This is a genomic window from Citrobacter sp. U14242 (assembly GCF_046555775.1).
GTDB lineage: Bacteria > Pseudomonadota > Gammaproteobacteria > Enterobacterales > Enterobacteriaceae > Citrobacter.
Window position 1 is genome coordinate 1 of record NZ_JBKGLW010000004.1, and the last position, 115,343, is coordinate 115,343.

108 protein-coding genes and 3 pseudogenes (1 of these 111 running past the window's edge) are annotated in these 115,343 nt (G+C 49.7%); 49 read left to right on the top strand and 62 right to left on the bottom strand.

All coding sequences use genetic code 11. The features are described from left to right. Positions 1-92 precede the first annotated feature (92 nt). The 3 genes and pseudogenes from tssD to osmC form a co-directional block, all read left to right on the top strand. Positions 93-362 (top strand): annotated as a pseudogene (gene tssD, locus ACLJXE_RS07090) (type VI secretion system tube protein TssD); the annotation flags it as partial. Positions 363-418: 56 nt separating this feature from the next. After that, the gene (locus ACLJXE_RS07095) at positions 419-691 is read left to right on the top strand and encodes an arylsulfatase regulator (protein ID WP_410750481.1); all 273 of its coding nucleotides are present in this window, start codon (positions 419-421) and stop codon (positions 689-691) included. Positions 692-803: 112 nt separating this feature from the next. Further along, positions 804-1,235, top strand: coding sequence for a peroxiredoxin OsmC (osmC, locus tag ACLJXE_RS07100; protein ID WP_410750482.1), 432 nt, complete (start codon positions 804-806; stop codon positions 1,233-1,235). Between the two features lie 42 nt (positions 1,236-1,277). Here osmC and ACLJXE_RS07105 read toward each other — a convergent pair whose 3' ends face one another. From ACLJXE_RS07105 to ACLJXE_RS07130, 6 genes are read right to left on the bottom strand one after another with little or no spacing between them, the layout of a single operon-like run. Then, positions 1,278-2,048 carry a 3-hydroxybutyrate dehydrogenase gene (locus ACLJXE_RS07105; RefSeq protein ID WP_410750483.1) on the bottom strand — a complete coding sequence of 257 codons (771 nt, stop codon included), beginning with the start codon at positions 2,046-2,048 and terminating at the stop codon, positions 1,278-1,280. Between the two features lie 11 nt (positions 2,049-2,059). Beyond that, positions 2,060-3,454: a GntP family permease gene (locus tag ACLJXE_RS07110; protein WP_410750484.1), complete on the bottom strand. Its 1,395-nt coding sequence runs from the start codon at positions 3,452-3,454 to the stop codon at positions 2,060-2,062. Positions 3,455-3,491: 37 nt separating this feature from the next. Then, positions 3,492-4,415 (bottom strand): 3-hydroxyacyl-CoA dehydrogenase family protein, encoded by a 924-nt coding sequence (locus tag ACLJXE_RS07115; protein WP_410750485.1) that lies wholly within the window; start codon positions 4,413-4,415, stop codon positions 3,492-3,494. Continuing rightward, positions 4,405-5,610: an acetyl-CoA C-acetyltransferase gene (locus tag ACLJXE_RS07120; RefSeq protein WP_410750486.1), complete on the bottom strand. Its 1,206-nt coding sequence runs from the start codon at positions 5,608-5,610 to the stop codon at positions 4,405-4,407. The genes ACLJXE_RS07115 and ACLJXE_RS07120 overlap by 11 nt, the downstream gene beginning before the upstream one ends. A gap of 10 nt (positions 5,611-5,620) precedes the next feature. Then, entirely contained in the window at positions 5,621-6,277 is a 657-nt protein-coding gene (locus ACLJXE_RS07125; RefSeq protein WP_410750487.1) for a CoA transferase subunit B, read from the bottom strand. 2 nt (positions 6,278-6,279) lie between these two features. Further along, complete coding sequence (locus tag ACLJXE_RS07130) at positions 6,280-6,987, bottom strand: CoA transferase subunit A (protein WP_048211658.1); 708 nt, start codon at positions 6,985-6,987, stop codon at positions 6,280-6,282. 142 nt (positions 6,988-7,129) lie between these two features. On the opposite strand from ACLJXE_RS07130, the gene ACLJXE_RS07135 reads away from it, so the two are divergent. Further along, positions 7,130-8,020, top strand: a complete 891-nt coding sequence (locus ACLJXE_RS07135) for a LysR family transcriptional regulator (protein WP_410750488.1) — start codon at positions 7,130-7,132, stop codon at positions 8,018-8,020. Positions 8,021-8,030: 10 nt separating this feature from the next. On the opposite strand, the gene ACLJXE_RS07140 is transcribed toward ACLJXE_RS07135, so the two are convergent. The 7 genes from ACLJXE_RS07140 to ACLJXE_RS07170 are packed head-to-tail and all read right to left on the bottom strand — an operon-like array spanning position 8,031 to position 14,954. Beyond that, entirely contained in the window at positions 8,031-8,972 is a 942-nt protein-coding gene (locus ACLJXE_RS07140) for an ABC transporter ATP-binding protein (RefSeq protein WP_410750489.1), read from the bottom strand. Further along, the gene (locus ACLJXE_RS07145) at positions 8,965-9,951 is read right to left on the bottom strand and encodes an ABC transporter ATP-binding protein (protein ID WP_410750490.1); all 987 of its coding nucleotides are present in this window, start codon (positions 9,949-9,951) and stop codon (positions 8,965-8,967) included. The genes ACLJXE_RS07140 and ACLJXE_RS07145 overlap by 8 nt, the downstream gene beginning before the upstream one ends. After that, on the bottom strand, positions 9,948-10,844 hold the full coding sequence (ddpC, locus tag ACLJXE_RS07150) for a D,D-dipeptide ABC transporter permease (RefSeq protein WP_286630269.1): 897 nt from the start codon (positions 10,842-10,844) through the stop codon (positions 9,948-9,950). Before ddpC ends, ACLJXE_RS07145 begins: the two co-directional genes overlap by 4 nt. After that, entirely contained in the window at positions 10,841-11,863 is a 1,023-nt protein-coding gene (locus ACLJXE_RS07155; RefSeq protein ID WP_137383060.1) for an ABC transporter permease, read from the bottom strand. Before ACLJXE_RS07155 ends, ddpC begins: the two co-directional genes overlap by 4 nt. 44 nt (positions 11,864-11,907) lie before the next feature. Further along, positions 11,908-13,470: an ABC transporter substrate-binding protein gene (locus ACLJXE_RS07160; RefSeq protein WP_410750491.1), complete on the bottom strand. Its 1,563-nt coding sequence runs from the start codon at positions 13,468-13,470 to the stop codon at positions 11,908-11,910. A gap of 15 nt (positions 13,471-13,485) precedes the next feature. Continuing rightward, entirely contained in the window at positions 13,486-14,073 is a 588-nt protein-coding gene (ddpX, locus tag ACLJXE_RS07165) for a D-alanyl-D-alanine dipeptidase (protein ID WP_410750492.1), read from the bottom strand. A 14-nt stretch (positions 14,074-14,087) separates the two neighbouring features. Continuing rightward, positions 14,088-14,954 (bottom strand): MurR/RpiR family transcriptional regulator, encoded by an 867-nt coding sequence (locus ACLJXE_RS07170; protein WP_410750493.1) that lies wholly within the window; start codon positions 14,952-14,954, stop codon positions 14,088-14,090. Positions 14,955-15,353: 399 nt separating this feature from the next. Here ACLJXE_RS07170 and hdeB point away from each other — a divergent pair, with 399 nt between their 5' ends. The 3 genes from hdeB to ACLJXE_RS07185 all read left to right on the top strand — a co-directional run bounded on the left by hdeB (position 15,354) and on the right by ACLJXE_RS07185 (position 18,388). Next, positions 15,354-15,683: an acid-activated periplasmic chaperone HdeB gene (hdeB, locus tag ACLJXE_RS07175; protein WP_005122660.1), complete on the top strand. Its 330-nt coding sequence runs from the start codon at positions 15,354-15,356 to the stop codon at positions 15,681-15,683. A 155-nt stretch (positions 15,684-15,838) separates the two neighbouring features. After that, complete coding sequence (locus ACLJXE_RS07180; RefSeq protein WP_410750494.1) at positions 15,839-17,782, top strand: methyl-accepting chemotaxis protein; 1,944 nt, start codon at positions 15,839-15,841, stop codon at positions 17,780-17,782. Positions 17,783-17,869: 87 nt separating this feature from the next. Continuing rightward, positions 17,870-18,388: a hypothetical protein gene (locus ACLJXE_RS07185; RefSeq protein ID WP_410750495.1), complete on the top strand. Its 519-nt coding sequence runs from the start codon at positions 17,870-17,872 to the stop codon at positions 18,386-18,388. On the opposite strand, the gene ACLJXE_RS07190 is transcribed toward ACLJXE_RS07185, so the two are convergent. From ACLJXE_RS07190 to ACLJXE_RS07210, 5 genes are all read right to left on the bottom strand, one after another. Next, positions 18,385-19,752, bottom strand: a complete 1,368-nt coding sequence (locus ACLJXE_RS07190; RefSeq protein WP_410750496.1) for a glycoside hydrolase family 10 protein — start codon at positions 19,750-19,752, stop codon at positions 18,385-18,387. The two genes, ACLJXE_RS07185 and ACLJXE_RS07190, sit on opposite strands and share 4 nt — an antisense overlap. 12 nt (positions 19,753-19,764) lie before the next feature. Beyond that, positions 19,765-20,049 (bottom strand): VF530 family DNA-binding protein, encoded by a 285-nt coding sequence (locus ACLJXE_RS07195; protein WP_410750497.1) that lies wholly within the window; start codon positions 20,047-20,049, stop codon positions 19,765-19,767. 129 nt (positions 20,050-20,178) lie between these two features. Continuing rightward, complete coding sequence (locus tag ACLJXE_RS07200; protein WP_410750498.1) at positions 20,179-21,504, bottom strand: HlyD family type I secretion periplasmic adaptor subunit; 1,326 nt, start codon at positions 21,502-21,504, stop codon at positions 20,179-20,181. 2 nt (positions 21,505-21,506) lie between these two features. Then, positions 21,507-23,246, bottom strand: coding sequence for a type I secretion system permease/ATPase (locus ACLJXE_RS07205; protein WP_410750499.1), 1,740 nt, complete (start codon positions 23,244-23,246; stop codon positions 21,507-21,509). A gap of 10 nt (positions 23,247-23,256) precedes the next feature. Next, positions 23,257-28,581 carry a peroxidase family protein gene (locus ACLJXE_RS07210; protein WP_410750500.1) on the bottom strand — a complete coding sequence of 1,775 codons (5,325 nt, stop codon included), beginning with the start codon at positions 28,579-28,581 and terminating at the stop codon, positions 23,257-23,259. Positions 28,582-29,306: 725 nt separating this feature from the next. Here ACLJXE_RS07210 and ACLJXE_RS07215 point away from each other — a divergent pair. From ACLJXE_RS07215 to ACLJXE_RS07240, 6 genes and pseudogenes are all read left to right on the top strand, one after another. After that, a pseudogene (locus ACLJXE_RS07215) lies at positions 29,307-29,627 on the top strand (alkyl sulfatase C-terminal domain-containing protein); the annotation flags it as partial. A gap of 16 nt (positions 29,628-29,643) precedes the next feature. Beyond that, positions 29,644-29,910, top strand: coding sequence for a hypothetical protein (locus ACLJXE_RS07220; protein ID WP_410750501.1), 267 nt, complete (start codon positions 29,644-29,646; stop codon positions 29,908-29,910). Positions 29,911-30,035: 125 nt separating this feature from the next. Then, the gene (locus tag ACLJXE_RS07225) at positions 30,036-31,475 is read left to right on the top strand and encodes a Wadjet anti-phage system protein JetA family protein (protein ID WP_410750502.1); all 1,440 of its coding nucleotides are present in this window, start codon (positions 30,036-30,038) and stop codon (positions 31,473-31,475) included. Further along, entirely contained in the window at positions 31,465-32,127 is a 663-nt protein-coding gene (locus tag ACLJXE_RS07230) for a DUF4194 domain-containing protein (protein WP_410750503.1), read from the top strand. Before ACLJXE_RS07225 ends, ACLJXE_RS07230 begins: the two co-directional genes overlap by 11 nt. Then, positions 32,124-35,648, top strand: coding sequence for an SbcC/MukB-like Walker B domain-containing protein (locus tag ACLJXE_RS07235; protein ID WP_410750504.1), 3,525 nt, complete (start codon positions 32,124-32,126; stop codon positions 35,646-35,648). The genes ACLJXE_RS07230 and ACLJXE_RS07235 overlap by 4 nt, the downstream gene beginning before the upstream one ends. Next, the gene (locus ACLJXE_RS07240; protein WP_410750505.1) at positions 35,645-36,877 is read left to right on the top strand and encodes a Wadjet anti-phage system protein JetD domain-containing protein; all 1,233 of its coding nucleotides are present in this window, start codon (positions 35,645-35,647) and stop codon (positions 36,875-36,877) included. The genes ACLJXE_RS07235 and ACLJXE_RS07240 overlap by 4 nt, the downstream gene beginning before the upstream one ends. A gap of 1,017 nt (positions 36,878-37,894) precedes the next feature. On the opposite strand, the gene ACLJXE_RS07245 is transcribed toward ACLJXE_RS07240, so the two are convergent. From ACLJXE_RS07245 to ACLJXE_RS07285, 9 genes are all read right to left on the bottom strand, one after another. Then, positions 37,895-38,203 carry a hypothetical protein gene (locus ACLJXE_RS07245; protein WP_000378924.1) on the bottom strand — a complete coding sequence of 103 codons (309 nt, stop codon included), beginning with the start codon at positions 38,201-38,203 and terminating at the stop codon, positions 37,895-37,897. Between the two features lie 69 nt (positions 38,204-38,272). Then, complete coding sequence (locus ACLJXE_RS07250; protein ID WP_170100457.1) at positions 38,273-39,538, bottom strand: secretin N-terminal domain-containing protein; 1,266 nt, start codon at positions 39,536-39,538, stop codon at positions 38,273-38,275. Positions 39,539-39,545: 7 nt separating this feature from the next. Next, the gene (locus tag ACLJXE_RS07255; protein WP_410750506.1) at positions 39,546-40,640 is read right to left on the bottom strand and encodes a zonular occludens toxin domain-containing protein; all 1,095 of its coding nucleotides are present in this window, start codon (positions 40,638-40,640) and stop codon (positions 39,546-39,548) included. After that, the gene (locus ACLJXE_RS07260; protein ID WP_058111795.1) at positions 40,641-40,982 is read right to left on the bottom strand and encodes a DUF5455 family protein; all 342 of its coding nucleotides are present in this window, start codon (positions 40,980-40,982) and stop codon (positions 40,641-40,643) included. It abuts the gene before it with no gap. After that, positions 40,982-42,217 carry an attachment protein gene (locus ACLJXE_RS07265; protein ID WP_170100459.1) on the bottom strand — a complete coding sequence of 412 codons (1,236 nt, stop codon included), beginning with the start codon at positions 42,215-42,217 and terminating at the stop codon, positions 40,982-40,984. Before ACLJXE_RS07265 ends, ACLJXE_RS07260 begins: the two co-directional genes overlap by 1 nt. Before the next feature lie 46 nt (positions 42,218-42,263). Further along, the gene (locus tag ACLJXE_RS07270) at positions 42,264-42,506 is read right to left on the bottom strand and encodes a major coat protein (protein WP_048233732.1); all 243 of its coding nucleotides are present in this window, start codon (positions 42,504-42,506) and stop codon (positions 42,264-42,266) included. A 114-nt stretch (positions 42,507-42,620) separates the two neighbouring features. Further along, on the bottom strand, positions 42,621-42,707 hold the full coding sequence (locus ACLJXE_RS07275; RefSeq protein WP_031602482.1) for a tail virion protein G7P-2: 87 nt from the start codon (positions 42,705-42,707) through the stop codon (positions 42,621-42,623). Positions 42,708-42,709: 2 nt separating this feature from the next. After that, positions 42,710-43,027 (bottom strand): DNA-binding protein, encoded by a 318-nt coding sequence (locus ACLJXE_RS07280; protein ID WP_001734928.1) that lies wholly within the window; start codon positions 43,025-43,027, stop codon positions 42,710-42,712. Between the two features lie 11 nt (positions 43,028-43,038). Continuing rightward, complete coding sequence (locus ACLJXE_RS07285; protein ID WP_170100461.1) at positions 43,039-44,091, bottom strand: phage/plasmid replication protein, II/X family; 1,053 nt, start codon at positions 44,089-44,091, stop codon at positions 43,039-43,041. Between the two features lie 169 nt (positions 44,092-44,260). On the opposite strand from ACLJXE_RS07285, the gene ACLJXE_RS07290 reads away from it, so the two are divergent. The 6 genes from ACLJXE_RS07290 (at position 44,261) to ACLJXE_RS07315 (ending at position 49,123) form a co-directional block, all read left to right on the top strand. Then, on the top strand, positions 44,261-44,443 hold the full coding sequence (locus ACLJXE_RS07290; protein WP_170100462.1) for a hypothetical protein: 183 nt from the start codon (positions 44,261-44,263) through the stop codon (positions 44,441-44,443). A gap of 82 nt (positions 44,444-44,525) precedes the next feature. Further along, positions 44,526-45,665, top strand: coding sequence for a nucleotide-binding protein (locus ACLJXE_RS07295; protein WP_312029837.1), 1,140 nt, complete (start codon positions 44,526-44,528; stop codon positions 45,663-45,665). Between the two features lie 336 nt (positions 45,666-46,001). Continuing rightward, a complete protein-coding gene (locus ACLJXE_RS07300; RefSeq protein WP_410750507.1) occupies positions 46,002-46,394 on the top strand; it encodes a hypothetical protein in 393 nt (130 codons plus the stop codon). A 196-nt stretch (positions 46,395-46,590) separates the two neighbouring features. Next, complete coding sequence (locus tag ACLJXE_RS07305; protein WP_410750508.1) at positions 46,591-47,766, top strand: hypothetical protein; 1,176 nt, start codon at positions 46,591-46,593, stop codon at positions 47,764-47,766. A 69-nt stretch (positions 47,767-47,835) separates the two neighbouring features. Beyond that, positions 47,836-48,594, top strand: coding sequence for a trans-aconitate 2-methyltransferase (gene tam / locus ACLJXE_RS07310; protein ID WP_410750509.1), 759 nt, complete (start codon positions 47,836-47,838; stop codon positions 48,592-48,594). A gap of 151 nt (positions 48,595-48,745) precedes the next feature. After that, positions 48,746-49,123, top strand: coding sequence for a GFA family protein (locus ACLJXE_RS07315; RefSeq protein ID WP_410750510.1), 378 nt, complete (start codon positions 48,746-48,748; stop codon positions 49,121-49,123). Positions 49,124-49,207: 84 nt separating this feature from the next. Here ACLJXE_RS07315 and ACLJXE_RS07320 read toward each other — a convergent pair whose 3' ends face one another. The 7 genes from ACLJXE_RS07320 to sad all read right to left on the bottom strand — a co-directional run bounded on the left by ACLJXE_RS07320 (position 49,208) and on the right by sad (position 56,911). Beyond that, positions 49,208-50,122, bottom strand: a complete 915-nt coding sequence (locus ACLJXE_RS07320) for a bestrophin family protein (RefSeq protein ID WP_286630280.1) — start codon at positions 50,120-50,122, stop codon at positions 49,208-49,210. A gap of 206 nt (positions 50,123-50,328) precedes the next feature. Beyond that, positions 50,329-51,780, bottom strand: coding sequence for a tagaturonate reductase (locus ACLJXE_RS07325; RefSeq protein WP_410750511.1), 1,452 nt, complete (start codon positions 51,778-51,780; stop codon positions 50,329-50,331). 106 nt (positions 51,781-51,886) lie between these two features. Next, the gene (locus ACLJXE_RS07330) at positions 51,887-52,414 is read right to left on the bottom strand and encodes a GNAT family N-acetyltransferase (RefSeq protein WP_410750512.1); all 528 of its coding nucleotides are present in this window, start codon (positions 52,412-52,414) and stop codon (positions 51,887-51,889) included. An 80-nt stretch (positions 52,415-52,494) separates the two neighbouring features. Next, positions 52,495-52,854, bottom strand: coding sequence for a DUF4186 domain-containing protein (locus ACLJXE_RS07335; protein ID WP_005122713.1), 360 nt, complete (start codon positions 52,852-52,854; stop codon positions 52,495-52,497). Continuing rightward, the gene (gene glsB / locus ACLJXE_RS07340; RefSeq protein ID WP_137383084.1) at positions 52,854-53,780 is read right to left on the bottom strand and encodes a glutaminase B; all 927 of its coding nucleotides are present in this window, start codon (positions 53,778-53,780) and stop codon (positions 52,854-52,856) included. The genes ACLJXE_RS07335 and glsB overlap by 1 nt, the downstream gene beginning before the upstream one ends. A gap of 62 nt (positions 53,781-53,842) precedes the next feature. Continuing rightward, complete coding sequence (locus ACLJXE_RS07345) at positions 53,843-55,420, bottom strand: methyl-accepting chemotaxis protein (RefSeq protein ID WP_410750513.1); 1,578 nt, start codon at positions 55,418-55,420, stop codon at positions 53,843-53,845. 102 nt (positions 55,421-55,522) lie between these two features. Then, complete coding sequence (gene sad, locus ACLJXE_RS07350) at positions 55,523-56,911, bottom strand: succinate-semialdehyde dehydrogenase (protein WP_410750514.1); 1,389 nt, start codon at positions 56,909-56,911, stop codon at positions 55,523-55,525. Between the two features lie 102 nt (positions 56,912-57,013). Between sad and ptrR the strand changes: the two genes are divergently transcribed. Further along, positions 57,014-57,889, top strand: coding sequence for a putrescine utilization regulator PtrR (ptrR, locus tag ACLJXE_RS07355; protein ID WP_410750515.1), 876 nt, complete (start codon positions 57,014-57,016; stop codon positions 57,887-57,889). Here the strand turns inward: ptrR and ACLJXE_RS07360 are convergent. The 3 genes from ACLJXE_RS07360 to dtnK are packed head-to-tail and all read right to left on the bottom strand — an operon-like array spanning position 57,886 to position 60,872. After that, positions 57,886-58,647: a DeoR/GlpR family DNA-binding transcription regulator gene (locus tag ACLJXE_RS07360; protein WP_410750516.1), complete on the bottom strand. Its 762-nt coding sequence runs from the start codon at positions 58,645-58,647 to the stop codon at positions 57,886-57,888. The two genes, ptrR and ACLJXE_RS07360, sit on opposite strands and share 4 nt — an antisense overlap. A 1-nt stretch (position 58,648) precedes the next feature. After that, positions 58,649-59,635 (bottom strand): D-threonate 4-phosphate dehydrogenase, encoded by a 987-nt coding sequence (locus ACLJXE_RS07365; RefSeq protein ID WP_286630287.1) that lies wholly within the window; start codon positions 59,633-59,635, stop codon positions 58,649-58,651. Beyond that, entirely contained in the window at positions 59,628-60,872 is a 1,245-nt protein-coding gene (gene dtnK, locus ACLJXE_RS07370; RefSeq protein WP_410750517.1) for a D-threonate kinase, read from the bottom strand. The genes ACLJXE_RS07365 and dtnK overlap by 8 nt, the downstream gene beginning before the upstream one ends. 171 nt (positions 60,873-61,043) lie before the next feature. Between dtnK and ACLJXE_RS07375 the strand changes: the two genes are divergently transcribed. The 5 genes from ACLJXE_RS07375 (at position 61,044) to ACLJXE_RS07395 (ending at position 66,853) form a co-directional block, all read left to right on the top strand. Beyond that, entirely contained in the window at positions 61,044-62,201 is a 1,158-nt protein-coding gene (locus ACLJXE_RS07375; protein ID WP_410750518.1) for an iron-containing alcohol dehydrogenase, read from the top strand. Between the two features lie 3 nt (positions 62,202-62,204). After that, on the top strand, positions 62,205-63,089 hold the full coding sequence (locus ACLJXE_RS07380; protein WP_286630290.1) for a dihydrodipicolinate synthase family protein: 885 nt from the start codon (positions 62,205-62,207) through the stop codon (positions 63,087-63,089). A gap of 47 nt (positions 63,090-63,136) precedes the next feature. Next, positions 63,137-64,087: a phosphoglycerate dehydrogenase gene (locus tag ACLJXE_RS07385; RefSeq protein WP_410750519.1), complete on the top strand. Its 951-nt coding sequence runs from the start codon at positions 63,137-63,139 to the stop codon at positions 64,085-64,087. A 65-nt stretch (positions 64,088-64,152) separates the two neighbouring features. Next, the gene (locus ACLJXE_RS07390; RefSeq protein WP_286630292.1) at positions 64,153-65,472 is read left to right on the top strand and encodes an MFS transporter; all 1,320 of its coding nucleotides are present in this window, start codon (positions 64,153-64,155) and stop codon (positions 65,470-65,472) included. A 184-nt stretch (positions 65,473-65,656) separates the two neighbouring features. Then, complete coding sequence (locus tag ACLJXE_RS07395; protein WP_410750520.1) at positions 65,657-66,853, top strand: sugar transporter; 1,197 nt, start codon at positions 65,657-65,659, stop codon at positions 66,851-66,853. Positions 66,854-66,887: 34 nt separating this feature from the next. On the opposite strand, the gene ACLJXE_RS07400 is transcribed toward ACLJXE_RS07395, so the two are convergent. Then, entirely contained in the window at positions 66,888-67,553 is a 666-nt protein-coding gene (locus ACLJXE_RS07400; RefSeq protein ID WP_137383095.1) for a MarC family NAAT transporter, read from the bottom strand. A gap of 257 nt (positions 67,554-67,810) precedes the next feature. Between ACLJXE_RS07400 and marR the strand changes: the two genes are divergently transcribed. The 3 genes from marR to marB are packed head-to-tail and all read left to right on the top strand — an operon-like array spanning position 67,811 to position 68,896. Beyond that, on the top strand, positions 67,811-68,245 hold the full coding sequence (gene marR, locus ACLJXE_RS07405) for a multiple antibiotic resistance transcriptional regulator MarR (protein WP_410750521.1): 435 nt from the start codon (positions 67,811-67,813) through the stop codon (positions 68,243-68,245). Positions 68,246-68,263: 18 nt separating this feature from the next. After that, the gene (gene marA / locus ACLJXE_RS07410; protein ID WP_003032424.1) at positions 68,264-68,647 is read left to right on the top strand and encodes an MDR efflux pump AcrAB transcriptional activator MarA; all 384 of its coding nucleotides are present in this window, start codon (positions 68,264-68,266) and stop codon (positions 68,645-68,647) included. Between the two features lie 30 nt (positions 68,648-68,677). Continuing rightward, entirely contained in the window at positions 68,678-68,896 is a 219-nt protein-coding gene (marB, locus tag ACLJXE_RS07415; protein WP_286630294.1) for a multiple antibiotic resistance protein MarB, read from the top strand. A 30-nt stretch (positions 68,897-68,926) separates the two neighbouring features. On the opposite strand, the gene eamA is transcribed toward marB, so the two are convergent. Continuing rightward, positions 68,927-69,826 carry an O-acetylserine/cysteine exporter gene (gene eamA, locus ACLJXE_RS07420; protein WP_410750522.1) on the bottom strand — a complete coding sequence of 300 codons (900 nt, stop codon included), beginning with the start codon at positions 69,824-69,826 and terminating at the stop codon, positions 68,927-68,929. Between the two features lie 197 nt (positions 69,827-70,023). Between eamA and ydeE the strand changes: the two genes are divergently transcribed. Then, a complete protein-coding gene (gene ydeE / locus ACLJXE_RS07425) occupies positions 70,024-71,211 on the top strand; it encodes an efflux MFS transporter YdeE (RefSeq protein WP_410750523.1) in 1,188 nt (395 codons plus the stop codon). A gap of 40 nt (positions 71,212-71,251) precedes the next feature. On the opposite strand, the gene urtE is transcribed toward ydeE, so the two are convergent. Genes urtE through urtA form a run of 5 tightly spaced genes read right to left on the bottom strand, consistent with a single transcriptional unit; the run spans position 71,252 to position 76,721 of the window. Continuing rightward, positions 71,252-71,950, bottom strand: a complete 699-nt coding sequence (gene urtE, locus ACLJXE_RS07430) for an urea ABC transporter ATP-binding subunit UrtE (protein WP_286630297.1) — start codon at positions 71,948-71,950, stop codon at positions 71,252-71,254. A 9-nt stretch (positions 71,951-71,959) separates the two neighbouring features. Further along, the gene (gene urtD, locus ACLJXE_RS07435) at positions 71,960-72,757 is read right to left on the bottom strand and encodes an urea ABC transporter ATP-binding protein UrtD (protein ID WP_286630298.1); all 798 of its coding nucleotides are present in this window, start codon (positions 72,755-72,757) and stop codon (positions 71,960-71,962) included. After that, the gene (gene urtC / locus ACLJXE_RS07440; RefSeq protein WP_410750524.1) at positions 72,757-73,830 is read right to left on the bottom strand and encodes an urea ABC transporter permease subunit UrtC; all 1,074 of its coding nucleotides are present in this window, start codon (positions 73,828-73,830) and stop codon (positions 72,757-72,759) included. Before urtC ends, urtD begins: the two co-directional genes overlap by 1 nt. Then, positions 73,830-75,404 (bottom strand): urea ABC transporter permease subunit UrtB, encoded by a 1,575-nt coding sequence (gene urtB, locus ACLJXE_RS07445; protein WP_410750719.1) that lies wholly within the window; start codon positions 75,402-75,404, stop codon positions 73,830-73,832. The genes urtC and urtB overlap by 1 nt, the downstream gene beginning before the upstream one ends. Positions 75,405-75,449: 45 nt before the next feature. Next, the gene (urtA, locus tag ACLJXE_RS07450) at positions 75,450-76,721 is read right to left on the bottom strand and encodes an urea ABC transporter substrate-binding protein (protein WP_410750525.1); all 1,272 of its coding nucleotides are present in this window, start codon (positions 76,719-76,721) and stop codon (positions 75,450-75,452) included. Between the two features lie 485 nt (positions 76,722-77,206). On the opposite strand from urtA, the gene mgtS reads away from it, so the two are divergent. Further along, complete coding sequence (gene mgtS, locus ACLJXE_RS07455; RefSeq protein WP_003032406.1) at positions 77,207-77,302, top strand: protein MgtS; 96 nt, start codon at positions 77,207-77,209, stop codon at positions 77,300-77,302. A 282-nt stretch (positions 77,303-77,584) separates the two neighbouring features. Here the strand turns inward: mgtS and ACLJXE_RS07460 are convergent, their stop codons facing one another. Continuing rightward, a complete protein-coding gene (locus ACLJXE_RS07460; protein ID WP_286630301.1) occupies positions 77,585-78,511 on the bottom strand; it encodes a diguanylate cyclase in 927 nt (308 codons plus the stop codon). 522 nt (positions 78,512-79,033) lie between these two features. Further along, the gene (gene dcp, locus ACLJXE_RS07465) at positions 79,034-81,079 is read right to left on the bottom strand and encodes a peptidyl-dipeptidase Dcp (protein ID WP_410750526.1); all 2,046 of its coding nucleotides are present in this window, start codon (positions 81,077-81,079) and stop codon (positions 79,034-79,036) included. Between the two features lie 137 nt (positions 81,080-81,216). Here dcp and ydfG point away from each other — a divergent pair, with 137 nt between their 5' ends. The 3 genes from ydfG to ydfZ all read left to right on the top strand — a co-directional run bounded on the left by ydfG (position 81,217) and on the right by ydfZ (position 83,131). Next, complete coding sequence (ydfG, locus tag ACLJXE_RS07470; RefSeq protein WP_137383108.1) at positions 81,217-81,963, top strand: bifunctional NADP-dependent 3-hydroxy acid dehydrogenase/3-hydroxypropionate dehydrogenase YdfG; 747 nt, start codon at positions 81,217-81,219, stop codon at positions 81,961-81,963. A gap of 86 nt (positions 81,964-82,049) precedes the next feature. Further along, positions 82,050-82,736: a GntR family transcriptional regulator gene (locus ACLJXE_RS07475; protein ID WP_286630303.1), complete on the top strand. Its 687-nt coding sequence runs from the start codon at positions 82,050-82,052 to the stop codon at positions 82,734-82,736. Between the two features lie 191 nt (positions 82,737-82,927). Further along, entirely contained in the window at positions 82,928-83,131 is a 204-nt protein-coding gene (ydfZ, locus tag ACLJXE_RS07480) for a putative selenium delivery protein YdfZ (protein ID WP_003032393.1), read from the top strand. A 66-nt stretch (positions 83,132-83,197) separates the two neighbouring features. On the opposite strand, the gene ACLJXE_RS07485 is transcribed toward ydfZ, so the two are convergent. The 5 genes from ACLJXE_RS07485 to ACLJXE_RS07505 form a co-directional block, all read right to left on the bottom strand. Continuing rightward, positions 83,198-84,673, bottom strand: coding sequence for a mannitol dehydrogenase family protein (locus ACLJXE_RS07485; RefSeq protein WP_410750527.1), 1,476 nt, complete (start codon positions 84,671-84,673; stop codon positions 83,198-83,200). Between the two features lie 165 nt (positions 84,674-84,838). Then, positions 84,839-86,218: an MFS transporter gene (locus tag ACLJXE_RS07490; protein WP_286630305.1), complete on the bottom strand. Its 1,380-nt coding sequence runs from the start codon at positions 86,216-86,218 to the stop codon at positions 84,839-84,841. 52 nt (positions 86,219-86,270) lie between these two features. Next, positions 86,271-87,290 (bottom strand): Zn-dependent oxidoreductase, encoded by a 1,020-nt coding sequence (locus tag ACLJXE_RS07495; RefSeq protein WP_410750528.1) that lies wholly within the window; start codon positions 87,288-87,290, stop codon positions 86,271-86,273. 13 nt (positions 87,291-87,303) lie between these two features. Continuing rightward, positions 87,304-88,518, bottom strand: coding sequence for a starvation-sensing protein RspA (gene rspA / locus ACLJXE_RS07500; protein ID WP_286630307.1), 1,215 nt, complete (start codon positions 88,516-88,518; stop codon positions 87,304-87,306). A gap of 107 nt (positions 88,519-88,625) precedes the next feature. Continuing rightward, entirely contained in the window at positions 88,626-88,952 is a 327-nt protein-coding gene (locus ACLJXE_RS07505) for a YnfA family protein (RefSeq protein WP_005121149.1), read from the bottom strand. 154 nt (positions 88,953-89,106) lie between these two features. Between ACLJXE_RS07505 and ACLJXE_RS07510 the strand changes: the two genes are divergently transcribed. Further along, positions 89,107-89,448: a DUF1283 family protein gene (locus ACLJXE_RS07510; protein WP_410750529.1), complete on the top strand. Its 342-nt coding sequence runs from the start codon at positions 89,107-89,109 to the stop codon at positions 89,446-89,448. A gap of 37 nt (positions 89,449-89,485) precedes the next feature. Further along, positions 89,486-90,046 carry a spermidine N1-acetyltransferase gene (speG, locus tag ACLJXE_RS07515; protein WP_101743063.1) on the top strand — a complete coding sequence of 187 codons (561 nt, stop codon included), beginning with the start codon at positions 89,486-89,488 and terminating at the stop codon, positions 90,044-90,046. A gap of 6 nt (positions 90,047-90,052) precedes the next feature. Here speG and ACLJXE_RS07520 read toward each other — a convergent pair whose 3' ends face one another. Then, positions 90,053-90,763: a YnfC family lipoprotein gene (locus tag ACLJXE_RS07520; RefSeq protein WP_410750530.1), complete on the bottom strand. Its 711-nt coding sequence runs from the start codon at positions 90,761-90,763 to the stop codon at positions 90,053-90,055. 103 nt (positions 90,764-90,866) lie between these two features. Here ACLJXE_RS07520 and ACLJXE_RS07525 point away from each other — a divergent pair, with 103 nt between their 5' ends. From ACLJXE_RS07525 to clcB, 6 genes and pseudogenes are all read left to right on the top strand, one after another. Continuing rightward, the gene (locus ACLJXE_RS07525) at positions 90,867-91,175 is read left to right on the top strand and encodes a DUF1161 domain-containing protein (protein WP_410750531.1); all 309 of its coding nucleotides are present in this window, start codon (positions 90,867-90,869) and stop codon (positions 91,173-91,175) included. A 149-nt stretch (positions 91,176-91,324) separates the two neighbouring features. Further along, a pseudogene (ynfE, locus tag ACLJXE_RS07530) lies at positions 91,325-93,763 on the top strand (selenate/tellurate reductase subunit YnfE). A 10-nt stretch (positions 93,764-93,773) separates the two neighbouring features. After that, on the top strand, positions 93,774-94,391 hold the full coding sequence (locus ACLJXE_RS07535; RefSeq protein ID WP_048211714.1) for a DMSO/selenate family reductase complex B subunit: 618 nt from the start codon (positions 93,774-93,776) through the stop codon (positions 94,389-94,391). A gap of 1 nt (position 94,392) precedes the next feature. Then, positions 94,393-95,247, top strand: a complete 855-nt coding sequence (locus tag ACLJXE_RS07540) for a dimethyl sulfoxide reductase anchor subunit family protein (RefSeq protein WP_410750532.1) — start codon at positions 94,393-94,395, stop codon at positions 95,245-95,247. A 42-nt stretch (positions 95,248-95,289) separates the two neighbouring features. Further along, a complete protein-coding gene (dmsD, locus tag ACLJXE_RS07545; RefSeq protein WP_410750533.1) occupies positions 95,290-95,904 on the top strand; it encodes a Tat proofreading chaperone DmsD in 615 nt (204 codons plus the stop codon). Positions 95,905-96,024: 120 nt separating this feature from the next. Then, positions 96,025-97,314: a voltage-gated ClC-type chloride channel ClcB gene (clcB, locus tag ACLJXE_RS07550; RefSeq protein WP_410750534.1), complete on the top strand. Its 1,290-nt coding sequence runs from the start codon at positions 96,025-96,027 to the stop codon at positions 97,312-97,314. Here clcB and bioD read toward each other — a convergent pair. From bioD to ACLJXE_RS07565, 3 genes are all read right to left on the bottom strand, one after another. Next, positions 97,270-97,965 carry a dethiobiotin synthase gene (gene bioD, locus ACLJXE_RS07555; protein ID WP_410750535.1) on the bottom strand — a complete coding sequence of 232 codons (696 nt, stop codon included), beginning with the start codon at positions 97,963-97,965 and terminating at the stop codon, positions 97,270-97,272. The two genes, clcB and bioD, sit on opposite strands and share 45 nt — an antisense overlap. A 124-nt stretch (positions 97,966-98,089) precedes the next feature. Next, positions 98,090-99,310 (bottom strand): sugar metabolism global transcriptional regulator Mlc, encoded by a 1,221-nt coding sequence (gene mlc, locus ACLJXE_RS07560; RefSeq protein ID WP_286630315.1) that lies wholly within the window; start codon positions 99,308-99,310, stop codon positions 98,090-98,092. Positions 99,311-99,438: 128 nt separating this feature from the next. Next, complete coding sequence (locus ACLJXE_RS07565; protein WP_286630316.1) at positions 99,439-100,338, bottom strand: LysR family transcriptional regulator; 900 nt, start codon at positions 100,336-100,338, stop codon at positions 99,439-99,441. A 158-nt stretch (positions 100,339-100,496) separates the two neighbouring features. Here ACLJXE_RS07565 and ACLJXE_RS07570 point away from each other — a divergent pair, with 158 nt between their 5' ends. Next, on the top strand, positions 100,497-101,750 hold the full coding sequence (locus ACLJXE_RS07570) for an MFS transporter (RefSeq protein WP_286630317.1): 1,254 nt from the start codon (positions 100,497-100,499) through the stop codon (positions 101,748-101,750). Positions 101,751-101,786: 36 nt separating this feature from the next. Here the strand turns inward: ACLJXE_RS07570 and ACLJXE_RS07575 are convergent, their stop codons facing one another. The 3 genes from ACLJXE_RS07575 to ACLJXE_RS07585 form a co-directional block, all read right to left on the bottom strand. After that, positions 101,787-102,473: a CPBP family intramembrane glutamic endopeptidase gene (locus ACLJXE_RS07575; protein WP_410750536.1), complete on the bottom strand. Its 687-nt coding sequence runs from the start codon at positions 102,471-102,473 to the stop codon at positions 101,787-101,789. 152 nt (positions 102,474-102,625) lie between these two features. After that, positions 102,626-104,116, bottom strand: coding sequence for a sensor histidine kinase (locus tag ACLJXE_RS07580; RefSeq protein WP_410750537.1), 1,491 nt, complete (start codon positions 104,114-104,116; stop codon positions 102,626-102,628). Then, positions 104,113-104,835 (bottom strand): response regulator transcription factor, encoded by a 723-nt coding sequence (locus ACLJXE_RS07585; protein ID WP_286630320.1) that lies wholly within the window; start codon positions 104,833-104,835, stop codon positions 104,113-104,115. The genes ACLJXE_RS07580 and ACLJXE_RS07585 overlap by 4 nt, the downstream gene beginning before the upstream one ends. Before the next feature lie 190 nt (positions 104,836-105,025). Between ACLJXE_RS07585 and msrP the strand changes: the two genes are divergently transcribed. The 5 genes from msrP to ACLJXE_RS07610 all read left to right on the top strand — a co-directional run bounded on the left by msrP (position 105,026) and on the right by ACLJXE_RS07610 (position 109,801). Next, a complete protein-coding gene (msrP, locus tag ACLJXE_RS07590) occupies positions 105,026-106,030 on the top strand; it encodes a protein-methionine-sulfoxide reductase catalytic subunit MsrP (RefSeq protein WP_286630321.1) in 1,005 nt (334 codons plus the stop codon). Continuing rightward, positions 106,031-106,657 (top strand): protein-methionine-sulfoxide reductase heme-binding subunit MsrQ, encoded by a 627-nt coding sequence (msrQ, locus tag ACLJXE_RS07595; protein WP_286630322.1) that lies wholly within the window; start codon positions 106,031-106,033, stop codon positions 106,655-106,657. A gap of 46 nt (positions 106,658-106,703) precedes the next feature. After that, on the top strand, positions 106,704-108,191 hold the full coding sequence (locus ACLJXE_RS07600; RefSeq protein ID WP_410750538.1) for a carboxypeptidase M32: 1,488 nt from the start codon (positions 106,704-106,706) through the stop codon (positions 108,189-108,191). 137 nt (positions 108,192-108,328) lie between these two features. Further along, complete coding sequence (asr, locus tag ACLJXE_RS07605; protein WP_271455396.1) at positions 108,329-108,709, top strand: acid resistance repetitive basic protein Asr; 381 nt, start codon at positions 108,329-108,331, stop codon at positions 108,707-108,709. Positions 108,710-108,979: 270 nt separating this feature from the next. Further along, positions 108,980-109,801: a trypsin-like serine peptidase gene (locus tag ACLJXE_RS07610; protein WP_410750539.1), complete on the top strand. Its 822-nt coding sequence runs from the start codon at positions 108,980-108,982 to the stop codon at positions 109,799-109,801. 34 nt (positions 109,802-109,835) lie between these two features. On the opposite strand, the gene mdtI is transcribed toward ACLJXE_RS07610, so the two are convergent. Together mdtI and mdtJ are read right to left on the bottom strand one after the other, a co-directional pair. Next, positions 109,836-110,165, bottom strand: coding sequence for a multidrug/spermidine efflux SMR transporter subunit MdtI (mdtI, locus tag ACLJXE_RS07615; RefSeq protein ID WP_040233868.1), 330 nt, complete (start codon positions 110,163-110,165; stop codon positions 109,836-109,838). Beyond that, positions 110,152-110,514, bottom strand: coding sequence for a multidrug/spermidine efflux SMR transporter subunit MdtJ (gene mdtJ / locus ACLJXE_RS07620; protein ID WP_286630325.1), 363 nt, complete (start codon positions 110,512-110,514; stop codon positions 110,152-110,154). The genes mdtI and mdtJ overlap by 14 nt, the downstream gene beginning before the upstream one ends. Positions 110,515-110,925: 411 nt before the next feature. Here mdtJ and ACLJXE_RS07625 point away from each other — a divergent pair, with 411 nt between their 5' ends. After that, entirely contained in the window at positions 110,926-111,960 is a 1,035-nt protein-coding gene (locus ACLJXE_RS07625; RefSeq protein WP_410750540.1) for an AI-2E family transporter, read from the top strand. Positions 111,961-111,991: 31 nt separating this feature from the next. On the opposite strand, the gene ACLJXE_RS07630 is transcribed toward ACLJXE_RS07625, so the two are convergent. After that, on the bottom strand, positions 111,992-113,188 hold the full coding sequence (locus ACLJXE_RS07630; RefSeq protein ID WP_410750541.1) for a multidrug effflux MFS transporter: 1,197 nt from the start codon (positions 113,186-113,188) through the stop codon (positions 111,992-111,994). Between the two features lie 262 nt (positions 113,189-113,450). On the opposite strand from ACLJXE_RS07630, the gene ACLJXE_RS07635 reads away from it, so the two are divergent. Beyond that, on the top strand, positions 113,451-114,302 hold the full coding sequence (locus ACLJXE_RS07635) for an aldo/keto reductase (RefSeq protein WP_410750542.1): 852 nt from the start codon (positions 113,451-113,453) through the stop codon (positions 114,300-114,302). 45 nt (positions 114,303-114,347) lie between these two features. Here ACLJXE_RS07635 and pntB read toward each other — a convergent pair whose 3' ends face one another. After that, positions 114,348-115,343 carry the 3' portion of a Re/Si-specific NAD(P)(+) transhydrogenase subunit beta gene (gene pntB / locus ACLJXE_RS07640; protein ID WP_286630329.1) on the bottom strand. 393 nt of this gene lie beyond the right edge of the window, so the window shows 996 of its 1,389 coding nt (coding positions 394-1,389); the start codon falls outside the window, past its right edge — the gene reads right to left on this strand; its stop codon occupies positions 114,348-114,350.

A 115,343-nucleotide genomic window follows, 5' to 3' on the forward strand; every position in this document is an offset into this window, starting at 1 on the left:
CCTATGCTCAAACTATAGGGCAGGATCGTCTACCGGGGTGGGGTCAGTCCAACTATAGGGCAGGATCGTCTACCGGGGTGGGGTCAGTCCAACTTCTGTATCGCGCTGTCTGCGAAGGCCGGGCCATGAAGAAAGCGACAATCAGGATGTATCGTATTCTGGAATCGGGCATCGAGGCCGAGTATTTCAATATCATTCTGGAAAACGTCAAGTTCACAACGGTAGCACCATTCCTGTCTCCTAACGGTATGAGTAGTACTCACCTTGAAACGCTTGAGTTGCGTTATGAAGCAATTACCTGGAAGTATACGGAGGGGAATATTATCTATCGTGATTCATGGAACGATCGTTGTTGTGCCTGATGACGAGGGATACCAAAGGAGGCAATTGCCTCCTCTGGCTCTAACGAGGGGATAAAATGATCGACTTAACCGCAGAACAGCGACAGCTGGCGAAAATAGTTCATGATTATGCCTGCCGGTTTCCTCTGACAGAAAATGGCGATGTTCAGTTATTGCAAGGCTGTTATGACTATATTGATGCTTTAAAACGGGTGAATGGGCAGCGTTTCAAAAGTCCATATGAGCAACATTTGCCGCAATATAGTGGATATTTGCGCTTTGCAAAGTGTATGGAAAGGCTGGCACAAGACATCCCTGATTGCGTCATTGAGGCATCGAAAGATCACTAAAAACTTCGTACCGGAAAATTCGGCGGTTCCGGCGTAGAACCTCTATTATGTGTCATACATTTTCCTCCGCGTCCTATACTTGTTACTCCGACGACAACACAGGAGAACGGTAATGACTATCCATAAGAAAGGTCAGGCACACTGGGAAGGTGACATTAAACGCGGTAAAGGGACTGTGTCGACCGAAAGTGGTGTGTTGAATCAGCAACCGTATGGGTTTAATACACGATTTGAAGGTGTGAAAGGCACCAATCCTGAAGAGTTGATTGGCGCGGCCCATGCTGCCTGCTTCTCGATGGCGCTTTCGCTCATGCTGGGCGAAGCGGGATTTACCCCAGATGCCATTGATACCACTGCCGATGTTTCTCTGGATAAGGTGGATGCCGGTTTTGCCATCACCAAAGTGGCGCTGCACAGTGAAATCGCCGTGCCTGGCATTGATGCCGCAACCTTTGACGGTATTATTCAGAAGGCGAAAGCCGGTTGTCCGGTATCGCAGGTTCTGAACGCGGAAATCACGCTGGATTACCAGTTGAAATCCTGATGGCTGCCTGCCGGATGTGATGTCGCATCCGGCAGACATAACTTACTGTGCCACCCAACCACCGTCCATATTCCACGCCACGCCGCGCACCTGCGCGGCAGCGTCTGAACACAAGAACAGCGCCAGCTCCCCCAGTTGCTCCGGGGTGACAAACTCGCGTGACGGCTGCTTTTCTGCCAGTAAGGCATCGCGTGCCGCAGCGGGCTCTGCACCATCAGCAATGCGTTTGTCGATTTGTTGCTGTACAAGCGGCGTCAGCACCCAGCCAGGACACAGTGCGTTACAGGTCACGCCAGTCTGCGCGGTTTCCAGCGCCGTGGTCTTGGTTAATCCCACCACGCCATGCTTGGCTGCGACATACGCCGATTTCTCTTTTGAAGCCACCAGCCCATGTACAGAGGCGATATTAATGATGCGTCCCCAGTTGCGCTGACGCATGCCGGATAGCGCCAGACGGGTGGTGTGGAAAACAGAGGACAGGTTTATCGCGATGATCGCATTCCACTTATCAACTGGAAAAGTTTCCAGCGGCGAAACGTGCTGGATCCCCGCGTTGTTGACCAGAATATCCACGCAGCCAAACTCACTTTCAGCGTAACGCATCATCTCGGCAATTTGTGTTTCATCACTGAGATCCGCACCGTGATACCCCGGCGTTTTGCCATACTGCGCCACGGCATCTTTCGCCGCCTCAACATCACCGAAACCGTTGAGAATCAGGGTGGCTCCTGCTTGTGCCAGTACCTGAGCGATACCTAAACCGATACCGCTGGTTGATCCGGTAACCAGAGCGGTTTTACCCGTTAAGTTCATGATGATTCTCCTTAAACGATTCCTGTGGTGTAGAAGACGCCGATAACAAACAGTACGGCCAGGCTTTTGATTACGGTGATGGCAAAAATCCCGCCGTACGCCTGACGGTGGCTTAAGCCCGTGATGGCTAACAACGTAATGACTGCCCCGTTATGCGGCAGGGTATCCATGCCGCCGCTGGCCATCGATGCGACGCGGTGGAAGACTTCAAGTGGAATATTGGCGGCATGTGCGGCAGCAATAAACGTATCGGACATGGCCGCAAGCGCAATACTCATCCCGCCGGATGCCGAACCGGTGATCCCGGCCAGAGTGGTAATGCTGATGGCTTCATTGAGCAACGGGTCGGGAATTGCCGCCAGTGCTTTTGACAATACCAGGAATCCCGGCAGGGCGGCGATAACCGCGCCAAAACCGTATTCTGACGCGGTATTCATCGCCGCGAGGATAGCGCCGCCAACTGCCGTTCGGCTGCCTTCCGCCAGACGACCTTTAATGTTGCGGAAACCAAAAATGACAACCAGCAAAATCCCGGCAATCAGCGCGGCCTCCACAGCCCAGATAGCGGTGATCTTCCCAACTTCGGTGGTAATTGGCCTGGCAAGGCCCGGCAGCTCCAGTTGATGCGTCGCGCCGTAAAACTCCGGGATCCAACGGGTAAACAGCAGGTTAAACACACCGACCAGAATCAGCGGAGAAATCGCAATAATCGGGTTTGGCAGGTTAATGTTATCCGGTGTTTCCGGCTCGTTTAACAGTTCAGTGCCATAGCCTTCGTTTTTTGCCTGCGCTTTGCGACGCTGACGTTCAAGGTAAATCAGGCCCACAAAGATTATAAACAGCGATCCTATCAGCCCCAGCCAGGGAGCAGCCCAGGCGTTAGTCCCAAAGAAGCTGGTTGGAATGATGTTCTGGATCTGCGGCGTGCCGGGTAGCGCATCCATGGTGAAAGAGAAGGCCCCCAGCGCGACGGTTGCCGGGATCAGTCGTTTGGGGATATTACTTTGACGGAACAGTTCAGCCGCGAACGGATACACCGCAAAGGCGACCACGAACAATGACACGCCACCGTAGGTCAGTAGAGCACATACCAGCACAATGACCGGGATTGCATGGCGTCGCCCGAGAATATTAATGGCAGCAGCAACGATCGAACGGGAAAAACCGGATAACTCGATTAACTTGCCAAACACCGCTCCCAGCAAGAACACCGGAAAGTATAGCTTTACAAAACCGACCATTTTTTCCATAAACAGACCGGTGAAGGCGGGGCCGACGGCACTGGGTTCAGTCAACAGAACAGCACCTAATGCCGCGATGGGGGCAAACAGGATAACGCTGTATCCGCGATAGGCTGCCAGCATCAGCAGGCCCAGCGCTGCCAGGGCGATTAATACACTCATCATGACTCCTTATTATTATAGTGGGGTACAGAAGGTGAAATTACGGTTTCAGGGCAAAGCGCAGCTGATGCTCTCTGCGTTGCTGGATGTATTCCTTGCGCGAATCATCCCAGCGATAAAATCCCTGGCCGCTGCGCAAGCCGGTGTCACCACGGGCAACTTTGTCAGCGACCAGGGACATCATGTCGCTGCCGGTGGCCAGCTCCGGGAGCAGATGGCGACAAATGTCCTGCACGGTGGACAGTCCGGTCATATCTGCCGCTTCCAGCGGGCCGACCATCGCATAGCGACGTCCGAGAGACGCACGCATCACCTGGTCAACCACTTCGGTGCTGGCAATACCGCTCTTAACGATATGCAGTGCTTCACGCAGCAGGGCAAACTGCAGGCGATTGCCGACAAAGCCCGGTGCGGCGCGGTCGAGCACGACCGCCTCAAGCTGCATTGCAACGAGGAATTGCTGCAGTTCGCTGAGATATTCTGGTTTCGTTGCTGAACCCGGCACAATTTCAACCAGCGGAATAAAGTGTGGTGGGTGCCAGAAATGGGCGATCAGCAACCGTTCGGGGTGGGTGAGTTTTTCTGCCAGCGCATCCGGCGGCAGACCGCTGGTATTACTGGCAATCACCGCATCTGGGGCGATTAATGCTTCCAGTTGTGCATACAGTGCGTGCTTAAGCTCGAGTCGTTCCGGGATCGCTTCAATCAGTAATTGCGCGGTGGCGATATCCTGCAGCGAGGTCGTACCGTGCAGGCGACTCAGAACTGACGCTTTTTCCTCTGCGTGAAACTGGTCAGTCGCGATCAGCTCATCGAGAATGCTACTGGCAACGGCGTTAATTTCAGCAATCCGGTCGCTATCGGTATCAAATAACCAGATATCATGGCCAAAACGGGCAAAATGGGTGGCAATGCCGACGCCCATTAAACCCGCGCCCAGGACGCTAAAGTGATTATTTTGCATGCTGTTCTCCTGTTGAACGCTCTACCGCCAGCGCGACACCCTGACCGCCCCCCACGCACAATGTGGCCAGTCCTTTGGTCGCGTTGCTGCGCGCCATTTCATGTAACAGGGTCACCAGAATGCGGCAACCAGAGGCGCCAATCGGATGACCCAGCGCAATCGCACCGCCGTTGACGTTAACTTTGTTGCTGTCCCAGTTCAGGGCTTCACCCACCGCCAGCGCCTGTGCGGCAAATGCTTCGTTAGCTTCGATAAGATCAACGTCATTGAGCGTCCACCCGGCGCGTTTCAGACACTGGAGCGAGGCTTCTACCGGGGCAATACCCATGATGGACGGGTCGACACCGGAAACAGCGTAACCCGCGACCCGGGCCAGTATCGGCAGGTTGAGCGTTGCAGCCCTGGCGGCGCTCATCAGCATCACCGCCGCCGCGCCGTCGTTGATTGATGAGGCATTTCCTGCGGTGACCGTGCCATTACCTGGTCGAAAAGCCGGTTTCAGTTGTGCCAGTTTCTCAGCCTGAGTATCCGGGCGTGGCTGTTCATCACGCTCAACCAAACGTGGTGGTTTTTTCCCTTGTGGAACGCTGACTGGCGTGATTTCTGCAGTGAATCGACCGGCTTCAATTGCCGCTGCGGCTTTCTGCTGAGACTGCAGCGCAAAGGCATCCTGTTGTTCGCGGCTGATAACAAATTTATCTGCCAGGTTTTCAGCCGTAATGCCCATGTGGTAGTCGTTAAACGCATCCCACAGTCCGTCATGTACCACGCTGTCTTTCAGACTGGCGTGACCCAGACGCAGGCCCGCTCGCGCGCCGTCGAGAAAATAGGGCGCATTGCTCATGCTTTCCTGACCGCCGGCAATGACGATGTCCGCATCACCACAGCGGATAGCCTGCACCGCCTGTTGCACCGCTTTCAGACCTGAACCACATACCAGATTGATGGTTAGCGCAGGGACTGTCACCGGCAAGCCAGCCCGTAATGCTGTCTGTCTGGCCGGATTCTGACCGCTGCCCACCGTCAGAACCTGTCCCAGGATCACTTCGTCAATTTGCTCCGGTGCGACGGCGGTTTTTTCCAACAGAGAGCGGATCACCACCGCCCCCAGTTCCACGGCACTGAGCGGTGCCAGCGCCCCGTGGAAACTGCCAATGGGTGTGCGCGTTGCCGCGACAATAACAACATCCTGCATGGTCAGATCCTCAGTTGAATTGCATTTCGGGCACACTGTCGGGAACGATCAGTTTTCCCGCGGTCCTGGCAACAATCTCCTCGACGCTGATGCCCGGCGCACGTTCGCGCAGGATGAATGCGCCGTTGGCGATCTCCAGTAGCGCCAGGTCGGTAAGCACGCGTTTAATGCAGGCCACGCCGGTTAATGGCAGGGTGCAGGCGGGGAGCAGCTTGGACTCCCCGTTTTTGGACGCATGAGTCATGACCACAATGATGTTTTCAGCCCCGGCCACCAGGTCCATTGCGCCGCCCATGCCTTTCACCATCTTTCCGGGGATCATCCACGACGCAATGTTGCCATTGGTGTCCACCTCAAATGCGCCAAGCACCGTCAGGTCGACGTGGCCGCCACGGATCATGGCGAAAGACTGTGCTGAATCGAAAATTGCCGCGCCTTTACGTGCCGTCACGGTCTGTTTTCCGGCGTTGATCATGTCGGCATCCAGTTCGTCTTCGGTCGGAAACGGGCCCATGCCGAGCAGACCGTTCTCCGACTGCAGCATCACGTCCATACCATCGGGGATATAGTTGGCCACTAAGGTTGGAATGCCGATCCCGAGGTTGACGTAATAACCGTCGCGCAGTTCCCGGGCGACACGCATCGCCATTTGTTCACGCGTTAACATGGTCAGGCTCCTTTCTGGCGCAGGGTGCGTTGTTCAATGCGTTTTTCAAACTGCCCCTGAATGATGCGGTTGACGAAAATTCCGGGGGTATGAATCGCCGCGGGGTCCAGTTCACCGGGAGGAACAATTTCTTCAACTTCCACGACGGTAATGCGTCCGGCGGCAGCCATCAGCGGATTAAAGTTCTGGGCAGTGTGGCGGTAGATAACGTTGCCGTACCAGTCGGCTTTCCAGCCTTTGACCAGCGCAAAATCACCCGTAATCGCCTGTTCCATGATGTAAGGACGTCCGTCAAATTCACGGACCTCTTTGCCTTCGGCGACGGGTGTACCGTATCCCGTGGCGGTGAAAAACGCCGGGATCCCTGCGCCACCGGCACGTAACTGCTCAGCCAGCGTACCCTGCGGGGTCAGAATGGCTTCCAGTTCACCGCTCAGCACCTGCTTTTCAAACAGCGCATTTTCGCCAACATAGGACGCCACCACTTTACGTACCTGGCGTGTTTCCAGCAGCACACCGAGGCCAAAACCATCTACACCGCAGTTGTTTGAGACGACAGTCAATCCCTGAACCTCCCGACGACGTACTTCGGCAATCAGGTTTTCAGGAATGCCGCATAGGCCAAAACCGCCAGCCAGTAGCGTCATGTTGTCGGTCAGCCCAGCCAGCGCCTCTTGATACGTGGCGACACGTTTATCCAGTCCAGCCATACACTTGTCCCTCCAGTTGTCCTTGCCGACATCATTGGGGGTGAAAAATGATTTGTTAATTTTAAATTTGTGACTCACTCATTGGGTTTTTTTATCAATTTAATGTTAATTAAAGGTATTCAATAGGTTAAAGGAATGCGAAATGGGAATGAGCATCAAACAGTTACGCGCGTTTTTAGCGGTAGCTCACACTCTGAATTTTGCTCATGCCAGTGAACGACTGAATATGTCGCAGCCTGCGTTAAGCCTGGCGATTAAAGGACTTGAGGACTCGCTGGGCGGGGCCTTACTGCTGCGCACGACGCGCAAAGTTACCCTGACACAGGAGGGCGAAACGCTGCTGAATATGGGGCGGCAACTGCTTGCTGATTGGGAGAATACTGAAGAAGCGATGCGTCAGCGCTTTACGTTGCAACGCGGAAAAATCTCTATTGCTGCCATGCCTTCGTTTGCGGCTAACGTCTTGCCACAGGTACTGAAAACCTTTCGGGATTGCTATTCCGGGATTAACGTGACGGTTCACGATGTCATAAACGAGCAGGTCATTGAAATGGTGAGTGAAGGGCGGGTGGAGATGGGGATCGCCTTCGAGCCTGATTATTCAGGGCAACTGCATTTCACGCCGCTCGGTGTCGATCGTTTTGTGGCGATCGTCCCGCCAACGTCCAGGCTGGCGGGGCGAGAGCGTATTGCGTGGCGCGAATTGCTGACGCTGGATTTTATTACGCTGCAACGTCCATCTGCCGTGCGCCTGATGCTGGAAGAACAACTGGTGCAAAGCGGACATACGCTGGACGTGGCGCTGGAAAGCCATCAACTGGTGACCGTTGGCCGTATGGTGGCAAACGGATTAGGCGGCAGCGCAGTTCCCGCACTGTGTCGAACACAAATGACGGAACTTGGCGCAACCTGTATAGAGCTTGACAGTCCCGTGATCCAGCGGCGGATCGGGGTGCTGCGTTCGGCACACCATAAATTATCAACCGCGTCGGGAATGCTGGTGGATGCGCTGAAAAAGGCGTATCTCGCCTGAAAATGCGCAGTCAGCAGATATCAATGGTGCGCCAACAGCGAACTTCCCGCCCGGCTTCATTTTTCAGTAATGTCTGTTTTTTTTCGCATCCGTGGGTTGCCAGCGGGCATCTGTCGCGGAAAAAACAGCCTTGCGGTAGCGTTCTGTTGCCGGGGAGTTCGGTTTTACGCAGGACCAGGTCCTCAGCCAGTGGCGTACCCGTTTTTGGCACCGAATCCAGTAACAGACGGGTGTAAGGATGCGCCGGATGCGAGAGAACCTGCTGCGCATCGCCCAGCTCGACAATTTGCCCAAGATACATCACCGCCACACGGTCGCTCATATGCCGTACGACCGATACGTTATGCGATATCAGCACAAACGTCAGATTCCGGCGTGCCTGCAATGCAACCAGCAGATTGAGGATTTGCGCCTGTACCGAAATATCCAGTGCCGACGTCGGCTCATCAAGGACGATCACATCCGGTGACGATGACAGCGCGCGGGCGATGGCAATACGCTGGCGCTGCCCGCCGGAAAAAGCATGCGGCAGGCGATCGAGGTATTCCGGGCGAATCCCTACCTGTCGAGCCAAATCCTCGGCCAGGGCGCGGCGTTCGCGTTCAGGGCTACGCTTTTGGATCCATACCGGCTCAGTGATTATTCGCCATACCGGCAAACGCGGATCCAGGGATGAAAGCGGGTCCTGAAAGACCATCTGCATACCGTTGTGTTGTTTGCCTCCGCCGCCAGAATAGTGCCCCTGGCTCGGTTTTAGCATCCCCATCAGCAGTTGTGCCAGCGTACTTTTACCACAGCCGGATTCGCCAACAATCCCCAGCGTTTCCCCCTGGCGGATTTGTAAATCCAGACCGTTGAGTGCATGCACGCGCTCTGTTACTTTGCCGAGCCAGTTTTTTCGCGCGGGGAAGTTGATATGAACATCCTGCAGATCCAGTAAAATATCAGACATGTGTCGTCTCCAGTTGTGGATACCAGCAGGCGGATTGTTGATCCGCACCGCCCTGGCTGCATAAATCAGGTGTTTCTTCACAGCGAGGCCCCGCGGCAAAGCAGCGCTCGCGGAATGCGCATCCGCCAGGTAAACAGGTTAAATTCGGTACGGTACCCGGAATGGCGGGGAGCAAAGCACGCGGTTCACCGTGCTCAGGCGCACATTTCAGGAGGCCAATAGAGTAGGGATGCGTGGGGTGCTGAATAACGGTTTGCGTCGGGCCGCTTTCAATCACGCTCCCGGCATACATAACGTATAACCGGTCACACAATTGCGAGACGACGGCCATATCATGGCTGATAAACAACACGGCGGTACCGCTGGCCCGCGCTTTAAGCTTCAACAATCGCAGTACCTGAAGCTGTACCGTGACATCCAGCGCGGTGGTGGGTTCATCGGCAATGATCAGGTCTGGCTCGCAGGAAAACGCGAGCGCAATCATCACGCGCTGACGCATACCACCAGAAAGCTCAAACGGGAAGCGGGACATCACTTCCGGGGCATCCGGGATTTGCATTTCTTCCAGTAACGCGATGGCTTTTTGCCGGGCATCCGTGCGGCTCAATGCCTGATGGTGACGAATGACCTCCACCATTTGTTGGCCGATTCGTCGTGTGGGATTCAACGCCGTCATCGGCTCCTGGAAAATCATCGCCACGCGTTGGCCACGCCACTGGCGCATCTGTTTTTCGCTGGCATTTAAAACATCTTCACCCAACAGCGTAACGCGCCCCTGATGGATACGATAGCTTCCTTCGGGTAACAGACGCATGGCGAGCATGGCCGTGACGGATTTCCCTGAGCCAGACTCGCCGACCACGCCGACAATTTCACCCCGGTTGATATGCAGCGACACATGATTCAGCGCATGCACATCCGCTTTATAACCGGGGAAGCTCAGGTGTAAATTCTCGATCTCCAGGACAGGTTGTGTCATGACTGTTTTCCTCCGGCTTTCGGATCCAGCAGATCGCGAATACCATCACCAAAGAGATTAAAGCCCACGGCGGTAATCAGAATGGCGGCACCAGGAAATGCGCAATACCACCACTGGTCAAGTACGTAGTTTCTACCAATCGCCACCATTGCGCCCCATTCAGCGCTGGGTTGTTGGGCGCCGAGCCCAATAAATCCGAGCGTGGCGGCCATCAGGATCGCACTGCCAATATCCAGTGATGCCTGCACAATCAGCGGGGGAAGTGAATTGCGTAAAATATGCCAGCTGATCAGATGCCAGCGTGATGCACCATAGGTTCGCGCGGCCTGTACATAAGTAAACTGACGAACAACCAACGTTTGACCGCGCGCGAGGCGTACATAGAAAGGAATACGTACAATCGCAATCGCCAGCATGGCGTTGAACAGGCTTGGCCCTAATGCGGCGGCCAGTGCCATTGTCAGTACCAGCGAAGGAATGGACAGCATAACATCCATCATACGCATGATGATCGCATCGGCACGTCCGCCCATCACGCCAGACAGGCATCCCAACAGCGAGCCCAGCCCGCCAGCGATACCGACTACCACCAGACCGGCAACAATTGACTGCTGACTTCCGACCAGGACGCGACTGAACAGATCACGACCCACTTCATCGGTACCAAACCAGTGGATGGCCGACGGTGGTAACAGGCGTGCGGTCAGATCGATGGCGTTAGGATCGTAAGGGGTGATCCACGGGGATAGCACCATTAACAGTAGCATCAGTACAATAATGACGCCGCCAATCAGCGTCAGCGGACTGCTCTTCATCATCCAGAATAGTTTTGCCCAGTCAAAACGGCGGCGGGTCGCTGGTGATGGTGCGGGTGTTTCTTGTGTGAGCATCACTGTGCACCTCCACGTCCGATTCGCGGGTCAATCCACAGGTAAAGGAGATCCACCACCAGGTTGACCAGTACATACGCAAAAGAGACCACCACGGCAAATCCCATTACTGCCGGGAAATCGAGCGCCTGAATGGAGGTCACAACCCAGGCGCCCATGCCTGGCCAGGCAAAGACCGTTTCGGTCAGTACCGCACCATAAAGCAGATCGCCCAGGGCCAAACCCAGCACGGTTATCGACGGAATCAACGCATTCGGCAGCGCATAACACAAAATGATGTACCACCCCGGTAAACCACTGGCACGCGCGGTGCGGATATAATCTTCGCTCAGTTGTTCCAGCATGGCGGAGCGAATCTGTCGGGCAACGATCCCTAAGTGCACAAAGGCCAGCGTCAGTGACGGCAGGATCAGGTGCTGCAGCGCATTGAAAAAGACCTCGGCGTTGCCTTCCAGCAACGCATCAACCAGATAGAAACCGGTGACGTGCGTGGGGGGATCGAGCCAGTCATCAAGCCGTCCGCCGCCGGGTAAAATCTGCAAATGACCATAAAACAGCACGATAACACCGAGGCCCAACCAGAATGCCGGGGTCGAAATACCGGTAATAGCCATCAGACGCACAAGATGGTCGAGCCAGCGGTTGCGCCAGACAGCAGACAGGATACCCAGCGGGATACCGATGATCAGCGCCAGCAGCAGAGAGCAGAAGGCCAGTTCAAGCGTGGCGGGGAAGAAGACGCGCAGTTCATCCAGCACCGGACGGCCGGTGCGAATGGACGTGCCTAAATCACCCTGAAAAATATCGCTGACGTAACGGAAAAACTGAATATACAGCGGCTGATTCAGTCCCAGCTGTTGGCGAATATTTTCGACAATTTCATCGCTGGCGCGATCGCCGGCCAGCAGCCGTGCGGGGTCGCCCGGGATCAGGTGCGAAATAATAAAAGTGATCACACAGACACCGGCAACCACCAGGATAAGTCCCCAGCATCGCTGGCGTAAAATGCTCCAGAACGTCATTGGCTTCCCCTTGCGGAGCCAAATCGGCTCCGCATTAACGTGGCTTATTTACTCATGGTGGCGATGTTGAAAACCTGTTCCAGCATGGGGTTGAAGACAAAACCTTTGACGTCTTTATTCATCGCCAGCTGGTAGTTCTTCTGGAATAAATAGACGTAAGCCGCTTCATCAATGACAATGGTTTGCGCCTGCTGGTAATCATTGGTTCTGGCGACCTGGTCGGTAGTGGCCAGCGCACTGCGCAGCAGCTTATCGACCTCACTGTTTTCATAGAATGAACGATTACCTGGTAAGCCTTTCTTATCCGACTCAAACCAGTAGTTCATGAACATGTACGGATCAGCAAAGTCCGGGCTCCAGTTACCAATGGCAATGTCATAGTCACCTTTACCGACGCGATCGCGCATGGTGGCATTCGCCAGTTTTTCCAGTTTCACCTTAATGCCTAACTTGCCGAGGCTGGCCTGAGTGGAGAGCGCAATCGGCTCCCAGTTAGGATCGTTATCGGAATACAGGAAGCTCAGGGTTTCGGGTTTGTTGGCAACGTTACCTAATGCTTCTTTTGCTTTCGCTTCATCAAAGCTGTACTGCATTGCTTTTTCATCAAATCCCCACATGCCCTCAGGGATCGGACCACGCATCTGCTTACCGTTGCCGCTGAGGATCCCGTTCACCATCCCCTTATAATCGGTTGACCACGAAATGGCGCGGCGTAAATCCACCTGGTTGAGCGGCGCTTTGCTGTTGTTCAGGTACAGGTAAGTCACGCGCAGTGACGGGTAATCCGCCACGTTGACTTTACCTTCCTGTTTGAGGGCAGCAAGCTGGTCAACAGGGAGTGCATCGGCGATATCAATATCGCCCCGGGACAGTTGCAAACGACGGGAAGCGCTTTCTCCGATGATTTTGACCGATACGCGTTTAAACGTGGGTTTGGGACCGGAATAATGTGGGTTGGGCACCAGTACCAGTTGTTGTCCTTTTTGCCAGCTCTTCAACATGAAGGGACCAGACCCGGCCGTATTTTGTGCCAGAAATCCACGAGCATCATCCGCGGCATGCTCTTTTAAGATCGCCGGGTTGATAATTGAGGCGCCGTCATTTGCCAGCGTATATAAGAACGGCGCGAATGGTTGGCTAAGGGTAAATTTCACCGTGTTGTTGTCGATGGCATCAACTTTCAGATCTTTCGGAAATGCCTCAGCCGGCCCTTGGCCGATCTTGAGCAGACGCTCAAAAGATTGTTTTACTGCATCAGCGGTTACTGGCGTGCCGTCGGCGAATTTAGCATCGCTTTTCAGGGTAAAGGTCCATTCTTTTTGGTCATCAGACGCTTTCCAGCCGCTGGCCAAATCGCCTTCAACTTCCGTGGAACCTTTGCCGCCCTCTGTTTTGTACTGAACCAAACGTTGATATGAGGGATAAGTCACCGTCCAGTCGTTGTTATCGATTGTTACAGCAGGATCGAGCGTTTGTGGATCGGCGGCTTTGCCGATGACCAGCATATCTTTAGGGACGGCGGCCTGTGCGGCAGGCAAGGCGACCGCCAGCGCAACGGCTAACAGAGCGGGGCGAAAAAACGAGGTTAACGCAGGTGTAGTCTTCATAACCAGGCTCCAGAATTAAAGGGGATGTTGTGTTGTTATGGGCGTGACAGTGTAACAAGATATTTGATCGTCAAGCAGCGGGTAACGCGCGGCATTCGGCAGTTCGAAATGCCACCACTCGCTGTTGATGCCGACAAAACCGCCGCCGAACATGATGGCATTGAGCAGCAGTCGATTACGCTGTGCAGCCGGAGGAACTGAAGGGTGCCAGGCATGGGAACGGTCATGCATTTCATCAAAACCGGCTCCCATATCGAGAATATCACCGTGATCGTCCATCAGCGTGACGTCAATGGCCGTACCCCGGCTGTGATTCGAGCCGATCGCCACATCTACCACATACTGCGGGTCCGGACAGGCATTCCACAGTATCGCTTGCGCCTGCTGTGGGCGGTACGCGTCATACACCACCAATGACAAACCCGCCAGCTGCGCGATGCTGATGCTTTTGGCCAGCGCAGTGACGGCCTCGGAATGCAGCAGACAGCGCGCTTCCCGGTAGATAGGCGCGCCGGTAATGTTATCGGCTGTAGCGTATTTCAGATCGATATGCAGTGACGGGAATATCACCGACAAATCGACCAGTTCTGGGGTATCTGACATAGCACGTTTCCTGTTTACTGTTCGAATTGACCAAATTGTTGTTGTAACTGGCGATTAGTTTGCAGGCGTCCCGCGAGGGAGTCGCCCAGTTGCGCGACCACCGCGGAGAGTAATAAGTTGAACAGGCAACTCACCGGAGCAAGTGAATCCCAGAAGTGCCCGGTGTCCGTTTTCACCTGAAGTAAATCAATGGCGTAGTCTCTAGCCCAGGGGCACCATACATCCGTGATTAACGCGAGAGGAATGCCACGCTCACTGGCAACGCGGCAATATTGTCGGGATGTCGCCGAGTAAGCGCGCGTATCGGTGATCACGACATAAGGTTGATTAAATCCCGAGTTCAGCGACTCAACCCAGCTACCGGAAAGTCCTTCGGAGTAACTCACCTTCGGGCGCAGATATTCCAGATGGCTAAAAAAGGCGTTGGCGATCCCGCGGGTGGACTGGATCCCAAGAATATAAACGGCTTCTGCCTGCGCCAATTGCTGCGCGATACGTAAAAAAGTCTCGCTTTGCGCCAGTTGGTAGACGTAGGTGATAGCGTCAATTTCCAGCAACAGCGACTGTTGTACGCGGTCAGGTAGATCTTGCTGCTGGTGCCAGGAGTCCAGGCGCTCGTTCATTCCCCAGGGCTGATAGGGAATAGCGGGTATTTCACGCAGGCTGGCTTTCGCATCTTCCAGGTTACGAAACCCGAGTTTACGCAGGTAACGGCCGACGGTAATGCCACTGGTTCCTGCTGCTTTTGCGATGCCGTCTGCCGTTTCAAAAGGGATCTGTGCAGCGTGCGCTAACAACCAACCGGCAACGCGCTTTTCGCTGGGCGTTAGCTGGCTAAAGGTCTGTTCTATGCGGGCAAATAACTCAGGTTTTGATGTCATTACCATCTCGCTGTTAGTTGTTTGTCAGATACCGCTTCACTGTTACCGGATTAACAATGCAGGACGCGTGCCAGGTCGGCGACAGCGCTGCGTCGGGACTCTTTGTTAAAAAACATCAATTTTCATTAACTAATGATCAACATTTGTGCAGCGTAGTTCAGTTTTGGTGCAACGGTAGGGTAAGTGAGGGATGAATCTGCTGATTTCGTCGTAACGATCACATTGTGTGCAACATTTCTTATCAGACATCAGAATCAGTAATGTGAAATATAAATTTCAGCCATATCGATGGCCGTAATCTTTATTCTTCTGACTGTGGGAGTATTATTTTTTGCGAACTACATTAACGGTTTAAAGCGCAAGTGTAGATATTATCTGGATTATAAATGGAGTACTACAATGAATAAATTCTCCCTTTCTACAGCAGGCATCCTGGTCGCAGCGCTGTTAACCAGTGTAAGCGTCAATGCAGCAACTGATAACGCTAAAACTGAAGTCACTCCGAAAGGCATGAGCTGCCAGGAGTTTATTGATTTGAACCCGCAAACTATGGCTCCGGTTGCTTTCTGGGTGCTGAATGAAGACGAAGACTTCAAAGGCGGCGACTTCGTAGACTATAACGAAACTATCACTACAGCTGTGCCTCTGACCGTTGAACTTTGCAAAAAACATCCGCAAAGTGAATTAAGCAAAATAAAAGAAGAAATCAAAAAAGAATTATCTAAATAAGATTAAGCATGTATTAAAACCCAGCCAGAGTGCTGGGTTTTGCTATTTGTGACAACGTCACTTATTTATTTTGTAATACTTAAGAAAACGTTATAAAGATATAAACTCCTGTGCCGATACTGGGTAAAAGTTAGCCTTTTGCAGAAGGAGTTTGTATGGCCTGGTATCCTACTCGTATTTCAACGCGGTTAACCATTGGCGGCATCCTGCTGCTTGCGGTGACCACCCTTGTTATTGTTGCAATTATGCTCTGGCGTGGTCAGCCACGCGTCGTTGAAATCAATACCGCCCTGATAGAAGAGACAGGGCAAGGTTTAACGCGTCAACTGAGTACTGTGCTCTCTCGTATCGAGGGCGAAACCGTCAGTCTGTCACGACTGGCCGAAGTACTGCCTAATGATGAGTCTTTGTATCAAAGCGTGGTTCCACACCTGATTGGCGAAGACAGCCACTCAATTATTACCGGCGGCGGGATCTGGCCAGAGCCAAACGCGTTCACCCCGGGAGTCGAGAAACGTAGCTTTTTCTGGGCGCGTAATGCTGAGGGTAAGCTTGATTTTTCGAATGATTATAATGCCGAAGGATCCGCCGGTTATCACAATGAAAGTTGGTATCAGCATGCTAAAGGTCACTCACAGAACAGTTGCTTGTGGTCGGATGTTTACCAGGATGCCAGTTCCGGCGTGAACATGGTGACGTGCAGTATTCCGTATCAATTAGCCGGCAAGTTTGCCGGTGTGGCCACCACCGATATTCGTCTGGATAACGTTGCGACCTTTATGCAGCAGCAGGGCAACAGCACCGGTGGCTACGCATTTGTGGTTGATAAACAGGGGCAGATCCTCTATTTCCCCCAGGCCGATCAGACAAAATACAAAACCTTTAGCGATCTGGCGCAAAGCGCACACTGGCTGGCCCCGGTGGAAGCCGGGCTGAAATCGCTTCGCACGACTGATGGCGTGAAAACCATCACGCTTGAAAGCGACAACGTGCTGAATGCTCCATCACGCGTAATGATGTTCCCAATGGCTGATACTGGCTGGGTCGTAGGGCTGGTGACACCGGAAACGCGCATCGTTGGCCTCGCCAAAGTCATGATGCAGGATGTGCTGGAAGTGCTGATCCCGATTATGACCGTGTTACTCGTAGGATCATGGCTGGTGGTGCGTCGCTTGATCTCTCGTCTCGATGATACTCGTCGCGCGCTCGATGATATCGCACAGGGTGAAGGCGATCTTACCCGACGTCTGGATGTTCGGGGTAAAGATGAGATTTCAGATATCGCGGAAGCCTTTAATCTGTTCGTCGATAAAATTTCCGCCATTCTGATCACCGTCAGAAGCAGTAGCGTAGTGGTAGCCAATAACGCCGTCAGTCTGGCCGACAGTAACATGGAGCTTTCTTCACGGGTTACTCAACAGGCGGCCGCGCTGGAAGAGAGCTCGGCAGCGATGGAACAGTTAAATGCGACCGTTCATCAAAATGCGAGCAACACGCAACTGGCAGATGAACTTTCCGACAACACTGCGCAAACGGCGAATCGCTGTGGTGACGTGATGCAGGGCGTGATTTCGACAATGGATAACGTCAGTGCCTCGTCCGGTAGAATGGTAGAAATTGTAGCCGTCATCGACAGCATCGCATTCCAGACCAATATTCTGGCGCTGAATGCCGCCGTTGAAGCCGCCAGAGCGGGGGATGCAGGCAGAGGATTTGCGGTTGTCGCATCTGAAGTCCGTACACTGGCACAGCGCAGTGCCACTGCTGCCCAGGAAATCAAAGCGCTGATCGATGAGTCCGTCTCACATGTTGGCAGCAGCAGCCAGCAAATCCACAATGCAGGTGAGCGCCTGGAAGAGCTGGTCAACAACGTGCGTCAGGTTAGCCAACTGATGGGGGAAATCCGTGTCGCTGGTGACGAGCAGCGTAAGGGCGTTTCCGAAGTCACGCTCGCCGTTACCGAAATGGACAGCACCGTGCAGCAAAACGCATCGTTGATTGATGATGCCGCCACACGAACCCAGGTGCTGAAAGAAGAGGCGGAACAATTAGCTTTACTGGTTTCCTCATTCAAATTGCCGGAGCCTTCAGCGGTCTGAATCCCACGTAACGTATCCGGGTGCATCGTCTGCGCCCGGATAACACCAGGCTACACTTAACGTGGTTAACACGTCGGGAGCCAGAGTATGGATGAGTTTGTCGTCGCGATGCTGGTGCACACACCGGTGTGGGTGTATGTCTTGTTGGTCTTCCTGTTATTTCGGGGGATAAAAGCCAGGATACCCGCTACCGTTACGCTGGAAAAGCTGGCACTGATCCCGGCGCTCTTTCTTTTCTGGGATATTTACGATTTGGTCACTTACCGCGATCAGTCCATCAGCACGTACCTACAGTGGATGGCTGGTATTATTAGCGGCGCGATTGTGGGCTATATGTTGATAAAACCCGACCGTCTGGCACGCAGTACCGCACCACGCAGCATTCATCGCCCGGCAGATTACTCTGCATTACCGTTCATGATGTTGGCCTTTGGCATCAAATATGTACAGGGTGTATTGAATGCTATCGCTCCCGAAATTTTACGCCAGCCGGTAATGAGCGCGTTGGCAATCATTACCGGTGGTGTGTTTGCCGGTGTGTTTATCGGGAAATTTATCCGTTACGTCAGCGTTTATCTCCGGTCACCAGCCCCCGGCAACACTTAGCGTCCCCAACGATCACGAATATAGGTCACGGCTTCCTGGGTTTGCGGTTGGTTAAGATAGTCCTCCCGAAACAAGATAGTGCCATTAATATTCGGTTCGGACTCGTTCAGATCGAGTTGTTTTTTCAACTCCGGCACACCGCCTTGTACCGTCCAGTCCGGTTCTTTTCGTGACGGCTCACCCACTTTATACAGCGCAACGCCAATATACAGGCGGGTATTGGTGGATTTCACCACGCCAGCCCACCATTTTGCCAGTACATCATAACGTGCCGCATCACGGGCGAAAGGCCAGTACAGTTGTGGTGCAATGTAATCCAGCAGACCTGATTGCACCCAGCGCCGGGTATCGGCATACGATTCATCATACGCTGCTGCCCCGCGGGTGTCGGAGCCTGCCGGATCGTGGGAGCGATTACGCCACACGCCTGCAGGACTAACACCAAACTCCACTTCAGGCTTAATCTTTTTGATGGTCTGTGAGACCTGCTCGATCAGCTGTTGCGTGTTATGACGTCGCCAGTCGGCTTTTGAATCAAAACCCTGGCCATACTTTCTGAAAGTCTGGCTGTCGTTTAGCGTCGAACCCGGCGATTCGGTATAGAAGTAGTCGTCAAATTGCACGCCATCAACCGGATAATTCTCAACGACTTCCGCGACGATGCTGGTTATCCAGTCGCGCACGTCAGGAATACCCGGGTCCAGTACAAAACGTTCACCCGATGTACGGATCCAGTCCCGATGCAGAACATAAACGCTGGACGGGTTCTGCGACAGCGTGCTGTTTAATTCTGCGACCGTTGAAGACTTCGTATTGACGGAGACACGGTAGGGGTTAAACCAGGCATGAACTTTCATCCCGCGTTTGTGCGCCTCATCGAGCATAAATTGCAACGGATCGTAACCAGGGTCCTGGCCGATGGTGCCGGTCAGAGTGTCTGACCAGGGAAGAATTTTAGATTGCCACAGTGCAGTGCCGTCCGGTTTTACCTGGAAAAAGACGGTATTGATCCCAAGACGTTTCAGATTATCCAGCTTATCCGTCAGCGCTTTCTGCTGCTGGCTAATGCGGATGGCGGGCGAACTGATGTTTACAGATGAGATCGGCGGCCAGTCCAGACGGGAAACCGTTGCCAGCCAGATACCACGAACTGGCTCTTTGCTCTGTTGCGGGGTTGTTACCGGGGGGTGAGGGGTAACCTTCGACCCTGGCGGTTGTGAAGAGCAACTGCCAAGTAACAGCATACTGCCAACCAGTACAGCAAACCATTTCACATTGGTTAGCGGTAGCGTGTTGCGGGAACGGGCGAGGAGAGTCGCCCGTTTTTTCTGATAATGACCTGAAAAAAAACCGGATGCTGACATCGGATTTTGCTCTTATTTCTTCTTGTTGCGGCTGTTAGCCCAGGGATCAATAGCAGGAGCGGTGGGGGCTGGTGCAACGTCATGCAGAGCATCAAGATACAGTGCTTCAACTTCTGCACGCGCCCACGGCGTACGACGCAGAAACTTCAAACTGGATTTAACGCTCGGTTCATTTTTAAAACAGTTAATGTTTATCCGTTGGCCAAGTTCAGCCCAACCATAACGATCAACCAGGGCATTGACCTGCATTTCGAGCGTCACGCCATGCAAGGGGTCTTTAGAAATATGAGCATTCATATGAAGTCCAGTTCGATGGTTCCAGATTTTGTCAGTCGCGCGAGCGAAAGGTTACAAGAAAGCAAGGCGACCAGCAATGGTATAAACCGGCATAGCACTGTGAATAAGCACCATGCCAGCAATGTGCGCTCAGTACTCCTTAAAGGCCAGTTCCAGACGGGCGATCAGCGGCTTAAACAGGTAGCTTAAAAAAGTTCGCTCGCCGGTCTTGATCGTCACGCTCGCGGGCATGCCCGCTTTAATTTTGTAATCGCCCAGCAAGCGCGCTCCTTCTGCGGAAACTTGCACTTCGGCGAGATAATAGGGCTGTTGCGTTGCTTCATCAATTAAACGATCTGCTGAGATAGTCAGAACTCGGGCTGGTACGGAAGGTAACAGCGCATGGTTCAGGGCAGGAAACAGCACATCAACAGTTAAACCTGGGACCAGTTTATCAATGGCGTGCACCGGTATCCTGGCGTCGATTTGCATCGGCTGTCCGGCGGCAACAATATCCATGAGATGTTCACCGGGCTGAATCACACCGCCGACGGTACTGACTTTGACATCCAGAACGATACCGTTGATTGGGGAGCGAATTTCTGTGTTATCCAGTTCATGGCGGGTAGAAACCAGTTCATCCTCCAGCATCGCTACTTCTTTTTGGTTTTCAGTCAGTTCGGACTCAACTTCGCGTAAATACTGATGCCGTACCTGATACGCTTTGATTTTTAATTCGTTTTGCTGGGATTTGAGTTTAGCAATGTTCAAAATATCTTCGGACACACTGCCGGATATTTCGGCCGCCTCACGCTCCAGCACCAATAATTGCGCCTTGGGGTAATAGTTTTTTTCACTCAGCGCCCGAATCGCGCCTAACTCCCGATTAATCAGGTTGAACTGGTGATCGCGGTAACCTTTTATTTTATTAAGATTATCCGTTTGCCCGACCAGGCCATCGAGCGTTTCCTGAATCATGGACAACTCATCCTGAATCGTTTTCCGCCGCGTATCGAACAGTTTGGCCTGTAGATTCCTGACTTCTGCCAGCCGTTTATTACCGGAAAACTGCTGTGTCAGCATAGGATTAAATACGATTGCCTCCAGGCCATCTCTCTCTGCTAACAGACGATCTTCAATGCTTTTGGCGGAAATATACTGTGCGTTTAACGCGCTGTAGCGCATGTCGAGTTGCATCTTATCCAGGCGGACAAGCACCTGATTTCGCTTAACCAGGTCACCTTCTTTAATAAAAATATCCGTCACCCTACCGCCGCTCAGATGCTGAATAGTTTTTCGGTTACTGGATACGGTGACCGTACCGTCAGCAACGACACCGGCATCTAAAGGGGCTTGCACAGCCCAAAATAAAAAACCACCCATCCCCAGCACAATGATAACGACGCCGCGAACAATGGGGGACCAGATGTTGGTATCCACACCGGTGACGTCCGCGTTATTTGGAATTTTTTTCATCTTCATGCCTCGCGCTGCTGTTCGTTGATGGATGAAGAGGGCGTTGCTACTGGTTTCAGCACATTAGCCTGGCGCAGATGGGCGAAGACCTGATCACGTGTGCCGAACTCCTGAATAGCGCCGTCATTGAGCAGTAAAACTTTATTGACCACACCGAGCAGAGTAGGACGGTGCGATATAATCACGGTAGTTTGTCCCTGTGTTCGCAGCGTGTTGATGGCTTTAATGAGGGCAAACTCCCCGGCATCATCAAGATTGGCATTCGGTTCATCAAGGACGATAAATGCGGGGCTGTTGTAGACAGCACGAGCCAGCCCAATACGCTGGCGTTGCCCACCGGACAACTGATATCCACCTGCGCCGAGCGGTGTATCGTACCCCTGCGGCAGGCGCAGGATCATCTCGTGTACACCAGCCAGAAGTGCAGCCGCCACGATCAGTTCGCTGTCATTTTTCGTAAAGCGTGCAATGTTTTGTGCGATAGTCCCGTCAAACAGTTCAACATCCTGTGGCAGATAGCCTATTGAGGGACCCAGCAGGGCTTTATCCCACTGGCAAATATCTGCACCGTCTAACCTGACTTTTCCTGATAACGTCTTCCAGACACCGACCAGTACTTTCGCCAGTGATGTTTTTCCGGATGCAGAAGGACCGATAATCCCCAGTACTTCACCTTGTTCGAGTTGAAAGGAGATATTACGCAGCAACGGGGCGTGTTGTCCGGGAGCTGTCGCAAACACGCCTTCAACGCTGATGTTGCCTTGCGGACGCGGCAGGGGCAGCACGTCTTTCGGGGCCGGATACTCCTTTAGCAGCGCCGATAACTGATGCCACGCGCTACGAAACTGTACAAACTGCTTCCAACTGCCAATGACTTGTTCCACCGGGTTCAGGACGCGTCCAAGTATGATCGAGGCCGCGATCATCAGGCCTGGGGTAATATGCCCACCAATTACCAGCAACGCCCCGGCCCCCAGCGCGACAGATTGCAGCAACACGCGAACAAACCGGCTCAGGCTGCTTAACCCCGCCGTTTTATCGGCGATCTGTGTTTGCAGTACCAGCACTTTATTATGCTGTTCCTGCCAGTTTGCTTTTAGGGTGGAAAGCATGCCCATCGCCTCGATAGCATCGGAGTTTTGCAGCTGTTTATTCAGCTGGCTGGCATTATTGATGGTTAAGGCATGGGCTTGTTGAATAGGGCGCTTAGTGGAGAGCTCTGAAACCAGTGTCAGAATGAATAATAGTGTGATTCCGCCAAGAGACAGGTATCCCAACAGGGGATGTACCAGAAAGGCAATAAACAGATAAATCGGCGTCCACGGAATATCCAGCAATGAAAACAAGCTGTTCCCGGAGAGAAACTGGCGGATCTGATCGAGCTCGGCTAAAGATTGTGCCGGGTTGTTATCACCGGTGGACATTTTTCTTCTAAAAGCCGCATTAAAAACTGATTGACTGAGCTTTATATCCAGCCGATTTCCCAGTCTTACCATGACCTGTGCGCGAGCAGATTCAATCATGGCAATAATAATGTACAAACCGACAATTAATAAGGTGAGCATTAGCAACGTCGTGGTGTTTTTACTCACCAGTACGCGATCGTAAACCTGCAACATATAGATTGCCGGCGCCAGCATAAGCATATTAATCACACAACTAAAAAACAGCAGCATCAGAAAAGTGGGTTTCGTTCCTTTTAATGCATCATTCAGTTCTGTTGGCGTATGCTGGCGCGACATAGTCTTCTCCTTATACGATCAATGAACTATTGCCATTGTTACTGGCAAGGGTAGTCGGCATTTCCAGATAAAAATCACCCACATTAACGGTGGTCGAATTGACCCCCACTAACGTAATGGTGTCAGTGCCGATGGTCACGATGGTGTTGCCGTTATTTCCGGTGATAGAGACGCTGCTGGCAAAGTTCTCCGCGTTAATGCCTAGCAAAACGAGGTCAATAAAGTCCTGTCCGCCATTGGGATTACTGTCGAAACCCGTGATACGATCCTGTCCAAAGTTGGCTCCGAAGGCGAAAATATCACTTCCGGTTCCGCCATCCAGAATATCGTTTCCTTCCTGACCATTGAGAATATCGTCGCCATTACCGCCAGAGAGGGTATCGGCACCCGCGCCGCCAATCATGATGTCGTTACCGTTCCCACCCTGCAGGTTATCGGCACCATCTCCGCCGTCCAGGAAGTCATTTCCGATACCACCAAACAACTGATCATTGCCGCCCATACCGAACAGATAGTCATTGCCGCTACCACCCGTGATAATATTGGCGATTGAATTACCCGTACCGATAAAACTACCGTTCCCGGTAAAGACCAACTCTTCCACGTTATCGGTCAGGTCATAACTGCTGAGATTAGTGCGGACAATATCCGTCCCGCCGTTGAGATCTTCGATCACGACATCACCAAAATCATCAACGATGTAGGTATCATTACCTGTACCGCCGGTCATACTGTCAGCGCTAAGACCACCGTCCAGGGTATCGTTACCCGCGTCACCTTGCAGCGTATCTTGTCCCGCCTGACCGAAGAGCGAGTCATTACCCGCACCGCCGACTAACAGGTCATCACCCGCGCCACCCTGTAAGGTGTCATTGCCGTTTTCACCGCGCAGGATGTCACTCCATGCGGTACCGATGAGCGTATTGGCACCATTATTACCCACGATCAGATCGCCAACAGGCTGCGTGGTTGTCGACGTCAGGATAACCGGGGGGTTACCTTCATCATCTACGACAGTGACGACCACCTGCAACGTGCGACCGACCATAGCCTGGCCTGGCGTGAAGGTGGCAGATGTTGCGCCGTTGATGTTGACGAATCCGGTCGGTGAACTCATTCTCCATTGGTAGCTGAAATTACCGCCGCTCAGACCGTCGGCATCGGCAATACCCGAAACCACCGCTGTCAGCGTCAGGCTCTCGGTTGGCGTCAGGTCATTAATCACTGGCGCACCGGTGGTCGCTTGATTACGCGGCAAGACGGCCTGGGTTTGCGCAGAGACTAACGTTTCGGCATCACCCATTTGATCGTTAAAACTGGCGACGACACGCAGCGGAGCGCCCTGGATAGTACCCGGCACCCTGAACTCCACGCCTGTTGCCTGATCCTGCCATTGTCCGTTAATCAAAGCCTGCCATGTCATGGTGATTGCGACATCTGCCGCAAGACCGTTGCCATCGAGCAGGTTTGCTACGTTAACCCGTAACAGGTCACCAACAGACGGGTTTGCACTACTGATTGCCAGGTCGCCCGTCGCCTGTTGCGCCGTGACCCACAGCTGTTGACCATCGCCAAACTCCAGTTTTTCGATATTCAGCAGGCGGTCAACGCCATCATTCAGGTTTAATGCGGCATTAGGGGTGGCGTGATCGACTCTGAGGCTACCATCTGCCATTCGGGTAAAGACATAGTTGCTACTGACATCGCGATACACTGCCACATCAGTTTCTGTGCCATCTCCCTCATGCAAGATTTCGCGTACAATCGACAACTGGTTCGGTTTCAGCGTACCTGCCAGCATGTACGATTTCAGCTCAGCCATGCTTTCGGCGCTGGTGAGCCCCGGCATACCTGAAACAGCAATACGCACGTTCAGCCAGGCGTCGCCATCAATGATGTCATTACCGGCTTTACCCATAATGCGGTCGCTACCGCCACCGCCGAGTAAAATGTCACTGCCATCGTCCGGATTGAGTAACACCGCATCCGGATTGGCTGAACGCTCGACACCAAGAATAGCCTGCAGACCGTCGATTCTGTCGGCACCTTCCTGGGTCAGATTATTAGAGAGGGGGACTCCCTGGACCGGTGCAGTACCAATCGGTTGTTCCGTACCGGTCAGGGTATCATTGTGTTTCCAGCCAGATAGGCCTTCGACCAGGTCAAAACGGTCGCGCAGAATAAACTCCTGCTGGTTGACGAAAATCGGGATACCCAGGTCAGAGTTAGCGCCATTAGGATCGCCTTTATGGATCGCCCAGTCGAAACCGGCCATACCATTATTACGCTGGATCCCGGCGCCCTGAACCATGATGTCATCACCGGCTTCGCCATCGTAGTCTGTATCGTTACCCTGGCCGTTCAGGACATCGTGACCAATAATGGTGCTGTTGAAGAACAGCTCAGAGTTATCTCCCGCGAGGGTGTCAAACCCATCACCACCTTCAAGCCAGTCGTCGCCCTCATTACCCATCAGGAAATCGCCACCCGATCCCCCAAGTGCAAAGTCGTTGTCCTGCCCGGCGAAAACCTCCTGAGCATCTTCACCGACCACGACGAAGTCACTACCCGTGCCACCAAAGACCAGATCGTTTCCGTTACCGGAGAAGATGACATCGTGCCCGGCATCACCATGGAGGAAGTCAGCATCGCCTACGGGTGTGCCAGTGTCCGTAATGATGTCATCGCCGTCACCCCCGTGAACCACATCCGCTTCATCGCCGCCGTCCAGACGGTCATCACCACCATCTCCCCACAGGCTGTCGATACCTTTCCCTCCGATGAGCGTATCGTTACCTGCGGTACCGCCAAGCACCACATGACCATCGCCGGTATATTTCAGATAACCACCATCGGCGAAACCGTCACCATCCACATCCGCGCCAGGATCACGCCGTACCAGCAACGGCGAGAGTAGATCTTTCAGCGGATTCCCCCATTTAGGGTCGATTTCCGTTTGCAGCACGCGGTTTACTTCGAATATATGGTCTGGGGTCTGAAACAGGTTAGCAGGCAGGTGAGAGGACCCCTCTTCACCGAGGTCACTGTTGCGCATAACCAGGGCAGAAAAGGAGTTGGCCTCCAGTTCATTCAGTAAATTCAATCCTTGTACCCGGCTCAAATAGTAGAAACGGTCGCCGTCCTGCAACATTTCCATCTGTGTTTCGAAGACAAAATTGAAGGTTGATCCGAGCATGCCGCCAAATTCATTTTTGCGTTCAGCAAGCCCTCCAATCCAGAAATCGACCTTATTCAGGCCCGTTTCTTTGCTGGCCCATGCGCCGGTACTGTTGAAGAAATCCATTGCGTCTGCTGGTGGAGCGTTGTTGGCATCACCAAATAACAGGAAATTAACCGCTGCGCGTTTACCCTCCAGGCTGGTGGCATTGAGGATCAGTTCGTGCTGACCATAGGCGGCCATAAAGTTAATAATGGAGGCCGGGTTTTTCAGGTATGTTGTGAAATCAGCCCAGCTGGTATACGGCCGTAGCTGGCTATCGCCGCTTAATGCAAAGAACTGTTCACGGGCCTGGTTCAGCGACGGCATAGCCGTATCACGTCCACGGGCAATGTTAAGCGCTCCCAAATCAAGCGGCAGGCCAATCAGGTTATTACGCAAGGCGTCAGTAATAAACTCATCAATCTCGTTACCGACTTGTCGCGTCATACCCCGAACAATCGCACCGATTGCCTGTTCATCGGAAACGGTGGCACCGTTAATTTCATTAAATGCCACCGGATTGAGGAATGCGGCAATCAGACCGATATCACCGCTTTGCATGTCAATGTCGGTGCGCGCTACGGTTTCTGTGAGCATTGAATGCCCGAAGCGATAAACCACGTGCGCAAACTCAGCAAAGATCTGCGGGTTGATATCTGCCGTGTTTGAAAAGACAAACGGATCGACGGCAGGTTGTACGGTGCGAGCAAACTCCTCGAAAACGAGGTGCTGATACTGCATTTCCGTGGAGAATCGTCCTGCCTGGAAGAGGTATTCACCGTTCCAGACCAGCGTACTGGTGTCAGCGGGTAGCTCAGTGATTTGATGTGAGGGCATCAGCCACTGGTTAATAAGGTCAATATCACCGGTTTCCAGTAGGGTGGTCTTATATTGCTCAACCAGCCGGTTATGTTCACTGTGAAATACGGCGTGAACGGCAGTTAGCCCTATGTTTTCATTACCGCGCCCGTCACCGGTGATAAAGTGGCGATCCAGGAGTTCATCATCGTACGTGCCTGCTGGCTGTTGCCCGCCAATAACGTCGTCATCATCTGCCAGTAAACCTGCTTTTGGCGCGGCAGTATGCGCAATATCATCGAGAAATGCATGCCCGGTTCGGAAGGTGCCCTCAGGTAACAGACCGCCATTGGCTTCAACCAGCCCACTCGTGGTAACAATCTGTACTTTTCCATTTTCACTTAAAATCAAATTACCGTAACGATCGGTCGCCAGAAGCGGCACATTAAACACATCCTGATCGGTCAATTTGATGCCGAGTAGCGTTTCCGCCTGGTTCTTGACGTCAGCCCAGGTTGCCAGCCCTCCGTTAGCACCACCTAATAAATTACCCGTCGGCTCAGGTTTACCGTCAATTAATACATATTCACGGATAAAGATCTGATGCGACGGATGAGAGGTGTAGGTTTGGTTCTGGTCGATAAATGGGGTTGTAAGGTTAACGGTTTCTCGATTCTCATCGACCGTTGCCCGGGTTAACAACATAAAATTAGTCGACGAACCTTCAACATATAAAGGGTCGTCGGGTTGCAATGGAATGAAAACGATGCCGTTTCCTCCTTTGGGGATGAGGTCCAGACCATGGTCAAAAAACTGACCAAAGAAAGTCATCCAGCCATTAAACGCCGGAGAAAGGCCAATGTCAGGGGATTGGTTAGGAATAGATAAACTGCCATTTCCGGTAGTCGTTCCCCCACCGGGAGCATCTTTTAAGGCATTAAATGCCTCCAGCGCGGCTGGATTGGAGGCGGTTTGGTCCGAAATTAAGTTACTAATAACACGAGGATCGGCATCAATGACCGTCCCACCAATCTGGATATAACTGGTCATCTCATCCGCATCCTGCCAGTTCAGCGCCGTTAATCTCGGCATTGTCTGATCGGCCGAACCGTATAATTCCTGACCCGGTAGGAGATTATTCCATGAACCATCTACAGTACGTAGTCCGTAAGGTAACAGAGGACTGGAGACTAATTCCCGTAGCATATCAGCATTGATGCTACCATCTGGGTTAGTCGCCGCTTCGGATATTTTTATCTGCTTAAGAATAAAAGCAAGATCGTGGAGAGTGACAGTAAAGTCATATTGTGAGGCCATACATTATTACCCCTATCTTTATCAGTATTAGCTATCATCGCCCATTTTCTATTTACAAAAATTGACAGAAGAATAGGCAGTATCAGATACCTGATTGTTATTACACGTTTAGATTCCATTCCGAAAATACAGAAGATACCCACAGCGTATTTAGAGTTGTTCTCCTGAACTGTACTTCGCACAATGAGGTGCTCACCTCATTTATATAAAGGTTTGGGCGGGTAGCTGAGACCGCGGGCCATTGAATTAAAAGGTTTACTCACGGCGCACGGTTTTGAGAAGGACGGGTCTTCTCAAGGCTTAAACGTGTTAGGGGTTTGTAACCTCATATTACATTTCTATTATGATCATAACTATGGTTTTTCCTTTGCCGACTTCACTCATACTTTTCTATCAAAAGATTAAATTTTCATTTCTTTACATTAAAACTTATTACATGCTGACGTGTTTTATAATAGTAACGTCGTAGTGTGAAATATAAAATTTAATATTGGTAAAATTTAACAAGACACCATTCCTGGCTAATGACTATGATGTTGCGGAAATTGCTCACTAATCCCGCCGAAATGACGCATTTGCCCGAACATATGATGAGCACAGGATTGCAGGTAATGCGTGGTGACACTCAATAATGCTTCTGTCGAACCGATGCCATGAGCAGTGGTGCATAAATGCGGGCGTCGCATTTGACAGCACACCGTTCAAAACGATGTCGCCAGAGACAGACTCACGTTGAAATCGCCGCCAATTTCAAATTGCCATCCGGTCTGGCAAAATCATGGGCCAGTCGAGGGTATTACCGTTCAGTGAGTCATGACGTGAAAGCAACGTATGTCTTTTACTTAGGCTGGCTTAACGCTTAACGGTAGCCCGGAACCATTGTTTTGAACCGTGCAACCCTCAACAAAATTCGTCTTAAGGAAGAGTCGCTGAAACAGGTGAAAGAGAAGGGCGAAGCGATTATTACCGGCAACCCGGATAAAGTTGATGAATTCCTCAGCTATTTAGATAGCTTTGATTTCTGGTTTAATATCGTAACACCATGATTTTAGAGATAAATGTGTGCGCAACATCACCGCAGAAAAAGTCTATCCAGTACTGATGGAAGAAACAAATTACGCATTCCCTGACCGTAATTCAGACATCAAAGTTTGGGTTCGAACCGATGATTTGCCATCTTATGAAGTTTGTCTGATTCGAACAGACAAGGAAGGGGAACAGTGGGTAACGCTTTCACTCAGCTATTGGGACGACGATAAAGCGCCGAATGAAAATAGTTGGCACTCCCCCTACCTGGGAGTGCGTACTTATTGTAAGTATCCCTCTTAACCGAACCATCCACAGAATGCCTGAAAATTAACACGTCACTAAATATAGCATGCAACATAATGTTGCGTGTGATGCTTTTTCATACATAATAGATTTTGTTTAGAACTGACTAACAGGAGTTTTCAGTGTTATCAGCAGAGCTGTCGCCAGCCATATTTAAACCTCTTGCATCAAATAAAAACTCCAGTGTCTATGTAGCTTGCATATGGGCTCTGTATGATAGGTTAGTACGTCATCAGCACACACTGGATGAGTGTCATCCGAAAGAAGCTCGTGAGATCATTCGTCGTGCTTTAGTTCAGTACAACCTGCAACTTGATAATGACGACATGCCGGAGATTCCTGATCCATCCGAAACGGATGACACTCACCGTATCTATTCTTTTCTTCGTGAGACTGGCTGGCTTCACGAGCAGGCGACAGTGGGTTATCGGCGTATTTGTTATATACCTCAGATTCCGTCACAACTTGTTGCTGCGCTGGATATGATTAAGCAGGGGCGAATTGATGAAGTAGGAGCGACCTGTAAAGGTGTTTATCTTCAACTTGTGGCCGCAATTCAGGATCCCAGAGAAAACGCTTCGCAAATCGCTATTGCACGTTCAATGGGGATCAATTTTCTGAGCTCCCTTTCTGCAATGCAGGGACAAATGCGTGACCTGATATATCAGGCGACTGAGAGCGAATCAGGGCTCAAAATTATTAAACTGTTCTTCGAGGATTTTCTGAAAGGTATTCTCCTCAAAGGATACTCCCATCTGAAAAATTCGAACCACCCATACCGATACCGGGAGATAACCATCCAGAAGGCGCTCCAGATCCTGACTGACGATGTCCTGATGGATAATCTGACTCGCTCGTTGTGTTCGGCCGATCAACAGACTTCAGCTGAAAAAATTCGGCGGGAATTGAAAAACGATCTGAATACGATTATTGATACATTTGAAAATATCGACCGGTTACTCTCCCGTATCGATGACTACCGGCGTAGTCTGACGACACGTACCAGAGAGACGATCGAATATATGCGATCGTCCTTACCTGGGCTCGATCAGCGTCTTATTGATCTGATAGCTAAAACCAGTACGGTCCCGGATGAGGCCATGTTGTCGGGGCCAGGAGATATATATTCATCGTTAAGTGAATACCGCTTACGAAGGCCATCGACACCGCATGTTGAACCGCAAGCTACTGAACTGGAAACACCGTATAAAAACCCGCTGAAACTGGCTGAAAATATGGCGATGCGTGAGTATCTGGAGAGGCGACGCGAAAATCCTGCTCGTGTACATGCTTACCTGGAACAACATTTAGGTAAAAAAAGCTACATCACATCAGATGAACTGAAGATAGAAACTCTGGACGATATGCTTGCGTATATTCAGATACGCCGTTTACTTTACAATGCTGTCCCTCTCAAAAGCAGGTATTACAAGCTTGCTCAACTATTTCGGGTTTCGCCGGTTGACGGTGAATACACAGAAAATGAATATCTCACTACACCAAAATTGAAGATTGAGCGCTCTTCACCAGTACAGAGTAAGGAGACCCTGAATGCTAAGTGATCTTAACAAAACTATATCCCGTTCTGGTGAAAGGACGTTTGAACCTGAAGAATTCAGACAGGCTGCTCGTTTATTGCGTAAGCGTCAGTTTTTATGGGCTGAACGACCTCATGACCGTAAACATTATGAACTCATACGCAGATTTGAAGAGTACTTCAGTAATCTGTTTGATGCATTTGATGATGAACTTATTAAGGACCCCCAGTTTGGATATATTGGTATTATTCCCCGATCATCGGGTGATGCAGTCATGGGGGTGTTGCCAACATTAATAATGTTGATTATGGCTCGTCTTCATGATCTTGAAAGCCGTAGGGCCTGCACGGTAAACGGGCGAGCGTCTCCCAGCCCTGAATTACTGGTAGATACTTATACTGAGTTAACCGGCAAACCAAAACCCAGGTTATCAGAGCTCAATCAGGCGCTTGATGTTATTCGCCGCTATAACGTCATTGAACTGGGCGAAAAACAGGAGTCCAGCGATATGCGTGCAATAACAATTTTGCCGAATATCCACAGGGTGGTGAACAGTCAGTACCTGCAGACACTGGAACTTTTCGCTCTTGAGTTTGGACAATCACTGCCCCCATCCATAGCGCCTCAGGTATCAGATATCACTATTTCAGGGACAGAACAGGGGACTGCACTATGACTACAGCCGTATCAACACACCGTATGGTCCGAATTACCCTGATGAACTGGTATCTCTTCAGTAGTGAAGATCTCGATGTGGATGCCGCCAGTGTGATGATTAGTGGTGCCAATGGTGCAGGAAAAAGTTCAATAATTGATGCTATTCAGACTGTCCTGAGCGGTGGAAACGAGAATGTGCTTTCTATGAATGCGCAGAGCAGTAGCAATCAGAAGTCATCTCGTAATATCCAGACCTATGCGCTGGGCGTTGTTGACGATCAGGAATTCGGTGGCGAGCTCTCTGCATGCCGCTCTGAATCGAATACCTATGTCGCATTGACATTCAGACGTCCTGACGGTACGTATTATGCCGTTGGTATGGGATTTCATGCCCGTTCTGGCGACAATAAAGTGAACAAACTTTGGTTTGTCACGAATGGGCATGGTCTTTCCTCTGCCGATTTCCTTGATGGGAACAGGGTGATGACGCTGTCTGATTTTCAGCGACGACTCAAGGCAATGGACCCTACTGTTTTACTTGCAAAAAATGCCAAAAATTTTCGGCTGGACTATTGCCAGTTGATGTCAAGGGAGGGACCTGGACTACAGATCAGCCCGGATGCCATGTGGCATGCAATAAAAAATGGTATCGACTATCGGGGTGAAAAGAGCATTTCGGATTTTATCAGTAGTTATATTCTTCCGGATGAGAATGTCGATATCAACCGGCTTCATAATGATTATCAGGAACACGAACGCATTCTGGCGTTAATTGAAAAGACTGAGCAGGAAATTATCGCGCTCAATTCTTTGTTAACGCATTATCATCGTTATGAAAGACTCATGATTGACCTGGTCTGTTATGGGTGGGTATCAGCAGAGGCTTCACTCCAGGCCCTGGATTTGCGCCTGGAGCAGTCAGATAACCTGCATCAGGAGCTTGGGGACCAGCTGGAAAAGTTGACCCAGCGACAAACTGAGATGAGATCAATGGAAGAGAGGGTTAACAGGGAACGTGATGAGGCTCGCGATCTGTTTATGAATTCGGCGGCCACCAGGGCGATTGAAAAACATGAGGACAACATTAGACAATCCCAGGAACGCATTGTGGGAATTGAGCAACGTCTCTTAGCTGCGAAGCAATCTCTGGCACGTTTTCTTAACCTTATTTGCCCGTCCAGCCTGACTGTCGATTTTCGGAAAAATTACGAAAACAACCATAACCGTCTGAGTGAAATTGCTGCTTTATCTGACAATCCACTGATCCCATGGCCAGCTCATGAACAGCAGGGTACTGGTATCCTGTCGACTATTACTGCATTTGGATCGTTCGGAGACGTACTTTCAGAAGAGCGCGATAATGCCCGTAGCCGTCTTGCTGAAGCAGAAAATGATTTGAAAGAATTGTTGATGGTAGTTAAGAAGCTGGAATCAGGTGAGACTCCGCTTGCGACTTCGACTGAGACCGTCATCCGGATGTTAAAGCAATATGAAATTATAGCCGTTCCGGTATGTGAACTGAGTTCAATCAGCGATGCCTCATGGCAGGAAGGCATAGAGCGTTATCTCGGACGAAATCGTGAAGCTCTGGTTATTACTGATGGCAATTACACTGATGCGCTGAAAATCTACCGGAAAGCAATCAGAGATGATAAGAACCACGTATCTTTGCGCGGTGTACGTCTGGTCAACCCGGATTATGATTTTGGTTACCAGGGGGCTCCAAAGAAAGGTACAGCTGCCTCACTCATTAAGTCAGAAAACGCGATAGCGCTAAAATTTCTCTATGGGTTGCTGTGGTCTGTCAATCTGGTTAATACCGAAGAAGAATTACGTCGTGAAAAACGAGCCATCACTCCAGACGGAATGGTTGCAGCAAATGGCTCAATTAGTGGTGGTAACGATATCAAGGGAATTATGATCGGCGTTGAGGCTCGCCGGCAATATGCGCGGAAGATGCAAGTTCAGGTTGACGAAGCCACTGCCCGATTTTATGCACAGAAAAAAAAATATGATCCGATTGACAGTTTCTACAAATTGTTCCAGTCAGAACTCAGTAACCTGAATCATAACTGCCTCCATATTGAATCTACATATCAATCACTTATTGCAGAACAAAAAGTGATTAGAGAAAAGAACCTGATCATCGAAAAAATGAGGCTGAACGTAGATAAATCACTGGAGGAAGCCTACAGACTGGCGAATCATGCACTGGATAAATTTAATGAGGAGAAGACCAGTATAGCAGTGACAAAAAGCGATATTCAGAAGCAACTTGATGAAATTGAGAATCAACGTCCTGCAGCCGAAGAAAAAATAAAACAGGTTGCAGGGAAACGGAATGAGTTAAGTACGCATCCACTTTTCGAACAGGAACGAGCCAGTAGACATCTTGAAAAACTAATAGCGCTGATAAACGATGAACGGGATCCTGAGCAAAAGAGTTGCACAATTGCCAGTGAGATTATGGTCAACGACGCGGTCGCACTTGTTGCCCAAAAGCGCGTTGGTAGCGCAGAAAGTAGTGCCAGGAATGCTGGTGATAATGCAAGAGAAGGAAAAATCGAATTTATGGCTCGCTTTGAGCCTGCAAACCGTGACGAACTCAGAGATTTAGACCCATACGAGTCCAGAAAAGCCTTTGAAAGGCATTTGAATTATCTTAATGACACTGAACTGGTCATCCATCGGCATGATGCAGAAAAAGCATGTTCTGAGATGCTAACCACGTTTAGAGCCGATGTGGTATCAACCCTGCAGGATGCTTTCCAGCGCATGCGCCGCACGTTCAGATTGCTTAACGAACAGCTTAAAGATCTGCCTTTTAATAGCAACACATACCGTTTTGTCTTTCCTGTAGTCGAAAACAAAACGCTGAAGGATGTGCACGACTACGTTGTCGAGCAGAGTAAATCTGATACCGAGGCGGTTGGTACACTCTTTGATTTTTCACAGGAACACCCCGCAATTTCAGTTATTCAGGACGTGCTCACGGAAGGTCGCATTGTTGAGCTATCAGACTATCGTAATTTTTTTACCTACGACATTATGGCCAGGGATCTGAGCACCGGTAAGGAACGTCGTTTTAGTAATCTTCTCAGTACAGGGTCTGGTGGTGAACAACAGTCACCTTTTTATATTGCTTTTGGTGCTTCATTTATGACTGCATTCAAAGTTCAGCGACGTCAGGACCAGGTCAACGCCGGGGCAGTTATGGCAATATTTGATGAAGCTTTTAGCCGTATGGACGGGAATAATACATTTGCAGCGCTTGAGTTCTTCTCACAAATTGGTCTCCAGGCATTTCTGGCTGCACCGCTGGATGCTGAAGTTAAGATGGGGCATCACGTAGAACGGGTTGTGACCATTATTCGTGACGGTCTCTCCGTCTTTACTGATAGCCGTCAAATCAACGATGCTGGTTGGGAGCTGCTTGAAAGTGATAACCCTAAACGCCATCCTGAACTGATTGAAGCAATGTTGCCGCAGGCAAGGAAGCAGTTGGGCCTTCAGAACAGTATTCTTAAGGGATCCCATTGAATAAATCTACCCGCAAGATTCTGGAGCAGATTGCCAGGCAAATCAATTTGCCTGCATTACCGCCGAAAGCTGAATCAGTGACCTTAACGCCCAGGCGGTTTGAATACTATTTCAGATTAACAATTAAAGAGCGGTTAATTGTCCACGAAGAGTTACAGGTACTCTTCGAACGACATAAATGCGCGTCACTTCGGTTTGGGGCAGCGGCATTAGGTGAGGTTTGCACCATTCAGGCAATCGACATCACTGAACCGGTTCAATTCCTCCGGGCTATCGGTGCGCCGTGTCTTCACGATGAGATAGACGCCGCCTGTAAAAAACTGGCCACTCTCAGTACCTGCTCAGACTGGCTCCAGGAATTAATTGATGAAATACAATCAGAATGGCGTCAGGGGCGTCAGAGATATGGCGTGAAACCTGGCAATGCCGAATGTCTGAGGGATGCACTGGCGTTGCTGGACTGGCTTGCGAATAATGAGCACATTATACTCCCTGATATCCGCACGCTTAGCGTAAGACTTTTCGGTGATACAAAGCGGATTGAAGCCATTACTGGTGTCATTGTTCGTATCAGCCGCCAGCGATTACCCGATTATTTGATAAAGGCAGATAATGAACAGGTAATGGATTACCTGGGTATTTGTAAGTTTGCTCCAGTACTCAAACTGAAGGGGGCATTTAAAATACTGATGGCGGCTGGAACAGTGGATTGTTCGGATGTCTATCCTTACCTCGGTATCCCACCAGATGCTATCAGAGGAATTCTCGCTGTACGACCTCCCGCATATATTTTATTTATTGAGAATGAAACAACATTTAATCGATATACCCGCGAGATCACGGATGATGGATGGGTCATATATACAAATGGGTTTCCCTCGAGAGCCTGGGCTCCTGTTTTCAGGGAACTCATTGCGCAAGGCTGTCCGGATACTCCCGTTTATCACTGGGGTGATATAGATTTAGGGGGGTACAGAATATTAGTACATATGCAAACCATTCTTGGCATCAATCTGCAACCGTTTCGTATGTTACCTTTAGCCAGTTCCGCTAACATAGAAAAGTTTAAGCTGGTATCTGTTTCAGCGCTGCATTCAGTCCTCGCTGATGTAAACTCACCAGCAATTAACCAGCTGGCCAGAGAACTTGCCACCATGAGCAAAACCATTGAGTATGTTCCCTGGGTTGAGCAGGAGAGACTTAATATTATGTCTCCCCACGGAACATGACGGTATATTAGCTAACACTCAATACGGACAGGCCAACATTATATCTGTACCTGCTCAGTTCAGGGGGCACATACATAGGACAGTTTTTATTATATGTATTGCCAGCTCAGTGCGGCGTCCCGATAAATCTGCATCAGCTCAGCCACGCTAGCGGCATGTTGGCCAGGACGGTGAGCTTTGGACACGACAGCGACAAGCTTCTCGTATTATTTTCTAAGGATTGAAAAAAATCGGTCATTTCATGAATAGCGATTGCAGGGGTCATGTCCAGAACAGTAAAAGCTATACATAAAAAAACTTAATCGCTTGGAGAGAAGCTGATTGAGTTGAAAACGAGCGATACTCCAGATGGTCAACTAGATACCTAAGCGGATAAAGTGCTGGCAGACAGATTTTTACATCCATCAGAATCCAGTGCCTTCGGCCGTTTGAACTTACAATCTGGGTAAGTGAGTACATAGAAACACCCAACAATCAGCATGCGGTGAAGTAAATGTACGACAGACCTAATGTGAGAAAAGGGAGGTATCTCAAAATTCACAACATGCTGATTTCTGTGACCGCATGAGTGAACCATGAAGTAATAGATCCATGGAGGTTATTTAACATAATATACATTATGCGCACCAATGGTAAGGATGGCGGGAACTGGCGTTACCGGTGCGGTCATTGGTCACAGACCGTAATCCACTGGCCCAGGACGTCTTTCAGGCAATGTTGGCATAAATCTAGTTTTAAGCGATTACTGTCACCAAAAATTGAACCGTATCCAGCTAAGTGATTAACAGACAGAAACTCATTGAACTCAATGTCATCTACCACCGTCTTCGCATGGCGACCACAGCGATCGCAGGTCTTCGCACATAACATTACAGTATCGCTGGATGTGAAAAATTGCATTTTATCTCCTCGTAATGCTGCCGCGCCGAATCAGCAATAACGCTAAAAAAACAGAATTGTTCGGCTTGGCCAACCCCTGACACTAACAAAAGCAAGTTTTGTCACTGTCCGGGGTTATCATATAAACCAATAGACCGTCCTTACGCCATTCTGGTTATCAATAACATAGCCGCATTGTTTCCTTAAAAATTCTTCTGCTAAATCAATGGCTTTTACAGAAATCTCATAAGAAGGAAGTAGAGTGTATCCTTTCCCTTCACTGGCAGCTGCTTTGATCGCATCCAGAGTATTATCAATCAGTAACAGAGCAAGTGATGCTTCATTTACCTGAGCCGAAGAACTTCTGGCTGCAAGTGTCATTGTTTTTGCTTCTTCCGCTGTAATCGTTCGTTCTGCCAGAGCAGATAAAATCCCATAAGAATCCATTAGTTACCCCAATCAATAATGTCCATTTGATGGATAGCGAGCAGGGCTCACGCACCTACCCGCTATCCATCAAAGTGGACGAATGATATGTGCTGTAAGCAAAATATACATAATACGCTGTTCATTGCTGTCTGCCTTGCTACTGAACATCCAGCCTATAAGAGGAATTTTACTTATAACTGGAACTGAACGCTCGGCATTGCTGAACGATGAATCGATAAGCCCCCCCAATAACAACGTCTGACCATCCTTAATCTGGACTGTCGTCTGAATCTGGCGCTGATTAGTAATAATATCGGATGCCTGATCATCATTGCTGATTGAATCAGCGCGAGTGTCGATAGTCAGAACTAGTTGCCCGTTACCCATGACAACAGGCGTTACCTTGAGAGAAACGCCAACATCATGACGCTCGATAGTCTGAAACGGATTATTTACGCCGGCAGATTCGCCCGTTACCTTTCCGGTGATAAACGGCACATTCTTACCTACGGAAATGTAACCAGTCTGACCAGACTGAGTAAGAATACGCGGCGTTGAAATCACCTTAGAGCGTGAATTACTCTGGACAGCACGCAGAGACAGCGCCAACACGTTACCATCAAAAATACCAAAAGAACCGCCCGCCGTAGAAAGAGCGCTACCCAGTGCAGAAGTATTAAAGCCCCCCGCAACCTTATGACCGGATGCAGAACCTGCCGCAAACGATAAATCAACGCCATCAGACAAGCTGGTTTCAAACATCAGCGACTGAATGAGAACCTGATCGCGGGCAACATCCACAGAATTGATAAAATCGGACAGAACCGGCAGCAGCTCGTCAGGCGCAGAAACAATCAGCGAGTTATTGCCTGGATAATCCACGACATTACCACCACCATTAGAATCAAGATAAATTTTAATCAGTTGCTGAACATCGGACGATCTAACTTTTGTCAGCTTAAAATTTCTGACCGTAAGCGCCACAGGTACTGGCTGGTAAGATGGCTCAGAAGGAAAAGAATCATAAGACTGATTATCAGAGTCGCCGGAGTCAGAAGCCATTTGTGACGGTAATTTAGACGGCAAAGAGACAACCGCAGGATTACCGGAAAGCATAACAAACCCGTTAGCATTGAGAACAGACTTAAAGAAATCATCAATATTTGTTGGGTTAACATCAGCATTAAATACGGTTACGTTCCCTTTAACATCAGGATTAACAATAACAGGCTTGCCAGTTTTTGACGAATACCACTGAACAAATGAGCGAACAGACGAATTATTTAAATTAACAGTTTCAGCAGAAACGCAGAATGAACAGGTAAATAAAAAAGCAATAATAAAAGAGCGCATAATAATATTACTCCTGACAGGTAACGGTCTGTAAATAACGGCCTTTTCTGATAAAAATACGACAGGCATCTTTAATATCAACGGAATAACCATCTTTAATTAAATCAAAATACTGATATTTCATACCTTTAGCATCAATAAATGTAACAGAAACGTCAAAACCAAGTTGTGAAAAAGAATTAATAGAAAGTCGGGGTAAATCACTGGACGAATCAGGCGTTACCGCCCTCGCCTGTTCAGCATAAGAAGATTTAATAGCTGTGATTTCATCAACATTCTTTCCAGACTGGAACCAGAAACCAAGACCAAGTCCCAGCACCAGAAAAGAAAGCATTAATATAAGACGATTCGATTTACGGAAATAAATTTTAGTGAGGCGCATATAATAATTAAATCCCCTATGAACAGAAAATTGACCGTGTGTGATAAATGGAGGAAAAAGCGAAAATGCGCCATGAGGATAATTATCTGTGAACGCTTGTTTGGTATTGTAAGCAGAATAAAGAGATTTTCCGGTATATATCCACTTATCAACAGTGATTGAGTTAATATTGTCACCATACTTAACAATACCAAAGTGTACTTTTGGTAAAGAAAATCGCGCCCCTGAAACCAAATTCATAATGGAGCCAATAAAAGGGATATTTAATTTATCTGAACGTCGGCAATAAACAACATGTTCAGCAAGCGCCAGACGAGCTTGCTTATCCATTATCGAAATATCCTGAATCAAAAATATAATATCCCAGCCTAATTTACGGGCATGTAAAAACCAGTCAATAACAGGTTGTCTGTCTTTATCACCCCATGAACGGGAATTAAACCAAGTACCACATTCATCAAGTACCAGAAGGCCATTGCGGGATTCATCGTAAGATGTATTCCCAATACCAATAGCCAGTAAATCATTTAATGAAGGCTTATCAGGAACGCGAATAACGCGCGTTTTTTTCGCATAACGACCAACCATAGGCATATTATGCAATTTAAGATCAAGATTAGTGGCAACAGGACAACCCTTAGCAAGTCTTTCCTGTATTCGGGAAACACTAACAAGTGTCTTACCTGAGCCTAATTTGCCTGTTACTACATGAACCGCCATTTAAATCACCCTGTTTGCATAATCAAGGAATTTTTGTTTTAAATCGAAAACAAAAACACTGATACGAGTAACCATAATAACGTTAACACACGCCTGAAAATGGTCAGGTAATACAGATGCCATTAAATGAGAGAAATCAGCAGGTAAACCGTTATACATGACCTCAGCAAGGTACTGCATTAAAAGCGTAACAGTTGTTGTAATTAGTGCGACCAATGCAAAGGCGATTAATCCTGTTTTGGTAGCAAGTCGAGCTAAAAAACTCGCCACATAGCCAATAAACAAAGGGACAAGACCAATGAGAAAACGCAACAATGCAGGAATACCTAACAATAAAGGCATCACTCACCCCCTTTACGAAGCAATGAAGTTAAAGAAGTAAAGACATACCAGAACGTAAGGCAATAAAAAACCCATGAAAGAACATCTTTAATAGTCAGTAATTTATCGCAACCAATATCAATCTGATAAACCTCCCCGGGGAAAATAATAAAATCAGAGCAGCCGTTACCATTGGGTAAGTTAGGAAGCATAGCATCTTTATTTAAAAATGCTTCCCATAAAGCACCATGCGAATCTTTTGCTATCCCTAATTCGGAATCTGCCAAAGTTGAAGCAGAATCTAGTTCAGAATCGCCCTTTCCATAGCGTGAATCACCGCCAGAAGGGTCAGCAAAACGCCCCGCTCCACGGGTAAGGTTATTTAAGGAATCATCCAGACGTAATATATTATTATTTGTCTGTTCATCAGCATATTTTTTATCATCTGAGGATGTATCTTTCTCTGTTAATTTATCATGAATATCGCTGGCTATTTTGGGTGAAGCACCTTCGATAGCAGTCTGAATATCACCTTTAGAAAGACTGGAACCACTGGAACCACCGCCAGAACTACCGCCACCGGATTCACCGCCACCGGATTCACCGCCGCCAGATTCACCACCGCCAGATTCACCACCGCCATTTTGAGGAGTTGAAGGTTTATCAGATGGATCTGCTACGCTCCCTGTAGGCTTCCATGTAGCAGCACAAACAGTACCATCATTCTGACAAACAATGACACCAGTAGCCTCATATTCACAGCCGTTATAGTAGATATAGCGACCACCATCATATGAATCGACATTATTAAATACACCTTCTTCTGGCGGCTTCGCTTCGCAAATTTCTTCTGGTGTCGGGTCAGTAGGTTTTGCATCAGGAACAGAACGCTGAATATCACCAACAATATAAGCCGTTAAAGACCAATATTTATCCTTCTGCCCTGGTGAATCGCTGTAAGTACAATCACCAGTAAAAACAAGACGGAATTCAGAATCAGGCCAGATACCCTCATAAGTTAGTTTAACCTGAGTAAATACACTCTGAGCACTGGATTTAGCACCCTGACAAGCGGAGGCCTGCATAGCAGCATCAATATAGTAAACCGTTGTCTTAGAGCCATCCTGATTGGTTATTTGCTTACTTTCAGCGTAGGCAGAGCTTTGATAAGTAGATTTAGTAATGCTTTCCCATGAATCAGCATGTGAAAAAGGAGAAATGAGGACAGCGGAAAGAATTAATATTTTCCTTTTCATAGTAACCCGCTTTAATAAAGGGGCAACGAGTGCCCCTGAGTGAAATTTAAACCGCTTTTGAAGAGAATTTTTTGAAAATACGAATAGCAAGCCCAGCGCCAACCACAGCCACAACAACAGGCCATACTTTACCAATGAGATCATTTGCCTGAGTCAGTAATGCATCCATTGCCTGACCTGCATAATCAGTACCGCCTGTAGCGCCTTCAGCCGCAAAAGAACTTGCAGAAACAAAAAGCGCAGTTGAAGCCAGAGCAACTTTAGATTTAACAGTAGACAGAATTTTCATAGAAATAACTCCATTAAGGTTACATTAATCGGTCAGAAAATGATTTAAATGAACCGACCGCATAGAAAAGGGCAAAACCAAAGGTGTAAGCCCCAAAGAAATAAACAATATACATTATCGAAAAACCCCCGCAGTAATAGCGCCGAGGCCAAAAGAAATAACAATGCCAGACGCTATCAAAATTTGAATAACATCGTCCATATTTAACCTTTGATCTCTGCGATGCCACCATCGGAAGAAACATTATAAGTTACACCTTCCCTGCCCTCCATTGACCATGCACGGACATAGACAGGAATTTGAACTAATTTCCCAATGAAAGCATTCGCCTGGTTCATTAGACCTGCATTAACGAGAGCTTGAGAAACTCGAATAATAATTTGATCCTGCTTTGTACCACCAAAACCATCAGGTATTTCAAGACCAATACCAATTTCATTATAATAGCCCTGACCATTAACTTTATTACGTTGGCGGGCTCCCAACATTTTACCCTTAACGAAAAGACCATAATTAGACATATTACTTTCCTTTAATGCCAGCTACTGGCGTGCGAAATACGGTTGTAATCGAAAATAAAACCTTTCTCATAAATCCATAAGGGGATTTCCGCTGGCTTGGCTTCCAGCGTTCTTATTAGCGGAACAACGTTATTAGAGTCTGGTGAATCACAATAGAAATTAATATCGATACCGAACGAAAGCAACTCTCTTCTATGGCGATAAAAAGTGTTATGAGGTAACATTTCTTTCATGTTAGCCCCTTGTTTCCAAAGTAAATAAGTTGACTGTATTTTTCTTGGCAGTTTCGTTATTTTTTCATCACTTAAAATAGCATTCTGATTCATTTCTATTCTCCCTACATATTCAGAGAATAATTTACGTGGTGTTTTCATATTCCAGTTAGCGCCAAGCGTTAAATTTAAATCAATAAGCTCAGTTGTTCTTAATGTTAATTCAATACGTAATTTATCTTTCGTCCAGTCCAGTAACCCGGCTCGTACAAACTCTTCGGCTATCTGGTGCCCTTTTTTACCCGAAACATGTTCATCATATTTTGAATAAAATTTCAGACTCCATCGACGGGAGTTTTTACCTAAATAAACTGTACCGCCTTTCCCACATGCGCGACCATGGCGTGTTTTAGCTTTAAATTCGGCGGCATAAAGCCATGATCTGACATTTTCCAGCGTAGATAATGAATACATGTAATTAATGTCAACACGAGAAATTTTATACTGACCGGCCATAACGGCTTTATAAGACGCTAAATCATGAGGAATATTCAATAAGGATAAAATCCTGGCATAGGCCGTCAACATGAGCCCTTGTATATCATCCGACCCAACAACAGAATGTCCCTGCAAAAACTTGGACGGATTACCATCAATGTACAAATGTGTCGCTTTACCTTCGCCATTAGATCCTATCGATCGTACTTTCATCGTTGCTTCATGCGAACCGCGAACAGTGAGTCGCTTAACGGTTTCCCACTCAATTGCACCGTCAGCATCAACGCTGACAACACTCCCCGCCGGAAGCGGTTTGTGTGTGCAAGGGAAAATCCCGGTAAGCCAATCGATCACAAATAAATCCTCAAAATTGCAAAAATGACGACTTACTAACACATGAGTTCAGTAGTTCATTAGTGTTTTAACATTACACCAGTGAGCTAGTGAGTTCAAGAGGATTGGATGATATGAGTTCATGAGCATGTATACTCACTTCAAATATTGCATTGAACGAGCGTAAAAAATGGCAAAGCGCACGACTTATAACGTGACGGAAGAAAGAAAAATGAAACTAGAACGACTGGCTATAAACGCCAGTGTAAAACTAGGAAAAACAATTACATGGACAGAGATTTTAGGTTATCTGATTGATAACTACTCTAAAGATGCAGCAGAAGATCTCATGTCTTCCAAACAAAAGGATTAAGTACCACGAATGGTACAAACGTGCAGTATTACCTACACTGCACGTTTTAAATTGTGCAAATTTTAGGCTTGGAGATTACACAGTGAGCGCAAATCAATACCTTGATTTAATGGATAAGTTAAAGAAGCTAAGTAACTATGATGTGAGCAAACTTTCATCAGTTTTAACGTTAACCAGTAAACTAGATGAATCTTGGTCAGGTTCATTTATAGGCTATCAATCAAGGGTCTATTACAATGGCCTGCAAAAACCTCCGACTGGGGCGGTGTTTAACAAGGATTGGGGATTTAACAGCCCATTTCAAAATATGGGTGGATATTTAACCGAGGGAATGAAAAGTATAGGTGATTGGGTAGAATATGATCCAGAACAAATAACTGATTATATATTAAATAAGTGTGACTTAACTAAAGAAGATTTATTGGAAGAGATTAAAAAAGCAAATGAGGTAAATTCAATATTTAACGATTTAAAAAGTGACGCTTTATCATTATATTATGCACAGAAAAAAAGCCTTCCACCTGAAGATAAATTTTTAGAAGACTTAGTATCTAAAATTGAAAACAGCAAAATCTTATCCGAAAAACAAATTCTGTCACTTTTCCTTCCAAAACAAGTAACCAGCTCTGATAACATGGCATTACAAGAAGGAATACGAGTACCACCACACATTAATCTCAGGGTTCGAGTTGCAGAAGTTATGGGTGCATACTCATCTTGTAATGAACTACAAAAACTTATTGATAAATTATACAAGCATATCAATAACTTAGAGGGGAAGATGATGCGTGAAAAAGATGCGGGAATAAATATATTTATTGGTCATGGGAAATCAAAGCTTTGGCTTGAACTTAAAGATTTCATAAAAGATAAATTGCATCAACCCTATGATGAATTTAATAGAGTATCAATTGCCGGGGTGACAAACATAACAAGGCTTAATCAAATGTTAGAGCAGGCTGCATTTGCCTTTATTTTGATGACTGCCGAAGATGAAACTCAAGAAGGAAAAGTCCAAGCAAGAATGAATGTCATACATGAAGCAGGACTTTTTCAAGGTAAGCTGGGCTTTGAACGGGCAATCATTCTTCTTGAAGACGGATGTGAAGAGTTCTCCAACATAAATGGATTAGGGCAAATAAGATTCCCTAAAGGGAATATAAGTGCTGTATTCCAACAAATTCGTGAGGTATTGGAAAGGGAAAATATAATAGAGGGATAATTATTGGTTCGCACAATGACGTTATGCTAAAGAGGCCGCTGCGGGATTCGATTTTCGCAGCGGCCTTTTCAACATAACGAGTCGTACATTATGCGCACCAATACGGTGAACGGTGAAATCTGGTTTATTTGGTTCATCATTGTGCTGGTCGTTGATAACGCTTAACAGCGCCGTTCCTGGTTTTATGCTATTCACCGGCGACCATTCAACCTTACACTTTACGCATACGTCAAACCGTTGACGTTGTAATTGCTCACTCAGTTCTTTTCGCGTACAACCTGGGTATGACACAAACCTGTGCCCCTGGAATTTCACAGCAACGGACCATACAACACAATGCCAGCAACTATCCATGTTCATAAAAATGACAACGCTATCTTACGCGTCGCTTTTTTATTGATTCTTTCATTCGCGCTTACGAGTTGCGCATTGACCCGCGTCTCTGCCAGTTCACACGACAAAGACGTCGATGAGCTCAATGTTATTGGTTTGAATCTGGATGCTGCAAGACAAAGAGCAATCATGGACGGTTTTGTGTGCAGTAAGGATGCAAACCTCCATCTGGTGCAAACCGAAAGTGGCAATCATAAATGGTTACAAACGGAATGCAGTAAAAAAAGCCTGGAACTGTTCTGCCCACAAATGCGTTTTATGGTACTCAATGTTGACCCCGATACAAATAAAGTTATTGATGTGGGGAAATATATTACTCAGCATACTTGTTTTTGAAGATGACACTATGCGATACCAATGCCCCCTTCTGTCTCCACTTCGATTCAAGAGTGCTGGATTGTATTGGACCAATGAAAATAATATAATAGACGCTTATTTTCTAATGATAATCGTTACTGTGTAGCGGATAGTCGGCTGCCAGATTAAACATAAATCTAATCAATAGTTTTATTTTCAATAATTACTTGGGGTTATGATGAATGATTTAAACCGTTTTTACTTTGACTTACCACAATGGCTAGGTAAGAGTGAAGGCATTCATCGACAATTTATTGGTAACTTTATATCTTGTCTCCATGATGAACAATTACAAGTAATACTGAACCCAGCAAATTTCCCTTGTTATGGTCTTAAAAGACTAGCAATTAAAGGGGCTATTACATTCTCCTTTCATTCATATAATAATGACAAAAATGTTTTCTCGATAAAAGAATCACCTATATATGGACTGTACTCTGTAGATAAAAACGGATATTCGGGGTGGGCGGATATTTGTGTTAACTTCAGTTCATATGTCGATAAGATAAATAAAATAGATCATGATAGTGCCAAGAATATCATTGGCGAGAAACGGGATTTTTTTAAGGAGACAAAACTCTCCAAGCATCAACAACCACAGAACCACGTTGTTCTCCCCTCTGATTACCTGTTTTTCCCCATGCAGGTCAACTCTGATTCGGTTACCGATCATGAGAACATCAGCGCCATGGAGGCATTAGACTATGTTGCGGCATTGGCTAAAAAGACAAATCGAACGTTGGTAATCAAACGCCACCCGATGTGTAAATCCAGAGGTATTGATGCCAAGATCGCGTTTCTATTAGCAACCAACGAGAATGTTTTGTCTGTTGATGCTAATATCCACGAATTAATTGAAGGGAGTTCTGCCGTTATCGCATGTAATTCTGGCACAAGCATTGAAGCCTTAATTCTGGGTAAACCAGTTTATTGCTTTGGCCGAAGCGAATGGTACGAAGCTACACATAAAATTGAAGTCTTAGAAGATTTCGATGCGATATTTTTGAATGATAAACACAGTACCATGTCTGCTTTCCAGGAAAAATTGATAGCATACTTATTATCTGAATATTGGATTCAATTTGATGACATTGAGTCTATTAAGGAAAAAATAAAATATTGTATTAGCCTCTATGAGAGCAATTACGGTGATGATTTTCTCGATAATCATAATGATGGTGAATGTTATGTCAGGAGTTTTTTAAATGCCCAAAGAGAGATCGCGATCCTGAAGAGAAAGCAAAAAAAGTATAAGAAAGATTATGAATTATTATCTTTTGTAATGCGATTTGTCCTGTTTTTACCCTTTAAAGCTACACTTACTATGCTGGGAAGGAACAAGAATCATTGATTCTAAGAGACGTGATGGAAATTGCTGACTCAGAATCATACTATTTCATCGCATACAGGATACTGAAACATGGCTGACTGGAACCCTTCGCTCTATCTGCAATATGAAACCGAACGTTCAAGACCTGCAGCTGAATTACTCAGCAGAGTCGCACTGGAGAATGTCCGCTCAGTCGTCGACCTCGGCTGCGGCCCGGGTAACAGCACTGCATTGCTACATCAGCGTTGGCCATCAGCAAAAATAACAGGCGTGGATTCTTCACCAGCAATGCTGAGTGAAGCGCGTAACGCGCTGCCTGGCTGCCATTTTATCGAAGCGGATATTAGTGCATTTCAGACAAAAGAGCCTGTAGATCTGCTGTATGCAAACGCATCTTTGCAATGGGTTCCCGATCACTATCAGCTGTTTCCCCACCTTGTCTCTCTGCTAGGGAGAGATGGCGTACTGGCCGTACAAATGCCGGATAACTGGCTGGAGCCAACGCATGTTCTGATGCGTGAAGTCGCCTATGAACTGGGTTACCCCGATCGCGGCCGCGCGCCTCTTCCCGGAGTGCATGCATATTATGATATTTTGACTGACATGGGCTGCGATGTTGATATCTGGCGGACAACCTACTATCACGTTATGGATTCACACCAGTCAATTATCGACTGGGTGAGTTCGACGGGGTTGCGTCCATGGTTGCAGGACCTGAGTGAAAACGAACAACATCGCTATCTGGCGCGCTACCATGCTTTGCTGCAGGAGCAATATCCGCTGCAAGAAAATGGGAAAATACTGCTGGCGTTTCCGCGGTTGTTTATCGTTGCTAAACACAATTCTTAAGCACTGACCTCCAATTATCAGCCTCTTTGTATCCGGGGGCTGATAATTATTGTGAATTCCCCATGCGCGCCCTCGCCTTTTTACGATGAGGATCTAGTGATAAAGCCAGTCATCTGCTAGTGTCTGGGAACGTTTACTGACGGGGGTTGTCATGTCTAAAGTCTACATTGGCGGTTGTCTGTGTGGCTCTATTCGCTTTGCCGCGACGAGCCCTAATAATTCGCATACCTGCTCGTGCGATATTTGCCGCAAGCATACCGGTGCACCGACCGTCGTCTGGATTGAATTTAATGCTGAAAATGTAGAATGGACGGGAAAAGCGGGTAAACCGACTACCTGGCGTTCTTCAGAAACTTCCAGTCGCGCTTTTTGCCCTCAATGTGGAAGTTCTGTTGGTGCCATTGATGACGCTCCGGTAATTGCGCTATTAGCGGGCGTTTTTGATGATCCCAATGATGAAGATCTGGCCCCCGAGTTTCATTCATTTACCGATATGCAACCTGCATGGTGGCAAAGAGAATTCGGCTAAAGTCGCACTACCTGGCGCATCGAGTCTTACCTATTCCTTCAGTGAAACAATGAGAGCTGGTTGTGCTACCAGCTCTACCGGATGTTATGTCAGCTGGTAATGCTTATCGGGCATATGTTTCACCGGAACCACGGTTTCATCATTCATCTGCAGCAAATCGATTTCAATTGCATTACAAATCGCATCGAGTGGCAGATCATTATTCTCTGTACCAAACGGATCTTCGAGCTCTTCGGCTAGCGTATCGAGCGAGATAAAGGTATAGGAAATAAGCACCGAGATGAACGGTGTCATATAGTGTAAATCCACCACTAACGCGAACGGCAACATAATACAAAACAGATATACCGTGCGATGAAGGATTAAGGTGTAAGCAAACGGGACTGGCGTGTTCGCAATACGCTCACAACCTGCCAGCACTGCCGACATATCATTTAACCTGTTGTTTAAACTGTGAAATAATATATCAGATAGCTGCCCATTTCGTCTGCGAACGGCCAGCCATTCACCCATCAGCAGCAGAATGCGGTTGGCCGGTGATTGAGACGCAAAAACGGTCTGTAAATCGCTCTCGCTGAGGTATTTCGCCAGGGGTTCTGCTTGCGGTTGTCGACGTAAAGTCATACGCAGGCAATGGGCAAATGCGATTTGCAGACGAACGAACTGCCCCAGTTCAGCATCATTTGGTAAGGTCGTTTTCACCTCGCGCAGAAGTGAACGGGAAGCAATCATCAACTGCCCCCACAAATGTCGGGCTTCAACATAGCGCGAATAACAGGCGTTGTTGCGAAAGCCTAAGAAAATTGCAATTGCGACACCGAGAATGCTGAACGGTGCGAGGGTAAATTTGATACCCAGCATCGTATACCATGGCAGCATGATGATGACGGCAATGGAGAGCAGGAAATTCAGCAACAAGCGTGAAAAGATTTTGGATAAAACTGAGCCATGCCAGACGAATATCAGGCGTAACCAGTGTTGTTGGGGGCGAACGATCATGGTTATCTTCGGAAAATGTGAAAGCCGGAATATTAAACGTGATCGCGATCAATGTTGCAAGCTTATAGCAACACTATCTAAACATCTTTTCCTGCCGACCCTGGCGTACACTGAAGCTACAGATGCATGGTATTTAAAAATAGATATATTGTATGTTGTAACTAAATAAAGACGGTGAAAAACCCGGCCTGAACCGGGTTAACCTATTAGCACAGTGGCTTAACAGCTACGCGCATGCCTTTCGCCAGAATAGAATCCAGGTCTGCAGTGACCTGTTCTACCAGGCCGGAAACCTGTGTCAGATCCTGTTCCCAGTGCTCTTTTACGGCCAATACCGCGTTGACCAGCGCTTCAGTAGTCATCTGGTGGTCACGATGCTGAGCCCACAACCCCTGGAAACGCTCCATCCAGTGCGCATCATCCTGAACCGGATAAGATTCACCGTTACGCTCACCGCGGTAGAAAGCAATCAAGGCCGCCAGGGCGAATGTCAAACGCGGCGGCAGTTGGCCGCTGGCTTTCTGCCCTGCCAACAGCTGCGGCAAAATACGGGTACGGAATTTGGTCATGCCATTGAGCGCAATCGACAATAGCTGATGCTTAATGTACGGGTTGCAGAATCGGCCAGTCACCGCGCTGGCAAATGAAGCCAATTCATCACGCGGCAGATCCAGCACAGGGATAATCTCTTCATAGATAGCTTTCTCAACGAAGGCGCGTATTTCTGCATCATTCATTGCCTCACCCACGGTATCAAGCCCTGCCTGCCAGGCGACCGGTACCAGTGCAGTGTGCGCACCGTTGAGAATGGCGACTTTACGCTCTTTATACGGCTTGATGTCATCGACAATCAGAACATTCAGCGGGTATTTATCGAGGCGAAGTTCAGTGGCTAATGATTTTGGCCCCTGAATAACAAACAGATAGAAGTGTTCTGCGGTATCAAGAAACGCATCATGATAACCCAGTTCGGCCTCAAGCTTCGCAACTTCGTCACGTGGGTAGCCGGTAACAATACGGTCCACCAGCGTAGAACAAAATGCGTTTGCCTGGTCCAGCCACTGTACGAATGCTTCCGGCAACGCCCATTCCTGAGCATAACGCAGAACCAGTTCATGTAGCGCCTCACCATTGTAATCAATCAGCTCGCAAGGAATGATAATCCAGCCTTTATCAAGCGCACCGTTGAAATGGCTATAGCGTTCGAACAGCAGTCGGGTCAGTTTGGCCGGATAACTCACCGCCGGCGCATCATCAAACTTATCTCCCGCGTGGTAACTGATACCCGCTTCCGTGGTGTTAGAGAAAACAAAACGCATTTCAGGATTATGCGCCAGCTTCAGGAACTCATCGTATTCGCTATAGACGCTGATTTCACGGTTAACCGAACGAATTAAACGGGCATCGCTGACGGCCTCGCCCTTTTCATTCAAACCACGAATGATGGTGGTATAGAGACCATCCTGGGTACTCAGCGACGGCGGGAAGGTACTTTCGATAGGACGAACAATGACCACACCAGCGTTCAGATCGGTATGTTCATTCAGCAGATCAACTTGCCAGTCAACAAAGGCGCGCAGGAAGTTTCCTTCACCAAACTGAATAATGCGTTCAGGATAGTGAGCACCGGGAAAATCGCGACGATTTAGTGTTTGCACAATGGGTTCCCTTTTTGATTAGTCATACAACCTGATTGAATTGGTCCAATAGGTTAGCAAACTTTAATACAATGAAACCCTGTTTTGATCAATCCCCGGTGACAAATTAGAGCGTTTTATAAAAAAGTGTGGTCCCGGCCAGTGTTCCATCAGGCATTTTTGCATAGTCAGGGATTACCCCTGCTTTTTGCCATCCACAATTGTGGTAGAACAACTCGGCGGCGCTGCCTGTAGACGTATCAAGAACCAGGAGGGTTTTCCCTTCATGATGTGCGCAAATTTCCAGTGCATTCATCAATTCCCGGGCGATCCCACACCGCCGTGCAGAGGTATGAACCAGGAGTTTGGCAACATCTGCACGATGAGGCTGGTTTTCGGGTTGATCGATAATGAGCTGAACGGTCCCGACAAGCGTCCCTTGCGCATTTTCAACCCCCAGAACAATGCGTTCTCCACAAGAGACACTTTGTGCAACACGCGTCCAGAAAGGCCGTGACTTATCGCGGTTAAAAGGGAGCATAAAACTGACAGATGCGCCATCATTCACGCACTGTTCAAGGACATCACTCAGCTCGTCGATTCTCGACAGGATCTGTTCTGCGCTCAGCATAAAGCAGGGAGTGTGGGTAGCCATTTGGTCTCCTTAGATTGACCCCTTCATACTGCAATTAACAATTACACAACACAAGGAGTCGGATCATAGGATTATGTTATCTATGGCTTATTCATTTGCAGCACTAACCAGTGGTAGATAACAGTGACAACGTAACGTTGCTGTTGCTCGCTCAGCGGTTGCCCCTGAGGTATATCATGCCATTTGGCCAGACATCCCCTACAGCACGTCGCCGTAGCATGTTGAGCGATAAATACCGGATGTCCACGCATCGGCGTTTGCTTTCCGTCATTGGCCGGGAACGCGGGAGCCAATCGCTTAGCAATAAAATCGGCCGCGTGTTGTTCAATGACCGGCGCACCTTTTTCCAGACAATATTGTCTCTCTTTCTGACCGAGACGAAACCGCGATCGAAAAGTCGATTTCGCCAGTCGGGCAAAAAGCGGGTCGAGTGTGTTCATCAGTAAACCGAGCGCCCTAACTGTTGCGTTAATTGTTCCAGTACCGCAATACCCGCCAGCGAGTTCCCTGCGGGATCCAGCTCCGGACTCCAGACCGCAATAGCCATCTCATGCGGCACGATTGCCACAATGCCACCACCCACACCCGATTTCGCCGGCAGACCTACCCGCCAGGCAAACTCCCCGGCATTTTGATACATACCGCTGGTCGCCATTAACGCGTTAATCTGCCGCGCCTGCATCGGCGTGACCACAGGCTCGGTGAGATGGAATGCGTTCCCTTGATTAGCCAGAAACACGAAGGTCCGCGCCAATTCCACGCAACTCATTTTCAGCGCGCAGTAGTGAAAATAATTTTGCAGAACGGTCGTCACATCGTGATGAAAATTGCCAAAGGACTTCATCAGCCAGGCGATTGCCGCGTTGCGGGCGGAATGCTCAAACTCAGAGCGAGCAACCGTCGCATCATAAGCGATATCTGAAACGCCGCTTAATGCACGTACCACTTCCAGCATTCGTTGCCGTGGCGCGCTCAGCCGACCTTGCAGCATATCGCAAACCACCAATGCCCCGGCATTTATAAAAGGATTACGCGGTATACCCTGCTCCATTTCCAGCTGAACCAGCGAGTTAAACGGATGACCGGAAGGATCTTTGCCAACACGTTGCCAGATCTCGTCTTCCTGGTAATGACGCATTGCGACAACCAGGCTAAGCACCTTTGAAATCGACTGAATAGAAAAACGTTCTTGCGCATCCCCCGCCTGATAGTGCTGACCATCAACGGTGCAAATGGCAATACCCAGTTTTGAGCCATCGACGGAGGCTAATGCAGGAATATAATCGGCGACTTTTCCCTGACCAATCAGCGGACGAACCTGCTGCACAATGGTCTCTAAAATTGAATTGTCCATGGCCCTGGCCACAACATGCTCCTTGCTCGCAGGTATGAAAGGCCTGCGAGTATAACAGAGCTGAATACACAGCGTCAGGTCGGAAGACGGAATCGGGCAACGGCCTGCAGAAGCTGATGAGACTCATGATGTAACTGTAGGGAAGAATCAGACGCGGCGTTCACCAGATCGCTGGTCTGTCGGGCTTCGTTATTCAGCGCCTGAAGCTGACTGGTCAACTCGTGAATACGGGTTCCTTGATTCATCGTCGCAGCAGAAATGTCATTCAATAAGGCACCCAGATTTTCCACCAGCGATATAACCTGGTGTAAGTTGTCATCCAGTCCGTTCACCGCATGAAAGCCCTCATCAATACCCGCTAAGGAATGATGAATCAACGCCTGAATATTCTGCGTGGACTGACTGCTTTTTCTCGCCAACAACCCGACTTCTTTTGCTACAACCGCAAATCCACGCCCTTGTTCACCGGCATGCGCAGCTTCGATCGCCGCATTTAACGCCAGAATATTGGTCTGAAACGCGATGCTGTCAATCAGTGAGATGATCCCGCGCATCTCTGATGAACGGGCAACAATCGCCTGCATCGACGCATTTACCGTTGCCATCATCCGGTCGCCACCCGCAGCAATATCCCGCGCCTGAACGGCGCGTTGATTTGCCAGTTGAGCAAACCCACTGTTATCTTCAACATGTGTTTCCAGAAACGAAATATGTGATGTCACCGTATTTAGCTCATCGCTCTGTTTCGCAGATTGCTGATACAACTGTTTATTGCTTTGCGTAAGCTGAGTGATATTCCCCACCATTGAGGTAGTAGCGTCATTCACCTGCTGCACCAGCATGCATAGCCCCTGCTGCATCGCGTCGATACGTGAGCTCAGTTGTGTCACTTCACGATTAAACTGGCTCACCTGGGGGGCTGGACGGGAAAGATCGCCAGCCGCTAACACATCAATATGATCGATCAGTTGTCTCAGTGGCGCGATTACCCAGCGGGACATACTGCGCCAGACCAGTACCGCAATCACCACCAGCACAAGAGGAATAAATAAAAAGAGCTGCTGTAAACGTTCAAGACTGGTCAACAACTGCTCTCGCCCCTTTTCCGCCTGCTGGCCACTGTCTTGCTGAAAGCGTGCATAATTTTCATTAAAATCTGTCTGAAACGCCTGTACAGGCACGGCAAAAAACGCATCAATGCTATTAGATTGCATTAATCCATCTGCCTGCTCCTGAATACCGCTATAAAAACGCTGATAGCTCTCCATCAAGTCGGGAGCCTGATGAGGCTCCATTGCAAGCCAGGCATCCCATGCCGTTTTTGACTGCGTTAACGCATGCTGAGCCTCTTCCATTAACGGACGCCAGCTCCCTTCCGAGCCGGTAGCCGCATCCTGCATAAAGTAAACGCCGGCACGATTAAGTAAGTCGCTGGCAGATAACAACGCCACCCTTGCTTCATCGATCTTCGACTGTTGCAAAAGCACCTGCTGATTATGCTGTTCATTAATCTGCGCGTCCCTGACAGAGGTTGAGAGCATAACCGAGGATGCAATCTGCAAAACAGAGAACAGCGTAATAATACAAATAATGCCGGTTAACAGCCCAAACTGACGAGGATTCAGGCGACGAAAAATTTGCGTTATGTTCATATTACTCTTCTGTATCAAAGCGTTAGACGCGAGTGTACGCAGAGTAAATGACAAATTTATTGCAGAAATAAGACGGGTGCCCCTGCAGAGGCACCCGGGCTATCAGAGACGGTTTTTCCAGACGGTTTGCACATTGCAAAACTCATGCAGACCAAAGTGAGAAAGCTCACGACCAAACCCACTTTTCTTCACGCCGCCAAAAGCAACGCGAGCATCACTGGCACTGTAACCATTAATAAACACACCACCACACTCCAGACGGGCCGCCATATTTTGCGCCAGTGCCTCATCCGCGGTAAACAACGTGGCCGACAAGCCAAACTCGCTATCATTAGCCAGTGCTAATGCGTGCTCAGCATCCTTCGCGACGGTAATCGCCGCAACCGGGCCAAACAACTCCTGACGAAATGCCGTCATTTCCGGCGTAACATCACCCAGTACCGTCACGGCATAGTAATTCCCCTGACCGGCGATCTTTTCCCCGCCGAGGAGTAAGCGCGCCCCTTGAGCCAGCGAGGCTTCAACCTGCTGATGCAGTTCATCCCGCAGATCAAAACGTGCCATTGGGCCAAGATCGTTCTCTTCATTTAGCGGATCGCCCATTTTCAGTGCGCTGGCTGCCGCGACAAAACGTTGGGTGAATTCTGCGGCAATGCCCTGTTCAATAATAAAGCGTTTCGCTGCGGCGCAAACCTGCCCGGTATTCTGGTAACGCCCTGCCACTGCTGCTTTGACGGCTAAATCCAGGTCTGCATCATTCAGCACGATAAACGGATCGGCCCCCCCTAACTCAAGCACGCATTTCTTCAGCGCAGCACCGGCCTGAGCGCCAATCGCAGCCCCTGCCCGCACGCTGCCCGTCACGGTTATCGCTGCGACACGCGGGTCATTAATCATCTGGCTAACCCCGGCGTTATCGGCATTAACCCAGCCATATACCCCAGCCGGTATTTCCGCATCGGTAAACACCTGGGCGATAATCGCGGCACACCCGGTCACATTTGGTGCATGCTTTAACAGATAGCCATTTCCGGCCAGCAAAATCGGTACGGCACCCCGCATAACCTGCCAGAGCGGGAAGTTCCACGGCATGATCGCCAGGATAGTCCCCAGGGGGCGGTACTCAATCACGGCCTGGTTATCCTCAACCTGCGTTGCCTCAGTATTAAGCATCGCTGGCCCATGTTCGGCGTACCAGTCACATAATGCCGCAGACTTTGCCACTTCCGCACGAGCCTGCCTGACAGGCTTACCCATTTCACGCGAGATACACTGCGCCATCTCTTCGGCGCGTTCACGCAGCGCCTGTCCGACCCGGCGCAACATCTGTGCACGATGGGCGACGGTCGTGCGTTTCCATTCATTGAATCCAGTCGCCGCCAGATTCAGCGCATGTGTAATCTCATCGGCGCGGGCCCACGGCATTGCCGTCAGCATTTCGCCACAGGTAGGGTCAACGGAAATAGCATGTGTTGCTGCTGTGATGGTCATAAGTGCCTCTCTTTCTCGCAAGGTATGGTTATATCATGCGCAGGTTTACTCTTTCTGAAAAATGAATAATATTAACCATACCATTCACGAATAGAGAAAATTATGGACCTGACGCAACTGGAAATGTTCAATGCCGTAGCAGAGACCGGCAGCATCACGCAAGCAGCTGCGAAGGTGCATCGCGTGCCGTCCAACCTCACCACGCGTATTCGCCAGCTTGAAGCGGACCTTGGCGTCTCTCTGTTTATTCGTGAAAATCAACGTCTGCGACTTTCTCCATCCGGGCACAATTTTTTGCGTTACAGCCAGCGGATCCTGGCGCTGGTAGAAGAAGCGCGGATGGTGGTCGCAGGAGATGAACCACAGGGATTGTTCTCTCTGGGGTCGCTGGAAAGTACAGCCGCCGTGCGTATTCCGGCCACTCTTGCCGAATATAATCAGCGCTACCCTAAAATCCAGTTTGCACTGGCAACAGGACCGTCCGGTACCATGCTGGACGGTGTGCTGGACGGTACGCTGAACGCCGCTTTTGCTGATGGCCCTATTACCCATCCAGGTCTTGAAGGAATGCCGGTGTACCGTGAAGAGATGATGATTGTCGCCCCACACGGGCACCCGCCCATAAAACGGGCCAGCGATGTGAATGGTTACAATATCTATGCCTTTCGCGCCAACTGTTCATATCGCCGCCATTTTGAAAGCTGGTTTCACGCCGATCGCGCGATGCCGGGCACGATCCACGAAATGGAGTCCTACCACGGTATGCTGGCCTGTGTGATTGCCGGCGCCGGAATCGCGCTGATTCCGCGTTCTATGCTGGAAAGCATGCCGGGCCACCATCAGGTCAATGCCTGGCCGCTGAGCGAAAGCTGGCGTTGGTTAAATACGTGGCTGGTCTGGCGTCGGGGGGCGATGACGCGACAGCTGGAAGCATTTATTGAGGTACTGGAACCTCAGCTGTCGCAGAATGCGGATTAACTGGCGAACGTCAGATGGCAAGGCAGTTGCTCAAGCTGCTGCCGTACCTGTTCATTGAGTCGGGCATCGGTCACGATATCCGTCAACGCATCCAGATGCGTAACGTTGAAAAGTGACCATGCGCCGTATTTTGAGCTGTCGGCCAGCAGAACCCGCCGCCCTGCATTCGCAATCAGGTCACGCTTCAGACCGGCCTTTTCTTCCGTCGGCGCGGTGATCCCGCGGGCCAGGTCCCAGCCGTTACAGCTTAAAAACGCGATATCCGGCCACACGTTTTGCAACAGTTTACGCCCGTGTTCGCCGATACATGACTGGCTGGAGTCATCAATACGCCCACCAATGATCGTCACTTCAATTTGCTTGAACTCAGAAAGAAATAGCGCAATGTGCAGATCGCTGGTGATGACGCGCAATGGCAGATGGGTAAGCTGGCGCGCCAGTTCAATCATCGTCGTTCCCGCATCCAGGATAATGGCATCCCCGGCTTTCACCAGGCTTGCCGCCGCGCTGGCAATAGCCTGTTTTTCCATCAGGCTACGCTGCATTTTCTCATGTGTGGTTGGTTGTGAAGGGATAAACCGGTTGAGCGTCACACCGCCGTGAGTACGGCTGATAACACCTTCCTGATCGAGTTTAATCAGGTCGCGGCGAATGGTCGCCGGAGAGGCCTGAGTCACAGCAACAAGCTGTTCTACCGTCGCCAGATTATGCCCTTTCAGATAATCCATAATCTGTTCTAACCGATTATATCCCTTCATTTTAATCCCGCGTAATTTGCATTGCTAACTGGATGGACACGGCCATGCTCTCAGACTTGGCTTTACCTGTCCAGGCAATATCAAACGCCGTGCCGTGGTCTGCAGAAGTGCGAATAAATGGCAATCCGGCGGTAATATTCACCCCATCATAGAATCCCAGCAATTTTAGCGGAATATGGCCCTGATCGTGATACATCGCCACCACCATGTCATACATACCTTCGTGGCACTGCATAAAGACAGTGTCCGGTGGGCAAGGGCCGGTGACATTCAGCCCCTGCTCCCGCATAGCCTGTACTGCGGGCCCGACTATAGTCATCTCTTCATCACCAAACAGACCGTTTTCCCCGGCATGAGGATTAACGCCCGCTACCGCAATACGTGGATTATCAAACCCGACACGACGCAGGAAATCATCCGCGACCCGAATGACTGTTTTCACACGCTGTTCACTGAGCGTATCAAGGAATTTACGCAGTGCAATATGTGTGGTGACATGAATCACTTTAAGCTGTTCGGTATACAACACCATTGCGTAGTCTTTGCTGTTAGTCAGCTGTGCCAGTAATTCGGTGTGGCCGGGATAATGATGTCCCGCCATGTGCAGTGCTTCTTTATTCAGCGGCGCAGTGGCAATGGCTTTCACTTCCCCGCTGAGCGCCAGCGCGGTGGCGCGTTTAATACAGCGGTATGCCAGATCACCGGCCTGTGCCTGGACCACACCAGGTTCAAGTGCAGCGGGATCGGCAAGGGGTTCATCAATTACATTGATAACACCGGGGGCGAATTGTGCCTGGGTTACGTTATCGATCACCCGGAGTTCCACAGGCGGCGTGACATTTAATGCCTGGATGCGCTTCAGCGTTTGCGCACAGCCCACGACCACGACCGGCGAGCCAGCCAGCTCTCCTTCCGCTAACGATTTAATAATGATCTCCGGCCCAATACCTGCCGGGTCGCCCATGGTTACCGCAATAGTGTTATTCACTCATTTTCTCCTCGATATAATTCAAAACCTGACGCAGAGTGGTTTCGTCGCCGAATCCCCCTGCTTTTGTCATAACCGGGCGTTGCCAGTAGCTACCGGCAAGATGACCGTACGGCACACACTGGGCCACACGGTCGGTAATACGGAATCCTGTTGCCTCCAGCGCATCCGCGATCGCCATCGCGACATCACCGCCGGAAAGATACAGTGCCCCAGGTGATACTTCGTGCAGCACCTGGCGGGTAAGTTGTCCAAGAAACTGGCAGATTGTTTCGCCGAGCTGCGCGCGGCTCATCTGCAGGTGCGCACACAGCTTTGGAATATGATGGCGTGCTTCGCTGTCAGGACAGGTGTGAACGATGCAGTGTTTGCCTGAGATGAGAACCCTGGCAATACGCTGCACATACTCTGTCAGGCTGCCACTGAGGATATTTTCGATATCAATGAATACAGTCTCCACCCGCGGGTCCTGGCAAACTACAGCAATCTGCTGTTGAGCGATTTCACTCATTGAACCCACTACCGCCAGTAAACACTGTGAGGACGGTGTCCGGACATGGCGGGCCAGCGCGTCACAGATCCCGGCAGACCCCACCAGCAGCGGCAGTTCCTTCTGCATCAGCGCTTCCGTAGCAATAACATCAAGATCGGTCTGCGTGCGGGCATCCACCACCCAGATTTGTGGCGTTTTCGCAACAGGTTCTCTGAGGTGCTGCAGATAGTTGCTCAGAGACATTGCCCGACACGCAATGGCGGTTTGCGCCTGTAACACCTCACAGATATCGGCGCTAATAACCGGCGTTTTCGGATCGCTGGCAAATTCAGTCTGCGTCACGGGAATACCGTTAACGAGGCACTGCCCCTGCTCAGTGGTACGCCCGGCTGAGGGACAAGCCAGTGCCACGATGGCCCGCTTTTTACCTGTAATCCGCATTAACGCGTCCAGTTCGGCCCCTGGGTTTCCGCGCAATGTTGAATCCATTTTCTTGAGCCACTGCGTCTGAGGACCGGCATGACTGGCAATAGCCAACTCTCTTACCCTGGCGGCGGCCTGCTCAGCCTCCAGCGCACGACTATCCGTGTTGATGACCAGCACATCTGCGTCATCGGCACAGGGCAATGTGAAAGCGACATTCACCGTCATTCCCGTCAACGCCAGACTTACCCCTGCATCATTACCCCCAGTAAAGTCGTCGGCAATCACCAGTACCTGTGGCCTTGCTACCTGTCTACTCATCCATGCTCCGGGTTGTTGTATGTTGATAATGATTATATTCAATCACATTTGATTAAATGTGAGCAAGCTCAAGTTATTCAGCTCGGAGATAAATTATAAATTTAGCCCATGATGCAATCGTTCCTGAATCTCAGTGAGCGAATTCAATCACTCGAATAACAGGAGAATGTTGTGGCAACAATCAATAGCACAGTGATTAGTGGTTCGAATGCCATCCCCGCACTGGAACCGTTACTGGCGGGGAAACGCCAGCTATTACTGGTGACGGATAGCAATATTGTTGGACTGGACGCAGTAACACAGATCCGTAACTTACTGACCAACGATGGACGGCATGTGGCCCTGATTGACAATGTGCCTGCAGAACCCGGGCATCACGATGTCAGCGCATTATTAAAAAACGTACAAGGTATCAACGTGGAAATGGTGATCGGTATCGGCGGTGGCAGCGTACTGGATGTGGCGAAACTGCTCTCCGTCTTATGCCATCCTGAATCTCCGACGCTTGACGCCATGCTGGCGGGAGAAAAACCGCTGCAGCGTGTTGCTTCTGTGCTAATCCCCGCCACGGCGGGTACAGGGTCTGAAGCAACCCCGAATGCCATTCTGGCTATCCCGGAACAAAACACCAAAGTCGGTATCATCTCCCCGGTGCTGTTACCGGATTACGTGGCCCTGTTGCCAGAACTCACCACCAGCATGCCGGCGCATATTGCCTCATCCACTGGAATTGACGCGTTATGTCATCTGATTGAATGCTTTACCGCTACCGTCGCCAATCCGGTAAGCGATAACGCTGCGCTCATTGGTCTGCGTAAGCTACTCAACAATATCGAAACCTCCGTCAATGAGCCGGAAAATCTGCTGGCCAAACTGGAGATGCTGTGGGCATCGTATTACGGCGGTGTGGCGATTAATCATGCCGGTACTCACCTGGTCCACGCGCTCTCTTACCCGCTCGGCGGTCGATACCATCTCCCACATGGTGTCGCTAACGCCATTCTGTTAGCACCCTGCATGAAAGTGATTCGCCCTTTTGTGGTCGACAAGTTTGCCCTGATATGGGATCTGCTACCTGAGGCCGATCACACACTCAGTGCCGAAGAAAAATCCTGTGCCCTTGTGGAGTACTTCTCCACACTCGTGAAACGCCTGAACCTGCCCGATAACCTGGCAACGCTTGGTGTGCCGTCTACTGATATTCCCGCACTGGCCGATGCCGCACTGAACGTAAAGCGCCTGATGAATAATGCTCCCTGCGAGGTGAGCCATGACGATATTCAGGCCATTTATCAAACTCTGTTTCCAGAACTGATGACCAAGGAGTGAATAATGAGTAGCAAAATCCGAGGAGTACTGACTGCAATCGTTACGCCGTTCGACCACGACGGCGGGCTTAACCTTAACGAGCTGAGAAACCAGGTAAACCGCCAGTTAACTGCCGGAAACGGCATTTTCTGCGGCGGTACCAACGGCGAATTCTTTGTACTTAACGAAGATGAAAAAATCGCAGTCACGCGGACCTGTGTAGAGGAAGTGGCGGGCCGGGCACATGTAGTGGCACACATTGGCGAAATATCTACCCGTGAAACCATCCGACTGGGTAAGCAGATTGAAAAGCTGGGTGTCGATGCGGTGTCGGTAATTACCCCGTACTTTGTTCCTCTAAAGCAACCTGAGCTCATTGCCCATTACACCGCGATTGCCGATGCGCTCTCCGTCCCGGTATTTCTCTATAACATTCCGGCGCGTACGGGGAACACCATTGAGCCTGAAACAGCCAGAGTGCTGGCAGCACACCCGAACATTATCGGGATCAAAGACAGTGCCGGCAGTTATGAAAGTCTTAGCAGGTTCCTGGATGCAGTGAAAGATATCGAGGGATTTGATGTGCTGAATGGACCAGATTCACTCATTCATCAGGGGTTTGTTGATGGCTGTTCCGCCTGTATTTCGGGGTTGGCTAACGTCGCACCAAAAGAAATCAACGCTATCTGGTCCCGATTTAACGCGGGCGACGTTGCCGGATCGCATCAGGCTCAGGAGAGTGTCACCGGTCTGCGCACCGATCTCTATAAAGTGGCCTTCTCTCCGGCTGCGGTAAAAAAAGCATTACAAATCATGGGCCATGATGTTGGTTCAAGCCGTTACGCTGTCACGTTTGATGCACACCAGGAACGCCAGATTCAGCAAATTATCAATAACTATTTGCGATAGACACTTTTACAGCGGCGGCAACGCCGCTTAACCAACAGGATTGTGTTATGAACGTCATCTGTACATCACCTTCATTTGCAAAATACGATCAGCAACCGATCAAACTGCTTAACGACGCAGGGCTTGAATTAATCATGCTACCTGCAGATGCCGGTTTAGAAGCGCTTGCACCTCATCTGGAACAGACAGTGGCAATGATCGTCGCTTTTACCGATGTTAATGCCGAACTAATCGCTGCAGCACCAAATCTGAAAATCGTCTGCAAACACGGCGTGGGCGTCGATAATATCGACCTTAATATTACGCGTGAAAAAGGTATTTTTGTTACCAATGTGCCGGATGCCAATAAGCATGCCGTCGCAGACTTTGCGTTTTCCCTGATCCTTAACTGCGCACGTCAGCTCCCCTACGCGATTGAACAAACCCGCGCAGGAAACTGGCCACGGATCTTCGCCTCCGATGTATATGGAAAAACTATTGGCATTATTGGGTTAGGTAACATCGGTAAACAGGTTGCACTGCGAGCCCGCGGCTTTAATATGCGCGTGCTGGCTCACGATGCATGGCAGGATGCACAGTTCGCCGCAGATAATCACATTGAATACGTTTCGCTCGATGAACTAACAGAACACAGTGATTTCATCACGTTACATACTCCGTTGACGCCAGAAACCAAAGATCTCTTTGATTTAGCGCATATGAAAAAAATGAAGAGCAGTAGTTATCTCATTAACGTTTCACGCGGTGGTGTCGTTAATGAAGAGGATCTCTTTCTGGCTCTGACGCAGGGTATCATTAAGGGTGCTGCCGCCGATGTCTTTTTACAAGAGCCGTGCAATTCACATCCTTTATTTTCGCTCGATAATTTCATACCTACGGCACATATTGCAGGTTATACCGAGGGTGCGATCAGCAATATAGGCGAGCAATGCGTTTATAACATCATTGAACATGTCATTCATCAGCGTAAGCCTAAAAACATCATGAACGGATTATAACATTGTGGAGATACCCCTACCCTTTCCACAATAATAAAAATGAACATCTACCATGGGCCAGATATATGAATAATTTTGCAGAAAAATCCCGAATTCGTTGGTGGATTGCGGGATTAATGTGGCTTGCTATTGCAATAAACTATATTGACCGGACGGTATTATCTGCTGCTGCACCTCACCTCATTGATGAGCTAAAACTCGATCCTGAAATGATGGGGTTTATTATGGCGGCGTTCTTTTGGTCATATTCTTTATTGCAAATACCGGCTGGTTGGTTTGCAGACCGTTTTGGTCAGAAAAAAGGTCTGGGTTTTGCCGTTGCGTGGTGGTCAATCGCCACCTCAATGATGGGTTTAGCCACTGGATTTAAATCTCTACTCGCATTGAGACTTGCTCTGGGCGTCGGTGAAGCCGCCGCCTATCCAAGCAATGCGGGTATCGCTGCGCGCTGGTTCCCGGATCGGGAGAGAGCCACCGTCTCAGGATTGTTTGATAGTGCCTCTAAATTTGGTGGTGCCGTCGCGATGCCGCTTATTGTCTGGATGATCTACCAGTTTGACTGGCGGATGACATTTCTGATTATTGGCGGCGTAGGCATTTTTTGGGTCATTGCCTGGTATTTTATTTATACAGAAAACCCGGAAGATCACAAAAGGATCAGTACAAGCGAAATTAAACACATTCGCGAAGGGCAAAAGCAAAAACACGGCGATAAATCCGTATTACCGATGCGTTGGTATAAACTGTTGCGCTACCGGAATATTTGGGCAATGTGTATCGGTTTCTTTACCATCAACTATACATCCTATTTCTTTATTACCTGGTTGCCCACTTATCTGGTAAAAGACAAAGGAATGGATTTTATCAAAATGGGGATGGTTGCCGCCCTGCCATTATTATGTGGGATGGTGATAGAAGTCTTTGCCGGCTGGGCCTCTGACCGTATGGTACATAAGCGGGTCCTGTCACTGACTGCCACAAGAAAATTATTTCTGACAATCGGTCTGTTAATGGCTTTATGTATTGGTTTTGCCCCTTTCACTGATTCCGTATTTATGACCGTGTTTTTACTGTGTGTGGCGAAATCAGGCACCACGGTTGCCGCCTCGCAGGTCTGGGCACTACCGGGTGACGTTGCACCTAAAAACAGCGTATCGATTGTTGCAGGGTTACAGAACACTGTCTCCAATATGGGGGGCGCGGTAGGACCGATTATTACCGGTGCCATTGTTGCGGCCACGGGTTCCTTTACCTGGGCGCTGGTGTTCTCTGCCGCACTGGTGGTTCTGGGAATTTTGAACTATCTATTCTTGATGGGCAAAGTTGAGCCAATCATCGATAGCGAGCATGAAGCGTTGTGCATGAAAGAAGTGCAGCAGCACTAAACTCGCTCTGGTAACTGTCTACTCCGGTCAGTCAATAGTACTGACCGGCTTTATTTTTTCTCGTAACGCACCGCATTATCATCCGCAAAATTGCGTGATCTTAATCACGAAATGATTGTATTTTCACCAGTAAACGTTTTAAGATCGCCACCTCTCCTTTTTGCAGCTAACCCGATTTATACATATGACAACAAACACTGTTTCCCGCAGGATCGCGTGGCTACGGGTAGTTACGCTTGCTATTGCCGGTTTTATTTTCAATACCACTGAGTTTGTCCCGGTGGGTTTGCTGTCCGACATCGCGCAAAGTTTTAATATGCAAACCGCGCAGGTTGGGATCATGTTGACGATCTACGCCTGGGTGGTGGCCCTGATGTCGCTGCCATTTATGCTGCTCACCAGTCAGATGGAACGACGTAAGCTTCTGATCTGTCTGTTTGTGGTGTTTATTGCCAGCCATGTTCTCTCTTTTCTCGCATGGAGCTTCACTGTACTGGTCATTAGTCGCATTGGGATTGCCTTTACCCATGCCATCTTCTGGTCAATTACCGCGTCACTGGCTATTCGCATGGCCCCTGCCGGGAAACGCGCACAGGCGTTGAGCCTGATCGCCACCGGTACCGCGCTGGCGATGGTATTAGGCCTGCCTATCGGGCGTATTGTTGGGCAATATTTTGGCTGGCGTACCACCTTTTTTGTCATCGGTATGGGGGCGTTAATAACGCTTCTTTGCCTGATTAAGCTGTTGCCTAAACTGCCAAGCGAGCATTCCGGCTCATTAAAAAGCCTGCCACTGTTGTTCCGTCGCCCTGCGCTGATGAGTTTGTATTTGTTAACAGTGATCGTGGTGACCGCACACTATACGGCTTACAGCTATATCGAACCGTTTGTCCAGACTGTCGCCGGGCTGAGCGCTAACTTTGCCACCATGCTGCTTCTGGTTCTCGGTGGAGCGGGTATTATTGGCAGCGTTATTTTTGGCAAGCTGGGTAATCAGTACGCCTCGGTGTTGATAAGCGCGGCTATCGCTCTTTTGACCCTGTGCCTGGTGCTGCTATTGCCTGCTGCTGATAGCGAAATGCACCTTGCGATCCTGAGTATTTTCTGGGGCATTGCCATTATGGTGATCGGTCTGGGAATGCAGGTGAAAGTACTGGCGCTGGCTCCGGATGCCACTGATGTCGCGATGGCGCTGTTCTCCGGTATCTTTAATATTGGTATTGGCGCGGGGGCGCTGGTGGGAAATCAGGTAAGTCTGCACTGGTCGATGTCGACGATTGGTTACGTCGGTGCGCTCCCTGCCGTTGCCGCGTTATTCTGGTCAGTGATTATATTCCGCAAATGGCCGGTAACGCTGGAAGAGCAACCACAGCAGCAATAATAAAATGGCCCGGTAGACATACCGGGCCCGTTGTTTAATGGTAGGTTTGGATGATTTCCAACACGCCGTTAATAATAAACTGCACACCCATACACACCAGCAGGAAGCCCATCAGACGGGAAATAGCTTCGATTCCCCCTTTCCCCACCAGCCGCATAATTCCGCCAGAACTGCGCAGACATCCCCACAGGATAATCCCGACGACGGCAAAAATAATGGGTGGCGCCACCATGATCACCCAGTCCGGGAATTCGGAGCCGTGACGCACGGTGGAGGCCGAACTGATGATCATTGCAATCGTCCCCGGCCCGGCAGTACTCGGCATTGCCAGCGGAACAAAAGCAATATTTGCCGTCGGTTCGTCTTCCAGTTCTTCGGATTTGCTTCTCGCTTCCGGAGACTCATGCGCTTTCTGCTGAGGGAACAGCATACGAAAGCCGATAAACGCAACGATTAACCCGCCCGCAATACGCAATCCGGGAATCGAAATCCCGAAAGTATTCATCACCAGTTGCCCGGCATAGTACGCCACCATCATGATGGCAAACACGTAAACAGATGCCATTAATGACTGACGGTTACGCTCTGCGCTGTTCATGTTGCCGGCTAACCCGAGGAACAACGCCACGGTAGTTAACGGGTTTGCCAGCGGTAACAGGACTACCAGTCCCAGACCTATGGCCTTAAACAAATCCATCATAATGTCATCTTTCCTGTGCGTTAATCGTCAGCGGCAAGTATACGGTGAAACCATTGTGTTAAGCCATTTTCGCGATGTAAGGATTCATTTTTCGCCTTTATCCATAAACCAGTGTTATCAAAATCTTGAAAAGAAAGCGCAGTGAACGGGAGCCTGGCGTTTTAGCAAAACGTGGCATGCAGCGACTCATTCATTTGACTTATATTTGCCTGAGCAATAATATCAGCCGTGACTAACTACTTGCCAGGGCAACCATTGTGAAAAGCACCAGTGATCTGTTCAATGAAATCATCCCACTGGGTCGTTTGATCTACATGGTTAATCAGAAAAAAGATCGTTTATTAAACGACTATTTGTCACCGCTGGATATCACGGCATCGCAGTTTAAGGTGCTCTGCTCCATCCGTTGTGCGGTGTGCATTACCCCTGTCGAATTGAAAAAAGTGCTGTCTGTCGATCTCGGCGCCCTGACACGGATGCTGGACAGACTGGCCTGTAAAGGCTGGATTGAAAGGCTTCCGAATCCACATGACAAGCGCGGCGTGCTGGTGAAACTCACCGAAGACGGCGCAGCGATTTGCGAGCAGTGTCATCAATTAGTAGGGCAAGACCTGCACCAGGAACTAACAAAAAACTTAACGGCGGAAGAAATAGCAACACTTGAGCATTTGCTTAAGCGAATCCTGCCGTAAACAGAAAGAGGTATGACGATGTCCAGACGCAATACTGACACAATCACTATTCATAGCATTTTGGACTGGATCGAAAATAACCTTGAATCGCCACTCTCGCTGGAAAAAGTGTCTGAGCGTTCAGGTTACTCCAAATGGCACCTGCAGCGGATGTTCAAAAAAGAAACCGGCCATTCATTAGGTCAATACATCCGTAGCCGTAAAATGACTGAAATAGCGCAAAAATTGAAAGAGAGTAACGAACCGATCCTCTATCTTGCAGAGCGTTACGGTTTTGAGTCTCAGCAAACGCTGACCCGGACCTTCAAGAACTATTTTGATGTACCGCCGCATAAATATCGGATGACGAATATGCATGGCGAATCCCGGTATTTACTACCGCTCAATCAATGCAATTGCTAATCGCCAGTTAACGACGTAACCGAGGAAATAATGAAACTTCTGTCTTATGCGATGCTGGCCCTGCTGCTTGTTGTATCGGGCCAGAGCATGGCGGAACAGACCCCGCAACCGACAACGCAAAATAATCGCGACGCGATGATTATGCCCCCTGCGCACGATCGGTCTCCGTTCGATTTTAATCATATGGGTGCAGGCAGCGATAAATCCGATGAGTTAGGCGTGCCTTATTACAATATGCACAGCCTGTAATTTTTTGCCCCGTCACTGCGGGGCTTTTTTTTAGCCCCTCGCCTGTGCAATCTTGCGCAGTCGAAAACCGAACACATTGATATACAACCCCGCCATGATCAACAACGCACCGAGCAGTTGCAGCCCGGTTAACGTTTCATCCAGCAGCACGGCGGCACTGGCCAACCCCACCACAGGTACCAGCAACGACAGAGGCGCAACACGCCAGGTTTCATAGCGCCCCAGCAGAGAACCCCAAATGCCGTAGCCCACAATGGTCGCCACAAAGGCCAGATACACCAGGGACAAGATAGTCGTCATATCGATCGCCACAAGACTCTGCACGATTTGCGCTGGACCATCAAGAAATGCCGATGCCAGAAAAAACGGAACGACAGGAATTAATGCGCTCCACACCACCAGCGACATGACCGCTGGACGCGAAGTATGCTGCATAATTTTCTTATTAAAGATATTGCCGCAGGCCCAGCTCAGTGCCGCCGCCAGCGTCAGCATAAAGCCAAGCATACCGACATGTTGGCCATTGAGACTTGCCTCAATCAACACCAGTACACCAAACACCGCCAGCGCGATCCCGACCCGTTGCTTCCCCTGCAAACGCTCGCCAAAGGCGAATGCGCCCAGCACGATGGTGAAAAACGCTTGCGCCTGTAAAACCAGCGATGCCAGACCAGCAGGCATCCCAAACTTGATGGCGCTGAACAGAAAAGCGAACTGACCGAAGCTGATGGTCAGGCCGTAACCGAGTAACAGCGAGAGCGGGATCTTCGGGCGGGCAACAAAAAAAATTGCGGGAAACGCCACCAGTAAAAAGCGCAAGCCTGCCAGCATCAACGGCGGCATATTGTGCAAGCCCACTTTGATGACGACAAAGTTGAGCCCCCATACCACGACGACCAGTAACGCCAACAACCCATCTTTACGCGACATACCACCGCCTCTGCAAATATTAAATTTTTGTAAACAAGTTAAGGTAACGGAAATCGTTGTACCGTAACAGATCATTAATTCAGGTAGGCCACACAGGCATTTTCAGACAACTTATTGAGTGTACATCACACTTTTAGCATGCTATTTGTTTCTGATATCTAAAAAAAACATAACAACATGCACTGTCGGGCAAAAAAATGAATATCTCGCTGAGAAGGTCGACCCTTGCATTACTCGCGTCATCATTACTATTAACCATTGGGCGCGGAGCCACGCTGCCATTCATGACGATTTACCTCAGTCGCCAGTATGGTCTGGGTGTCGATCTGATCGGTTATGCAATGACGGTAGCACTGACTATTGGCGTCGTTTTCAGCCTTGGATTCGGTATTCTGGCCGATAAATTTGAAAAAAAACGCTTTATGCTGCTGGCGATCGCGGGTTTTGCATCCGGCTTCATCGCGATTCCTTTGGTGCATAACGTAGTGGTGGTGGTTCTGCTCTTCGCACTGATCAACTGCGCCTACTCCGTATTTGCAACAGTGCTGAAAGCCTGGTTTGCCGATAACCTCTCAGCCACTAATAAAACAAAGATTTTCTCACTTAACTACACCGTGTTGAACATCGGATGGACCGTTGGCCCGCCGTTGGGCACGCTGCTGGTAATGCAAAGCATCAACCTGCCGTTTTGGTTGGCGGCCATATGTTCAGCCTTCCCGTTGGTGTTTATCCAGACATGGGTAAAACGCTCCGTACCCCCCTCCGAAAGTTTGAACGCGGCAGTATGGTCACCCTCGGTTCTGCTGCGCGATAAAGCACTATGCTGGTTTACGTTGTCTGCTTTTCTGGCCTCGTTTGTTGGTGGCGCATTTGCATCCTGTATTTCTCAGTACGTGATGGTGGTTGCCAATGGCGATTTTGCTGAGAAAGTGGTGGCGGTCGTTCTGCCCGTCAACGCGGCAATTGTGGTATCGCTGCAATATGCTGTCGGGCGCAGGCTGACGTCTGCAAACATCCGCCCGCTGATGGCTGCGGGTACACTTTTTTTTGTTATCGGTCTGGTCGGTTTTACATTCTCAGGCAACAGTCTGCTGTTCTGGGGGATTTCAGCCGCCTTTTTCACCATTGGCGAGGTCATCTATGCGCCAGGTGAATACATGCTGATCGATAACATCGCTCCGGCGGGCATGAAAGCCAGTTACTTTTCCGCCCAGTCACTGGGCTGGCTTGGCGCGGCGGCTAACCCATTAGTCAGCGGGGTTATCCTGACCACACTGCCCCCATGGTCGCTGTTTGTCGCACTGATGGTGGCGATTATCCTTGCCTGGGCGTTAATGATAAAAGGCATGCGCACCAAACCCTGGAGCCAGCCTGCAGTCTGCTGAAAATGACGTCGACAGTGCCATAACGGCACTGTCTCCCGATTCAGATGGCAACCAACCCACGCACGCCTTCAGCTGCCATGTTTTCTCCTGATCCGCGTTGAATAATGCTTCCTCGCGACATTAACAGGTATTTGTCCGCCAGCTGTTCGGCAAAGTCATAAAACTGCTCCACCAGCAATATAGCCATATCACCACGATGAGCCAGTTGGCTGATAACCAGGCCAATCTCCTTAATCACCGAAGGCTGGATCCCCTCTGTTGGTTCATCGAGGATCAACAACTGCGGGCGACTGGCCAGCGCCCGGCCAATCGCTAACTGTTGTTGTTGCCCGCCTGATAAATCACCGCCCCGTCGGTATTTCATCTCCTGCAATACCGGAAACAACGCATAAATTTCATCCGGTACACGCTTTGCCTCTTGTGCTGAAAACCGGGAGAGTCCCAGCAACAGATTCTCTTCCACCGTCAGGCGAGGAAAAATATCGCGGCCCTGCGGCACATACGCTACCCCCGCCTGCACCCGCTGATGTGGCTTACGGTGAGTAATGTTCTTACCCTGCCAGATAACGCTGCCGCTGCGGGTTGGAATCAGCCCCATCAGGCACTTCAGCAGTGTTGTTTTGCCAACCCCATTACGCCCCAGCAGGCATGTTACTTCACCGATACGCGCCTCAAAACTCACGCCGCGCAGGATATGGCTGCCACCATAGTATTGATTTAGTTCATTTACCTGTAGCATCAGCACTCCTTAGCGTCCGAGATACACTTCAATCACCTGCTCATTAGCCTGAACATCGCGCAGGCTCCCCTCGGCCAGCACCCGCCCCTGGTGCAATACCGTGACGTGATCAGCAATGCTCTCAACAAATCCCATATCGTGCTCAACCACCATCAGAGAATGTTTTCCGGCAAGCTGGCGAAACAGTTCAGCGGTGTATTCCGTCTCGGCATCCGTCATCCCGGCAGCCGGTTCATCCAGTAGCAGCAAATGCGGCTCCTGCACCAGCAACATACCAATCTCCAGAAATTGTTTCTGTCCATGGGAAAGGAGTCCGGCACGACGGGCGCGTTCATTACTCAGTCGCAACAGCGTCAACATGTCATCGATGCGATCCCGCTGTTCTCCCGACAAACACGCCCGTAAGGAACCCCAAACAGACTTATCATTTTTCATCGCTAACTCGAGGTTCTCTTCCACTGTCAGTGCTTCAAATACGGTCGGTTTCTGAAATTTGCGACCAATGCCCTGGCGAGCAATGGCGATGGCGTCGAGTGATGTTAAATCAATGGATTGATCGTAAATCGCCTGCCCACTTTGCGGCTTCGTTTTCCCGGTGATGACATCCATCAACGTGGTTTTTCCCGCGCCATTGGGTCCAATAACGCAGCGTAACTCTCCAACCCCAATATTAAGCGTCAAATCCGTTAGCGCCTGAAAACCATCAAAGTTAACGTTTATTTTTTCCAGTTGGAGCACAGGATCGGTTTGATTGCGAAAACGATCGCCTGGCATCTGGCGGGTAAAAAGCCCTTCATCTGGCTGCATTATTTGTCTCCCTTGCGAAACAGACCAATCACGCCGCGAGGCAAAAACAGCGTAACGCCAATAAAAATCAGGCCGAGAAACAGTTGCCAGTATTCCGGCATGATGACGGTAAACCAACTTTTAGCGCCGTTCACCAGCACCGCGCCAAACACCGGGCCAATCAACGTACCGCGCCCACCCAATGCGACCCAAATCGCGGCTTCAATTGAGTTGGTCGGTGACATTTCACTGGGGTTAATGATGCCCACCTGCGGAACATACAACGCCCCCGCCAGCCCGCACAGGACGGCAGAGAGCGTCCACACCAGTAGTTTGAAGCCCTTAGGGTCATATCCGCAGAACATCAACCGATTTTCAGCGTCGCGAACGGCCGTCAAAATGCGACCAAATTTACTGCGAGCCAGCGTCCACCCGATCCACAGCGCCAGAACCAGCAGCAGCACTGTCGCCAGGAACAACGCGATACGTGTCGTGGTCGCCGTCACCGAAAATCCCAGAATGGTGGTAAAACCGGTAAATCCGTTATTACCGCCAAACCCGGTTTCGTTACGGAAGAACAGCAGCATTCCGGCAAAGGTGAGCGCCTGCGTCATGATGGAGAAATAGACGCCTTTGATTTTTGAGCGGAAGGCAAACCAGCCAAACACCAACGCCAGCAAACCTGGCACCATAACAACCAGCACCATCGCCCAAAGAAAATACTGCGTTCCCCACCAGAACCACGGCAGTTCAGTCCACGACAGGAACGACATAAAAGCGGGAACCCCTTCACCAGATGCCTGGCGCATCAGGTACATCCCCATCGCATAACCGCCCAGCGCAAAGAAAATACCGTGGCCCAGCGACAGCATTCCGGCATATCCCCACACCAGATCCAGGGCAACGGCCACAATGGCATAACAGAGAATTTTCCCGACCAGTGTCAATGTCCAGACAGATATCGCCAGAGGATGATCCACAGGCAGCAGCGCGAGAAATGGCAGAATAATCAGCGCCAGCAGTAAAGTCAGTCCCAGCACAGCGGTAATACGCGGCGCTTTGCGCGCCAGTGTTAATGTCATTGGCATCGTCATCAGTCAATGACCCTCCCTTTTAGCGCAAACAGCCCCTGCGGACGTTTTTGAATAAACAGAATAATCAGCACCAGTATCATAATTTTACCGAGAACGGCCCCAACCTGCGGTTCGAGAATCTTGTTGAAAATCCCCAAACCAAACGCCGCCGCGACGCTCCCGGCAAGCTGGCCAACCCCCCCCAGTACCACCACCAAAAATGAATCAATGATGTAGCTTTGCCCCAGTTCTGGTCCTACGTTGCCCAACTGCGATAGCGCCACGCCCCCAAGTCCGGCAATGCCGGAGCCGAGTCCAAATGCCAACATATCCACGCGCCCCGTGGGAACGCCGCAGCAATCCGCCATGCTGCGGTTTTGCGTCACCGCACGCACGCGCATACCCAGACGGGTTTTATTCAGCAACAGCCAGGTGAAGAACAGCACCAGAATGGCAAATCCCAGCACCACTATCCGGTTCCAGGGCAAAATCAGATTGGCATAGACCTGAATACCACCCGACAGCCACGCCGGGTTAGCGACCTCCAGGTTTTGCGCACCAAAGGTCATACGCACCAACTGGATCAGCATCAGGCTAATCCCCCATGTTGCCAGAAGCGTTTCAAGTGGGCGTCCGTACAAATGGCGGATCACTCCGCGTTCCAGCAGCATTCCAATAGCGGCGGTCAGCAAGAAGGCAACTGGCAGCGCAACCAGCGGATAAAAAGCTAACCACTGTGGGAAAAACTGGCTCATCAGCTGTTGCACTATCCAGGTACAGTAAGCGCCAAGCATCAGCATTTCACCGTGTGCCATATTAATGACGCCGAGTAGCCCGTAGGTGATGGCAAGCCCCAGCGCCGCCAGCAATAAAATAGACCCCAGCGATAACCCCATAAACGCCTGGCCAAGCAGCTCTCCAACCTTCATTCGATGTCCGATGGTATTCAGGCTTTCGCTGGCGGCAGCGCGTACGCGCGCATCGGGTTCATGTTCCACGTGGGTGAAAGGCTGTAATCGCGCTTGTGTTTCAGGATCATTGGATGCGCCCAGCAATTCGATGGCCTGACGCCTGACGTCGGGCGAAGTACTGTTCAGTTGCAGGTTTGCCAGAGCAGCCGCGAGGGTGGATTTCACGCCAGCATCCGTCTCCTGCAGCAGCCTTTGCTGCAAAAAAGGCAGCATAACTGGCAGTGCTTCACGTTGTAATGTCCTCGCGGCTGTCATCCTTAAAGTGACACTGTCACTTAAAAGCTGATGAATAGCCAATGTGCCAGCCACAAGATTACGCAGGCGGTTAGTCAGGCGGATTTTTTTTAATTCGCCACTGGGAGAGCCGGACGCCCCCAGTGATTGCACACGTGAGCCGTTCATCGTGAACGCATTTTTAACGTCATCGGCCAGCAGGTTTTCACCACTCAGGGCATTAAGCAAAGGTAAACGCTGAACATCGGGGTTAATCGCCCATTGTTCCAGTAATGTCGCCTGCTGTGCCCGACTGGACGCAGCGAAGGTATCGGCATCTGTTGCCTGCGCTATCCACGGCAAAAGCCACGTCAGCAGCAACACACCACGAATAAAGCGCATGGCTTTCATGATAGCGTTCTCCAAAATTGGGCCCTCCCACAGGAGGGCGTAAGATCAGTTGCTGGCGGTTTTGACGGGCTGCTCAGATTTTTTATCATTCCCGGCGATATACGGACTCCACGGTTGGGCACGGACCGTGGCATCCGTTTGCCATACCACGTTAAACTGACCGTTGCTTTCGATTTCGCCAATCATGACGGGTTTATGCAGGTGGTGGTTCGTTGCATCCATTGTCAACGTAAAGCCAGAAGGTGCAGCGAATGATTGCCCCGCCATGGCTGCGCGAACTTTATCCACATCCGTCGTCCCAGCTTTTTCAACGGCCTGCGCCCACATATGCAGGCCAACATACGTTGCTTCCATCGGATCGTTCGTGACCACAGAATCAGCATTCGGCAGTTTGTGCGCTTTCGCGTAGGCGCGGTAATCCGCGATAAATTGCTTATTGGTGGCATTATCAACGGATTCAAAATAGTTCCAGGCCGCAAGATTGCCTACCAGGGGTTTGGTATCAATACCGCGCAACTCCTCTTCTCCTACCGAGAACGCAACGACCGGAACATCGGTCGCTTTCAGGCCCTGGTTTGCCAACTCTTTATAGAACGGAACGTTAGAGTCGCCATTAATGGTAGATACCACCGCCGTTTTCCCCCCTGCGGAGAATTTTTTGATGCTGGCGACGATGGTCTGGTAATCGCTGTGGCCAAACGGGGTATAAACCTCTTCAATATCTTTATCCGCAACACCTTTTGAATGCAGCCAGGCACGGAGAATTTTATTGGTTGTTCGCGGATAGACGTAGTCAGTGCCCAGCAGGAAGAAACGTTTTGCACTGCCACCGTCTTCACTCATCAGATACTCAACCGCCGGAATGGCCTGCTGGTTGGGCGCTGCGCCGGTATAGAAAACGTTAGGTGACATCTCTTCACCTTCGTACTGCACGGGATAAAACAACAGGCCGTTTAACTCTTCAAATACCGGCAGTACCGATTTGCGCGAAACCGATGTCCAGCAACCAAAAACCACCGCCACTTTGTCCTGGCTTAGCAACTGACGGGCTTTTTCGGCAAACAGCGGCCAGTTTGACGCCGGATCGACCACTACCGGCTCCAGTTTTTTCCCCAGTACACCGCCTTTGGCGTTGATCTCATCAATGGTCATCAACGCCACATCTTTTAGCGGTGTTTCAGAAATAGCCATTGTCCCGGACAACGAATGCATGATGCCAACTTTAATGGTGTCGGCAGCCTGAACGCTAAAACTCATCCCCATAGCCACAACAGAGGCCGAAAGAGCAAAGGCTTTTAATAATGTGCGACGCTGCATAGTTTCACTCCTGAAAATAGACTTGCTGAAAGCTCCGGTGCAACCGGGCAGACAAAACGGTGCAAATTAAGGGTGTTCAGGAGTGATAAGGCAAAAACAGTGCCAGTTATAAAACATTATTTAAATTCAATAAGTTATAAATAACACCAATGAAATGCAGGTAAAAATAATGCGTCGTCATGACGGTAAGAGAGAAGAAATGAACCACCATGACACGGTGTTGCATTATAAACGTGCAACATCTTGTGTCCGCCCAACCCGATAACTGCAGCGGATTACAGGATAAAATTATGATTATTTGCAGATGGGGCCGCCTGTTTCGTCACTATTATTTATTTTCTTCGACGTGAAAAAGCCAAAACTTTACATTTCAGACGAAATAATCACACAGTTCACTCTTTGTTTAAGTTCGAATTGCTACTATAGTCATTGACGAGGTGAAATTAAGGTAAGAGAGGAAACTCATAGATAAAGGAGCATTTACTATGCTGGGTAATATGAATATTTTTATGGCTGTTCTGGGAATTATTTTATTTTCCGGTTTCCTGGCCGCGTATTTTAGCCACAGATGGGATGATTGATGAACGGAGATAGTCCTGCACCGAACCGGCCCCTTGTAGCGTAACTGCACAAGGGGCCATTTTTTTACCTGCTTCCCTTCCCTGAATCATTTCTCTGAATTACAGAAAAAAAAACCGCCGGAGAAACCAGCGGTAAATGCTTGCATGGATAGATTTGTGTTTTGCTTTATACGTTATCTGGCAATTCCCTGCGAAGATAACGAATAGTCGGCTAACATATCATCGACAACCCCAATGAAAGTTAAACGAAACGTAACTACAGCCGATCTGCGCTGATAAAATTCACGCTCTGACGCGCGTTGTAAGTTGATCATTGGTGCCAACTAACGTGATTTTCTCTTTTTCACCCATAAACATACAGCGATTCCTGCCGGTCTGTTTTCCCTCATACATGGCTCTGTCAGCACGTCCAAGACCGTTGTCCAGCGTTTCACCCTGTTGAACTCTGGTAATGCCTGCCGTTACCGTTATGCCGATTTCGCCTTCTGGAAAAGGGATTTTTTTCTGGCCAATCAGATGACAAAGACGCAACCCTGCCTGGCAGGCCTGCTCGTCCGTTTTGGTTCGGATGATGACAATAAATTCCTCACCACCATAGCGATAGGCAACCTCATCATATCGAGTCCATGATAATAAATTTGACGCCAGGCTACGCAACACCATGTCGCCAACCAGATGTCCGTAGGTATCATTAACATGTTTAAAACGGTCGATATCCAGCAACAATATGTACAGGTTAAGCGGCTCAGCATCGAGTAACTGCTGGTCAAACGTCTCATCAAGCATTCTTCTGCCAGGCAAACCTGTTAAGACATCAATATTACTGCGAATAGTCAGTAAATAAATTTTGTAGTCCATGACCGCAGACGTAAATGCCAGTAACGCATCCTGGAAACTGTCGAAATGCCATGAATGGCTACGCGCTTCCACGATTGCCAATAGCAATTCCTTGCCTAACAAATGCATTTTCTCATGTGTCGCGTTAATCTTGCTGACATAACGACATTCATCATCATCGTGCTGTGGATGGTCTTTAAGCCACTGCCCAAATTGACAAACAAAGTGAGCGTCATCGCCCGTAATATCAGGCTGAGTAACGTCTGATGACACCACACAGCGGAACATTTTCACTAGCCACTTATAATGAGCATCAATTGATTTGTTAAGTTCGATTAAAATTGCATCTATTTCCTTTGTTCTTCTGATCATCATGGTTTCCTTCCCTGTATGAACATTTAGACACGGGTATTTTATCGCCAAAAAGGAAAATTTATGTAAACTTTTTAATAGTAATTAATATTATGGAAAGCAATCAAAGGTTACTTCGCATGGTAACAAATTAATTGCAGGTTGAAATAACCATGATAATCAATACGATAGAGTTGATGTAATTATTTTTGTTTTATATTAGATGAAACAAAACACCTCTGAGTTAAATCGCAAGAAAGACGATAATATTATCCGCATGACATGTGATTAAGAATCAACCTCCACCTTAACGGCGTTATATCGAAATTACTGTTATGGTTTCCAAATTAAAAAATACACCGGCCATGAACATCGTGGTGAAAGTGATCCCTGGCGTAGCGGAAATTCCCGTGAACCTAAAAATACCGCCAAAAGAATCTGCCCGCCCATACCAGCATTCGTCCATTTCACATTTTGGGGAAGAAAAAATCCAGCTAACAACCGGGCATCACGCCCGGTTCAGTTTTTTTCGCTGACAATGTCTTAAGCGCTCAAACCACGATGTTTAAGCATTGGCTCCATTTTTGGAGCGCGGCCGCTCCATTGGCAATAAAGTTCAGCTAAATCAGTGCTGTTACCTCGGGACAAAATCGCTTCGCGGAATTTCTGCCCGTTTTCACGGGTCAATCCCCCCTGCTCTACAAACCACTGATAGCCGTCGTCGGCCAGCATTTGCGTCCACAAATAGGCGTAATACCCTGCGGCATAGCCACCGCCGAAGATATGGGCAAAATAGCTACTGCGATAACGCGGTGGTACAGCCTGCAGATCCACGCCTTCCGCGGCCAGGGCCTGCCGCTCAAATTCATCGACTGACAGCGATGACACACTTTGCTCCAGACTGTGCCAGCGCATATCCAGCAATGCAGCACTGAGAAGCTCCGTCATATCATAACCTTTGTTAAACAAGCTGGCCCGTTGCATCTTCTCCAGCAATGGCTGTGGCATTTTTTCACCCGTTTCAACATGGCGAGCATAACGTGCGAAAACCTGCGGATTACTCGCCCAGTGTTCGTTAATCTGCGACGGGAACTCGACGAAATCACGCGGGGTATTCGTGCCTGACAGTGTTGCATACCGTTGGCGGGCAAACAGACCATGTAACGTGTGTCCGAACTCATGGAACAACGTGATAACATCATCCCACAGCAGCAAGGCGGGTTGGCCCTGAGCAGGTTTCTGATAGTTACAGACGTTGTAAATTACTGGTCTGGTTTCATTTTGCAGCGATTGCTCAACAAAATTCCCCATCCAGGCACCACCGCTTTTTGATTCACGGGCAAAGAAATCACCATAAAATAGCGCCAGTCCTACGCCATCATGATCGAAAATCTCCCAAACCCGTACATCCGGATGATAAACAGGGATGTCAAAGCGCTCGATGAATTTAATGCCAAACAGTTGGTTTGCTGTCCAGAAAACACCTTCATTCAGCACCGTATCCAGGGCAAAGTAAGGTTTAAGCAGAGCTTCATCAAGCGCATATTTTTCACGACGCACCTGCTCGGCATAAAATGCCCAGTCCCAGGCCTCAACCTCGAATTCGCCCTGTTGCTGATTAATCGCTTTCTGAATTTCAGCCTGCTCATTCTGCGCACGTTGACGTGCAGCGGGCACGATCTCCCGCATAAATGAAAGTGCCGCTTCTGGCGTTTTCGCCATCTGATCGGCAATTTTCCAGGCCGCAAAATTCGCAAAGCCCAGTAATGTTGCCTGCTCTCTGCGGATCTCCACCAGCCGTTTAATAATGGCGCGGGTATCGTTGGCATCGTTTTTTTCCGCCCGCGTCCATGCCTGGGTAAACAGGTTTTCTCGTGTCTGTCGATCGCGTAACGCAGCAAGTGCCGGTTGTTGTGTGGTGTTTAATAGTGGAATAACCCAGCGTACCTCAAGTCCTTTGTTGCTGGCGGCTTCCGCCGCAACGGCAATTTCCTCTGCGCTGAATCCGTCAAGTTGCCGGGCATCATCCACGACCAGTGCACCCGCTTTGTTCGCCGCCAGCAGACGCTGATTGAACTGGCTGGTTAACGTTGCCGACTCCGTATTTAGCGCTTTCAGGCACGCTTTGTCGGCGTCATTAAGACGCGCACCTGCCAACACAAAGCGTTGGTGAACCACCTCCAACAGACGCAATGATTCACCTTCCAGCTCCAGCGAAGCGCGTTGCTGCCAGACGGCATCTATACGCGCAAAAAGTGCGTCATTAAGGTAGATATCATTGGCCAGCGCGGCCAGTTCGGCGGAGAACGCCTCGTCAAGACGCTGAAGCTCATCGTTGGTATGCGCGGCTGTCATCGCAAAGAAAACGCTGGTGACACGCGTCAACAACGCCCCACTTTGCTCAAGCGCCAGCAACGTATTTGTGAAATCAGGAGCCTGTTGGTTTTGCACAATTGCCGCTATTTCAGCGCGTTTTTGTTTCACACCTTCATCAAACGCGGGCCGATAATGGCAATCTTCAATCTGATCAAATTGCGGTGCCTGGTAAGGTAATGTGCTGTGGTGCAAAAAAGGATTTGTTAACGACATCTTTTCCTCCTGAAAACGATTTGTTTCATAGAGTAGGCCTACCAGGATTCGACCGCAATCTCGTTACGCAGGAATAGCTCTGAACAGAAATGACGTGCTATGGTAGTACTACATAAAAAGCGTTGAGGAACAGTGAGATGATCGTTTTAGTAACCGGAGCAACAGCAGGTTTTGGTGAGTGCATTACGCGTCGTTTTATTGAGAATGGGCATAAAGTTATTGCCACCGGACGCCGCCAGGAACGTCTGCAGGAACTGAAAGATGAACTGGGTAACAATCTGTATACCGCCCAGCTTGACGTACGCAATCGCGCATCCATTGAAGAGATGCTGGACGCCCTGCCTGCCGAATGGCGCAATATCGATATCCTGGTCAACAATGCCGGTCTGGCGCTGGGTCTTGAACCAGCCCACAAAGCGAATGTCGATGACTGGGAAACCATGATCGATACTAACAACAAAGGCCTGATTTATATGACTCGTGCCGTTCTGCCTGGCATGGTCGAGCGTAACCGCGGCCACATTATTAATATCGGCTCTACCGCCGGTAGTTGGCCGTACGCTGGCGGGAACGTGTATGGTGCAACCAAAGCGTTTGTTCGTCAGTTTAGTCTGAACCTGCGAACAGATTTACACGGCACAGCGATCCGCGTTACCGACATTGAACCCGGACTGGTTGGCGGTACCGAGTTCTCTAATGTGCGTTTCAAAGGCGACGATGATAAAGCAGGTAAAACCTACGAAAATACAACTGCACTGACTCCGCAGGATGTCACTGAAGCCGTATGGTGGGTAGCTTCGTTACCGGCTCATGTCAACATCAATACCCTTGAGATGATGCCTGTCACCCAGTCTTTTGCCGGGCTCAGCGTGCATCGAAGCTAAATGAGATACCCGGCCTTGTGTCGGGTATAGAAAGCGCTCGATAAGTGATAAAATATCCGGGTTAACTCTCTAATAAGTAAGAATGAATGACCGTAGAAACGCAGCTCAATCCTACACAGCCGGTAAATCAACAGATTTACCGTATTCTTCGCAGCGATATCGTGCATTGTCTGATTGCGCCCGGTACGCCATTGTCGGAGAAAGAGGTTTCCGTACGCTTTAACGTGTCTCGCCAGCCGGTACGAGAAGCATTCATCAAACTGGCAGAAAACGGTTTGATTCAGATCCGTCCACAACGTGGCAGTTACGTGAATAAGATCTCGCTGTCGCAGGTGCAAAATGGCTGTTTTGTCCGTCAGGCCATTGAGTGTGCCGTGGCCCGCCGCGCCGCCTCAACGATCACCGACAACCAGTGTTATCAACTTGAACAAAACCTGCATCAGCAACGCATTGCAATTGACCGTAAGCAACTCAACGATTTCTTTCAGCTTGATGATGAGTTTCATCAGAAACTGGCATTAATCGCTGATTGCCAGCTTGCCTGGGACACCGTCGAGAATATTAAAGCCACGATTGACCGTGTGCGCTATATGAGTCTGGATCACGTCTCCCCGCCTGAAATGCTACTTCGTCAGCACCATGATATCTTTGCGGCGCTGGTAAAGCATGATGGCGATGCCGTCGAGCATGCAATGATGCTGCATCTACAGGAAATTAGTGAATCTGTTCAGCTTATTCGTCAGGAAAATAGCGACTGGTTTAGCGAAGACTAATACGTAACTCACCTCTCACTGAGGTGAGTTTCCCCGAATTTTCCCCCTCTCCTGCATATCCCCATAAAAAAAGCTGTGATTTTGATCGAAAACAAAAAAAATCATTAACGAGAAGCGTATTTATATTGCGCCCGTTACGTGGGACTAAAAGCCCACGGGCTTTGACGGTAAGTTGGAAAGGAGAAAACACCATGAAAACATACGATCGTAACCGCAACGCAATCACCACTGGCAGCCGCGTCATGATTAGTGACACCGGACTCACCGGCCGTATTACAGCCATTGACACCGATGGCCTGACCGCTGAGCAAATCCGCCGCGGTAAAACAGTGGAAATCGAAGGATGCGAAGGCAAATATGCCCCCCTCGAACTGATTCGTTTAGGCATGAACTGATTGGTGTGAATGCCAAAAACAATGCGCCATCTGGCTGTCGTTAAAGCCGGATGGCGACATAGAGAGTTATCTTACTGACTGTAATTTCGCAGCATATTTCGCAACCGTTGCCTTCGCGCCTTCCGCCAGCAAAGTCAGGTACGCTTCTGTCACCCGCTTTTTAAACCGTTCAATCTGTGGCAATTCGTCACCAAAAATAGCGTCAATAGCCAATAGCGCCTGCACACGATCTTCACCTTCGTGACTGTTCTGTACCGCTTTCTGGATCACAGGCAGCAACGGATCGCTAATTTCAATTGCTTGTCCCTGCTCATCCACGCCCCCGACATAGCGCATCCAACCCGCCACACCGAGTGCAAGCAGATCAAAACCACTACCGTGCACAATGTGCCAGCGCACAGAGTCAAGCATACGTTGCGGCAGTTTCTGGCTACCGTCCATGGCAATCTGCCAGGTACGATGACGCAACGCCGGGTTGCTATAACGATCAATCAGCATGTCGGCGTAATGCTGGAGATCCACCCCTTTCACTTTCAATGTTGGAGCTTGCTCCTGCAGCATCAACGCGCGGGCGGCGACACGATAGTTCTCATCCCCCATACAGTCGTTGATGTGTTGATATCCTGCCAGGTAGCCGAGGTAAGCAAGAAAAGAGTGGCTGCCGTTAAGCATGCGCAACTTCATCTCTTCGAACGGGATAACATCTGCCACCAGTTCAGCCCCAGCCTTTTCCCACTCTGGACGCCCAGCGACAAAGTTATCTTCAATGACCCACTGACGGAACGGTTCGCATGCCACGCCTGCCGGATCGCGTACCCCGGTAAGTTGTTCAATTTTGTCCAGCGTATCTGGGGTTACCGCCGGGACAATACGGTCAACCATTGTTGACGGGAACGTCACATGTTGTTCGATCCATGCAGCCAGCTCAGCATCCACCGCGCGTGCATATGCAGTCACAACATTACGCATCACATGACCGTTTTCAGGCATGTTGTCGCAGGACATCACGGTAAACGCAGCTAAACCTGCGGCTTTACGGCGTGCAAGTGCTTCAACCACCACACCCGGCGCGGTCTTCGGCTGTTTAGGGTTTTGCAGGTCGGCGGCAATCATCGGGTTATCCAACATCAATTGCCCGGTCGCCGGAGAATGGCAATACCCCTTCTCAGTGATGGTCAGGGAAACGATCGCCACCTGCGGCTCGCACAGCGCAGCCAGTACAGCTTCCAGGCCATCAACCTGCGCATGCAACGCCTTTTTAACCACGCCAACAACTCTTGCTGTCCAGGCATCCGCAGACATTTCCGCAACGGTGTACAGGTTATCTTGCTGTTTCAAATCAGCTATCTGCTGCTCTCCGCCAATCAGGTTTACTTCGCAATATCCCCAGTCACTATGGTGATCTGCTGCCAGAATGTCAGCGTATACCCCCTGGTGTGCGCGGTGGAAAGCACCGAACCCGAGGTGAACAATACGTGGAACCAGTTTTGTACGATCGTAGCCAGGAAGTGCAGCCTTTGCCGCTAAGAGCTTGTTTTGCATTGTATGACCTACTTATCAATGAAATCAGGACTGTCTCAGAGTAACGCCTGTATGGTTGTATGTTTTGATTTGCATTAAACTTTCTATGATTGGTATGACATCATCTAAAGCTGTGTAATAGCATGATCAGGCCATCAGTTCAGGCCTGACCATACCCTGTCCATACTAGCCAGCCTGAGTGGCTCCAGCACGAACCTTCCCGGTTTTGCTCACTTCCGCAGCATCCTCCAGGACACTCAAATCACGGTCTTTCACTTCAGGCATTAGCAGTGCTGAAACCAAACCAATGAGCGAGTAAGCCATAACCATCACCAGAATCGGCCACCAGGAATTAGTCATGTTGCAGAAAATACCGGCCAGAACAGGACCAAAACCAACAGCCACCAATCCACCGGCCTCTTTTGAGATTGCCATTCGGGTGAAGCGATTACGCGCGCCGAACATTTCAGCCATGGTAATATTTTCGAGAGCGAACAATCCCAGTACCGCAAAATTATGAATAACAATCAGCGCTGTCATAATGACGCCAGGGCTATATGTTTTATCTACAACAATCGATAGCATTGGATAAGCAAGAATAATTGCAGATATATTCAGAATGATATATGGCAAACGGCGACCAAATTTATCTGACAACCACCCTAACAAAGGTATTGTAATAAACCCAAGCACAGAACTAATCATTAAGGCATCTGTCGGTATTGATTTATCAAATAACAATGTTTGCACCAAATATCCGGCAAGGAAAGTCTGAATTAAACCTGAGTTACCCGCCTGTCCAAAACGTAAGCCGGTTGCCAACCAGAAAGACTTACTGGTAAACATTGCACCCAGTGTATTTTCTGTCGGATTATTCAATGCCGGCGCATTCTCCTCATCATTAACTTTTTCAAATACTGGACTTTCTTTGAGGTTCATTCGCAACCAGATGGCAAAAATCATAACCACTACACTCGCCAGGAACGGAATTCGCCAACCCCAGGCTAACAATTCCTCACGATCAAGGGCAAAGAACATCACGGCCCAGATTGCAGTAGCACTTAATGTGCCACAGTTAGTTCCCATTGCAACAAGAGAGGAAATGATGCCGCGTTTCCCTTTCGGTGCGTACTCTGCGAGCATTGTACCAGCCCCAGAGATTTCCGCTCCCGCACCGAGTCCCTGCACAATACGCAGCGTAACCAGCAACACAGGAGCAAAAATTCCGATTTGCGCATATGTCGGTAACACGCCAATTAATGTTGTACAGATCCCCATCATAGTTATTGTAATAAACAGTACTTTTTTTCGACCAATGCTATCCCCCATTTTACCGAAAATAAATGCTCCAACTATTCGTGCAATATACCCTGCCCCGTATGTACCCATTGCCAGAATGAGAGCCATCGCGGCAGATTGTTCCGGGAAAAATATTTCATGAAATACCAGCGCGGCACCCAGTGAATATAATTGAAAATCCATAAATTCGAGAGCTGTCCCTAACCATCCTGAAATGGCTGCTCTCACCAGATCTTTCGTTGACCTTTCGTGTTTTTCTTGATTCATATTGGCTATCTCTAGAGGTAAGATGCGTACCACTTACTCGCAGTTATTAATATTATTCAGTGAAGGTGAGTAAAACTTTGCAGCAGTGCTGCTGATCTTTCTCAAACAATTCAATTGCGTCGGTAACGTGGTGATAGTCAAAAGTATGGGTAATGAGTTTATTGGGGTCGATAAGTCCTTTGACCAACCAATCAATAACAACCGGGAATTTATTTGCATTTAATCTTGAAGAATAGATTGAAAGCTCTTTCCCTGTAATACCTTGCTGTACAATCTGGCAAGGCTCGCTGGAGAATCCCATTATAACTATTCGCGCAGCCGGTGATGCCAGCGTGATAGCCTCCTGTAAAATGGATGGATGACAAGCCGCATCCACAATAATCGTAGGTTTCAGCGCCTTCTCAGCAAGAAAATCCTGCAATGATTGCTGCCCATTATTGACTGTCCAGTCAGCACCGCACTGTTTTGCCATCGTCAGACGTTCGTCAATTCTGTCTGCAATCACTACCGTTTTTACGTTGTAGACATGTTTAAGTGCCTGAACAGTCGTGAGCCCCATCGGGCCAGCCCCGTAAATCAGTGCGATATCGTTCTCTGTTGGTTTAACTTGTCCGGTCACGTTCGCCGCGATGGTAAAAGGTTCCACCATAACAGCGTGCTCATCTTTCACGGCATCAGGGATTAACCAGGCATTTTTCGCGGGTACAACGGTGTACTCACTAAAACCGCCATCACGATGAACCCCCAATACCACCAGCGATGTGCAAACGTTTGGTTTACCAATTGAGCAAGGGTAGCAGTGTCCACAACTGATAACCGGGTCAACGGACACACGTTCACCTATACGCGAACGCTCAACCCCTTCACCTACAGCATCAATTACACCAAAGAATTCATGGCCAATAACTCGCGGATATTTCGCAAATGGATTATGTCCACGATAAATATGGCTGTCTGAACCGCAAATCCCCGCCAGTTTTACTTTTACCCGGACCTCTCCTGCTGAAGGTTCTGGTAGCGGTCGCTGGGCGATAACAAGCGTATTCGGTTTTTCAATCACAATACTCTTCATAACAAATCACTCCTTACCAGTTCCACAGCGTGCCATCTTCAAGACGGGCGACCGGCAGATATGCGGGATCGTACGGATATTTCGCGGCAAGTTTTTCGTCAAACTCGATACCGAGCCCGGGTTTGTCACCAGGGTGCATATAGCCGTTATCAAAGGTCCAGTTATGCGGGAACACTTCCAACATCTGTTCTGAGTACCCCATATATTCCTGCACACCGAAGTTTGGTACCCACAGATCGAAATGCAACGCGGCAGCCATGCAAACTGGCGACAAATCGGAAGGTCCATGAGAACCCGTGCGAACCTGATAAAGTGAGGCAAAATCAGCAATACGACGCATGCCGGTGATACCGCCTGCGTGGGTAATAGTGGTGCGAATATAGTCAATCAGCTGTTCTTCAATAAGCTGCTTGCAATCCCAGATACTGTTGAAGACTTCCCCTACTGCAATTGGTGTAACCGTATGCTGACGGATCAAGCGGAAACATGCCTGATTTTCAGCCGGGGTAGGATCTTCCATCCAAAATAAACGGTATTGTTCAATGCTCTTGCCAAAACGGGCCGCTTCAATTGGCGTCAGGCGGTGATGCATGTCATGCAGAAGATGTTCATCAAAACCAAATTTGTTGCGGACGGCTTCAAACAATTTCGGTGTGAAATCGAGATATTTCTCCGTCGACCACAGCTGCTCTTCCGGCCACTGGCCTTTGGTCGCAGGTTCGTAGGCCAGGCCTTTACCTTTAGACATACCGTAGGTGGTCTTCATCCCCGGTACACCACACTGCACACGGATCGCTTTAAACCCCATCTCTTGATGACGCGCGTAATCCTCCAGCACATCATCAATGGAATGACCCGTTGTGTGACAGTACACCATGACGCCTTCACGCGATGCACCACCCAGCAACTGGTATAACGGCATATTCGCCGCTTTCGCTTTGATATCCCACAGGGCCATATCCACCGCAGAAATCGCCGACATCGTTACCGGGCCGCGACGCCAGTAAGCCCCCTTGTAGAAAAACTGCCAGATATCCTCAATTCGCTGCGCATCACGCCCAATTAGCTGCGGACACACATGATCTTTCAGGTAGGACGCCACGGATAATTCACGCCCGTTCAGCGTGGCATCCCCTAATCCGGTGATCCCATCGTCTGTCGTGATTTTCAGCGTGACAAAATTACGTCCTGGACAGGTAACAAAAACTTCAGCCCCGACAATCTTCATTTTTTAATCCTTACATCTCTTCTTGTGATGCAGGAAATTTACTCAACTGAACTACTACCATACAAGTATGAAGATCGAAAAAACGCTCATTGATCACAAAAAAGGCGCTATGCGCGCCCCCATCCAGCCACGATGATCAACATCCCACACAGTGCCACTAACGCGCCGGACCAGTCGTACAGGCTCAGCTTTACGCCATCTACAATGCGTAACCATAGCAATGCAGTCACCACATAGACGCCACCATACGCGGCATATACCCGCCCGCTCGCCGCCGGATGTAGCGTCAGCAACCAGACGAACAGAGCTAATGACACCCCAGCGGGAACCAGCAACCAGGCCGTCGCCCCACGCTTAAGCCAGAGCCAGGGTAAAAAGCAGCCAATGATTTCGCATAACGCGGTGACGAAAAAAAGTAATGTTGTCTTAAGCATTGAAGTTATTCAGTTACCTTCGGTTTAACCATGATACGACAGAATATGTCCAACGTATCCATATGCGCCCAGTGGGTATGCCCTGGCGCAGGAATAGTGTAGAATTTAACCCTGTTTTATCATTTTTTTCCCTTTCTCATTAAAGGAATTCGCCATGAAAATTACACTGACCAAACGCCTGTGCCTGACGGCCATGCTGACTCTGGCGGCGGCTGTGTACACCTCTTCCGCATTTGCTGAAACCAGTAAACTGGTCATAGAGTCCGGGGACAGTGCGCAAAGTCGTCAACGGGCTGCAATGGAAAAGGAACAATGGAACGATACGCGTCAGTTGCGTCAGAAAGTCAACAAGCGTGCAGAGAAAGAATGGGACAAAGCCGACGCTGCTTTTGATAGCCGTGATAAATGCGAACAAAGCGCTAACCTGAATGCGTACTGGGAGCCTAACACCCTGCGTTGTCTCGATCGTCGCACTGGCCGCGTCGTTGCCCCATAATCATTGTGCTCACCAGAAGATATTGAAAGGATACGATATGGCAAGCGCCCTCAGTGTAAAGCTGCGCCCGCTGGAGCGTGAAGATTTACGTTTCGTCCATCAGCTTGATAACAACGCCAGCGTCATGCGCTACTGGTTTGAAGAACCTTACGAAGCTTTTGTTGAGCTGTCAGACCTGTATGACAAACACATTCACGACCAAAGTGAACGCCGTTTTGTGGTCGAGTGTGACGGTGAGAAAGCCGGGCTGGTGGAGCTGGTTGAAATTAACCATGTGCACCGCCGCGCTGAATTTCAGATCATCATTTCCCCGGATTACCAGGGCAAAGGTCTGGCAACGCGCGCGGCAAAGCTGGCGATGGATTACGGTTTTACCGTGCTTAATTTATATAAGCTGTATCTGATCGTTGATAAAGAGAACGAAAAAGCAATTCACATCTACCGCAAACTTGGCTTTATGGTGGAAGGTGAACTGATTCATGAGTTCTTTATTAACGGCCAATACCGTAACACCATTCGCATGTGTATCTTCCAACAGCAATATCTGGCCGATCACAAAACACCGGGTTCCAACCTGTTACAACCTACCGCTCAGTAAAAACGGTTAGTAGTAATCAATGGTGTTTTCAATCGAGTAATGATGTTCAACTGCCGGCTTTACGCTTTCATCAACGATAACCAGCTGGCAGTTGACCGGATTAGCATACGAATCATACTCACAGGTTTGTTTGACGTTACCTAAAGGGTGATCGTTCAGCATGCTTACTGCTGTGTAATCCAGTTTTTTCAATGGATCACCTGACGGTTTAGCATCAACCTGCAGCGTATTGTCCTTACTGATGGTGGTTTTGCCAAGCGGGTAGCCTTCCGCGTCATACCGGTACTGCACCTTCATCTCTTTTCCCGTGGCGGACACAACAAAACCGTTATCGTCGGTATCCCACACTACGCCCGCAGAAGGCAGTTCCGCCAGTTGGCATTTCCCCTGTAAACGGATCCGTTTTTCCAGCGTTTCGGCGTCCCGATAGAAGTTCGCATCCAGCACTAATGCCATTCCCGTATTATTTTCGACATCATGCAATTCCAGCGTATCAAAACAGCCTTCCTGCGAGAGCGTACCTGTGACGCGCTTAGTCACTTCGCCTTTGTCATTGAGCAGTGTCTGACTAAAATCTTTCACCGGGCCACGTAGCGGATCAAAATCAAATTCATTGGAGAAGCTGGCCATTTCCGGCGTAAAGGAAACCAGCCCTTTGGCGTTATCACACCCAGCCAACACAATACACAGGAAACCTAACAGGGTCTGTTTCTTCACATTTTTCACCGGGATAAGAAGATAATTCTCAATCATATTAGCAAATACAGTTATTTACACCAGAAATGCTAATCTTAGTTTATGTCGATCACGAAAGGAGTTGATGATGAAATACATAATAGGAATTGCCGCGAGCTTATTACTGGTCGCTTCCCCGCAGATCCTCGCGGCGCCCGCGTCATGTGAGCGCGTGAAGAGTGATATCGAACAGCGCATTATTAATAATGGTGTCGCGGAATCCAGTTTCACGCTGAATATTGTTCCTAATGACCAGGCCGATCAGCCTGATTCACTGGTGGTTGGTCATTGTGCCAATGATACACACAAAATCCTCTATACCCGCACCAACAGCGGTAACGCTCCCGCGAACAGTAGTCCTTCTCAGGACGGTCATGTGGCTGAGCCGCAATAAATTTTTACCCTCCGTTCGCGGAGGGTCACTTCAGTTTGATATGCATTAAGATAGCGTACCCATAAGTGGGTAAACTCACTCTATTATTAGCATGCTATTAATTTCGTTATAGAAATTAATATATAGCGATAACTATAATGGAGTGAGTTATGTCGGAAACTGAGCAATATGGAGGCATCAGCCGCAGGACATTAGTGAAATCCTCGGCTATCGGTTCGCTGGCGCTTGCAGCGGGCGGGCTGTCGTTACCTTTCGGAATGCGCACCGCTGCCGCTGCGGTACAACAGGCGATACAACCCGCAGAAGAAAAAGTGGTTTGAGGCGCTTGTTCCGTGAACTGCGGCAGTCGTTGTTCCCTGCAGCTCCACGTCAAAGACGACGAAGTCGTCTGGGTGGAGTCCGACACGACCGGTGACGATACTTATGGTCAGCACCAGGTTCGCGCCTGTTTGCGTGGGCGCTCAATCCGTCGGAGGATCAATCATCCTGACCGCCTGAATTATCCAATGAAACGCGTGGGCAAACGCGGTGAAGGGAAATTCGAGCGTATAACCTGGCAGGAAGCACTGGATACCATCAGCGTCAGTTTGAAAAATACCGTGCACAAATACGGTAACGAGGCTGTGTACATCAACTACACCTCTGGCATTGTAGGCGGCAACATTACGCGCTCCTCCCCTTATGCCTCGCTGGTCGCCCGCCTGATGAACTGCTATGGCGGTTTCCTCAGTCATTACGGCACCTATAGCACCGCGCAGATCGCGGCGGCAATGCCTTACACCTACGGTTCAAATGACGGCAACAGCACCTCCGACATAGAAAACACGAAGCTGGTGGTGATGTTCGGTAATAATCCTGCCGAAACGCGCATGAGCGGCGGCGGAATAACGTACTTCCTGGAACAGGCCCGGGAGCGCTCTAATGCCCGCATGATCGTCATTGACCCACGTTATACCGATACCGCCGCGGGTCGTGAAGATGAGTGGATCCCTATTCGTCCGGGAACCGATGCTGCATTAGTGGCGGGAATCGCCTGGGTCCTGATAAACGAAGATCTTGTCGACCAGGCGTTCCTCAACAAATACTGCGTGGGTTATGACGAAAAAACGCTGCCCACCGACGCGCCGGCTAACGGGCACTATAAAGCCTATATTCTGGGCTATGGCGATGACGGTATAGCTAAGACCCCCCAATGGGCCTCGCATGTCACCGGGATCCCAGCCGAACGCATTATCAAACTGGCTCGGGAAATCGGCAGCACAAAACCGGCATATATTTGTCAGGGCTGGGGTCCACAACGTCAGGCAAACGGCGAGCTAACCTCACGTGCTATCGCCATGTTGCCAATTTTGACCGGCAACGTCGGCATCAACGGCGGCAATAGCGGCGCACGAGAATCAACCTACACCATCACGATTGAACGCATGCCGCTGCCGGACAATCCCATCAAGACCCAGATATCCTGCTTTAGCTGGACCGATGCCATTGCCCGTGGCCCGGAAATGACTGCAACCCGCGATGGCGTACGTGGGAAAGATAAGCTCGACGTGCCGATTAAATTTATCTGGAACTACGCGGGCAATACCATCACCAATCAGCACTCTGATATCAATAAAACGCATGAAATCCTTCAGGACGATACGAAATGCGAAATGATAGTGGTCATCGAAAACTTTATGACCTCTTCGGCCAAATATGCCGATATTCTGCTGCCCGATTTAATGACCGTTGAACAGGAAGATATCATTCCTAACGACTACGCAGGCAACATGGGGTATCTCATTTTTATTCAACCTGCGACGTCGCCTAAGTTCGAGCGTAAGCCGATCTACTGGATAATGAGTGAAGTTGCAAAACGTCTTGGCAACGATATCTATCAACGGTTTACAGAGGGACGGACCCAGGAACAGTGGCTCCAGTATTTGTATGCAAAAATGCTGGCTAAAGACCCCGCGCTCCCTTCTTATGACGAGCTGAAAAAAATGGGGATCTATAAACGCAAAGATCCTAACGGCCACTTTGTCGCCTACAAAAAATTCCGCGAGGATCCGCAGACCAATCCGCTCAAAACACCGTCAGGTAAGATTGAAATTTACTCCAGCCGACTGGCGAAAATTGCCAGCACCTGGGAGTTGCAAAAGGATGAAGTGATTAGCCCGCTTCCCGTTTACGCATCTACGTTTGAAGGGTGGGATGACCCGAAACGCAGTTCATTCCCGCTACAGCTGTTTGGTTTCCACTACAAATCCCGTACGCACTCCAGCTACGGCAATATTGATGTTCTCCAGGCATCCTGTCGTCAGGAAGTCTGGATAAATCCCGTCGATGCCCAAAAACGGGGAATTACAAATGGCGATATGGTACGGGTCTTTAACGATCGTGGTGAAGTGCGTATTCCGGCAAAAGTGACGCCACGGATCCTGCCCGGCGTAAGCGCCATGGGCCAGGGTGCATGGCATGATGCCGATATGACTGGCGATAAGATTGATCATGGCGCCTGCGTCAACACTCTGACGACTCAGCGTCCATCGCCGCTGGCAAAAGGCAATCCACAGCATACTAACCTGGTCGAGATCGAGAAGGTATAAGGACTAACCCATGACGACTCAATACGGATTTTTTATCGACTCCGCCCGTTGCACTGGTTGCAAAACTTGCGAACTGGCCTGCAAAGACTTCAAAAATTTAACGCCGGACGTCAGTTTCCGCCGTATTTACGAATACGCCGGCGGTGACTGGCAGGAAGATAACGGTGTCTGGCACCAGAACGTTTTTGCCTACTACCTCTCCATTGCGTGTAACCACTGTGAAGACCCGGCCTGTACCAAGGTTTGTCCAAGCGGCGCGATGCACAAACGCGAAGATGGTTTTGTGGTCGTGGATGAGGACGTGTGCATTGGCTGCCGCTATTGCCACATGGCCTGCCCGTATGGCGCACCGCAATACAATGCCGCCAAAGGACACATGACCAAGTGCGATGGCTGTCATGAACGCGTTGCTGAGGGTAAGAAACCCATCTGCGTCGAATCCTGCCCGCTACGTGCACTGGACTTCGGCCCGATAGAGGAACTGCGTAAAAAACACGGTACCCTGGCTGCGGTTGCGCCGTTACCTGGCGCGCACTTTACCAAACCGAGCATCGTCATCAAACCCAATGCCAATAGCCGCCCGACCGGGGATACCACGGGTTATCTGGCTAATCCGAAGGAGGTCTAAAATGGGAAGTGGATGGCATGAATGGCCGCTGGTACTGTTCACGGTTCTGGGCCAATGTGTGGCAGGCGCGCTAATCGTCAGTGGGCTGGGTTGGTTTACCGCCAAAGATGATGTTATAAGGCAGCGCATTGTTCGCAGTATGTTTTTTCTTTGGCTGGTAATGGGCATCGCATTCCTGGCCTCGGTTATGCATTTGGGGTCTCCGTTACGCGCATTTAACTCGCTGAACAGAATCGGTGAGTCAGCGCTAAGTAATGAAATTGCCAGCGGTTCGCTGTTTTTTGCCGTCGGTGGTTTATGGTGGCTGGTCGCTTTTCTCGGTAAAATGCCCGCTGCATTAGGTAAAATATGGCTGCTGGTAAGCATACTGCTGGGCGTGGTGTTTGTCTGGGCGATGACCAACGTTTACCAGATAGATACCGTACCGACCTGGCATAATGGTTACACTACGGTGGCCTTTTTCATGACCATGCTTCTGAGCGGGCCACTCTTTGCCGCCCTGCTACTGCGTGCTGCTGGTGTTTCTTTTAATGCCAACGTGTTCGCGGGGATCAGTGTGCTGGCGTTGCTGGTTAGTGCGGGTGTGATTGTCCTGCAGGGGCTTTCCCTCGGCACCATCCACAGTTCGGTGCAATTCGCCAATGCACTGGTACCTGACTACGGCCGCTTACAGGTGTGGCGCATCGTCTTACTGGCCGCTGGTCTGGGGTGCTGGATATGCCCGCTTATCCGCCGTAAAGACCCGCATGCTGCTGGGCTGGCGTTAGGTTTAATTTTAGTCCTGGCCGGTGAAATCATTGGTCGTGGTTTGTTTTATGGTTTGCATATGACAGTCGGAATGGCTGTTGCAGGTTAACTCTCGGGTGCGGGGCAACCCGCACTGTTCAGGATTGTTTGCATGACCCATTTTTCACAACGTGACAACTTTTCAACCGCTGCGCGCGTTCTGGGCGCCTTGTTCTACTATGCGCCAGATAGCGCTGAAGCATCTGCGATGGTCAGTGCGTTAAAAGCTGATGGCTGGCAAGCACAGTGGCCGCTGCCGGAAGCTACGTTGTCGCCACTGGCTGCGCTGATGCAGACGGATAGCGATGAAACGCTCCCGCAAGCCTGGCAACGTTTATTTATCGGTCCCTACGCATTGCCATCCCCGCCCTGGGGTTCGGTCTGGCTGGATCGCGAAAACGTGTTATTTGGTGAATCCACTCTGGCGTTACGTCAATGGATGCGCGGCAACGGCATTCAGATTGCACTGCAACAGAATGAGCCAGAAGATCACTTTGGTTCGTTGTTACTGCTGACTGCCTGGCTTGCCGAAAATGGCCGTCACACCGAATGTGAGCAATTGCTGGCCTGGCATCTACTGCCATGGTCGGCTCGCTTCCTCGACGTTTTTATCGAGAAGGCGGACCATCCGTTCTACCAGGCGTTGGGTAAACTGGCACGCCTGACGCTGGCACAATGGCAGTCACAGTTATTAGTTCCGGTGGCAAATAAACCATTGTTCCGTTAATTTCGCCCATGGGCAGGATGTTCCCTGCCCATTTACCGCTGGGTTTCGCACGCTGAGCTTTTGCTTCTGCTGCAAATTACCCGCAAAATAGGCCGTCTGAATTTTCCTGTCTGGCAACCCATGCATCGTTTACATGCTTATCCTGACCTGCGTACCCTGTTTCGGCGTCTACTGTTCGCCGCACTGATTGGTATCCTTGCAGCCCTGGCCGTTGCCGGATTTCGTCATGCGATGCAATTGCTTGAGTGGCTGCTCCTGAGTAACGATACGGGAAGCCTGGTCAACGCCGCGACAAATCTGCCGCCGTTCAGACGCATGCTGACACCTGCGCTCGGTGGCCTGGCGGCTGGGCTTTTGCTCTGGGGCTGGCAAAAATTTAATCGTTTACGCCCACAGGCCCCCACAGATTATATGGAAGCCCTGCAGACTGACGGACAGTTCGACGTCAGCGCAAGTCTGGTGAAATCACTGGCCTCTTTGATCGTTGTGGCAAGCGGCAGCGCCATTGGTCGTGAAGGCGCAATGATTTTATTGGCAGCACTGGCGGCCTCATGCTTCGCGCAACGCTTCACACCGCGTTCAGAATGGAAATTATGGATTGCCTGCGGGGCGGCTGCAGGTATGGCTGGTGCGTATCACGCTCCGTTGGCAGGTAGCTTATTTATTGCCGAAGTGCTGTTTGGCACGTTGATCCTCGCCTCATTAGGACCGGTGGTTGTCTCCGCCGTCGTCGCATTGTTAACAACCAATGCGCTTAGCGACAGCAACGCGCTGCTGTATACCGTTCATCTGACACGGGAACTGCATGTGCTGGAATACGTGATGATTATCAGCACTGGCCTGTTAGCTGGTCTCTGCGGACCTCTTTTTATGTGGCTTATGACCACCAGCCACAACGGTTTTTTGCGCTTAAAACTCGCACCACCAGGCCAGTTAGCCCTTGGCGGTCTGATGGTTGGCCTGTTGTCGCTACTTACTCCTGCGGTCTGGGGCAACGGCTACAGCGTGGTACAGTCGTATCTACTCTCTCCACCTTTGCTCGCCGTCATCAGTGGAATTTTCATCTGCAAGTTACTGGCCGTACTCGCCAGTAGCGGGTCAGGGGCACCCGGCGGCGTGTTTACACCAACACTGTTCGTCGGTTTATCGATCGGTATGTTGCTGGGTCGGGTATGGGGATTCTGGCTTCCGGATACGGATGAAATTGCGGTACTGTTGGGCTTAACAGGAATGGCTACACTGCTGGCGGCGACTACCCATGCCCCCATTATGTCGACATTGATGGTCTGTGAAATGACCGGGGAGTATCGACTGCTCCCCGGCCTGTTGATTGCTTGCGTCGTGGCGTCAGTACTGTCGCGAACGTTACGCCATGACTCTATCTACAGACAACACGCTGCCGAGCATTGACAGACGAATGTACTGAGAAAGCTCGCGCTGCTCTGCACGTGGCAAATAAGGCAATTCACCTATCAACGGTGCCGGTAATTTTTTGCTTAGCACGTCGATGATTTCAGCATAATGCGCCAATCCCGGGTTAATACGGTTTGCTATCCAGCCAATCAACGGCAGCCCATCACTGGCAATCGCCTGTGCGGTAAGAATGGCATGGTTAATACAGCCTTCCTGAATACCCACCACCATCAGAACCGGGAGTTGCTCCTGTACCACCCACTCCGATAACGGACGCAGATCGTTCATCAGACTACGCCAGCCACCTGTGCCCTCAACAACAACGTGATCAACCTTCTCACTCAGGCTTGCAAGTCCATTAGATAACAAGGTGTAGTTAACCGGACCGCTATGTGCCACGCTACTTTCGTCTTCGCTCAGCGCGATAGGGTTAACCGCCTCGTACGGCAGTTCGATGGATGACACGCTTTGCAGTACCAGCGCATCTTTATTGCGCATACCTTCCGGTGTCTCTTTGCTGCCTTTGGCGACGGGTTTGTAACCCGCCACACTTTTACCCCCTGACGCTAACGCTTGTAGTAATGCGCGGGAAACCACGGTCTTCCCAACAGAAGTGTCTGTACCTGTAATAAAGAAACGCTTCAGCATCACTAACTCCACCGTATGCTATGAAAATATAAGTCAGGAAAATAAAACAGTGGAGAAAGTCTAAGGTATGACGGCCAGAACCAGCTTGAGATAGCGCAATTTTTCGTACAACAGTTAAAAAATGTTAACCCTGTAATAGACGAATCAACAAAGAACCGTTATACATCGCGTCCTTAACGAGGGCAGCCCCCGCCATCGTTCCCTGATTAGAGAATTGCGTACTTTCGACAACAATGTGCTGGCTGTAGGCCGGAAGCGACTGTTGACGAATGCTGTCAGCAATGGTCGGGAACAAAATGTCAGCGGCTTTACTGAGGGGAGATCCTATCAATATCTTTTGCGGGTTGAACAAATTCACCATGATGGCCAGGATACGACCGACATGTGTTCCAACGCCGCTAATAATATCTTTCGCCAATAAATCGCCCTGCATGGCCGCTTGACACAGTGCGTCTACCGTTAACGGTTGTCCGTGCAGAGAGGAGCTCATTGACTGCTTCAATCGCACTTGCGCCAGTTCCAGCACGCTGTCGACGCTGGCGATCGTTTCCAGACACCCATGGTTACCGCAGTAGCAACGTTTGCCGTAAGGGTCCACCTGCGTATGACCTATTTCAACCAGGCTACTGCTGCCTGCATGCAGTAAATGACCATCAGTGATCACCCCTGCACCCACGTTGTGATCGATGACCACCTGAATAACATCACGCGCCCCGCGTGATGCACCGAACAGCGCTTCTGCCATGGTCCAGGCGCTGATATCGTGCTGAATGTACACCGGCACGCCGGTATGCCGCTCCAGCGTTTCGCCCAGCGGCATCTCTTTGACGTCATCATAGAACGGCATACGATGTACGATACCGTTCTCTGTATCAATAATGCCGGGTAAGGTAATCGCGATAGAGGTCAAACGCTCAAGTTTTTGCTGGTGACGGATAAAAAACTGATCGACTTGCGCAACAACCCGTTCCAGTAACGGCGTCTCGCTGACCAGCGCCATTTCAAGACAATCCTCGACCACCAGTTTGCTGCTCAGATCGCGCAGCGCCAGGAAAATCTCGCCACGACTGATACGAATAGACAGGTAATGCCAGGCTTCTGTTTCAACCACCAGCCCTACAGCCGGACGTCCACGGTTACCGGCTTCTTTTATTTCCAGTTCCTGCACCAAATGCGCTTCAAGCATTTCTCGGACAATTTTGGTAATACTGGCAGGCGCCAATTGTGCCAGGCGAGAGAGATCAATACGCGATACCGGTCCCAGCTGATCAATCAGACGATAAACCGCGCCCGCATTGGTCTGCTTAATTTGATCGATATGCCCAGGCTGACTATCAGCAACCACCACTTACTCCCTTTATTTTCGCGCTCCGAAATAATCTGTAGACTATGGTGAAGCACTTCAATGGTTTCCGTCAACTTTTTACTTAGCCTTGTGATTTACTGCACATTTTCGACCATTTTTAAACTAAATTAACCGCGCTGCACCGCGGCTAAAAGCTGTTGGCGAAAACGTTGCGCTGCGTGGCTTTGTTCATGATGCTTCGGCCACACCAACCACATTTCGGAGACCGCATCGTCTTCCGCAATGGGGATCCAACACATTTCATACAATTGCACCCGTTTAAAAGAGGCTGGCAAAATGGAAACCCCCAATCCTGCGGCCACCAGTCCAATGATGGTCATCGCCTCACCGACTTCCTGGGCGATGGTTGGCTTCAGATCATAACGGCGCATCAGGCCAAGAATATCGTCATACAACCCCGTTCCAACATGCGGATCAAAAAAGACAAACGGCTCGTTTGCCAGCTCCGCCAGCGTAACCACTGGTTTTTGCGCCAGAGAATGTGCACGTGGGATCATCGCCATCAGCGGCTCATGCAAAATGACCTCCCGCGCCAGCGTGTCCGGAAGTTGCGTATTGCGCAGGAGCCCTAAATCCAGTGTTCCCTCGTTGAGCGGGGCAATTTGCTCGCGCGTATTCATTTCACGGGTTTGCATATGCACCGCAGGATAGCATTGGCGAAAAAGAGACAATGTATCGGACACAGCCTTAATAAACGGGGCTGATGACGTAAAACCGATACGCAGTTCCCCCGACTCTCCCAGGTGTAATCGCTCGGCACGGGCGGCAGCCTCATTTACCAGCCCCAGGATCTGCCGACTGTCCGCCAGAAACTGTTTTCCGGCAGCGGTAAGCGCCACACTGCGGTTAGTCCGCGCCAGTAGCCGTGCACCAACCTGCTGTTCGAGGATCTGGATCTGCTGACTCAGCGGCGGTTGCGAAATATTCAGTCGTGCCGCTGCACGACCAAAATGCAACTCTTCCGCAACTGCCACAAAGTAACGTAGGTGACGCAGTTCAATATTCATACTTTTAAAATATTATTTGAGATTATTAATATATTAGACAGAATATTGTGATTTTCATACTCTTAAAGCTGGTCCTGTAGACCCAATGGATTTCACGTCGCAGTACGTGGCTTGAAAAACGCAGGGTATAGATGCAAATGATTGAGCAAGGATTTTAAGTGAGCCGTACAACTACTGTCGATACCGCCCCGGCGAGCGATGTTGATGAACAGATAGTCACTCCGCCGGATGGTTTTATTAAACGCGGTACATCCCCTTTTATGCGCGTCACGCTGGCGCTTTTTTCTGCCGGACTGGCGACATTTGCCCTTCTCTATTGCGTACAGCCCATACTGCCCGTGTTGTCGCATGAGTTTGGCGTATCGCCTGCCAGCAGTAGTATTTCGCTTTCTGTCTCAACGGCCATGTTGGCGATCGGCTTACTGTTTACCGGCCCACTTTCCGATGCCATAGGCCGTAAACCGGTGATGGTCACCGCGTTGCTGCTGGCCTCCTGCTGTACGTTGCTTTCTACAATGATGACCAGCTGGCACGGTATTTTAATCATGCGCGCGCTGATTGGACTGTCACTGAGCGGCGTGGCGGCCGTGGGAATGACCTATTTGAGTGAGGAAATTCACCCGAGTTTTGTTGCCTTTTCAATGGGCTTATACATCAGCGGGAACTCGATTGGTGGTATGAGTGGTCGTTTGATTAGCGGCGTGTTTACCGACTTTTTCAACTGGCGAATCGCGCTGGCGGCGATTGGCTGCTTTGCCCTTGCCTCCGCGCTAATGTTCTGGAAGATCTTACCGGAATCACGGCACTTCAGACCGACATCGTTACGGCCTAAAACGCTGTTTATCAACTTCCGTTTGCACTGGCGTGACAGAGGACTTCCGCTGTTGTTCGCAGAAGGATTCTTGCTGATGGGTTCGTTTGTCACTCTGTTTAATTACATCGGCTACCGTCTGATGCTCTCTCCGTGGGAACTCAGCCAGGCGGTGGTCGGTTTGTTGTCCGTGGCTTATCTTACCGGCACCTGGAGCTCACCCAAAGCCGGTTCCATGACCACCCGTTATGGACGCGGCCCGGTAATGTTGTTCTCGACAGGCGTGATGTTGTTCGGGCTAATAATGACCCTGTTTACCTCGTTATGGCTGATTTTTGCCGGTATGTTGCTTTTTTCAGCCGGCTTTTTTGCGGCGCATTCCGTGGCAAGTAGTTGGATCGGGCCGCGAGCCAAACGCGCGAAAGGCCAGGCCTCTTCACTGTACCTGTTCAGCTATTACCTGGGCTCAAGCATTGCCGGTACATTAGGGGGTGTTTTCTGGCATAGCTATGGCTGGAACGGCGTGGGCGGGTTTATCGCACTGATGCTGGTGCTGGCGCTATTGGTTGGTGCCCGTTTGCACCATCGTCTGCACGCATAATCAATGATGCCCGAAAAACCGGGCATCATAAACACTTCACGGTAACATAAACGTCTGGGCGCTAATTTGCAGGGCAATTACCGTACCGTTCATCAAAATATGTAGCATCATCGGCATCAGTAAACCGTTACTTTTCAGCCTCGCGAGGATCAAAACCTGGGACACAATAAACAACATCAATAGCGTTCTCAGATCCACATACTGTGTATGCATCACGGCGAAAATAGCCGACACCATAACGGACGACAATCCGGTTTTATTATTGAACCAGTACTGAAAGGCATTAAACAGGCAGCCCCTGAAGATGATTTCTTCATACACGGGTGCAATAAATATCAGCGTGACACTGGATAACCAGAGCGCGTAGCTGTTCAGTGAGACCTGACTTGTCACCCATTCTTCGGTCTTTCTGATCCCCAGTACCCAGGGCAGGACGAGTTGCACAATCAGCAGCGCAACAAACAATATGGCAAACCACCGGGCGTTGAATGTTCCTTTTCCCAGACCGTCTCTTTTTCTAAAGAAAACGTAATACAACGGCACCAGGACGACGAATTCCAGTATAAACAGCAGCGGGAAAAGTAGCCCTTTGGCAAGCAGAGCCTGGCTTGCGGGGAAAAATAACGGGGTGAACGTGAGGCTAAACATCAGCAAAAACATTGAAAAACAGCCAGCAACCGCTTTGGTTCTGACGAGATACAGGTTGCCGGCATCCTGTGACATACGATCTCCTTACGCTTATCAAAGATAAGTTGATGAATTATCAATATACGATAAAAATTCTCATTATCACTGACAACCTACCAATTTTTACGCCATGTCCAGGGTTACAATGCCAGAAAGCGTTATAAACCCTGTACGCCGGAACATCATGGTCAGCGACTCAGTGAAGAATCCATCAGCGGCAACGAAAAACGGAAGCAGGCCCCTGCCGTTGAATTAACCAGGCTGATATCTCCCCCATGCAGTTCGAGCATTCTGCGCACAATCAGTAAGCCCAGTCCGCCTCGCTCAGCCCGCTGCTCACGGGGAATTAACGCGGTCGGGCGCTGAAATAATACTTCTCGTACAGCCTCTTCTACCCCCGGCCCGTTGTCCTGCACTTCAGCTAACAAGCGGTCTGCATCACGCCAGACTTTTAGCCGCACTTCGCCCCCGTCAGGTGTATGGCGGATAGCGTTATCCAGCAAATTCGTCACAACTCTTTCCATCATCGATAAATCAGCATTCACCAACGGTAGTGGCCCCATTACGTCAAGGTGCAACTGTAAATGACGCGTGGCAACAGGGAGATCAAACTTCTGCGCCACATCCTGGATTAGCTCGCCAATAGCAAATCGTTCACGCTGCGGTTTTATACCGCCATGCTCAAGCCTTGCCAGCTCAAACAGCTGTTGTGACAGATGGCGAACCTTATGTCCCTGGCGCAGCGCGATGCCAAGATAATGTCGGTTTTCCTCCGGCGTCATTGTATCGGCTTTCAGCGACAGCATTTCCAGATACCCCAGCAGTGAAGTCAGCGGTGTACGTAAATCGTGCGATATATTGGCTATAAACTCTCTGCGCTGACGATCGCTGTCAGCCAATAGATCCCACTGCTGTGCAATTTTCTGCGCTAACTCGATAAACGCATTGTTCAGCAACGCTATTTCATTCGCCGGGGCCGGTTCGGGATTTTTTTGCGCCAGCTGTTTGATGACGCTAATGCTGTCCTGCTCCAGCTTGACCACCTGACCAGTTAGCCTTTTCACCGGGTTCGTCACCCATCGCCACACCAGTCCCCCCGCGATTGCACCGGCTAATAAAACCAGTATTAACGTCCAGGCAACGGTATTCCAGAGCGTTTTTTGCCAGGCTGTATTCGCCAACATATTCACGTCTTCGCCCTGCAGAATGATGTACAAATAGCCATGCAGCTCACCATTAAATAAGACTGGCGCGGCGCTGAATACTTTTTGCTGGCTGCTGCGCGGATCGTTGCCGTATACGGGAAGTTCGTCCGAATTAAGGAAAACCTGGATCGGCTGTACGCTAATTTTCTGGCGTTGAATATGTCCAGGCGGAGCGGCATCGGCGAGTATTTCACCTGACGGTGAAACCAGATACAGCTCCACGCTTGGGTTGAGCGTCATCAGGTGATTAAAAAGTCCTTTTAACGTCTGGCGATTCACCTGCCCACGGGCATCAATAAGCGACTCACTTTTGACAATCTTGCTCGCCAGTTCCAGCGAGAGCCTTTGCACCATGGCGTCGCCATACTGTTTACTGCTGCGGATCTGGACAACGCTGACGGCAACCGCGCAAATCAGCATAATGGCGGTAAAAACAAGGGTCAGACGCTGGCTCAGCGACAGGCGATAAATCATGGCTGATGCTCCGCGTTAACCGCAGCAAGCTTATAGCCTCGTCCCCAAACCGTGAGAATAATTTCCGGCTCCGCAGCATCTTTTTCAATTTTGGTCCGCAGGCGATTGATATGACTGTTCACCGTATGCTCATACCCTTCATGCTGGTAACCCCACACCTGATCTAACAGCGCCTGACGCGAAAAGACCTCCCCTGGATGACGGGCAAAAAAATAGAGCAGATCGAATTCACGCGGCGTTAAATCGAGGGATGTACCATGCTGGCGGACTTCCCGGGCTAAGGGATCAATCTGCACGCCATGGACGGTAATAATCCCCGCCTCCACACGCAAATTCTGACTCATAGCCGCCTGACGGCGAAACAGTGCCTTCACCCGAGCCATCAATTCCAGCACCGAGAAAGGTTTGGCTAAATAATCATCGGCCCCCATTTCCAGTCCTAATACGCGGTGAGTTTCACTGGTGCGGGCGCTGATAATGATGACAGGGAGATAGAAACTCATTTGACGAATGCGACGACAAATCTCCAGACCGTCCACGCCCGGCAGCATCAAATCGAGGATAACAGCATCCCAGACGTGCTTCTCAAGTTGCTCAAGCGCTCGTGCTCCATCAGCCTCATGAATAATTTCGTACCCCTCATCCTTCAGGCTCAGTTGCAAAAGTGCGGCAATATCACTGTCATCTTCCACCAAAAATATCTTTTTTGCGCCTGCCATCGGTGTCATCCCCCCTCTCGTCGTGCTGAAAGCTTACCTCAGGCAAGGGGCGGAAGTTATCACAAAATTTTTAACTTTTCGTGAGGATCCTGGGATACGCAGGCGCGCAGTATGTTGTTATCGACACCTCAGGCATCAACAGGGAAACGCCGCTTTGTTTTCCCTAACATGAAAATAAAAAGGAAACGTTATGCAGAAAAAACGTCCACTTCGGGAAGCTGATGTTACAGCCGAGTCAGTCTTTTTTATGCAACGACGACAGATCCTCAAAGCCCTTGGGATAGGCGCGGCGGCGGCGTCGTTGCCTGCCCCGACACAGGCCAGTTTGTTGAATTGGTTTAAAGGCAACGATCGTCCGCCTGCACCGGCGGGCAAAACGCTCGAGTTCATAAAGCCTGAGCGCTGGCAAAACAATCTGTCCCTGACGCCGGAAGATAAGGTGACGGGCTACAACAATTTCTATGAATTTGGTCTGGATAAAGCCGATCCAGCCGCCAATGGCGGTAGCCTGAAAACCGATCCCTGGACGTTGACCATCAGCGGTGAGGTGAACAAACCTTTAACGTTGGATCATGATGCGCTGACCACGCGTTTTCCATTAGAAGAGCGTATTTACCGGATGCGTTGCGTTGAGGCCTGGTCGATGGTTATACCGTGGGTGGGTTTTCCTTTGCATAAATTATTAGCTCTGGTTGAGCCAACCAGTCACGCCAAATACGTCGCCTTTGAAACTCGCTACGCCCCTGATGAAATGCCCGGCCAGAAAGATCGCTTCATTGGCGGAGGGTTGAAATATCCTTATGTTGAAGGTCTGCGTTTGGATGAGGCTATGCACCCGCTAACACTGCTAACCGTGGGCGTGTATGGCAAAGCTTTGCCACCGCAAAACGGGGCGCCGATACGCCTGACCGTCCCCTGGAAGTACGGCTTCAAGGGCATTAAATCGATAGTCAGTATTAAGCTGACGCGCGAGCAGCCGCCGACGACCTGGAATATGTCAGCGCCGAACGAATACGGTTTTTACGCCAATGTAAATCCACAGGTCGATCACCCTCGTTGGTCTCAGGCCACGGAGCGTTTTATCGGTTCGGGTGGCATTCTTGATGTACAGCGACAGCCCACGTTGCCTTTTAATGGTTATGCCGATGAGGTGGCTTCTTTATATCAGGGCATGGATTTACGGGAGTATTTTTAAGTGAGGCTAACCGCAAAACAGATAACCAGCCTGAAAGGGTTGTTGCATCTCGCCGGTTTTTTACCCCTGCTATGGCTCTTCTGGGCCGCACAGCATGGTGGGTTAGGTGCCGATCCGGGAAAAGATATCCAGCACTTTACAGGCATTACCGCGCTGAAGTTTTTGCTGGCTACCCTGCTGATATCGCCGCTTGCGCGCTATGCAAAGCAGCCTTTGTTGTTTCGCACCCGGCGGTTGTTAGGTTTATGGTGTTTTGCATGGGCCACGCTGCATTTGACCAGCTATGCGTTGCTGGAGCTGGGTATACAAAATCCAGGATTGTTAGGACGTGAACTGGTTTCGCGCCCATGGTTAACGCTGGGCATGACGGGTTGGGCTATCTTACTCCTGCTGACGCTAACCTCCACACAAGTCGCGCAACGTAAAATGGGCAAACGCTGGCAAACGTTGCACAACTACGTCTATCTGGCCGCTATTTTGCTACCGCTGCATTACCTGTGGTCGGTAAAAGTGTTATCACCGCTCCCCATTATCTACGCCATTTGTTTTGTCGTGCTGCTGGCTTTTCGCTATAAAAAGCTGTTACGGAAAACCAGTTATAAAGGTGTGTTTATGAAAAGTGAATGAATCACGATAAACTTCTCACTACACCTAAGCAGAACGAGAACAAAAAATGAGTAACAATGATAATTACCATCAACTCACCCGCACGTTCCAGCGCCTCTCTCGCTTCTCCCACCTCTCGGCAATCGCCAGTTGGGACATGTTTACCATGATGCCGCCTGGCGGTAGCAAAGCCCGGGGTGAAGCGCTGGCTGAACTGAGCGTGCTTGAACATCAACTGTTAACCGATGCCAATGTGGCAAAGTGGATCGCCGCCGCACAGCAGGAAGACCTGAACGATGTCGAGCAGGCCAATCTGCGCGAAATGTCACGGCTACATCATCAAGCGTCCTTGCTACCCGAATCACTGGTAGAAGCGAAATCACTGGCAGGCAGTCGTTGCGAACATGCCTGGCGCAGCCAACGCCCAGCCAATGACTGGGAAGGGTTTGCTGAAAACCTGAAAGAGGTGGTTAAGTACAGCCGCGAAGAAGCCCAACTGCGTGCAGAAGCGAAAGGATGTTCGCCCTACGACGCATTGCTGGATGTCTTTGAACCAGAGATGACCAGCGCCCGGCTGGATATTCTCTTTGCCGATATCAAAAGCTGGCTACCCGAATTGCTCAATAAGGTGGTGGCCAAACAATCGCAACTATCGCTTATCGCCCCCACAGGCCCCTTCCCGACTGCAGTTCAGCGTGAGCTGGGTCTTGAAACCATGGCGCAGTTAGGTTTTGATTTTACCGCAGGACGGCTGGACATCAGTGCACATCCGTTCTGTGGCGGCGTACCAGAAGATGTTCGGATTACCACCCGCTATGATGAAAACGAACTGCTCAGCGCGTTATTTGGCGTCATTCATGAGACAGGTCATGCGCGTTATGAGCAAAATCTGCCGCGTAACTGGTCAGGACAACCTATTGCCCTGGCACGATCGACCGCCATCCATGAGTCTCAGAGCCTGTTCTTTGAAATGCAATTAGGCCGTAGCCCGGCGTTTCTGAAACGGTTAATTCCCGCAGTAACACGGCATTTTGGCGATCAACCCGCCTTTGAGGAAAGCAATTTCATCGCCTGGAACCAGCAGGTCAAACCGGGCTTTATCCGCGTTGACGCTGACGAGGTTAGCTATCCTGCTCACGTGATCCTGCGTTATGAAATCGAGCGCGCGTTGATTAACGGCGACATTGAGGTCGATGATATTCCTGCCTTGTGGAATGAAAAAATGCAGGCCTGGTTAGGGCTCTCTACGATCGGGAACTATCGTAATGGATGTATGCAGGATATCCACTGGACCGATGGCGGTTTTGGTTACTTCCCTTCGTACACATTGGGGGCGATGTATGCAGCACAGCTTTTCAGTGCGGCTAACCGCGCATTGCCAGACTTAAACCACGCCATTGCGCAAGGAAACTTCAGCGCCTTGTTTGACTGGTTGCGCCAGAATATCTGGCAACATGGCAGTCGTTTCACGACCGAGCAGCTCATTACCCAGGCAACCGGAGAATCGCTGAGCAGCCGCTATTTCCGCGCCCATCTGGAAGCCCGCTATCTGTAATCATATACCGTGAGTCATTGTACAAACGGTTACACGCCGAAACCAATGACTCACGGAAGCCCAGAGATTACAGCGATATAGTTATTTCAACGGCCCCGCAGTGGGGTTGAATGAAAAACCAAATCGAGGGTATGAGAATGAAAAAAGTATTAGCTCTGGTTGTTGCCGCTGCTATGGGTCTGTCCTCCGCTGCATTTGCTGCTGAAACAACTGCTACTACCGCTCCGACTGCTGCTGCGACCACAAAAGCCGCACCGGCAAAAACCACTCATCATAAAAAACAACACAAAGCAGCTCCGCAGAAAGCACAGGCTGCCAAAAAGCACGCTAAAAAATCCGCAGCTAAACCGGCTGTAGAACAAAAAGCGCCAGAGCAGAAAGCTCAGGCTGCGAAGAAACACACCAAAAAAGCAGCAACCAAACCAGCCGCAGAGCAGAAAGCTCAGGCCGCTAAAAAACACACCAAAAAAGCAGTAAAACACGAAACCGCTAAACCCGCTGCTCAACCGGCTGCATAAAACATCTGTAGTAACCATGGCGTCCCCCATGCCATAGCATACGGCGCTAAATCAGTCTGATTTAGCGCCGCCTTTCGGAGGGTAAAATGGTGTCACATTACCGCTTTGAGTTCATTCTTATTACCCTGATAATTTGCGCGCTTATCGCCATGCATTTTTATCTTTCCTGAGTGTAGTTATCTGATTTTACTCCCACTTTCCCGCCGTCCCGTCTATAGTATTAACTGAGGGTTTGCTGTTAATAATCATAATTCCCCACCAGAGTGTGATATGCATAAAACCATTGCGGTATTACTGGGTTCAATTTGTCTATTTCCTGTCGTTGCACATGCGGAGCAGCCTGAAACGACCATTGCTGAAGCCGATAACATAAAAACGCTGTTTTTTGGTCATGACGATCGTGTGAGGGTGACTGACCCAACGCAATCACCGTGGGACGCTATCGGGCAACTGGAAACCGCCAGCGGCAACCTGTGTACGGCTACGCTCATTTCACCTCACCTGGCCCTGACCGCCGGGCACTGCTTACTCACCCCACCGAAAGGCAAGCCGGATAAAGCCGTCGCGCTTCGTTTTGTGTCGAAAAAGGGGATCTGGCGTTATGAAATCCACGGCATTGAAGGACGGGTTGATCCCTCTCTCGGCAAGCGTCTAAAAGCAGAGGGTGACGGCTGGATTGTCCCCCCTTCTGCGGCACCGTGGGATTTTGGTCTGGTGGTGTTACGTTATCCCCCCTCCGGGATCGCGCCGCTACCGTTATTTGACGGTGATAAAGCCGCGTTAACCGCTGCGCTAAAAGCTGCTGACCGTAAAGTGACTCAGTCGGGGTACCCGGAAGATCACCTGGATGACCTGTACACGCATCAGGATTGCGTGGTAACTGGCTGGGCGCAAAATACTGTCTTGTCGCATCAGTGCGATACGCTCCCTGGCGACAGCGGCTCCCCATTGATGTTAAAGACAGATTCAGGCTGGCAATTGATTGGTGTGCAAAGCTCCGCTCCAGCAGCAAAAGATCGCTGGCGGGCAGATAATCGCGCCATTTCTGTGACGGGTTTTCGCGATAAACTCGAAGCACTGGCGAAAGGATGACACATGCTGCCCACGTTTGCGGGCAGCACGAAGATTAGGCAAGTTTGATCATTATCATTCCGGCCAGAAGCAGTGCGACGCCAATCCAGCCTTTGTTATTCAGGCGCTGACCAAAAAGCACCCATCCTGCGGCTAACGTTGCGGCGATCCCGAATCCTCCCCACAGCGCGTAGGCGACAGAAAGGTCGATCCCTTTTACCGCCTGGGACAGCGCACTAAAGGCCGCTAACACCGCCACCAGCGACAACACGCCATAAGCCTTACGGCGGAAACCATCGGAAAATTTTAAGAAGACGTTAGCGACGATTTCAAGAACGATGGCCATTCCAAGCCAGGCGCCGTGAACCCACTCAAACTGCTGCATGGATCACCTCCCTCCTCGCTTTTGCCGGCTTGCGTGTACCCGATTTGATCAACACAATGCCTAACACCAGCGAGACCAGTCCAGCAACTTTCATCGTGGATAAGGTTTCGTCGAATAACAGCACGCTAAACAGCGTAATAAATAAAATTCCGATACCTTCCCATAAGGCATAGGCCACACCAAGGGCGATTTTTTTAACGGCAAAACTAAGAAAAATATACGATAAGGCGATCATTACCAGCATTAAAATAAAGCCCGCATTACCATGGCCTACACTTGCCCATTTCATTGACAGCGTACCGGTAATTTCAGCCACAATGGCCAGACCTAATAATATCCAGTAAAACATGATGCTTCTCCTGCTTGAGAATATAGTCCTTTGGGCCTACTGCACGCAGTAAACCAAAAAATAGAATCAGATAGCTCAGCGCATAACGCCAGCTCAGGCAGCAGAAAGGACTAAAGCGCGTTGCGCCAGTGTTGCTCACCCGCAAGCAAGAAAGTAGAAGAGGTACGAAGAAGTGTAGGTAAACGCAAAAACATCCTGAACGTATTGTCCATAATATTACAATTATCCGCAGTGTTGCTTCTCATCATCGCGGATGATAATTGTCCTCGGTAGTTAAACACAGATGATTTGTATCATAGGTTCAATGCGAACTCAAAATCTTTTCACTTCTTTACCCGGCTCGTTTGATTTTTGTTATAACGGCTCGAGGCGGATCACATTATTATATTGATAAAAAATTCAGGGATTCACATGGCAAAACCGATCATCACGCTTAACGGCTTAAAAATAGTTATTATGCTCGGCATGTTAGTTATCATTCTAACCGGTATCCGATTTGCTGCCGATATCATCGTACCGTTTATTCTGGCGTTATTTATCGCCGTCGTACTCAATCCTGTAGTACAACGCATGGCTAAGCTCCGCATACCGCGTGTATTCGCCGTATCATTGCTGGTTGTTATTATTGTCATGCTAATGGTGCTGCTTCTGGCTTATTTAGGTACATCCTTAAATGAACTTGCGCGTACACTACCGCAATATCGTTCGTCATTGGTTATCCCACTGAAAAATATCGAACCGTGGCTACAACGTGCGGGGATCGGTGTTTCCGTAGACGAGTTGGTGAAATATGTCGATCCAAACGCTGCGATGACGTTGGTCACCAATTTATTGACGCAACTCTCTAATGCGATGTCCTCGATATTCCTATTGTTGCTGACCGTGGTTTTTATGCTGCTGGAAGTACCGCAACTCCCCAGCAAACTTAAACAAATGATGAGCCGGCCGCTTGAAGGAATGGCCGCGATCCAACGCGCTATCGACAGTGTCTCACACTATCTGGTACTAAAAACCGCCATCAGTATCGTCACCGGTCTGGTCGCCTGGGGCATGCTTGCCGCACTGGATGTCCGCTTCGCGTTTGTCTGGGGACTACTGGCCTTTGCCCTGAACTATATTCCTAACATCGGTTCGGTGCTGGCAGCAATTCCCCCTATTGCTCAGGTACTGGTATTCAGTGGTTTTTACGACGCATTGCTCGTGCTGGCAGGTTATCTTGTGATTAACCTGGTATTCGGCAATATCCTCGAACCCCGCATCATGGGGCGTGGGCTGGGACTTTCTACGCTGGTGGTATTCCTGTCGCTGATTTTTTGGGGCTGGCTGCTCGGCCCCGTTGGAATGCTGCTTTCAGTACCGCTGACCATCATCGCAAAGATTGCCCTTGAGCAAACAAATGGCGGTCAAAGCATTGCCGTCCTGCTGAGCGATCTTAACAAAGAATAAGTGTATGCCCCGCTATCGCGGGGCTGTTCAACTACTGTTTGACACGGAATGCCAGTGCGGCGCTCATCAGTGTGAATAGCGCAATAATCCATGCCATGGTCCAGGGGGTGCCGTCACTCAATCTCGCCAGCAGTAAAGACGAGATGATGCCACTGCCATACTGTAATGAGCCAATCAGCGCCGATGCTGAACCGGCGATATTGGGGGCCGCATCCAGCGCGGCGGCCGTCGACGTTGCTGCAATGATCCCATTCATCGAAAACAACAGAAACACAGTGATGATAATGGCAATAACCCCCCCTACTTCCAGCTTAACCAACAGTGCCAATGCAACAGCAGCCAGTGCCGCCAACATCGTCGCGTACTTCAGCAACTGTTCTAACGCATGCCGTTGCACCAGCCGGCGGTTGACCGCACTCATCGCCATAACGCCGACAATATTTAACGCAAATAACCAGCCGTAATGCTGCGGATCGACATGATAATAGCGAATGTAAACAAATGGCGAACCGGTAATAAACGCATACGCACCCACGTAATAAAAGGTCAGACTCAGGGTGTAGCGCATAAATCGACCATTGGTTAATAGCACGCGGTAATGATGAAATGCGCCTGCCAGTGAGGCTTTTACACGTCTTTCTTCAGATAGTGTTTCAGGCAACCACAGCAAAGAGATAAACATCAGCACACCAATGACGACCAGTAACCAAAAAATAGAGTGCCAGGTGCTCAGTAGAATAATTTGCCCGCCAATCAATGGCCCTGCAATGGGGGCAATCGCCATAACCAGTACCAGGGTTGACAACATTTGTGCCGCACGAGTACGAGCAAAGAGATCACGAATCATGGCACGCGCCAGCATCGGTCCGGTACAGGCCCCCAGCGCCTGAAAGACCCGCCAGAAAACAATTTGCGTAATATCCGTAGACAGCGCGCACCCCGCTGAGCCGATGATAAACAGCACCATGCCGATGAACAACGGTTTACGTCTGCCCAGATGATCGCTGATCGGTCCCCAGATCAACTGCGCAATAGCAAACCCCACCAAAAAACCGGTAACAGTAAGCTCCACATTACCGTTTAAATCCCCTGCCATAGTCGGCATCGCCGGGAGGTAGATATCTGTTGAAAGTGAAGTAAAGGCCATCAAGCCGCTGAGGATAAGAATAAAAGAGAGACCGGTGTGGCTTGCAGTAGCAACCGGCGAGCGCTGTTTACATATACGCATAGCGTCCTGATATCTTAGGAAAAGTCAGGTGGCAGTATATACAGGGTGAATGGCCGTGATTAGATAGCGAAAGAAGCATAAGTTTATGAGTGTCGATCATGAATAACACCCTTTTCGCACCAAACATATGTGACAATCTTCGCATATTATCCTGCTAAAAATGAATTTAGCTCATAGGTTTATGCCAATTTAACCAACTAATGGTGTGAACAGATATTTGCTAATCTGCTGCCAATGCAAAAATGATGTTCAGGAGCGTTCCATGAATACAACAGTCTTAAATAACGGTGTTGAGATGCCTCTGCTCGGTTTTGGCGTATACCAAATGACCGACGCAAACGAGTGTGAGCAAGCCGTGCGGGATGCCATCGAAACAGGATATCGCCTGATCGATACCGCCGCCTCCTATCTGAATGAAACTCAGGTCGGCAATGCGCTGAAACAAAGCGGCGTACCCCGCGATGAACTCTTCATCACAACCAAGCTGTGGTTACAGGATACCAGCTACGCTGGCGCGAAAGCTCAGTTTGCACGTTCGTTGCAGCGTCTTCAGCTTGACTACCTTGACCTGTATTTAATCCACCAGCCCTATGGCGACGTACACGGTGCCTGGCGTGCTATGGAGGAACTCTACGAGGAAGGGAAAATTCGCGCGATTGGCGTCAGCAATTTTCACCCGGACCGTCTGGCAGATTTGATGGCCTTCAACCGCATCATCCCGGCGGTGAATCAGATAGAGGTGAATCCCTTCCACCAGCAACCGCATGCCGTAGCCTGGATGCAGAGCCGCAATATTCAACCACAGGCCTGGGCGCCGTTCGCCGAGGGACGCAATGACCTGTTTCAAAATCCGACACTGGCCGCGATTGGTGAGAAGTACGGGAAAAGCGTCGGTCAGGTGGTGCTGCGTTGGATTTATCAACGCGGAATTATTTCTCTGGCGAAAACCGTGCATAAAGCGCGTATGGCAGAGAATATTCAGATACTGGATTTTACCCTAACGGCTGAAGAAATGACGCAAATCGCCGCCATGGACGCCGGGATCAGTGCATTTTTCTCGCATCGCGATCCCGCTCGCGTGGAATGGTTAACCCAGCGTAAACTGGATGTGTAACAAAAAAACGGCCTCCGCAGAGGCCGTCTTACTTTTAAGCACGCATTACAACGCTTTTAGAATCGCATCCACGCTGGCTTTGGCATCGCCAAACAGCATATGGGTGTTTTCTTTAAAGAACAGCGGGTTCTGCACGCCTGCATAGCCGGTGTTCATTGAACGTTTGAACACGATAACATTCTGCGCTTTCCACACTTCCAGTACTGGCATTCCGGCAATCGGGCTGCGCGGATCGTCTTGCGCTGCCGGGTTTACCGTATCATTCGCGCCAATCACCAGCACGGTATCGGTGTCGGCGAAATCATCGTTGATCTCATCCATTTCCAACACGATGTCATACGGCACTTTGGCTTCCGCCAGCAGCACGTTCATATGACCAGGCAAGCGCCCTGCTACCGGGTGAATACCAAAGCGAACTTTGATACCACGGGCGCGCAGTTTCTCAGTAATTTCTGCCACCGGATACTGCGCCTGCGCCACCGCCATACCGTAGCCTGGGGTGATAATCACGGAATGCGAATTTTTCAGCATTTCAGCGGTATCTTCGGCATTAATCTCACGATGTTCACCGGCTTCTTCGGTATCACCGGTTGAGGAGCCGTCAGTGCCAAATCCCCCCGCAATAACGCTGATGAAAGAGCGGTTCATTGCCTTACACATAATGTAAGACAGGATCGCACCCGAGGAACCGACCAGCGCCCCCGTAACGATCAGCAGATCGTTGCTCAGCATAAAGCCTGCCGCTGCTGCCGCCCATCCTGAATAGGAGTTCAGCATAGAGACGACAACCGGCATATCGGCCCCACCGATGGATGCTACCAGGTGCCAGCCAAACGCCAGTGCGATAATAGTCATCACCAGCAGCGCCAGGACCTGCAGGCCCACGCTCTCGGTACGAACAAACACGACCAGCAGCAGGAAAGAGACCACCAGCGCCGCCAGGTTCAACTTATGGCGATTCGGCAGCATCAGCGGCTTCGATGAGATCTTGCCGCGCAGTTTACCAAACGCCACGACAGAACCGGTGAAGGTTACTGCACC

Excerpts from the sequence above, each read along its gene's own strand:
- ACLJXE_RS07160 (WP_410750491.1), bottom strand. The coding sequence starts at position 13,470 with ATGAAGACTACACCTGCGTTAACCTCGTTTTTTCGCCCCGCTCTGTTA.
- urtE (WP_286630297.1), bottom strand. The coding sequence starts at position 71,950 with ATGCTACAGGTAAATGAACTAAATCAATACTATGGTGGCAGCCATATC.
- ACLJXE_RS07625 (WP_410750540.1), top strand. The coding sequence starts at position 110,926 with ATGGCAAAACCGATCATCACGCTTAACGGCTTAAAAATAGTTATTATG.
- ACLJXE_RS07290 (WP_170100462.1), top strand. The coding sequence starts at position 44,261 with ATGGCAAAGCGCACGACTTATAACGTGACGGAAGAAAGAAAAATGAAA.
- mdtJ (WP_286630325.1), bottom strand. The coding sequence starts at position 110,514 with ATGTTTTACTGGATATTATTAGGTCTGGCCATTGTGGCTGAAATTACC.
- ACLJXE_RS07190 (WP_410750496.1), bottom strand. The coding sequence starts at position 19,752 with ATGTCAGCATCCGGTTTTTTTTCAGGTCATTATCAGAAAAAACGGGCG.
- ACLJXE_RS07525 (WP_410750531.1), top strand. The coding sequence starts at position 90,867 with ATGATGAAATACATAATAGGAATTGCCGCGAGCTTATTACTGGTCGCT.
- ydfG (WP_137383108.1), top strand. The coding sequence starts at position 81,217 with ATGATCGTTTTAGTAACCGGAGCAACAGCAGGTTTTGGTGAGTGCATT.
- ACLJXE_RS07475 (WP_286630303.1), top strand. The coding sequence starts at position 82,050 with ATGACCGTAGAAACGCAGCTCAATCCTACACAGCCGGTAAATCAACAG.
- ACLJXE_RS07265 (WP_170100459.1), bottom strand. The coding sequence starts at position 42,217 with ATGAAAAGGAAAATATTAATTCTTTCCGCTGTCCTCATTTCTCCTTTT.
- ACLJXE_RS07330 (WP_410750512.1), bottom strand. The coding sequence starts at position 52,414 with ATGGCTACCCACACTCCCTGCTTTATGCTGAGCGCAGAACAGATCCTG.
- ACLJXE_RS07505 (WP_005121149.1), bottom strand. The coding sequence starts at position 88,952 with ATGCTTAAGACAACATTACTTTTTTTCGTCACCGCGTTATGCGAAATC.
- ACLJXE_RS07115 (WP_410750485.1), bottom strand. The coding sequence starts at position 4,415 with ATGCAAAATAATCACTTTAGCGTCCTGGGCGCGGGTTTAATGGGCGTC.
- dmsD (WP_410750533.1), top strand. The coding sequence starts at position 95,290 with ATGACCCATTTTTCACAACGTGACAACTTTTCAACCGCTGCGCGCGTT.
- ACLJXE_RS07205 (WP_410750499.1), bottom strand. The coding sequence starts at position 23,246 with ATGTCGCGCCAGCATACGCCAACAGAACTGAATGATGCATTAAAAGGA.
- msrP (WP_286630321.1), top strand. The coding sequence starts at position 105,026 with ATGCAGAAAAAACGTCCACTTCGGGAAGCTGATGTTACAGCCGAGTCA.
- ACLJXE_RS07145 (WP_410750490.1), bottom strand. The coding sequence starts at position 9,951 with ATGACACAACCTGTCCTGGAGATCGAGAATTTACACCTGAGCTTCCCC.
- ACLJXE_RS07300 (WP_410750507.1), top strand. The coding sequence starts at position 46,002 with ATGCCAGCAACTATCCATGTTCATAAAAATGACAACGCTATCTTACGC.
- ACLJXE_RS07255 (WP_410750506.1), bottom strand. The coding sequence starts at position 40,640 with ATGGCGGTTCATGTAGTAACAGGCAAATTAGGCTCAGGTAAGACACTT.
- ACLJXE_RS07270 (WP_048233732.1), bottom strand. The coding sequence starts at position 42,506 with ATGAAAATTCTGTCTACTGTTAAATCTAAAGTTGCTCTGGCTTCAACT.
- ACLJXE_RS07400 (WP_137383095.1), bottom strand. The coding sequence starts at position 67,553 with ATGATGGATTTGTTTAAGGCCATAGGTCTGGGACTGGTAGTCCTGTTA.
- ACLJXE_RS07485 (WP_410750527.1), bottom strand. The coding sequence starts at position 84,673 with ATGCAAAACAAGCTCTTAGCGGCAAAGGCTGCACTTCCTGGCTACGAT.
- marB (WP_286630294.1), top strand. The coding sequence starts at position 68,678 with ATGAAACTTCTGTCTTATGCGATGCTGGCCCTGCTGCTTGTTGTATCG.
- ACLJXE_RS07315 (WP_410750510.1), top strand. The coding sequence starts at position 48,746 with ATGTCTAAAGTCTACATTGGCGGTTGTCTGTGTGGCTCTATTCGCTTT.
- ACLJXE_RS07630 (WP_410750541.1), bottom strand. The coding sequence starts at position 113,188 with ATGCGTATATGTAAACAGCGCTCGCCGGTTGCTACTGCAAGCCACACC.
- ACLJXE_RS07195 (WP_410750497.1), bottom strand. The coding sequence starts at position 20,049 with ATGAATGCTCATATTTCTAAAGACCCCTTGCATGGCGTGACGCTCGAA.
- ACLJXE_RS07180 (WP_410750494.1), top strand. The coding sequence starts at position 15,839 with ATGGCCTGGTATCCTACTCGTATTTCAACGCGGTTAACCATTGGCGGC.
- ACLJXE_RS07130 (WP_048211658.1), bottom strand. The coding sequence starts at position 6,987 with ATGGCTGGACTGGATAAACGTGTCGCCACGTATCAAGAGGCGCTGGCT.
- ACLJXE_RS07535 (WP_048211714.1), top strand. The coding sequence starts at position 93,774 with ATGACGACTCAATACGGATTTTTTATCGACTCCGCCCGTTGCACTGGT.
- ACLJXE_RS07185 (WP_410750495.1), top strand. The coding sequence starts at position 17,870 with ATGGATGAGTTTGTCGTCGCGATGCTGGTGCACACACCGGTGTGGGTG.
- ACLJXE_RS07495 (WP_410750528.1), bottom strand. The coding sequence starts at position 87,290 with ATGAAGAGTATTGTGATTGAAAAACCGAATACGCTTGTTATCGCCCAG.
- clcB (WP_410750534.1), top strand. The coding sequence starts at position 96,025 with ATGCATCGTTTACATGCTTATCCTGACCTGCGTACCCTGTTTCGGCGT.
- urtC (WP_410750524.1), bottom strand. The coding sequence starts at position 73,830 with ATGACGATGCCAATGACATTAACACTGGCGCGCAAAGCGCCGCGTATT.
- ACLJXE_RS07110 (WP_410750484.1), bottom strand. The coding sequence starts at position 3,454 with ATGATGAGTGTATTAATCGCCCTGGCAGCGCTGGGCCTGCTGATGCTG.
- ACLJXE_RS07170 (WP_410750493.1), bottom strand. The coding sequence starts at position 14,954 with ATGACATCAAAACCTGAGTTATTTGCCCGCATAGAACAGACCTTTAGC.
- ACLJXE_RS07540 (WP_410750532.1), top strand. The coding sequence starts at position 94,393 with ATGGGAAGTGGATGGCATGAATGGCCGCTGGTACTGTTCACGGTTCTG.
- ACLJXE_RS07345 (WP_410750513.1), bottom strand. The coding sequence starts at position 55,420 with ATGAACATAACGCAAATTTTTCGTCGCCTGAATCCTCGTCAGTTTGGG.
- ACLJXE_RS07565 (WP_286630316.1), bottom strand. The coding sequence starts at position 100,338 with ATGAATATTGAACTGCGTCACCTACGTTACTTTGTGGCAGTTGCGGAA.
- ACLJXE_RS07200 (WP_410750498.1), bottom strand. The coding sequence starts at position 21,504 with ATGAAAAAAATTCCAAATAACGCGGACGTCACCGGTGTGGATACCAAC.
- ACLJXE_RS07460 (WP_286630301.1), bottom strand. The coding sequence starts at position 78,511 with ATGATCAGAAGAACAAAGGAAATAGATGCAATTTTAATCGAACTTAAC.
- ACLJXE_RS07395 (WP_410750520.1), top strand. The coding sequence starts at position 65,657 with ATGACAACAAACACTGTTTCCCGCAGGATCGCGTGGCTACGGGTAGTT.
- rspA (WP_286630307.1), bottom strand. The coding sequence starts at position 88,518 with ATGAAGATTGTCGGGGCTGAAGTTTTTGTTACCTGTCCAGGACGTAAT.
- ddpX (WP_410750492.1), bottom strand. The coding sequence starts at position 14,073 with ATGTCAGATACCCCAGAACTGGTCGATTTGTCGGTGATATTCCCGTCA.
- ACLJXE_RS07230 (WP_410750503.1), top strand. The coding sequence starts at position 31,465 with ATGCTAAGTGATCTTAACAAAACTATATCCCGTTCTGGTGAAAGGACG.
- ACLJXE_RS07275 (WP_031602482.1), bottom strand. The coding sequence starts at position 42,707 with ATGGACGATGTTATTCAAATTTTGATAGCGTCTGGCATTGTTATTTCT.
- ACLJXE_RS07585 (WP_286630320.1), bottom strand. The coding sequence starts at position 104,835 with ATGGCAGGCGCAAAAAAGATATTTTTGGTGGAAGATGACAGTGATATT.
- ACLJXE_RS07390 (WP_286630292.1), top strand. The coding sequence starts at position 64,153 with ATGAATAATTTTGCAGAAAAATCCCGAATTCGTTGGTGGATTGCGGGA.
- sad (WP_410750514.1), bottom strand. The coding sequence starts at position 56,911 with ATGACCATCACAGCAGCAACACATGCTATTTCCGTTGACCCTACCTGT.
- dtnK (WP_410750517.1), bottom strand. The coding sequence starts at position 60,872 with ATGAGTAGACAGGTAGCAAGGCCACAGGTACTGGTGATTGCCGACGAC.
- urtA (WP_410750525.1), bottom strand. The coding sequence starts at position 76,721 with ATGCAGCGTCGCACATTATTAAAAGCCTTTGCTCTTTCGGCCTCTGTT.
- ACLJXE_RS07580 (WP_410750537.1), bottom strand. The coding sequence starts at position 104,116 with ATGATTTATCGCCTGTCGCTGAGCCAGCGTCTGACCCTTGTTTTTACC.
- ACLJXE_RS07260 (WP_058111795.1), bottom strand. The coding sequence starts at position 40,982 with ATGCCTTTATTGTTAGGTATTCCTGCATTGTTGCGTTTTCTCATTGGT.
- urtB (WP_410750719.1), bottom strand. The coding sequence starts at position 75,404 with ATGAAAGCCATGCGCTTTATTCGTGGTGTGTTGCTGCTGACGTGGCTT.
- ACLJXE_RS07135 (WP_410750488.1), top strand. The coding sequence starts at position 7,130 with ATGGGAATGAGCATCAAACAGTTACGCGCGTTTTTAGCGGTAGCTCAC.
- ACLJXE_RS07155 (WP_137383060.1), bottom strand. The coding sequence starts at position 11,863 with ATGACGTTCTGGAGCATTTTACGCCAGCGATGCTGGGGACTTATCCTG.
- speG (WP_101743063.1), top strand. The coding sequence starts at position 89,486 with ATGGCAAGCGCCCTCAGTGTAAAGCTGCGCCCGCTGGAGCGTGAAGAT.
- ACLJXE_RS07335 (WP_005122713.1), bottom strand. The coding sequence starts at position 52,854 with ATGAACACACTCGACCCGCTTTTTGCCCGACTGGCGAAATCGACTTTT.
- ACLJXE_RS07380 (WP_286630290.1), top strand. The coding sequence starts at position 62,205 with ATGAGTAGCAAAATCCGAGGAGTACTGACTGCAATCGTTACGCCGTTC.
- marA (WP_003032424.1), top strand. The coding sequence starts at position 68,264 with ATGTCCAGACGCAATACTGACACAATCACTATTCATAGCATTTTGGAC.
- ydeE (WP_410750523.1), top strand. The coding sequence starts at position 70,024 with ATGAATATCTCGCTGAGAAGGTCGACCCTTGCATTACTCGCGTCATCA.
- ACLJXE_RS07610 (WP_410750539.1), top strand. The coding sequence starts at position 108,980 with ATGCATAAAACCATTGCGGTATTACTGGGTTCAATTTGTCTATTTCCT.
- ACLJXE_RS07235 (WP_410750504.1), top strand. The coding sequence starts at position 32,124 with ATGACTACAGCCGTATCAACACACCGTATGGTCCGAATTACCCTGATG.
- bioD (WP_410750535.1), bottom strand. The coding sequence starts at position 97,965 with ATGCTGAAGCGTTTCTTTATTACAGGTACAGACACTTCTGTTGGGAAG.
- asr (WP_271455396.1), top strand. The coding sequence starts at position 108,329 with ATGAAAAAAGTATTAGCTCTGGTTGTTGCCGCTGCTATGGGTCTGTCC.
- ACLJXE_RS07250 (WP_170100457.1), bottom strand. The coding sequence starts at position 39,538 with ATGCGCTCTTTTATTATTGCTTTTTTATTTACCTGTTCATTCTGCGTT.
- ACLJXE_RS07120 (WP_410750486.1), bottom strand. The coding sequence starts at position 5,610 with ATGCAGGATGTTGTTATTGTCGCGGCAACGCGCACACCCATTGGCAGT.
- eamA (WP_410750522.1), bottom strand. The coding sequence starts at position 69,826 with ATGTCGCGTAAAGATGGGTTGTTGGCGTTACTGGTCGTCGTGGTATGG.
- ACLJXE_RS07280 (WP_001734928.1), bottom strand. The coding sequence starts at position 43,027 with ATGTCTAATTATGGTCTTTTCGTTAAGGGTAAAATGTTGGGAGCCCGC.
- ACLJXE_RS07385 (WP_410750519.1), top strand. The coding sequence starts at position 63,137 with ATGAACGTCATCTGTACATCACCTTCATTTGCAAAATACGATCAGCAA.
- ptrR (WP_410750515.1), top strand. The coding sequence starts at position 57,014 with ATGGACCTGACGCAACTGGAAATGTTCAATGCCGTAGCAGAGACCGGC.
- ACLJXE_RS07600 (WP_410750538.1), top strand. The coding sequence starts at position 106,704 with ATGAGTAACAATGATAATTACCATCAACTCACCCGCACGTTCCAGCGC.
- mdtI (WP_040233868.1), bottom strand. The coding sequence starts at position 110,165 with ATGCAGCAGTTTGAGTGGGTTCACGGCGCCTGGCTTGGAATGGCCATC.
- ACLJXE_RS07575 (WP_410750536.1), bottom strand. The coding sequence starts at position 102,473 with ATGTCACAGGATGCCGGCAACCTGTATCTCGTCAGAACCAAAGCGGTT.
- mgtS (WP_003032406.1), top strand. The coding sequence starts at position 77,207 with ATGCTGGGTAATATGAATATTTTTATGGCTGTTCTGGGAATTATTTTA.
- ACLJXE_RS07245 (WP_000378924.1), bottom strand. The coding sequence starts at position 38,203 with ATGGATTCTTATGGGATTTTATCTGCTCTGGCAGAACGAACGATTACA.
- ydfZ (WP_003032393.1), top strand. The coding sequence starts at position 82,928 with ATGAAAACATACGATCGTAACCGCAACGCAATCACCACTGGCAGCCGC.
- ACLJXE_RS07510 (WP_410750529.1), top strand. The coding sequence starts at position 89,107 with ATGAAAATTACACTGACCAAACGCCTGTGCCTGACGGCCATGCTGACT.
- ACLJXE_RS07125 (WP_410750487.1), bottom strand. The coding sequence starts at position 6,277 with ATGTTAACGCGTGAACAAATGGCGATGCGTGTCGCCCGGGAACTGCGC.
- urtD (WP_286630298.1), bottom strand. The coding sequence starts at position 72,757 with ATGCAGCCAGATGAAGGGCTTTTTACCCGCCAGATGCCAGGCGATCGT.
- ACLJXE_RS07320 (WP_286630280.1), bottom strand. The coding sequence starts at position 50,122 with ATGATCGTTCGCCCCCAACAACACTGGTTACGCCTGATATTCGTCTGG.
- ACLJXE_RS07305 (WP_410750508.1), top strand. The coding sequence starts at position 46,591 with ATGATGAATGATTTAAACCGTTTTTACTTTGACTTACCACAATGGCTA.
- dcp (WP_410750526.1), bottom strand. The coding sequence starts at position 81,079 with ATGTCGTTAACAAATCCTTTTTTGCACCACAGCACATTACCTTACCAG.
- ACLJXE_RS07095 (WP_410750481.1), top strand. The coding sequence starts at position 419 with ATGATCGACTTAACCGCAGAACAGCGACAGCTGGCGAAAATAGTTCAT.
- ACLJXE_RS07490 (WP_286630305.1), bottom strand. The coding sequence starts at position 86,218 with ATGAATCAAGAAAAACACGAAAGGTCAACGAAAGATCTGGTGAGAGCA.
- tam (WP_410750509.1), top strand. The coding sequence starts at position 47,836 with ATGGCTGACTGGAACCCTTCGCTCTATCTGCAATATGAAACCGAACGT.
- osmC (WP_410750482.1), top strand. The coding sequence starts at position 804 with ATGACTATCCATAAGAAAGGTCAGGCACACTGGGAAGGTGACATTAAA.
- ACLJXE_RS07140 (WP_410750489.1), bottom strand. The coding sequence starts at position 8,972 with ATGTCTGATATTTTACTGGATCTGCAGGATGTTCATATCAACTTCCCC.
- ACLJXE_RS07105 (WP_410750483.1), bottom strand. The coding sequence starts at position 2,048 with ATGAACTTAACGGGTAAAACCGCTCTGGTTACCGGATCAACCAGCGGT.
- ACLJXE_RS07360 (WP_410750516.1), bottom strand. The coding sequence starts at position 58,647 with ATGAAGGGATATAATCGGTTAGAACAGATTATGGATTATCTGAAAGGG.
- ACLJXE_RS07635 (WP_410750542.1), top strand. The coding sequence starts at position 113,451 with ATGAATACAACAGTCTTAAATAACGGTGTTGAGATGCCTCTGCTCGGT.
- ACLJXE_RS07210 (WP_410750500.1), bottom strand. The coding sequence starts at position 28,581 with ATGGCCTCACAATATGACTTTACTGTCACTCTCCACGATCTTGCTTTT.
- hdeB (WP_005122660.1), top strand. The coding sequence starts at position 15,354 with ATGAATAAATTCTCCCTTTCTACAGCAGGCATCCTGGTCGCAGCGCTG.